The sequence below is a fragment of the Paenibacillus sp. Marseille-Q9583 genome (genome assembly GCF_976954365.1).
This window is the reverse complement of the sequence record NZ_CDRJTB010000008.1, coordinates 57,672-139,856: the sequence shown is the minus strand read 5'-3', so window position 1 is coordinate 139,856 and position 82,185 is coordinate 57,672. Positions and strand designations below refer to the sequence as shown.

Sequence of the window (82,185 nt, the reverse complement as noted above, 5' to 3'; positions counted from 1 at the left end):
TAGTGAAAATCTACAAATGAGGCAGCTCTTTTTTTTGTACTGAATCCATTTATGCTGTTAGTATATACGTTTGACGCTAAAAGAGTCCCCTCGAGGGCTTGGACTGGAAGGAACCGCAACGGTGGTATTATTCTGGACCATGATCCCTCCATTAGAAAGAGTTAATCTAGGTCGTTTTCCATTGATTCGGCAGCAGTTGAAATAGGTAGTACCCACGCGGGCCAGCTTTGCGATGGAACCATCGACCTCAGGAGCCTCCATAATCCATTCGCCGGAGGTCTGCGGACCAGTATATCGCTGAAGCGTTCGGAAGGTCCAATTTCGGCTTAAATTCCGGAGTGTGATAGACCACTTCGTATGGTTTATTTTTGTGATAGTACCCTTCATATGATCTCCGGGGTATACTGGAAAAGGGATTACGGTCTCGACGTCAGGTAGTATTTCCCACCAGGCGTAATAACGGGCAATCCCATTTACGAATTCATGACCTGTTCCCGTCTGAATAAGGCTGCTGTTCTTGAAGCCGTCGATGCCAATCCATGCGGAGGAATAGGTGGATTTGTGGGTTGGTCTTACGTATGGGACGGTCCATTCGCCGGAAATGCGATTGAAGGCGCCTTTTCTACCAGTAACAGTGTAGCCACTCCAGTTCTTAGATGACCAGCCAAAAGCAGAGCTTTGTCTATTGCTCGCATTAGATTTGTCTGTTAGACAAGGATGATTTACCATGAGAGAGTTATATTTTATGCTCAACTTGTCCACCGCCTTTATAGTACTGCTATATTAAATGCGATGATTACATATGAAGTACGGGTGTTCTGTTAAAATATAAAAATATAAAGTTGGAGGACTCATAGTACAAATGGAAAAATTATCGAAGCTGCGCGGCTTTTATCTATTTTTAGGATTGGCCGGCGGTTCATTTGGCTCTTATCTTTCGCTGCTGCTGGTCCATAATGGACTTAATAGTGGACAGATAGGTATACTAATGGCAACAGGCACACTAGTTGCAATCACCATTCAGCCGATGTGGGGGATTATCTCTGATCGGTATAATCAGACGCGTTTAGTACTAATCCTAAGTGTGGCGGTTCCTGCCTTACTAGCCGTCTTTTATCGTTCGGAATATTTCATTGTACTTCTTCTGGTGTATACGTGCTCAACGATCTTCTCCTCTACACAGGCTCCTATAGCCGATTCTTACGCGATCTCGGCGGCGAATAGAGCTGGTGCCACTTACGGTAGCATCCGGCTTATGATGAGCATTGGAGCGGCTCTGGGAGCTTATGCAGGAGGGGTGTACGTATCAACCTTCTCTGTATCCACGATATGGCTACCTTTTCTCTTTTTTAATCTGATTGCAGTCCTTATTGCGTTTACATTGCCGAAGCAGGCGGAAGAGAATCATATGATGAGGCAATCGTTTACTCAGGGGGTAAGACAACTGCTGGGGAATCGGGTCTTCCTTGCGTTTTTGGGTGGCAGCTTTCTTGTGAACCAGACGATGGCTGCTTTTGGGACATACTTTGTAATCGCTTTTCAATCGGTAGGAGGGTCTACGCGCTATGCAGGGATTGCGCTCTTTCTCGCATCGGTGACGAATGTGCCTTCCATGCTGTTTGCTTCTAAGGTGATTAAGAGGTTGGGTCGTGAGCGGACCTTGCTGCTTGGGGCTCTTATTTATGTTTTGCGGTGGGGTATTCAGGTTGCTTTTCCTTATCCATCGGTAATGATCGGAGTGCAAGTGCTGCATGGGCTTTCATTTGGGTTCTTTTATATTGCTGCAGTCGAATATGTATCTCAGATCACGTCTAACGAGATGCAGGCCACTGGCCAAAGTGTATTTAATATGGTGTTTGCAGGTTTTTCTGGCATTGTCGGTAATTTACTGAATGGATTCTTGCTCAATCAAGGCGGGGTAGAAGTAATGAATCTGTCTTGTATGTTGAGCTCTATCGCAGGAGCAATGCTGCTGTTATATGTTGCCAGAAGCTCTCGGCGTAAATTATCGACGACGCTATCTTCTGGCGGGGCCCAGGCTTAACGCTTCCCTGCTGCTATGCTGAAAGGAGTATTTTTAGATGGAATTAGAACGAGCTGGCTTGCCCAGCCGATGGTATAAGTCGACCCTGCGTGTTCGCTATCAGGAAAGTGATCAGATGGGTGTCGTGTATCATGCGAATTATTTGAACTGGTTTGAGTCTGGTCGTACGGAGATGTTTCGTCAGGTTGGTTTTACTTATCGCGAACTTGAGAAACAAGGCGTCTTACTTCCTGTCACCTCAGCAGATTTGCAATTTAAAAGTCCGGCGCGATATGATGATCTTATCTCCGTGTATGCGCGAATGACTACCTTCTCAGCGTTACGAGTCGTATTTGAGTATCAAGTGCGGAGGCTTTCGGAAGAAGAAGGTGGAAATTCAGAAGATTTATTGGCTACTCTAGGGGAGTTGCGGTCGATGGATCCACCTGGGGAACTGCTGGTTACCGGCACGACAAGTCATGTTTGGGTGAACCAGGAATGGAGGCCTGCTAGGCTGGATAGAGCCCTTCCAGAGCTCTTTCACGCAATAAAAGAGGCGCTGCGGGAAGAAGGGGGTTCAGTATGATTAGAAGCAAATGGTTATGGGCTGGACTATTTATTATTCCTGCTGTGGAATTATTCGGTTTTATCTACGTAGCAGATCAACTTGGAGCATTTAAAACGTTGCTGCTTATGCTGACCACTTCAGTAATCGGTCTACTAATGATGCGATTTGAGGGTAAGAAAGTGCTGCAGGACAGCAGAACACATATGCAGGAGGGCCGCGTTCCTGGTCGGACGATGCTGGATGGTTTATGTATTTTTTTCGGAGGATTGCTACTGATATTGCCGGGTTTCGTAACCGATATTGTCGGTTTCACGCTAGTATTTCCATTAACTCGGCCTTTGTACCGTATATTTTTGCTGAAGTGGATTGAGAAGAAGATGAAGAATGGCACCTTCACCTTTTACCGTCGTTAGTATACTTTTTACAACAATAATAGAGCGGACCCCTGTCATTGCTGAAGGGGCCGCTCTGTTTGCTATTTTACGAATTGATGATTATCGGTTCCTATCTTAATCTGCCGCTAACAATGTAGCTGTGCAAAGCTCGGAATACGCCCGCTCGGTTAAAGGCAACAAGGACTACTAGGACAACGGGTCCGATGATCAGCCCTAGCATACCGAACAACTGCAGACCGGCGAACATGCCAATCAACATGGCAAGGGGATCAAGTCCGATGCTGCTGGCGAGCACTTTCGGCTCAAGCACCTGCCGGGTAATAAGAATAATAGCGTAAAGTATGGATAGTCCTATCCCTAGTGCCAGATTGTCCGTCATATAAGAATATAACGCCCAAGGCAGCATCACAATTCCCACACCGAGATAAGGCAGTAGATCCACAAAGCCAATCATTAAGCCGATAGCAAATGCAGACTTCACACCCAGCAGCAACAGCCCGATTACTACAATGATCGCTGTGATGGAGATCAGGATGACCTGGGCGCGAAGATAACCGAAGAGCGCTCTGCGTAAATCTCTCCAGATATCTGACACAGGCTTTAGGAATACTGTCGGCAGCCAGTCTGTAAGTTTATCATTATGACGCTCCCAACTCGTACTAATGAAGAAGGCAGCAAGGACAACGACGATAAGAATCGTACCCATACTAGGAAGTGCGGAGATCAGTTTCAATATTACATTAAAAAATCCCGTGACCACTTGCGTGACTGCGTAACCTACAGTTTCCGTTGTTCTGCTGATATTGCTGTCAATCGTAGCATGATAGTCAGGATTGTCTCGGTAGAATTGATTAATCTGGTTGATGATGTTCTGAATGCTTGCATTCTGGCTTAAGGACATCAGAAGATCCTTCCATTGGTCGGTGTGGAGATTAAAGGTTTGCAGCAAGACGATTAATTCTTTTACGAGTCTTGTAATCATCGCGGTTAAGACTAGTGTGATTCCGCCTATATAAAATAGCAGCGCAAGTGATACCGCAAGCCAGCTTGGTAATTTAAAGCCTTTAAGAATAAGTACTAATGGATGCATGATATATGCGAGCAGCCAAGCGAGCAACAGGGGGTATAACAGCGGAAGTAATAAATAGATTGCGAGCAGGAGGATGGAAGTTGCCAGAACGACCCACAGGCCGCGCAGCAGTCTTTTTAATATCAAACGATCCATACCGAGACCACACCTTCTTCATTCCTGCATAGACAGGGGAATAAGAGCTCGTCTTCATATATATTCATAGGATCGATTTAAAGACTAGACTGCGGGATAAATATTAGAATGGGCCGGAATCTCTAAACTGAAATGAAAAAATTGAATCAGGGGATTAGAAGTTTTTTTCTATCTCTCTGATAAAATCATTTGATGCGCTCCAAAGCTTCCACATTGTTCACATAACCGACAAAATCCAGTATGATGAATAAAGATACGAAGCATGTTGGTCATACAGCATTCCTGACGGAAATGTTCTTACACGCACTTATTAGATTTTTTAATGTTTTAAATTGGAAATGTTTTCATGGAACTAAGAATGTTTTTATACCTTGTTGGCAAAGGAGAGATATGCTATGACAGCTACCAAAGGCTTGGAAGGTATCGTTGCAACAACTTCATCCATTAGTTCTATTGTGGATGGTGTACTCACTTACCGCGGTTATGATATTGATGAACTTGCAGAACATGCTACCTTCGAAGAAACAGCTTATTTGTTATGGTTCGGCAGTCTGCCGACGGTGCCAGAGCTGGAAGCGCTCAAGCGGGATCTTAGTGCCTTCGCACAGATTCCTGAACAGGTAATCGAGCAAATGAAGCTCTATCCAAAAGACGCCAACACCATGGCAGCATTGCGGTCGGCTGTATCAAGCCTTGCTCTCTATGATGAAGCGGCTGACGATATGAGCAGAGAAGCTAACGAGATTAAGGCGGTAAAACTGCAAGCACAACTCCCAACTATTGTGGCGGCACTGTCGCGTATTCGCAAAGGGCTTGAACCAGTGGCTCCGAAAGAAGGCGTTTCTATTGCTGAGAACTTCCTGTATATGCTGTGGGGAAAAGAGCCGGACAGCGTATCTGTCAAAGCACTTGATACCGCACTTGTTCTTCATGCGGACCATGAGCTGAATGCTTCAACTTTTGCTGGCCGGGTTACAGTTGCGACATTATCCGATATTTATTCTGGGGTCACCTCCGCTATTGGTGCGCTCAAAGGCCCGCTTCACGGTGGGGCGAATGAAGCAGTTATGAAGATGCTAGAGGAGATCGGAAGTTTGGAAGCGGTTGAACCGTTTATTCGTAAGAAACTGGATAACCGTGAGAAAATCATGGGCTTCGGTCATCGAGTCTATAAGAATGGTGATCCACGTGCAAAACATTTGATGAAAATGTCGCTGGAGCTTGGCACGATGAAAAATGACACCACCCTTTACGACATGTCCGTAAATATTGAACAATTGATTACCGGGCAAAAGGGATTAAGACCGAATGTTGATTTCTATTCGGCTTCTGTTTATACACAGCTAGGCATAGATCGTGAACTGTTCACTCCTATTTTTGCAATTAGCCGGACTTCAGGTTGGACTGCGCATATTCTGGAGCAATATACAGATAACCGCATTATTCGTCCACGTGCAGAATATACGGGTATGGTTGAACAGAAATACGTTCCAGTAGACGAAAGATAAAAGAGCAGCCTTGCGGGCTGCTCCTAAAGTTTAGTAGAATGAACCCTAGCAATAGTGTTTTAAATTTTTGATTTTAATGATGATGAGAGTTTTGTTCGATGCTTGTCAATGCTATTTAAATCCCACAAAACTTTAGGAGGAATACACTCAAATGTTGAAACTAGAAAAATTCGATCTACCTACAGAAGGCGAACAAATCACGATTAAAGAAGGAAAACTACAAGTTCCGAATAATCCAATCATTCCTTTTATCGAGGGTGACGGCACAGGCCGTGATATTTGGAAAGCTTCCAAGCGCGTACTTGATGCAGCAGTAACTAAAGCTTATGGTGGCACTAAGCAAATCGCTTGGTACGAAGTATTTGCTGGCGAAAAAGCTTTCAATACATATGGTGAATGGTTGCCAAATGATACGTTGGAAGCTATCCGCGAATATTTTGTGGCGATCAAGGGACCACTTACTACCCCAATCGGAGGCGGTATTCGTTCATTAAATGTAGCTTTGCGTCAAGAATTGGATTTGTACGTATGTCTGCGTCCAGTTCGTTATTTCCAAGGTGTACCTTCTCCTGTTAAACGTCCTGAGCTGGTGGATATGGTTATTTTCCGTGAGAATACAGAGGATATCTATGCAGGGATTGAATATCAAGAAGGCTCTGCTGAAGTGAAGAAAGTCATTGAATTCCTGCAAAAAGAGATGGGAGTTAACAAAATCCGTTTCCCTGAAACTTCTGGTATTGGTATCAAACCGGTATCCTCTGAAGGTTCGAAGCGCTTGGTGCGCGCTGCAATTGAATATGCGATCAAACACGGACGCAAGAGCGTAACGCTTGTTCACAAAGGAAACATCATGAAGTTCACTGAAGGTGCCTTCAAAAACTGGGGTTATGAAGTAGCTGAGCAAGAGTTCGGAGATAAGGTCTTCACTTGGAGTCAATATGATGTGATTAAGGAACGTGACGGTGAGGCTGCCGCTAATGCTGCTCAGAAGGATGCTGAAGCTGCTGGTAAAATCATTATCAAGGATGCAATTGCGGATATCGCGCTGCAACAAGTTCTGACTCGTCCAACTGATTTCGATGTTATTGCTACGTTGAACCTGAACGGGGATTACCTGTCCGACGCACTGGCTGCACAAATCGGCGGCATCGGCATCGCTCCTGGAGCGAACATTAACTACATTACTGGCCATGCCATCTTTGAAGCTACCCATGGTACAGCTCCTAAATATGCAGACAAAGACGTTGTGAATCCTGGTTCTGTTATTCTGTCCGGCGTAATGCTCTTGGAGCACTTGGGCTGGCAGGAAGCAGCGGACCTGATTTATAAAGGTATGGAAACTGCTATCAACAATAAGACCGTGACTTATGACTTTGCCCGTCTGATGGAAGGTGCAACTGAGCTGAAATGCTCCGCATTTGCAGACGAAATTATTAACCACCTATAGGTTAGATTAGCCAGATAACATTAGCCTTACCTTTATCATTTCTAGGAGGCGAATCTGTGGCGATCAAGCGTTATAAAATTACAGTGGTAGGTGCCGGTTTTACCGGCGCTACTACAGCTCTTATGTTAGCTCAAAAGGAACTTGGAGACGTTGTGCTGCTCGATATTCCACAAATGGAGAACCCAACCAAGGGTAAGGCGCTTGACATGCAAGAAGCAGGTCCTGTGCAGAGATTCGACAGTCATATTATAGGAACCTCAAGTTATGAAGATGCTGTAGATTCTGATATTGTAATTATCACTGCAGGGATTGCCCGTAAACCTGGGATGAGCCGCGACGATCTTGTGAATATCAATGCAGGGATTGTAAAGTCGGTATGCGAGAACGTAAGAGATGTAGCACCGGAATCCATCGTTATTATTTTGAGTAATCCGGTAGATGCGATGACTTATGCTGCATTTGAAGCGTTAGGCTTTCCGAAAAACCGCGTAATTGGACAATCCGGTGTGCTGGATACAGCGCGTTACTGCACTTTTATTGCACAAGAGCTGAACGTATCCGTTGAAGATGTACGTGGTTTCGTAATAGGCGGACACGGCAATGATATGGTACCGCTCGTTCGTTATTCTAGTGTCGGAGGCATTCCAATCGATACATTGATTCCTACGGATCGTATCGAGGAGATTGTGAAGCGTACACGTGAGGGTGGCGGGGAAATCGTTGACCTTTTAGGAAATGGTAGTGCGTATTATGCTCCTGCAGCCTCTTTAGTTCAGATGACGGAAGCGATCTTGAAGGATAAGAAACGGATCATTCCGGTTATTGCCTTGCTTGAAGGCAAATATGGTTATGACAATCTGTTTCTGGGTGTTCCAGCTCTTCTTGGTGCGAATGGGATTGAGAAGATCTTTGAACTGGAGCTTACGGCTGAGGAGAAAGCGGCATTAGATAAGTCCGCGGAGTCCGTACGTAGCGTAACAGCTATATTATCTGTGTAGATTGTGTCAGATGTAAGGGGAGAGTCCCGAAGGCCGGGAAATGGCTTAAGGGCTCTCTCTTTTTTTATATCAACAACTTCAAAGAATGGACACCTAAGTTGCTTTTCTTATTCTTATATTATGGGTATAATTATATGTAACTATTATCACAGTTAAATTGGAGGAGATATGATATGGATTGGAACATTTTGTTTTTCTTACATATGATCGGGACGCTGGCACTAGGATTTTACCTTGTACTGCCTTTCATCATCGGTCGTGCTGAAAAATTGTCGCCTGCAGCAAAAGAAGGTACGTTAAGTGCAGTTACTGGATTTAACCGCTTTGCACAGTATGGTTTGGTAATTCAACTACTTACTGGTGGTTACATGATGACCAAGGGTGATTATTCAGTAGCATGGATGATCATTATTGTTGTACTGCTGCTAGCCATGTTTGCGCTTGGTGGTATTATGAGCAAGCCCCTGCGTCTTGCTGCTGCTGGAATTCGTGAGAACCGTGACGTTAAAGCAGAAACAGGCAAATTGCGTACGCTTAGTGCGCTGCTGTCAGTATCATTGCTGCTCATGGTATTCTTCATGGTGTTTAACGACATTATTTAATCTGTAGCACTATGAGCCCGCTTCCGTAAAGGAGAGCGGGTTTTTTGTGTGTTGAGAATATCACAGTAGTTATTTCTTAGAGAAAAAAACGTTTTCAATTACGTAGTAATAGAGTAATATAAAAATGTTTATGCGATTGGTTTAAAATTACAATTATTTTATTATCTGAGGGATTACGGGGGAGTTTGGATGGGTGTGAAGTTAAGAAGGATTGTGAGTGTAAGCTTGAGTCTCAGTTTAGTATTTAGTTCGTTGGGTTCCGTATCCGCAGCAGCAGATAGCTCGGTTAAAGACTATGAGGGTCACTGGGCGCAGCAGCAGATCGAAAGCTGGTTAGAGAAGGGCTGGTTAAAAGGATTTGAAGATGGATCGGTAAAGCCTAATCAAAGCATTTCGAGAGCTGAATTTGTTGCCCTTGTGAATCGTTTCTTCGAGATCACAAAGAGTCAACCAGTGAAATTTACTGATTTGCCTGCAAGCGGCTTGGTGTATGAGGAATTCTCCAAGGCAGTTACGCAAGGTTACATAATGGGCTATGGCGATAAGGTTCGCCCAAATGATCCTGTTACCCGCCAGGAGGTTGCGGTAATTATCAGTAAGCTACTGAGATTAGAAGAGCCTCAAAATCTCTCAGTGCTAGATCAATTCAAAGATCGTGACCAGATTGCATCGTGGAGTGAGAAAAAGATAGCTGGAATGATTAATAGTGGAAGTATGAAAGGTTATCCTAACGGAAATTTTGCACCAGCACAGGCCATGACTCGTGCTGAGGCGGTAGCGTTATTGGAATCCATGAATAAATCATCGGGCGGCGGCCCAGTTTTTATCTCCAAACCAACAGTATTTGGCAGCAATGACCCTGCTCATTTATATGGTCATAAGAGTGTAACAGTAAGTACTTATGGAGTTACCCTTCAAAACTTAATTATATATGAAGATTTGCTTTTGGATGAAGGCATTGGAGAAGGTGAAGTATCTTTAGATAATGTAACTGTAAAAGGAAAAGTCATTGTTAAGGGTGGCGGTGTTAATTCTATACACTTTAAAAATTCTATCATAGAGCAAGTAGTCGTTCAGAGAAAAGGCGGAGTTGTTCGTCTTGTAACTGAAGGAGCAACTCAAATCAAGAATATATTTGTACAGACTGGAGCAATTCTCAATCTAGGCCAAGGGACTACAGTTAGTAAGGTTATTCTGGATGCACTCACAAAGGTAACTGGACCAGGTCAGCTATTATCTGTAACGGTGAATGATGGGGCAAAAGGGTCTTCGTTTGAGAAAAAGCCCGATCTGTTAGAGGGATCTCAGAAGGATTCCATCACTATGCCTACTCCCACCGTTACACCTACTGTAGGAGCGGCTGCTGGCGGTTCGAGCGGTGGTGGAGGCGGTAGTGGTGGTAGTGGAGGGGAAACACCAACAACCACACCAACACCAACACCAACGCCTGCGGTGAATGTTCCCGAAGTGAACGGCATAACTTTAGTACAGGAGGCTGTATATAAATACACGAATGCAGCTACTATTACAATTAAGATGACTGGATTATCACACGAAATATTTAGCAAAATTGATCACGCAGAGTATTATTTCACTACCGTTCCTGAAGAAACATTAGATTGGGCAAAAAAACGTGAGAGCTTCCCTGTATCTCCTTTAATTAGTTTTCCAATCTACTCAGAGCATGTAAAGGATTATATGACGATAATTTTATTTGATAAGAATGGTACACCCTTTGGTTATAAGACAATAAAATTAGATCTAAATGTGAAATATACTACTCTTGATATGTCTGCGGTAACTAAATATAGTGAGGGTGTAAACATTACAGGAGCTAGCAATTCGCAATACATTGCAAATAGCATCTCCCTGACTCCTGCATTTGTTCAACAACATCCCGAAGTGAAGTACTTTACTTCAACCTCAAATACAGTACCTCAAGTTATTGTGGATCCTGCTAAGGATTTTAATGTTGAGCATATTTCGTCTACAATTGCTTATTTAATTGGGATCTCGAGTAATAACTTTTTTGAGGTTTCTTATGAAAGTTTTGATTACGATGAATCACCATTTTATACTCAACCGAATTTTGAAGAGGAATATATGGTCCTTCTATATGATTCGGAGTTAAAGGTGTTAGGCTATTATCAGGGCAAGGCTAATTTGACCGATCAACAGAAAGCACATAATGTAGCATTCAAAATTGGCAAGCTTCCCACTGTAGATCTGTTAGCTTTAAGTGATGAGGCAGCTGTAAACTGGGTGTATGATCGATATATGAAGCTAACCGATGATCAAAAGAAACAGATTGCGGTAGATACTGTAAATAAAATTATTGATCTTAAGGCAAAATTGCTTTTGCTGAAACAAAGCTGATTATCGTTAAACAATAAGGACTGTTCCGAATAGCCATTTTAGGCTTAGGGGACAGTCCTTTTTTAGTGTTCAAAAAAACTTCTAATTGTTTGATTTTACCTGCAATGTGGTAAGTAACTTTTCATACAACAATTTGAAAAAATGATAAAGCCAGCGTATAAACGTATACGCTTGAGCCATCCTAAGAGGATCAGTTACTATCACTTACTTAACGAGAGGAGCTAGGGATTATGTCAGACAACAAGCAAGCTACAAAAACTCTACCCCCGCAAGAACAGCATCATCAACCAGGGATCGAGAGCGAAATGAAGCCGTTGCCGAAATATGAACCGGCCAATTATAAGGCAGCAGGTAAACTGCAGGGCAAGGCAGCACTTATTACTGGAGGAGACAGTGGGATCGGACGGGCAGTTGCTGTTCTTTTTGCAAAAGAAGGCGCCGATGTAGTTATTTCGTATCTGAATGAACACTCTGACGCAGAGGAAACGAAACGTCAGGTAGAGCAGGAAGGCCGCAAATGTATTCTAATTCCCGGAGATATTGGAGTGGAATCCTTCTGTAAGGATCTTATTAAACAGACGGTAGAGGGCCTAGGTAAACTGGATATCCTCATCAATAACGCGGCGGAGCAACACCCGCAAGATAAGATCGAGGATATTACTTCCGAGCAGCTAGAACGTACCTTCCGTACGAACATTTTTGCGATGTTTTATTTGACCAAAGCGGCTATGCCTCATCTAAAAGCAGGATCTGCTATCATTAATACGACTTCGATTACCGCCTATCGTGGTAGTCCACAATTGCTGGACTATTCGTCAACGAAAGGAGCCATTCTGAGCTTCACACGCTCCTTGTCTACGAATCTGGCGGAGAAAGGCATTCGGGTAAATGGTGTTGCTCCGGGTCCAATTTGGACACCGCTCATTCCGTCTACTTTTGATGCGAAGCAGGTTAGCGAGTTTGGGGGTACGCAGCCTATGAAGCGACCGGGACAACCGGAGGAGCTGGCTCCAGCTTATGTATATCTAGCCTCCGACGATTCGAGTTATGTAACCGGCCAGGTGATCCATGTAAATGGTGGCGAGGTCGTAAACGGGTAGAGGCTACAGCCTGACCTAGATCTTTATACAAAAAGCTCTAATTCGGAATTAGTAGAATTAGAGCTTTTTGTATTGATCTTGGATTCTAGTTTCCAGCAGAGAGTTCATCGAGCGACATTTCAAAGCTCGGAGCCATATGTGTGAGGAAATAATCTACTTCCTGTAAGCCGAGTCCGCGCAGCTTCGCACCTGTCTGCTCTTTCGCCGCTGCGAATTCACGATTGCCCGCAGCAACCTCCCAGACACATTTTAGGTAAGCATCCAGTCGATCGGCTGCCTTAACGTAGCTGTGCAGGAGAACGTCCTCCGAATCGGGAGAACTATCATCTGGCTGCATGAGCTGCGTGTAAATGCCCTGAAGCTCGGGAGGAATCATACCGGTCAAGCGTTCCGCAGCAATTCTTTCCATTTCGCGGAAGCTGGTAAGTAGCTGAGGATTATTGTATTTCACTGGTGTGGCAATATCACCCGTGAACACTTCGCTGGCATCATGGAACAGGGCCATAGTTGCTGCTCTTTCAGCGTTTAATGAACGTCCATAATGAATATTACCAATGGAACAGAGCATATGTGTGAGCAGAGCTACATGGAAAGAATGCTCGGCAACGTTCTCAGGTGCGGTGCTGCGCATTAGGCTCCAGCGCTGAATATATTGAAGCCGATATAAATAGGCAGAAAAATGGTAGTTCAATTTTAAAGTAACCCCTTTCATGAGCTGCTAGGTATGATATTATTATACTAATTGTATCAGACTTTTGATAATCTGGATCTGCTGAGAGGAGCTTGAATGAATATGCAGCATTTTGAAGACAGCATTTATAATCTAATTGTTGAAACGTCCACGAACTTGCCGGGTGATGTACGCCGGGCGGTCGCCAAGGGTCGCGCACTAGAGGACAGAGCTACCCGGTCAGGTCTTGCGTTAACTACGATTGCTCAAAATATCGGAATGGCTGAGCAGCAAGTATCACCGATCTGTCAGGATACGGGAATGCCTACATTTATCATTCACACACCTGTGGGAATCAATCAGATTGAGATGAAAAAAGATATTCACAACGCCATTGTACGGGCAACCAAGAATGGTAAGCTTCGTCCAAATTCTGTAGATTCATTGACAGGTGAGAACAGTGGAGATAATTTGGGAGCAGGTACACCGGTCATTCATTTTGAACAATGGGAAGAGGAAAAAATAGATGTCAGACTGATTCTGAAGGGTGGCGGCTGCGAAAATAAGAATATTCAATACAGCCTTCCAGCAGAATTAGAAGGATTGGGCAAGGCAGGCCGTGATCTGGACGGAATTCGTAAATGTATTTTACATGCTGTTTATCAGGCACAAGGGCAAGGCTGTAGCGCTGGTTTTATTGGTGTTGGTATCGGCGGCGACCGCACAACTGGCTATGAGCTGGCTAAGAAGCAGCTGTTCCGCAAAGTGGAGGATGTTAATCCAATTGAGGATCTCAGCAAGCTGGAAGACTACATCATGGAGAATGCCAATAAGCTGGGTATTGGAACGATGGGCTTTGGTGGGGAAGTTTCGCTGCTTGGTTGTAAGGTCGGTGTTATGAATCGTTTACCAGCCAGCTTTTTCGTATCTGTTGCCTACAACTGTTGGGCGTTCCGTCGCCAAGGCGTGCTGGTTGATCCGTCAACAGGCAATATAGAGGACTGGTTGTACGAGAGTGGTACAGGGATTTCGGTTGATGATGGACGGGAGCAGGCGTCGGAAACGGAAGTGGCTGATGCAGGTGAAGACAATGCAGCTACTGGATCCCGCGAAGTCCACCTGACTACACCGATTAGTGAAGAGGATATCCGTAGTTTACGAGTTGGGGATGTAGTGATTTTATCCGGCGAAATGCATACGGGCCGCGACGCACTTCATAAATATCTAATGGATCATGAGGCTCCGGTGGATTTAAACGGTGCAGTTATCTATCATTGTGGTCCTGTAATGATGAAGGACGAGGAAGGCTGGCATGTTAAAGCAGCGGGTCCGACTACTAGTATCCGTGAGGAGCCCTATCAAGGCGATATTATCAAAAAATTTGGAATTCGTGCCGTCATCGGAAAAGGTGGAATGGGTCCAAAAACGTTAAAAGCACTTCAGGAGCACGGGGGCGTATATCTCAATGCGATTGGTGGCGCTGCACAGTATTATGCGGAATGCATCAAGAAGGTAAATGCTGTTGATTTTATGGAATTTGGCATTCCTGAAGCAATGTGGCATTTGGATGTGGATGGTTTCGCTGCTATTGTAACGATGGATGCCCATGGCAACAGTCTGCACGCAGATGTAGAGAAAGATTCCGCAGCAAAATTAACTCAGTTTAAAGAACCTGTATTTAAATAAGTTGGGTACAGTCCGGTGAAATAGTCATAAAGTGGGGACATCCGCTGCTATGGCTTTTCTCCGGTTTTATCGAAAATATTAGAATTTATATGTTCCACGCTATAATTTATCCTTATATTCCTCGTATAATCACTTAGCGTCCATATAGATAGGGACGTCGAAGATGTTTATGCTTGTCTAAAGGAGGTTTACGAATGGTACCACATTATATTAGAAATGGTCTTCTTAACGTTACTCCGTATTTTATCGTGGCTGGTGCAGATCAAATGATTGATTTTGTTGTGAACTGCTTTGATGCAAGAATTAATGATATGCTGCGGAATGATGAAGGCAAGATTAGACATGCAGAACTTAGAATAGGAGATTCGATCATCGAGGTTTCCGAAGCTAATGAGAAATATTCACCAGTACAGCTCGCTATTCATCTATATGTAAGAAATGTGGATGAGACCTTTCGTAAGTGCTTGGATGCCGGGGCATCCATCATTGAAGAACCATTGGATAAGCCTTATGGAGAAAGAGGAGCGGGTATTAGAGATACTCAGGGCAATCAGTGGTTTCTTGCAACCTGTATAGTATGATCATGATATTTTACAAAAGTAATACAAAGTAACAGTCCAGAGATAATCAACTTGGGCTGTTATTTTTATATAATCTATTATAGTAGGGATTTATGTCACGAAAATAGTCGCACTGGTTTTTTGATGAAAATGAAGTTAGGATAAAAGATACAATGAAAAAGGGAGAGGCACACTTCAGATGAAACCGTTTCGCGCTCGTCTTACGTTTATACTTATGGCCTTAATCGGTATTTCCATGATTGGCACTGGATTTACGATGGCTCATCTGTTTAAGAGCTCCCATATAGCTGCTCTCGAAGAGAACATGTCCCGGGAAATAAATTTGCTCGCAGGTACATTGGAATTTATAGATATGGACGCCACCAATGCCATTCCGTATTACACGGAGCAGGCAGAGCATATCGCCAAGCTTCTGGATTCACGGATTACTTTTATTAGTAAGTCAGGTAAAGTTTTAGGGGATTCAGAGAAAAATCCTCTGGAGATGGACAATCACGCCAATCGTGAAGAGGAGATTGTTGCAGCTAAAGAAGGGACTGGACGAGCCATTCGTTACAGCGAAACTTTAGATCGCGAGATGTTATATGTAGCTGAACGGGTGACCTCAGATCATGGTTTTGACGGTTACATACGGGTCTCGATGGGACTGGATGCAGTAACGGAAGGGCTTAACCGTGCTTGGATGATTATGGCTGGGGGGTTAGTTGTTTTGTTCCTGGCAGCAACTATTGTCAGCTACAAGGTGGCATCGAGCATGACTTCACCGCTTGAACAAATCACGAGAGTCGCCAGGCGTATTACAGATCTTGATTATGATGCAAGAGTCCATTTGAAGCGTAAAGATGAGGTTGGGCAGCTGGCGACAGCGATAAATGCCATGGCGGACAGTCTTCAAGCTCAGCTAAAGACCATTCGTGATAATGAGGATCTGCTGCAAAGCGTACTGGACAATATGACTGGCGGCATTATAATGATCAATGCGGACGAAGAAATTGCCCTGCTGAACCGAGCCTCAGAGCGGATGCTGGATGTTAGCAACAGTGAAATGGCGGGTCATTCGTACAAAGAGCTAAAGCGTCATTATGAATTAACACGTCTGCTTGAAGAAGGGGTATCGAGTAAAGAAACGCTCCATGAAGAACGAAGTATTTACAATCCGAGAGAACGGATTATACGCATGGACGCGGTACCTATGATACAGGACGGGACGTATAGAGGCATGCTCTTCCTGCTGCAGGAAGTAACAGAGATTCGTCGCCTGGAGCGGATGAGAAGTGAATTTGTCGCTAACGTATCCCATGAATTAAAGACGCCGGTTGCCGCTGTTAAAGGATTTGCAGAGACCTTGCTGGGTGGTGGGGTTAAGGATGAGAAGACAGCCCGTTCCTTCCTGCAAATTATTTATGATGAGAACGAACGCTTAAATCGATTGATTGGAGATATTCTGGAATTATCTAAAATCGAATCTAAACGTGTGCAGCTCGATTGCTCACCTGTTCATATCATTGAATTCTTTGATTCCGTGCTGGGAACCATTAGCAAAGTGGCTGAGAAGAAAAGTATTAGTCTTAATGTAGAGGTTCCTGAGGAGCTGTTCATTGAGGCCGATGAAGATAAACTACGTCAAATTTTTATGAACTTGCTCTCCAATGCGATTAATTACACGCATGAAGGGGGTAGCGTAAAAGTCGATGTTAAGAATATACTGAAGCCAGATGGTTCTGAGAATGTCCAATTTACCGTTACCGATACAGGGATGGGAATCCCCAAAAAGGATCTGCCGCGCATTTTCGAACGTTTTTATCGAGTGGATAAAGCAAGATCCAGAAGCTCCGGTGGAACTGGGCTGGGACTGTCTATTGTGAAGCACTTGGTAGATCTGCACCATGGTGTGATTTCGGTTAAAAGTGATCTGGGGATCGGAAGCTCATTTATTATTGAGTTGCCGCTTTTGCAGGAAGAAAAGGTGGATTAGATTATTGTAAATTCGCCTTATCGATTTTACACCAAGTTAACATTGTGGTGATATGATTGTTTTGTTGTTGTTTTGTAAAAATCAAACTATATGGAAGACGGGGGAACCTATGGCTCAACGATTGCTTGTCATTGAAGACGAACCGACACTGGCCCGGCTGCTGTCCTATAACTTAACACAGGAAGGTTACGAGGTAACAGTAGAGGATCATGGTACGGCAGGATATGATCGTGCGACGAGGGAACCTTTTGACTTGATCGTATTAGATCTGATGTTGCCAGGTATGAACGGCATTGACATCCTTGATAAATTGCGTGGACAAGGTATCCGTACACCTATTATTGTGTTGACCGCCAAAAATGCGGAAGAAGATGTTGTTAGAGGGCTGAAATCAGGTGCTGATGATTATATAACCAAACCATTCGGCGTCTCTGAACTGCTCGCTAGAGTAAGTGCTGTACTTCGGAGGATTTCTGGACTTGCTGAGGAAGCACCAACAGAAACACCTATCTCTGCTTCTACCATTATTTTAGGTCAATTAGAGATTTACCCTGAGAGATATGAAGTCTCCCTCGGTGGTCATAGTATTAACTTACGGCCTAAAGAGTTCGAAGTGCTATTATATTTGGCTCGTAAGCCAGGGGTTGTGTTGACGAGAGATGATCTCATGAATGCTGTATGGGGCTTTGATTATATTGGTGGGCAGCGTACGGTGGACGTGCATGTAAGTTCACTTCGTAAAAAGCTTGAGCTGGATCCAGAATCCGTTCATATCGATTCGATTCGAGGCGTAGGCTATAAATTAGTGGTTAATAAAAAAAGAGCTCCGGTCATTTAGAGTGACTGGAGTTCTATTTTTTCTATACTTTTCATAAATAAGAAATGCTCGGAGTACTAGTTGGCTTCTGGGGAAATACTGTGATGTGGACCCATTCATCTCACTGATTTTACATTGCGTTAACATTTCTCTCCAACTGTATTTACACTAAAAGCTTATCATGGAGATCGAAGATGATGAGAAGGAGACGTAAACACTAATGAAATCCATCATTGACATAGAGAATCTTGATCTCTACTATGAGTCGTTCCACGCACTGAAGAATGTGAATCTGCAAATCCCGGAGAAACAGGTTACCGCTTTTATTGGACCTTCCGGTTGCGGGAAATCCACGTTGCTTCGCACATTGAATCGTATGAATGATATGATTCCTGGCACACGTATAGAAGGAACTGTAAACATCGGTGGCAAAAATATTTATAGTGATGAGGTAGAGGTGGAAAGCCTGCGTAAGCAGGTCGGTATGGTGTTTCAACAGCCGAATCCTTTTCCTAAGTCGATTTACGACAATGTAGCTTACGGTCCCCGTTTACACGGCATCCGTTCCAAAAGTGAACTGGATGAGATCGTAGAAAAAAGCTTGCGTCACTCCGCCCTATGGGAGGAAGTGAAAGATTTTCTGAAGAAATCTGCCCTTAGCTTGTCTGGTGGACAGCAGCAGCGGCTTTGTATTGCTAGAGCGTTAGCGGTACAGCCGGATATTCTGCTAATGGATGAGGCAACCTCTGCGCTCGACCCTGTATCCACTCTCAAGATAGAAGAGCTTGTTCAGGAATTAAGAAGTGAGTATACCATTGTTATGGTAACTCATAACATGCATCAGGCCGCACGTGTATCCGGTCGAACCGTGTTTTTCTTAAATGGTGTAATTGTTGAGGCGGCGGACACAGAGGTGCTTTTCTCGAACCCTAAAGATTCCCGCACTGAAGATTATATTTCCGGACGTTTCGGCTGATCAGATTTAAAAGGGTGTTCGTCCCTGGAAATGGCAAGCTGACCATACGTTAATGAGGAGGATCGCTCTTATTATGATTCGCAGAAAAGAATTTGATAAAGACTTGGAAGAGCTGCGCAGTCTGCTGCAGCAGATGGGTGAGCATGTTAAGGATGCTCTTGAAGGTGCAATTAATGCATTACAAAATCTAGATACAACGCTCGCACAGGAAGTCGTTGAAGCGGATTTACAGCTGAATGCCATGGAAGATAAAATCATGGAAATTGGCTCACGCTTAATTATTACGCAGCAGCCCGTAGCTAAGGATTTGCGCCGCATTATCGTTGCCTTCAAAATATCAAGCGATTTGGAACGCATGGGGGATCTGGCGATTGATGTAGCTAAGGCGACCATGCGTCTTCAAGGCCAACAGCTGATTAAGCCTCTTGTAGACATTCCTCGTATGGCGGAAATCGTGACAATTATGATCGATGAGGCGATCCAGTCTTATCTGGATGAGAACACTGATCTGGCTTATAAAATGGCACAGGATGATGATCAAGTCGATCAATTGTATGGTGCGATGATCAATGAGCTGTATTCTTATATGGTAACAAAGCCGGAGACAGTATCCCAAGCTATGTTATTGACACTGGTAGGCCGTTACATCGAACGGATTGGCGATCACGCTACTAACATTGGTGAAAGCGTAGTTTACCTGGTTACCGGTAGTCGTCCAGATTTAAATGAATAGCTTTGATTCAAAAGATCTTTGGTAATTGTCGTAACTGCGGAGAATGTTTGGACTTCCGGCCGCTGTTGTCTCCAGATTTCTTGATTTTATACCGCTTTTTACGGTTGAAATCCGGAGACAAAGGCGGTCGCTAACGCTCCTACAGTTCCAAACTTCTCCTCCATTACTATCGTACCTTCACTTCTTTTGTGTTTTTTAGGTAAATGAAAGTAGCCGTCCTTTTTTAAGGGCGGCTACTTGTTGTATTACCCCATATTAGCTCTTAATGTTACTAACATTTCAGCTAATCCCATTGTTTAAGTTGGTATAGCCGTTTCTACTTGGACAGACCATATGTTAAGATGTAAGAAGTAAGCATGAAAAAGGCGAGGTGCACTATGGACAAGTTGATACTTATAGATGGAAATAATATTATTTACCGCGCATTCTTCGCGATGCCTCCGCTAACGAATACAGCAGGGCAACAGACAAACGCGGTTTACGGTTTCACAACGATGCTGCTCCGTTTAATTGAAGAACACAAGCCGACACATATGATTGTTGCTTTCGATGCAGGGAAAGTCACATTTCGGCATGAAGGTTATGAGGATTATAAAGGCGGCCGGCAAAAGACACCTCCCGAGCTCTCCGAGCAGTTCCCGCTGCTGAAAGATTTGCTCAGAAATCTGGGTGTACCGCAGTTTGAAATTGGCAGTTATGAGGCCGATGATATTATTGGAACCATTTCTCGCCAAGCAGATGAAGCAGGCCGGCAGGTTATGATCGTGTCGGGAGACAAGGATATGCTTCAATTGGCTTCCGAACATACGACCGTTGCGTTGATCCGCAAAGGAGTTACTGAGGTTGAGCTTTATGGACCAGAACAAATTCGTGAGAAATATGATTTAACACCCGAGCAGATCATCGACCTTAAGGGACTGATGGGTGATGCGAGTGATAACATTCCGGGCGTTCCGGGTGTTGGTGAGAAAACAGCGCTTAAGCTGTTGCATCAATTTGGATCGGTTGAAGGTGTATTAGCAGGAACCGGTGAGCTTAAAGGGAAAATGAAAGAAAAGCTGGAAGCTCACGCGGAAGACGCTGTCATGAGTAAGAAACTGGCAACCATCTATCGTGAAGTGCCTCTTGAACATTCGTGGGAAGATATGATCTTTAACGGAATTTCTGCGGATACAGCAGGACCCGCACTCGCAAAATTAGAATTCAAATCACTTCTGGAAAGGTTGTCACTTAGTGCCTATGCTCCAGTAGCTGATGGGGAAGAGGGTGCAGCGGAAGTAGAAGCTGCTACACTCGATATTTCGATCGTGAGTGAAGATGAACTTGAGGCGCTAAGTGAAGCGTTGCCTAGTATTTCAGCGCTGCATGTGGAATCCAATGGGGATAATCCGCATCGTGCTGAGGTGATCGGTGTAGGGCTATCTACTCTGGAGCGACATTATTATGTGCCGTTTGAATTACTACAGAAACCAGCGGCTGCGAAGCTACGCGACTGGTTAGGAGATGAGAAGGCTCCGAAGAGCGGATATGATCTTCACCGTGCTGATTTGGCACTGCATTGGCAGGGGATTGCTTTTGCAGGTGCAGCCCATGATGTGCAGCTGGCGGCTTATTTGCTGGATCCGACGGAAGCTAATCAGAACCTAAACGATCTCGCTACGAAATACGGCTTGCCAAGATTGTCACCTGATGAAGATGTATTTGGTAAAGGCGCTAAATATAAGATTCCTGAGCTTGAAATCTTAGGAAATCACGTCGCACGTAAGAGTGCTGCGGTACTTGGCATCGCCCAGAAACAACAGCAGGAATTGATCGAAACGGCGATGACCGGACTGTTCGAGGATCTCGAAATGCCATTATCACGTATTCTTGCAGATATGGAGAAACAGGGGATTGCAGTCAACGAAGGGGATCTTAAAGAATTAGGAAAAGAATTCGAAGCTCAGATTTCCAAGCTGGTCACCGAAATTTATGAAATTTGTGGCACAGAGTTTAATTTGAATTCACCTAAGCAGTTGGGCGAGATCTTATTTGTAAAACTGGGTCTTCCTGTCGTCAAGAAGACGAAGACCGGATATTCAACAGATGCAGAGGTGCTGGAAAAGTTAGCACCATATCACGATGTGGTACGTTTGATTCTACAATATCGCACGATTGCAAAATTGCAATCCACCTATGTAGAGGGGCTGCTCAAGGAAATTTCCCCGAAAACAGGGAAGGTGCATACATTCTATCGGCAGACGATTGCTGCGACAGGACGGCTTAGTAGCCAATTTCCGAACCTGCAGAACATTCCAATCCGCTTAGAAGAAGGACGTAAAATCCGTAAAGTGTTTGTTCCATCCGAACCGGGCTGGTCCATTCTGGCGGCGGACTATTCGCAGATTGAACTACGGGTACTTGCGCACATCTCCGGTGATGAGCGGATGAAGGAAGCTTTTCTCCATGATATGGATATTCACACAAAGACAGCCATGGATGTCTTTGGAGTTACCCCCGATCAGGTGGATAGCAATATGCGTCGTGCCGCGAAAGCCGTTAACTTTGGTATCGTGTACGGAATCAGTGATTATGGTCTGTCACAGAACTTGAATATTCCTCGGAAAGAAGCCGCTCAATTTATTGAGCAGTATTTTGAGGTATACCAAGGTGTACGTCGATATATGGATGATATCGTAGTGGAAGCAAGGAAACATGGTTATGTAACCACACTGCTGGAACGCCGTCGTTACTTGCCTGAGATTAATGCGAAGAACTTTAATCTACGTTCTTTTGCGGAACGTACGGCAATGAATACACCTATTCAAGGTACTGCCGCTGATATTATTAAGCTGGCGATGGTGCATATGGACAAGGCGTTATTTGAGCGTGGGCTAAAGAGCCGTATGCTGCTTCAGGTGCACGATGAGCTTGTATTCGAGGTGCCAGAGGATGAAATGGAGCTCATGAAGACGCTTTTGCCGGAAGTAATGGGTGGAGCATTGCAGTTATCTGTACCGCTTAAAGCAGAGGTAAGTTTTGGCAGCAACTGGTACGAAGCGAAATAGGCTCCCTTTAAGGTGTGCATATCAGCTATAATGTAGTTGAGGTGAAGACATCATGCCGGAATTACCGGAAGTAGAGACAGTCAAGAGAACACTGAATGATTTAGTTAATGGAAAGCAGATAGAGAGTGTAACCGTCCGGCTGGCCCGGATTATTCAGCGGCCGGATGATATTCAGGCTTTTGCCAACCTGCTCGCAGGTCATAGTATTGTTAAAGTTGAACGAAGAGGGAAATTTTTGCGCATCGTGTTAGACGGTCTGGTGCTGGTATCTCATTTACGGATGGAGGGCCGTTACGGACTCTTTACGAACGAAGATCCATTGGACAAGCATACGCATGTGATATTCCATTTTACCGATGGTACTGAGCTGCGTTACACGGATGTTCGTCAGTTTGGTACAATGCATCTTTTTCAGATTGGTGAAGACCTCCAGCTGCCTCCTCTTAATAAACTGGGACAGGAGCCGCTGGAGCCATCCTTTACGCCGGAGAAGTTTAAGCAGATTGTATCGGGAAAAAGCACAAAAATTAAATCGCTGCTGCTGAATCAGGAATATATCGTCGGCATAGGTAATATTTATGTAGATGAGTCGTTACATCATGCAGGGATACATCCTGAAGTCAGCGCTAAAGATCTTTCGGATGAGCAACTCGATCAGCTGCATCACGCTATTGTCAGTACGCTGACGGAAGCGGTAAACGCTGGTGGTTCGTCTGTAAAATCATATGTGAATGGTCAAGGTGAGAGCGGCACTTATCAGCAACAGCTGTTGATTTACGGTCGTAAAGATCAGCCGTGTAACCACTGTGGAACGATGATTGAGAAAACGGTTGTAGGTGGCCGCGGCACGCATTATTGTCCAAGCTGTCAGCGTAAGGCAGAAAACTGAAGAAGTAATTAGGTTGGCACCCACTACTTGTCCCGCCCATATACTGTGTGAAGAATGCTTAATAGAGAACGGAAGCTGAATGAAGTGTATTCTTCAGTGTTTCGGTTCTTCACAGGAGGGATTGCGGGTGCTCAGCCCATTTTTTTCACTAATATTACTAGCTTTTGCTTTGAGTTTGGATGGTTTCGGAGTTGGTATTACATATGGACTGCGAAAAATGAAAATACCATTGCTCTCCATTCTGATTATCTCGCTTTGTTCGGGGGTAGTTATCTGTGTATCTATGCAAGTGGGTGTTCTGCTTGCCAAGGTAGTGTCTCCACATGCAGCTTCTGAGGTTGGCGCTGTTATACTCGTGCTAATGGGGTGCTGGTCGCTCGTCCAGATGTTAATGCAGAAAGAGAAGGAACAGACAGGTGAGCGTAAAGTAGGTAGTGAAGAAAATGTGCTATCCACAGAAGCTCGGGCAGAGGTAGCAATTGATACTGAAGATGCTGTAGAACAGGTTACCATGGCTCCTGAGCAGGCAAAGTCGGCTGTCTTTTCCCTTGAGCTACGACGATTGGGCATTGTTGTACAGATCTTACGTACTCCGTCCTCTGCAGATATGGATGATTCCGGAAGTATTTCTTCGATGGAGGCTATGCTGCTTGGGATTGCCCTCTCTCTAGATGCTTTTGGAGCTGGACTTGGCGCAGCATTGCTGGGGTTCAATCCGATATGGACATCACTTACAATTGCTCTGTTTAGTGGTACATTTTTATTGCTGGGCATGAAGACTGGACTAAGATTCGCCGGGAACTACTGGATGAAGCATGCTGCTGCACTACCCGCGTTATTATTAATTACAATGGGAATACTGAAGCTATTATGAGGTGAGTACATGATTATTGGCTTAACCGGAGGCATTGCATCCGGAAAAAGCACGGTGTCCGCACTGCTTGTGAGCAAGGGAGCGAGGCTGGTTGACGCGGATGTGATCGCCAGAGAAGTTATGCTCCCCGGTCATGAGGTGCTGGCTGCGGCTGTGAAACAATTCGGAAGCGAGATCCTCTCTTCGGATGGCACACTGAATAGGGGCAAGCTGGGGGACATTGTATTTCAAGACCCGGCAGCCCTGCAAGCCCTGAACAATCTGACGCATCCCGCAATCCGGCGGGAGATTAAAGAACGTATGAACAGCATGGAGGAAGAAGATCCAAAGAAGTTAACAATTGTGGATATCCCTCTTCTTTTCGAATCAGGACTCGAGAATATGTTCCATGAAATACTGGTGGTCTACGTGCCTCGTGAAGTGCAAATTGCTCGATTAATGGAACGTAACGGACTTTCTTTAGAACAAGCAGAAGCACGCTTAAATGCACAGATGGATATTGAAGCGAAGCGTAACAAAGCGGACTATATCATTGACAACAGTGGCGAACTTGCGCACACTGAGCAACAGGTTGCTGTTCTTTGGGACAGGCTGGGCTTATCATGAAATGGTTACGTAAAAAAAGAGTCCTTCTTTTGTTATTCATTGGTTTTACTGCGATATTGTTTCTGAGTACGAACTGGATGTCCTGGTTTTATCCGATCCATTATAAAGATGAGATTCGTAAGCACAGCGTTACGTACGATATTGACCCATTTCTAGTGGCTTCGATTATCCGAGTGGAAACGAACTTCAAAACTGGACGAGAATCCAAAAAAGGTGCTATAGGTTTAATGCAGCTTATGCCGGATACCGCCAAATGGGCCCTTGAAAAGGCCAAGCTTCCTGATGTTTCTATGGAGGAGCTTAAGCATGAACCATCGGCAAATATTGAACTAGGTACCTGGTATCTTTCAACATTATCCCGTCAATTCGAAGGTAAACGTACAGCGGTTATCGCTGCATATAATGCTGGACCGGGTAAAGTTCAAAAATGGCTGGATGAGGGGATCTGGGATGGAACGGATGCTACGATTAAGGATATTCCGTTTGGTGAAACCCGCCATTATGTACAGCGCGTCAACTATTACTATGATCAGTACACGGATATTTACAACGAATTCTAAAACCGTGTTATGTATAAAAAGAAGTATTAAACGATCTTGCGATCGTTTAATACTTCTTCAGTAAGCTTATGTGGACAGGTTATTTGTATTGACCTGCCAATTGTTGTTCTGCCAGGGTTACAAGACGTTTAGTGATGTAACCACCGATCGAACCATTTTCATAAGAAGTTTTATTGCCTTGGTAACCATCTGGGGAAAGCGTGATTCCGAGTTCTTGGGCAACTTCATATTTAAGTTGTTCCAAAGCACCGCGGGAATTTGGAGCTACAAGGTTATTGGAGCTGTTGTTTTGGCTCATTGCTGTTCACCTCCTCTGTTGGTAACTGTATTATGTGCCGGACTTGCCATTATCATTACAATAAAAAAACGGTGATTTCTGGAAAAAATGAAATAGCCCTTAAAAAGCCGGATGTTTAACATACCGGGACAAAAAACATTATGTAATAGGAAGTGATGAAGCTTATGAAATGCCCTTACTGCGATCACACAAATACTAAAGTACTCGACTCGCGACCAGCGAATGAGAATAAGTCCATCCGCCGCAGGCGTGAATGTGAGCGTTGCAGCAAACGGTTTACAACCTTTGAAATGATCGAGGAAACACCGTTAATCGTGATCAAAAAAGACGGCAGCCGTGAGGAATTCAGCCGTGATAAAATTCTGCGTGGTCTTATTCGTGCTTGCGAGAAACGTCCCGTCTCTGTAGAACGTCTAGAAAAGATTGTCTCTGAGGTGGAGAAATCCTTACGCGGCATCGCCGTAGCTGAGGTAGAGAGCCAACAGATTGGTGAATTGGTTATGGAACAGCTCTATCCGGTAGATGAAGTCGCCTACGTTCGTTTTGCGTCCGTATACCGCCAGTTCAAGGATATTAACATGTTTATGAAGGAACTGAAGGGTCTGTTATCTAAGAGCACCGGGGATCTGGACAGATTGTAGGGTTGTGGCTAGTCTAATGACTAAAATAAGTGTTGACAGCGAAGGCGATTTTTTATATTATATAGGAGTCGCCTACGGCGCTTGGATTTGTCAGAATGACTTAAATACACCGAACTAAATTTTAGAATGTGTGATTACATACATCTGAAAATTACGTTTGGGGCCATAGCTCAGCTGGGAGAGCGCATCGCTGGCAGCGTCCTCGGCAAAATCCCGTAATTTACTCCGTATTTTGTACGGTGACTGTAACGTTGACTGTGCGCTGACATGCGCAGATATACGCTCCAATAAAACGAAGATATGCGTTATACAATCGGCTCTTTTCCGTAATAATACGGGAGGGGTTTTTTAGTTTGAACGGAGACAAAAGTAAAGGTCGCGCGAGGAAAAGCGATAGGACATCCGATCGCCTGCGCTACTCACTCGACTATTTATTCGATTACTATTACCAGGCGAAGAAATCGGAAGGGCGCGCGGATAATACGCTTAAGACTTACGAGCAGAACTACGCTTATTTTTGCGAATTTTTAGACATGCGTAAGATCGTCCGCGATATCCGTAATATTACGGTAGAAACGGGGCGCGAGTATATTATTTGGCTACGTGATGAAAAGACGAAATTCAGCGATAATTGTAACGTGCCAGACTCCGTTAGGACAGTCGGATTATTGCCGAAGTCTATTAATACGCGCATCAAGAATTTGAAGACGATGTTTAAATTTCTCTACGAGGAAAACGTTATCGACTCCGATCCTTTTGTGTATTTAAAGAACGTGCAGGATATCGGACGTGAAATAGACGTTCTCACTACAGATGAATTGCGCGCTCTATTAAATGCGCCGAATCAGCGTAAGTATAGTGACTTCCGCGATTACGTAGTGCTTAATATATTAATCGACGGGATGTTACGTATAGACGAGGCGCTTACCCTACGGAAGGAAGACGTGGATTTATCCGCTTGTTACGCCTCGTTACGCCGTGAGATAACGAAATCACGTAAGCCGCGCATTGTGCCGATTACTAAACGGACAGCGAAGTTGATCGCTGAGTTGATACGTGAGACAACGGAGTTTGATAGCGAACATATATTTCTTACGAACTACGGTGAGCGGATGCAGCCGAATCACTTCCGCCATCAATTGAAGAAATACGCCGATCGTGCGGGGATAGAGAAACGCGTTTATCCGCATTTACTGCGGCACTCTGGCGCTACGTTATTTCTTGAGGAAGGCGGATCTGAACGCCATCTACAGGTTATACTCGGACATGCTGACGGGCGGATGACGAATCACTATACGCATCTATCGGATAAGAACGTTAAAAAGAATCACGATGAATTTTCGCCAATCAACGCCGTTATCGGGAAGTCCGAACGGTCCCGTAAAATACTACGCTAGACATAACGTCGATCTCTTCGGAGGTCGGCGTTTTTTTATTTTGCGTAAAAGTGTGCGAGGAGCGTGCCGCGTACGTTGAAGTGTATGTAAGGGCCGAGACGGACATCTGATGGAGAATATCGCAGCTTAATTAACGTGCAGGTGGCGCTACTCCATTCGTTATTCTCTTGATATTCTCCTTTAAGGGAAAACGCCGCAAACCCTTTCTACATAAGGCTTTTTTCAGAGTTTTAGCACCTTTGACGTGCTAAGTTGATATCTCGGAGCCGACAGGCTACGGTGAGGAACGTAGTGACGAGGGCCTTTGACCTTACGTGTCCGTCCAAAACCGGGACGAACCCGAGCTTATCAATATCTAACTGCGCGGAAGTATTAAAAGTAACAACGCGAGAGTAATCACGAAGCTTAATCGAAGATGTATTTCATGTAGTCAACATATATAACAGCGCGGATTTAATATCGCTAGACTAAAATCTCCGTTATTGGAGTAGCGCTATCTACCACGAAAGGAGGCGTAGCTCTTGCGAAGTATCAACGTAATAGACGCAATCATGGGCGCAGGTAATCCGATAGTTTGCACTTTTCTACACTTACGGAAAGTTAGCGTTACAGCGTTTTTACACAGCGCTGACTCTACGAATCTATTTTCGTAACCTTAACGCTCAATAATCGCACTCCCGTAAATCACCGTAAAATCACCGTGAAATTATCGTGTTTATAGCCGCGGAGGGATAAACGGAGCCTAACGCTATCTAAACGCCTAAATCAACGGCGTTTTCACGGCGATAACACGTAGCGTTTGCGGCGGGTACGGTGGGGATTGCGGAAAGGGGGCGGCAGACGACACATTGGCCTTGTATTATCTCTTATATTTTAAAATCCGCGCAGTTTATATATGTAATACTAGTTAATCCGCGCGTATTCCCTTTATAAGTTCCGTATAAGGGTCGGTTTATACCCGTTACGGAGTTTATTAAGAACGATAGTGATTAATAAACTAGATCTTAAGGTCTTAAATCTTTAGATCTTAAGTACTTAAAAGATTTATAAAATAACACAATCGTACGCTAATGTCAACATCTATTTTACGTGTGGCTCTATTTACAAGTTTATCCGAGCATAAAATTTGCACTATTTCACACACGGAGGTATCAACGCACATGAACGCTAAATTTCCCGATAACCCGTTACTCGGTCCGCAATCACGCGCGGACTTCATTGCCGCCAACACCTCGCTCATCGAAACGATCGTTAACCGCCATTTTCGTTCGCAGCTCGCCATTATGCGTACGCCGCGTTCCGACGCAATCAACGACGGCGCTATCGGACTTATCAACGCTTATGACCGCTATAACGACGCGACTGTCCCGTTCGGTTCGTTTGCCTATCCGCACATATACGGAGAGATTCGCAACGCACTATCTCGGCGCCCATCAAGCGGCATACGCATTCCGGCGTGGTTATATCCGCTGATTAAACGTGTAAATGCGGCAGGCCTAACGGACGAGCAGCCGGAAGTTGTAGCGTCAGAACTCGGCATAAGTACCGCTAAAGCGCGCCAGGCACTCCGCTGTCTCCGAATTAAATCTACGGACGCGCTGCCGGATAACGATACGTGTGGACAGACGGATGACTATACGCATTTAGCCACGGATACATTTATCGCGCGCCTTAAGCCGAAGCAGCAGCGCATCGTCCGTTTATTGATGGCGGATAACACGCAGTCCGAGGTCGGCCAAGCGCTTAATATGTCGCGTCAGGCGGTGCGTGCGGTAGTGCTCCGTGTACGCGCTAATTACGAAGCGTACGAGAAAATCAGCGCTTAATAAACGGAGGAGGTTACGCTATGAAATTCCGCAAGAAACCCGTCATTGTCGACGCAGTCCAGTATACGCCGGGCCTCGAAGACGGCTACGCATGTTACGTAGTTGGCGGAGGGCGCTTCGTCGGCTACCACGATAAAAGGACGCCTATACCGCCTGCTTTCCGCAAAGTTCCCGCGATTAAGACGCTCAGTGGCTTCGAGGAGATATACGCGGACGATTGGATTATAACCGGAGAGCGCGGAAATCGTTACGTATGTGATCCGGAGACATTTGCGCAGACGTACGAAGCAGCTACGCGTGGAACAGATGGACCGCCGCACGAGGATGAAGCGCACGCGTTAATCCGCGAAACGTATTCATACTACAACGCAGCTGAGGACTTTGCGGAAGGGATAGTGTACGCATTAGATACGCTCGGAATAAAAATCGAAGGAGTGAACGCGTAATGACAACGCAAATTAACCCGGTAACAATTCCGCGCGAGGTGGCGGACGCGATCAAGGATTTACGCGGGGGTTACGATACTTCTGTGTATTCAAACGCGGATATCGCGTATAAATACTCGGACGTACAGGATCGCGGGAGAACTGCATCGGCAATCCGCAAAATCCCGTTTGACACGTTAATGCGCGCTCTACTTGACGGATACGAACGTGAGCTGACGGAGGAAGAAGCGCGAGAAAAGGCGTACGAAGGGATACGTTTTATATACGCACATCACGAGAATGAGGCGCACGAAGATTATTCCGGCGGATTCTGTGACGGTATTGAATACGTGCTCAACACGCTAGGTATCGAACTTCCTGGCGTTAATATTCCAGAAGGAGGCGCAGCCTAATGTTAAACGTAAAATTAACGCCAGCCTACACGCTAGTATCCGATGACAAAGCGCTTAACTTTATCGTACGAGAACGCCGCATCGTCGACCCTACGAAAGCGCCCGGATATAAAGCGATAGCCGGCGCAGAAGCCCCGCCAATGTCGGAGAAATACGTAGACGTCGCGTACTATCCGGTAAATACGGAAGGACTTCGCGCGGCACTCGATTATGTGCGATTCAAGGCGGCGGTAAGCGTAGATACGACGACGCTCGCGGAGTTTATGGCGGTGCTGCAGACGGAGACACTTTCGATTGAGGCTGCGCTAGATTCTCGGCTACCGTATTGGCCGGACGTTACCGTTGAAATCGCAGAGAAGAAGCGCGCAATTAGCCCTGAAGACGCTGCGTAAGTGTTAGCGGAAGGGTCGCTATAAAACCGCTTATTTACCGCCGAAAATCAACCGTTAACACACCTTCGCCACATTTGCGCGGAGTTAATATACGAATAAGGGAGCGGATAAACCATGAACGATCCAATTAACGCAGCGCTATTCGAGATTCAACGCGGCGTATCCGAGAGTAGTGGCGGAGGTAAGTTCGACGTTCACTATAAGGCCAATAAAGGTGCGCTAGTCGTTCCGCATGGCGCGGAGTTGACGCCGGATAACGTAGTCTTAGCGGTGCCGGATGCCCAGGTAATGTTTTATGCGGCGATGGCGGAGTTTGCGCGGGGAGGTGCTGCGTAAATGAGCACGTGGGAAAAGGCAATAGCGGAGACCCGCGCTATGCAGCAGGACGATTTCCGTGACAAGTACGTAACGGTAGACGGTTCCGGCGTATACAAATGCGTTGGGCAGAACTTTTACATGCGTATGGTCACGTTGGAGACTCCGTTCGGCAATATCGAAGTGGCGGTCGAGCGCGTGGAGATTGCGAAATTTAACGATGAGGGGTGGCGGTACTAATGAATCGCGAAGAGATTATCGCAAAGTGGGACGGAATGACATCGCGAGAAAGAGACGCGTGGGTTGAGCGGGAGATCTTCGGCGGAGGCACGTTCGGCACATTTCGCGAAGTTAACAAAGTTCGTGTTTTGATTCCGCATTATACGACGGTCATTTCTGATGCGTGGACGGTATGGTCCGCGATGCTTGCGGAGGGTTATGAACCGTTGATCAATACGACAAGCGAGCGTTCTGGCTCCGTAAGGATTGGCGGAGGTCCGGTCGGGTGGCATCACGTGTGTTTGCATAAGAACAACGCTAATACTCACGTAGAGTTACCGACAGCGTCGGAAGCGGTATGTCTAGCGGCCATTATCGCCAAGTTAACGGAGATGTCCGCCGATGTCTAACGTATTAATCACGAAGTTTCCCGTAACTGCGCCGGACGGAACGGAGTATCGCGTCGAGATCGGCGAGTTTAATGACGCATTATACGGACGTAGCGCGCTGGTTTCGTTACACGTTCCGGTAAAACGCCGTAAGTTTGAACGCGTATTTACGAAGCGATTTCTTAGCGTAACCGACTACTCTCCAGATCATCCCGATTACGTCGATTTAGCTACGACCACTATAACGGATTACACGGAGATAGAACGTAAGAAAGCGGAGGCAGACGCGCGTAAACAGGCCGCAGTCGAACGTTTTAACGCGTGGGACGGGAAAATAGAAACGGAGGTGGCGGAGAAATGACTACAGTAGAGTGTGACGAATGCAAGGAGGTACGCGAGCTTAGAACTTTCGTGGAGACGTACATGTGCGGGATAACTCGGAAAGAACTGTGCGAGCAGTGTTATGAGACCGCAGAGTACGAACAATTTGCGATCGAATGGTTTATTGGCGCATAAGAGGAATGGACAGGGCGGAAATTTGACGAGGCCGTGTGATTCCGTAGGACTTCGCCATAACTATAAACGAGGAGGTAGCGTAAGTGAAGACGGTTAAAGACATCATCGAACATTATACGAAGGGAGAGCGGAAATGAAATCGTGAGAATACACGAGATAATAGGAGTAAATAAAAGATCGCATGTGATTTGTGGTTGGGAATTTTATAATGCATTTTTTAAATTTTCTAGTAAAATAGCGCAGAAAGTTTAATATCACCGTAACAGGATTGTATAAACGCAACGATGTTACAGTAAACATTATCCAGTTATACCAAATAGGATTGCGGCTTAATTGGCTGTGGGCGATTTGAAGAGACTCAGCCAGCCTTATATAATCGGAGGTGTTGACGGATGACTACGTGTGAAACAACGGAAACTAAACGAGATTTACACGCTGACTTAGCGATATGCAGCGCGGCGACTTCGGGACCGTGGCGTGTAACAATGGACGACCAACGCCCTATAGCGGCTGAACACAGCGCGATAATACTAGCGCGTGGTGGCGAGGACTCATACGTAGGTATGGCGTGTGAAGACGAAGATTTCATCGCCGAAGCGCGCACACAAGAGCAACGCCTATCTCACATAGAGGAAATGCGTTCGGATGTAGCTAAGTGGTTCGCGGATAATATGGAAGACAGCGCAGTTATCAACGTTAAAGTAAGCGTAGAGGAGGCGAGCGCAGATGACACCACGCAAGAAAGCGTCGGCTAAACCGAAGATTACCGCCGACCAACGCAAAGACTGGCGCAGTCTACCTCTCGTGGATTGGAATACGCTAACCGTCCAGGTAATGATTACGGAGCTCAATCGCGAGCGCTACGGAGTGGAAACGTACATTCCGGCTGCAGGCGGTTATCGCTACGAACAAGGTGTAATCAAACGTGCGCTCACGTTGTACGGTGCGTCGGCTCTACGCGAAACGATCGAACGTGCCTTCGCGGAACATCGCGTAACAGCGCAGTATCCGCAGTTAACGGCGGGGTTTCTGATAACGTATATGTTACCGCGCATAATGCCGCAAGTCCTTGCGAACGGGCAACGTAAGGAACGGGTGGAGTCAGCGGTAGTAAATGGCGGGATGACTGCGGATGAGATAGCGGAGTTTTTATAAGAATCGCGTAATTCTATGAAAAACGGAGTATTCACGAGTTTAATTCGATAATCAAAGAGTATCACGAACTCGTCAGACGGCGGTATACCGAGTTTTACAGATTTCCGACAATTAGCTAATATTGGGACAAAGGAGGTCGCGTAATGATCCACGAACTAAAACTCGTTCAACCGTTCTACAACGCAGTTGAGGAGCGTAGGAAAACGTTCGAAGTCCGCAAGAATGACCGCGATTTTAACGTAGGAGACTATCTAAATCTAGCGGAGTATGATCCGGAAGCTCAGCGTCATACCGGGCAAGGAATATCGCGTAAGATCACGTACATTCTCGATGATCCAACATACGTGAAAGAGGGTTACGTTATTTTAGGAATCGCGTAGATTCCCCGTACACAACTACGTGTTATGCGGGTAGGCTTATTAATAACGAAGGAGGAACGCTATGTCACACGCTAAAAACTGTATACTCGCGGAGTCGTGTACGCTAGCCGACACCACCAAGTGTAACGCGCGCTGTTCGTCCTATATCGCCTGTCACGGATTTAACGGACTCGGCGGACGCGTTGGAGCTGCGAACGTACCCGCCGACTATCGAAGGTTGACGCTCGCCAATTCGCCGGCACGAACGGAACAGGAAGCCGCGTACAAACACGCCGCGACATATGCGCAGACTTTCACGCGACAATTCGGTGATACGACAGAGGAATGCATAAAATCGCTGTATCTATATAGCGCGGAACCTGGCACGGGTAAGACTACGACGGCCGCCGCATTGTTAAACGAGTATATCATCCGCCACTATATCGGATCAATCCAACGGAACGGGCAACCGCTGGAAAGACCGGCGTATTTTTTAGACGCAAATGAAACGCAGGTCTTATATACGGAGTTTAACCGACCGAAAGTGCCGGACGATATCGCGGAGCCAGCATCGCGCGAATATTACCGTAGGCTGCAGGCGGCGAAGCTAACGCCGTTCGTAGTCATCGACGATATCGGCGTACGTGATGCGACCGAAGGATTCCGCGGCGATTTACACAGCGTGATTAATTACCGTGTGACTAACGCTATGCCGACCGTTTATACGTCTAACGTGTTGATGGACGATTTGGCGACCGTATTTGATAAGCGCCTAGCGGATCGCATACGTGACATGTGCATTGAGATACGTTTTATCGGAGAAAGTAAGCGAGGTCTTCGGAAAACAGTGTAAATAGGCGTTAGGGTGCGATTTCGGGAGAACGCACGGTATGACGTGATAATCGCGGCTATATTCGACAAATAACGCTATGATAAAGCACTGAGAATACATTAACGGTATTAATTATTTCCTAATGCCGTCCAATAATTTATATATAATCCCAACTATGTCGAATTAATATCGGCTTATATGAGAGTTGGGTGTTAGGTTTAGCGAGAGTAAAATAGGAGGTGTACCTATGGCGGCGCATGGTCAGCAATTACTATCTAAGATCGTCGACACCGGCGATGTCCAAGCGATAACACGGCTCGGCATTAAGCGAACAGACTACGCCACAGAAGGAGAACAACGCGCGCATGAGTTCGTCGTTAAGTACGCGGCAGATAACGGCGGAGTAGCGCCATCGTTATCGACTTTCGTAGCGGAGTTTCCGGATGATGTGTGCGCATATATTCCAGGCGTTACGGATTCATTCGATTACTTGGCGCGAGAGTTAAAGGACGCGGCGGGCAAACGTGCGACAGCGAAGTTACTAAGTGACCCGTATATGCAGCGCGATTTCGACACGAAGACTACGGAAGAATTTGTCGTATCATTGACGAAACAGCTCGAACGGATTAAACTGGAAACACGAACAAGTGTTCCCGTTATGATTGGGAATGATATCCAGGATTTGGCGGCGTTATTCCGTGAAGAGTACAACTCACGTAAAGCGGGAAAATCGTTTAAGTTATGGCGCACACCATTCGATTCCCTTAATGCAGAGATTGGCGGTCTTTATTCTGGAGATATATACGGAATTATGGCGGAGTCTGGTCGCGGTAAGACGTATGTGTCCGAGGTTATTATAGACGAGTTACTACGCCAAGGTGCGAAAGTGCTCGTCAAGTCATATGAGCTTAAATGGTATCAGTGGCTGGCACGGCTCATTTCAATTATAACCGCGCGGGAAGAAGAGTTATCCGCTGAAACCTTCGGAGTTAACGTTGGGCTGCCGAACAAAGATTTACTCTCCGGAAAGTTAGACGAGGAACTTGAAACTTATCTAATGGGAATGCTCGATAAACTTAACGGATACTATCCGGGTAATCTCATCTTGCAAGCGAAGGGAGACGGCGCACTATCGCGAACACTCGACGAGCTAGACCGTGAATTATACGAACACAGCGATATCGACGTAGTGGTCATCGATCCATTTTACGGACTCGCCGACGTTTACGGGAGCAACGCAAATAAGACCGCCGGTGGAGCTGCGGAACAGGCTGCGCGTAGGTTCGAGCGTATTGTCGGAGAACACGATGTGATCGGGATATACACGATTCAAGCGCAGACAGACAAGCAGGATGAAGAAAGCGGAGAGCAACGCGAGCTACGTCTTCCAAAACGCGATAAGGTAAAGACGACGAAGGCGGTACTTGAGATCGCGACGAACTTATTTACGTTTGATGCCGCGAATGGAATCGGGAGACTTGGCGTTGAGAAGGGACGTAATGGTGGCGAAGGGTTCACCGTCGAACTCATTGCGCTACTTGATTACGGAGTGTTGCGGGAGCCGCCGCGTGGTGCCGAAGCTGTAGCGCAATTTGTGAGTGGTTTTTAAGTGTTTCCAATAAAGAAACGTTTTATACTAATTTCGTGTTGACACAGGAAACAATTTCCTCTATGATAAACCCAGTTGGTAGATTATAGATTGATAGAGGAGAATTACCATGAACGAAAACCTGCTCGGAAACTACATCACAATGAAGAGAACGACAAAAGGACTATCACTCAGAGGGATGGCGGCTAAAGCACAAATAAGCCCTTCTCAGTTGAGTAAAATCGAAAGTGGTATAGCGACGAACCCAACAGACGAGACATTGGAGAAAATTGCGTACGCACTTAATGAAGATAAGGACGCTCTGTTTGCTCTCGCGGGTAAAGTACCCCAAGACGCGATCATCGACGCTGTCTACTACCTTCCTAAGATTCGCGGAGGAGAATGGGCGATAAATGAAATAGCTGCTTCTTATGTGGTGGGTCATTGTGATGAGGTTGAGGAAACTCCAAATCCTCAATTTAATGTTCTCTTTGGTCTGTATGAGGGGCGAGAATCTTTTGTAGCGACAATCTTAGAGGCAGTTGCATCCGAACATCCAAAAATGTCGAACGAGGATATAATCCAGATAGTTAAAGAGATGATTGCGGCACATGATATGACAATGAGGAGAACAAAAGGTAGGAAGCCTGGAAAACAATAGTATAGGTCCTATTAACCTATCATAAGGAGGTGAAAAATGAACGCTACTCACGCAATCAATCACGAACTGTTCCTTTCCGCTATCGAACGATATCCCTGGCGCAACACGAAGCCAAATAGCCGTGGACGCCTTATCGCATCTTCCCCGTTCGGCGATCGCGCGGATAACACGCCATCTTTCTCGGTTGTTATCGATGAGCATTCGGAAGCTTTCGGGGTCTGGAACGATGCCGGCGCAGTTGATCCGTATTGGGCGCGCGGTAGTCCCGTTAAGTTATATGCGTTCTTGCGCAACATTACGCTGCAGGAAGCGTTTGAAGAGTTAACGGTTACTGACGTGGATGGGCGTCCTACGCTACGTATCCGACTGAACGCGCCAGAACCGCAAGCTGCTATACGTAAGCCGATCGACATGTCCCCGTACATACAACGAGAGATAGATTACTTAACTAATCGAGGGATATCGCCAGTAATACAGCGGCTTTATCGATGCGGCTACGACGTCGCGAAGAATGCAGTAGTTATGCCGTGGACAAGCCCGGTCGGAACGTTTCTTAACGCAAAGTGGCGGTCAACTTACGGTAAACAATTCTGGTATAGTAAGAACGGAGCGCCCGTTAAGTCGATGATATACGGGATCGACATCGCATATCGGCGTAATATCAAACGCGCGGTCATCGGTGAGGCCGAGATCGACGCAATGACGGCGAGTACGGCGGGTACATTTGGCTTAGCGGTCGGCGGATCGGAATTTACCGATGAGAAAGCGGAGTTACTACGGCGGAGTCCGATTGAGGAACTATTGATCGCGGGAGACAACGATGCCGCCGGCGAAAAGCTGCGGTGGGAGATCGAAAAAAAGATGCGCGGGTACGTGCGATTATACAACGTAGAGATTCCGAACAGCGCGAAAGATTTTAATGCGGCGGGGATCGCGGCAACTAGAGAAGCATGCGAGGCAGCAAAACGGTTAGATGCGATTCGCGTGCGTTTGTGTACGTAGTTTGTCGTCAAATTTGACGACTTTGCGTCGGTACGAACGAAATTAATCGTCCGTTGCCTTAACGGGAGCTTCTTCCCAATCGTACAGATCGTACGGGGAGTCAAGACCGAGAACTTCCGCAATCGTCCGCGCTTTGTCGAGGCCCATAACGCCCACACGTTTACGGTCGTTTATCCAATGACCGATTTGCGAACGGGAGTATCCGGTTCTGCGGCTAAGCTCAGCCTGCGATAGTTTACGTTCTTTGAGTAGCGCCCGAAGTCGGCATTCACCGACAACGTACATTTGAGCGCCTCCTACATTATTAGTGCAGTCAAAACATTTTAACATATTTTTCTTCAAAAAGTGTGCGGCGAATATACCTAGCACGTTGAAGTGTATGTAAGGCAAATAGAACAGAGAAGAAGGTGTAGCTTTTGAGCTTTGAACAATTAAATAAGTTCGCAGACACGTATTATGCAACACGCAGCCAAGACGCATTCCGAGCGCTTTACAATGAAGCGAAGCGTGTGTTTCAAACACAAAATCGCCGCAGGGTTTGCGCATCTGGATATGGAGATCGTAACGACGCCGATTCTATTTTGGACGACGTTATCCTTAAATTAATCGGAAAGGATGCGCTTAACGGCTTCGGACTATGGATGGCGACAGCACTTAAAAACGCTAGGATCGACTGGCTGCGCAAAGAACAAACACGCGGTAAGCGCTATGAACTAACCATCAATAAAGACGATGAGGATACGCCAACATCCGAAATTGCGGACGATCTTACAACGGAAGATATCGTAATACAACGTTACAAAAAGAAAGAAGCCGACCAGCGCCAACTGATCGACTTCCTCGCTGACCCTTCCCAGGTCGACCACGATACAACGCTAATTGTATCGCAGTTTTCACAGTATGAGTCCATAACGGCGCTCGCTAAAGCGCTAGGACTACACCATGAGTTTGCTAAACGTAAGATTCGTAGACTTGCTCGCCGTTACGACGCCAATCGCTTCGGTGATGTCCACGAATACTTAGCAGTTTAGTTAAATTAGCGGAACGGGCTATCGGGCATGATGTCCGTTCCAGTATTAATTATATCACAAAGATTTAAAGAAATTTCGGTGGTATTACTTACCTTATGTATAATATATCCTAAATATATCCAATCGATACTTCACGTTTTCAATATTACGCAAAAAATTTGCGGTTGTCAACGCTTATTTAACTGCGCCCAAAATCAGAATCACGGAGGTTAGCGCAATGCCACGTAAAAATAACACGGAATCATCCCATATAAATACCCGCAATCCCCACGTTTCAAACAGATTAATTGACCGCTTATATAACGGAGGTTTTGAAACATTCGAAGACTCTGCGGACTATATCGATATCCGCAACGTTATAAAGGGGCGTGTCATCGCATGATAGCCGCAACAATTGATCCGCAAGCCGGTACGCACTTTATCGGAAAGATATTCGTAACTCCGCACGCTCTCGATCGCGCCGTTGAATACTTCGGTATCGAGCGCAGCAAAGCGCCAATGTACGTAATGGACATGCTGCGTAAGGCGACGCTGATCTCGGAGCACGTCGTCGATGAGGAAGGCAAGCCCGCCCGAATGTTCGCCTATCAACGTACGGCCTTTATCGTAGCGCCGACGGAACAAACAGTGCTTACATTATATCCGCGCCATCAAGCGCCGGAATCGTTGCGCTCGCCGATTGACCGTATTATTCAGCGGGCGGTAAGCGCAGCAGAGCGTAAGGAGAAGCGCGAAACGAAGCGCATCAACGTTCGCAAGGCGGAGTTATCCGTTGAACGTGCGCAACTTGATCTCCGCCGGGCAAAGTCGGAATCAGACCGCGTAGTCGCGGAAATGACCGCGCGTATTGGATTGATTGACGCAGAGTGCGTGAAGTTGGCGCGTGAGTTATTGGAGATTCAGCGTGAGAAAACGAATTTGATGAAGGGCGTTGTGGCCTACGTCTAGATGAAGCTGCGCGTTAATCCTACGCCAGCAACGCGGTATTAACGAGGAAGGGCGGTCATGCCATCCCGGAGTTTTGCGGGAGTATCCGTTAATACCGCGTTGCGGACGTAGGAAACTAGAGTCCGAGGTAGCGGTCCTTATCCGCTAATAAACCGAAAAGGAACGTGATCGAATGTCGATGTTTACGAAGGTAGGCGCAGAGGCAGCGGCGGCAGGTAACAACGAAGGAGGCGCGAAGGAGAGTCCGATTACTTCGTTTAAGTCCGGTAGCGCGTATAAGGTCGGCGTAAAGTCGATTAACGACGTGGCGGAGTATTATGGCTATAGCATATTCGGTAAAGTGAATACGTTTGTTCCGAAGAGCCCGCCAGTTCGCAACGCCAAAGGTTACGTGCAAAGCAATCCGTCCGTATGGGACAAAGCTTCCGAATTGCTATATGCGGATGCTAAAGCGGCGCAAGATGGTGGCGCGAGTGAGGCGGATGTAAAACCAATTAAAGACGAAGCTTACTTATTCAAAGGTAAGAAGCGTTACCTACGCGCATTTCACAACTTAACTACTGGCGAGGATATCGTTATCGACCTTTCGCCGAATCAAGAGAAGATCATTAAGTCTGTAATCGAAGAGAACATCGACGATCTTGACGTAATCGCGTTTAAACTTTCGAAGAAAGGTTCCGGACAGAGCGCAGCGGTTTCGCTCAACGCCATCATTAAAATGGACCGCGATTTAACCGAAGAAGAACGCGCTAACTTCGCTAAGCTCGGGGCGGCCCCGTTCGAACTGGCGGATTTCGAAACGTGCTTATACGTAGCCGATGACGCGGAGCAAACGAAGAATCTCGTAGTTGCGGGCTTTGATATCGGACGGCTCGGATTGTCTATCGGGGCTAACGCGGGTTCAAGCGCGCAGACTCCGCCGCCAGACGACACGGACGCACCGCTTGATATTTTGGAAGAGGAACTTCCTTTTTGATCGGGGAGGTAGCGTGTCCCGAACGGTCGCTGCACGCCTCTACACAGACATTAGCGTCAGGTAACAACGGTAATAAACCGCCGGTCCGCGTTTTCGTTGCGCTGGCTGGCGGAGATTATAACGAGAGAGGACGTGGTTCAGACGGCACATATTTCGGAAGTCGTAGGTAAGTATTCGGAGCTCGCCGCAAGATTAGCGTTATTGGCGAACGGATGGACTGTGCACCAATCGGAGACGGACGAAGCGTACGACGTCCTGGCGCAAGATCCCGTAAGTGGCGATTATGCGCGGATTCAAGTAAAGACGATTCGCCAACGTATGGATCGCGGTGGCGACCTCGTAGTCTACGCGAAGAAAGGCAACGGAACCATCTACGACCGGGCCGACGCTGATTATATCATTGGCGTATGGGTGATCGAGGGCGAAGTGCCTCGCGTGTACATGTTCGAGAATCGCTGTCTCACGGAGTACTGGTGCGGAGAAGCACGGGCGGCTGAGCGTTGGGTCAAGTTGCCTTTAGCGCTTAACCGCGATATCTATACGGTTTCGACCGCTGTGATCACGGAGGAACTACCGCTGCCGACTGCTGTCTAGAGCTTACGCTTAATTTACGAAAGGAGTGAGCGATATTACCAACGTTAAATTAACGCTTAATCTACGCAGTCCGACCGCAGCCGAAGCGCCAGAAGACGCCGCCGCACGTATAGCCGACGCGACTAAACGCAAGAAAGCGGCGGACGAAACGCAAGCCGAAGCGATCGAACGTGTGTTAACGATGTCACTAACGGACCGCGAGCGCCAACTTGCGGAATTAGCGAAGGAAGCATACGGCAAAGAAGCGCAAGTGACGGGGGAAACGGGCAATTCCCCGTCCGGCGCTTCTAAGCTTCCGTACCTTCGTTCCGGCGGCGGCAGCGTTACAAAAGCGGACGTAATTGCGGCGGGCGAACGGTTGCTCGCGGAACAGCAACGGAGTGAACGGGCGGAAAGGATAGCGGAGACGTTGCGGACGAAGCCGGTGAATTTCCACGTGATAACGGATGATGCAGAACTTCCGCATATGATCGCTAGGCTGCGCGAAGAGTGCCGCCTGCAGAAGGATGACGCGTGGTTCGTACGGACATTCGCGCTATTCAATAACACGCTGATTAATCGGAAGTTGGCCGAGCGCGGGATTACGATTCCTGACGCTCAGTCGCTTACGGTGTGGGATACGGAAACATCCGGCGTTGATAAGATGATCGACTTAACCGGTGGCTATTCCGTATGGCTTCCGCTGCTTGACGAAGGATATTACGTAGCATACGGACACTTAACGGGCGAGAAACAGTGTACGCGGTCGGCTGCGCTAGGAGCAATCGCGAAGTTTATGTCGCTGGCCTCGCAGATAAAATCGTTCCATAACGCGGAGTTTGACTTAGCGATGATGTTAAACGACGGATTGAAACCGCAGGGCGTGCGCTATGATTCAATGACCGCGATGAAGACGCTCAATGACCACGAGGATAAATATGGTCTTAAACCGCTAATCGCGAAGTACAAAACGGTTATTGGCGCGAGCGGACCGGACTTTACCTTCGAGGATCTATTTGCCAACGAGTCTCCGATGATACATCCGGTAGAAGTCGTTGGAATCTACGCGATATGGGATGTACTAAAGGGCTGGTGGCTTACGCGCTGGCAGATAGACACGCTTGTTGCAACGGATAAACTAGCGACCGCCTACTTCGAAATCGCGCAATATCTTACGGAAGTTAACGTTAATATCGAGCGTACCGGATTTGTAATCGACCTTGACGAATTGAAGGCGCTAGGCGACGAATTACGTCCGAAGTTGAATCAGGCTCAAGCGGACGTTATCGAAGCTTACGGCGTAACCGACCCGGAATTCATCCGCAAGATGGACCGCACTATTAACGCGGCTAAGATCCAGGAATGGTGTACGAAGCAGAAGGCGCGTATCGAACGGAATAGATTAGCGCAGGAAAAGCAACGCGCCATTATTGCGGAGTGTGAATCGTCCGGCAAGACTACGCTCAAGAAATATATGGCAGCAGTCGCCAGGCTTGCGGAGTTAGAAGCGGAGGAATTATCGCCGCCGGACGAGGAACATGCGCCTTTATTCATCGAAGAGTTTTCGTTTACGACCGATAATCATCTGCGTTATTTAATCTACGACCACCTCGGAATCGCGGATCGTACAAAGCAGATCGTCAAGGACAAGAACAAGAGTCGCGCGGTATCTAAGGACGTACTCGAACGGTATTACGAAGAAGAGGAAGCGTTGGCTCCGCTGGCGAACGTGTCGGCGTACGAAAAGTTGCTCGGTACTTACATCGATAAGATTCCGAACGCACTCGACGTAGACGGACGTTTACACACGCAGCTAGATACGGTATCTACTGGACGTTACTCCTCGAAAGGTTATAAGGGTAAGCCGAACGATATCCGTATCGACGAAGTGACTGACGCTAATTATCTCGATACGATGCGCGTCTTAGTAGATTGCGGAGAAAAGTCCGTAGCCAAGGGCACGAATCTTCAAAATATACCCGCACGATCAAAAGAGGGCGAGCGTGTACGTATGACGTTCGTTCCGCCACCAGGCAGCGTATTCCTCGGCAGTGACCTTTCGTCTATCGAGCCGCGTCTTCAAGCGCACAAAATGGCGACGGTGTTCGGGGATGAAATATTCGCGGAGATGTACCGTAAAGGTCTCGACCCATACGTTGAGTTTGCTGCAACCATGTTCGAAGTTGATCGCGAGCTATGTTTCGAGAAGGCATATAAAGCCGGATTGACTGCGATCCCTTTCCGTAAGTTGACGAAGGATATGTTTCTTGCGAAAGGTTACGGTCAGGCGCAGGAGCAGTTTGTTAAGACAGCGGTTAAGCGCGGAGTTACCGAGGCGCAGGCCAAGCGAGCATATGCGGCGTTCGACGAGATACTGCCCGGATTTACGACGATGGTTAACGCATCGTTTGCGCATCTTCGAGAGCACGGATGGACGGCGACGCTATGGGGACAAAAGCGCCGGTTTCCGGAATACCGCAAGAACTGGCGCAGACTTTGCGAAATTATGCGTAAAGCCGGTATCCGCGATAAGAACGATCCGGACTTATCGAAGAAATCGTACAAGCTATCGCCGGATTTACGTACAGAGTTCTGGCAGCTAATCCGCCTTACCGGACGTGATGAACGGGCCGCGTTTAACCACGAGATCCAGGGCAGCGGTGCGAACGTTCTCAAATTCTGTATGATCCGCAGCTACTACGAATTGACGTTAGGGCGCGGATGGGAGTTTCCGTTAACGCTGCATGACGAACAGAAGCACGCGGTTCCTATCGCGGAACTTACGGAAGAGGCGGTAGAACTGTATACAGATATCATGACGAATACGGTAACGCTGGCTTGTCCGTTAGAGTGCGATACGGTGATTGAACCCCGCTGGATGCAGGAGGTCCGCGGCGCGGATTGGGACTTTACGTTAGGAAAACCAAAGGAGGCTGCGTAAATGAGCGATTTAACTCGCGTAAATAAAGCGCTGATTATTGGCGCGCTTGACGAGTTTCTTATCAACGTAATGGATAGCGAGGATCAACTTACGGACGAACAGCGCTTGGCGGTCGACTCGCTGTACGCGGAGGTCATCGATACTTCATCCCCGCGGGACCTACGCGAAAAGCTTACGGAGTTGGCGCAGACACTATACGCGGAGGTGTTTCCGAATTGAACGAAATCATAACGGTAATCGACGTAGAAACAACCGGACTCGATCCGCAGCACGATCACATTACGGAGATCGCCGCTATCCGAGCGGAGGTCTCGGCGGACGAAAGTATACGCGAGATCGGGCGCTTTCAAACGTTCGTAGCTATTCCGTTAGGGACCGAGATCACTCCGGAAATTACGGATCTTACCGGAGTAGGGTACGCACAATTGCGCGGAGCTCCGGATCGAACGTACGCCGCGTTGAGTCTCGAATTTTTCATCGGCGATTCAACGGTTATAGCGCACAATGCTCCGTTCGACCTAGCGTTTTTATGTACGCTTCATCCCGACAATTTCGCCTGCACTCGCGCCATGTCCCGCCTAGTCGATCCGGACGAAAGTGCGCGTCTCGCGGACGTTTGCACTAGATATGGCGTCGATCTCAACGGACACCACCGCGCGATGAATGACGTTGAGGCTACGCTGCAGGTTTACGCGAGGCTACGTGAGAAGGCGGAGGTTAACGGGATTGAATACCGCAACGTTGTCGTAGATAGCGCGGAACGGCCGCTAACGTATACGCCGCCGGGTGCGATAGTGCGGACGATTGAGCGTAAAAATACGAAGGAGGCGGCGTAGTATGAAACCGATTATGCTGAACGATTGGGGTAGCGTAGAGGATATGTATGAGGATTTCGAGGAGGATTGGGGAGATTCACCGCGCCATCCAATTACAGATAAAGAGGACATCGAAGTTATTCTCGCGAGTTATACAAATGAGAATTATGAAGGTGAAGCGTTCGTCTTATTCCGCCGGAAGTCTGACGGAAAGCTATACGAGGTTAATGGTAGCCACTGCTCATGCTACGGTCTTGAAGGACAGTGGAATCCGGAGGAAACTACGGTCGAAGCGCTAGAGCATCGTTTAGTTAACGGAACTCTCGGAAAGAGCGGATGGGACGACGATATTAACCGTTTTGCGGATGAGTTGACGGAGGTATTACGCAGTTTGAACGGATCGACCACGATAAAGGAGGCGGCTTAATATTACGCAATCAATCGCTAATCAAATCGCGCAAGACTTCACGCAGTATCTTAATCGGTGGCATTCCGCGCCAGAAGTGTACGACGACGCACTCGACGCGCAGATTCACGCTTGGTACACAAACGTTCTCACGGATAAATCGCGCAAAGTGTGGCCGCCGCGTAACATTCCGTACTTCTCTCCGTCAAGCGCCGGTTCCGATCCGCGCGGTCTCTACGAAAAGATTCGCGGCGCCAAACGCGAATCAACGGATCGCCCTCCGCATCAAGGACGTTGGGTCCGCATAGGCACCGCGATCGGTGATGTAATCCAGCGCGATATCCTATTCGCGGAGAAACATTACGCAGCCTATGCCGGAGTTAAACCACCGTTCACATTCGAGCGGAATACGTATGGCGAGCCGGTATTCGAAGACTTCGCGAAGGTCGGCGCAATCATCGAGCATAACGGTAAGAAATTCGCGCTCTACGGGACTTGCGATGGCATTATGCGCTATGAGTCCGCTAATGGCGAGGTTCTGCGTGTCGGCCTCGAAATTAAGTCGAAGCAAGGAACGTTCTCCGCGACCTCCGAATATTCAACGCGTAACGGTCCGAAAGAAGACCACGTTAAACAGTGCATATGTTATTCGAAAATGTACGGAACGGCGGAGGCTCCTATCGATTATTACGTAATCCTCTACGTTAACGCGTCGAAAAAAGCGTGGGGAATGACGCCGGAGGACTTCGCCAAGAGTCCGGATATCGCGGTGTTCGGCCTTCACATTACGGACGAAATGTGCGAGGGCATACTCGATCACTTTGCGCAGATTATGGACGCGGCGGAAACGGGCAATCCCCCGCAGACTAACCTCGACCAATGGACATTCAACGATTTCAAACGCGTAATCGCGCTATCTCTAACGGACGCCGAAATCTCGGATCTCGAACGCCAAGTAAGCGTGCTGTCGCGTTCGTCACTCCCGGACTATAAAAAGCGTGGCCCTATCGAAGCGCTCGCGGATATTCAGCGGATACGTTACGAAGCAACCGTAGAGGAGGCCGCCTAATTTGCAAACACCGCAATCGTTCGTAATTGATGCGATAAGTAATCTAGACGGCACGCCGCACGAACGCGAAGAGGCGGAGAAAGGTCAGCGCGTAGAGATCCTCCGGTGTGATAATGGCGCGCCCATGCTCGTATGCTATCGCGATAACGGTAATAAGATCCTGCGGACATCAACGGTACAGCGCATTATATACACGGACTTTTACGAGGTAATCAAAGTATATACGCGAAACACCGCTTACACATTCGTAAAGGAGGCTGCGTAATGGCTAAATGTATTATTAACGGATTACTCTATGTGTTACTAATCGGCGCGCTTATGGTCGGTGGCTTCGTATGGGTAGCGCTACTGACGGGCGGACCGTGGTACATGACCGTAATATTCGCAGTCATGGCGTTGGCCGCGTTTTCACTCGGATATTTAGCGGAAGGAGGCGGAAGCAATCGTAAAGAAGATAGAGTCAAAACAGACGAAGAAACCCGCGCTTCCTAACTTCCGCATACTCGGACTCGACCTATCGCTAAGCCCCGGAATCGCTGCGGTAGAAGTCCGTAATAGAATCCCGTTCCTCATCGCTTGTGATTCCGTAGCTACTTCGACCGCCGATACGGATGCCGTGCGCAACTATACCGTCGAAACGTTTGTCGCCGCCTTCCTCCGGGAACATCGCCCGTTCGATATCGTAGTTCGCGAAGATTTTACGTCCGGACGGAATAAGCGCGCGACTCAGACGGTATTCAGCGCATGGGCAGCGGCGGACAAAGCGCTCGCGGCGTACGGATATTACGCAGAGGACTTGAAGCCAGCGCTAGCCCCGACGTCGGTTAAGAAATACGTAACCGGCAATGGGAAGGCGGAGAAAGACGCTGTAGCGGATGGCGTGCGGAGATATTTGCGGTTGGACCCCGCGTATAAATTCCGCACGGGTTACGACGACAGCGACGCGTTAGCGGTTTGCCTAGCGTATTTACTACGCGAAAACTTAATCGATGAAATCGGAGGGATTGCGGCATGACCTGGATATTATTCGTTTGTGAGTGCGGATGTGGATTCGCTATTCCGAAGCTAGACATACCGGAGGACGTAAGTTGCCCCGCGTGTGGTGACGATTACGGCGTAACGGAAACGGGTGAGTGTATAAAAGATGCACACGTAGTTCCGTATAGGGACGTCGCATGACGCGCGATCCCGACCGCCTAACGACGCAACTCGAACGCGCTCAGCTCGCCGAGGTCGCGGAACTCGAACGTGCGGTCGAAGTGTTTAGCGGACTGGTGGCGAAGTATGAACGGAAGCTGGCGGAGGTACAACGGAGATACAAACGGAGATAAAGCGGAGCAGTTAGCGATTAATTTCGCCGACTCTCCGTTTTTTTTTTATTTTATTTACGCAAAAAAGTGTGCGGGCGGCTATGCGGTCACGTTGAAGTGTATGTAAGGCGCAGATGAAGCGCACTAATACGAAGGAGGCGGTTTAGTAATGACACAACAATATCGCGAAGTTAAACGTAAGGCAGCGGTGGGTGAGCGGATTAAGGTGGTCGCAATTTACCCGACGTCCCTAAAAGTAGGCAGCGTCGTTGTCGGCGATGAGTTTACGGTTAAATCTGTTGACGGTACGGGGGACGTGTGGGAGGTCGCCGAGCGTACATTCCGCGGAATTATCTCGGCTGATTGGGAGGGGCTGCGCGAATACGTCGTACTCGAACCGGTAACATCCGCACCGTCACCGTTACAGTCCGATCCACTTTACGCAGCCTTCCGCCAGTTCGTCGTGGCCAATGCCGCTGAGATTCGCGCGATCCTGCCGGAAGTCGAAGCGAAGGTCAGCAGCACGCTTCCTCCACTGCGTATGATTATGCCAGGCGACGGACATCTCGTAATCACGCCTGAACGCGGCCTAACGATTGTCCCAGCGCTGACCCGCGCACAGGTTATCGCGAAGGCGACCGCTGACGTTGCGGAGTTGCTGACGCACAACTATCCGGAGATTAACGGAGGGGAAGGCGCATGGTTTTCGAAGAAAAACGATCCGTTTATTAGCGTAACAGACCGCGTCGAGTTCGTAGTCAACCGTGATAAGCGTACAGTAACCGCACTTCTCCGTTATGTTGACGGTAACAAAGTATGGCGCAAGGCAACCGCAAAGTGTTCGCCAGCCGACGTATTCCACGCGGATCTCGGCAAAGCGATCGCGCTACGTAAGGCGCTTGGGCTGACGGTGCCGACCGAATATACGGACGCGCCGCAACCGGAGGAACTCGGCACTGGAACGGTCGTTCACCTCCGTGTTAGTAACAGCCGCTATGAGGTGCGCGGAAGATGTCCGGAGAAGGATCGCATGTTTAATATCGGCCTAGCGTACTGGCTAAACGACGGATGGGACGGCGCAGATAATTTCGTTAAAATCGACGACACTGACGTTGACTACGGCGCGGTTAAAACGGAAGGAGCTGCCGCCTAATGGACGTACTGAATACGTATGGTGGCGAGACAGACGGTTTCCTCATCGTCTTAGCCGTTATACTCGCGGCGCTTGCGCTATTATTTTTAATCTGCGTGTTACTAACGGATGAGCCTATGTTTTTCTTGCCTATGATTGTCTGCGCACTATTCGCACTCGCTGCGTGGTCGTCCGCATCTGAGCCGTTAACACACGAAGTCACACTCCGTCCGGGCGGAGTTATCGATGCGGTGAAATACGAGATCATCGAACAGCGCGGAGCAATCTACGTAATCGAAGAACGGGAGGTAACGCAATAATGAACGAAAATATCTCGCAAGTCATCGACAAACTCGCGGAAAGGTTAGGCGCAACAGGGGCGCATTTATTCGAAGTCATAGCGCGTCAAACGGTAATAAGCGGTGTCGTATGGAGCGTTATCTACTTAGCGCTGATCGTGTTAATACCGCTGACCTTTGTTAAATCGGCTCGGTTAATCCGCAAGCATCAAGACGCAATATACCACAGCGAGTGGGAAGCGTTGATTATCCTCGGCATGTGTATCGGCGGACTCTTACTCGTAATTCTCTTTCTCGTCGCGGTATTCTGCTTACCGGATTCCGTTATGATGATATTTAATCAGGAGTATTACGCTATCAAAGACATATTGCAGGCGTTGAATTAATGGCGGCGGCTGAACGTATCATCGACCGCCCGCAAGCCGAAATCATGGCGGACAGAAAGCGTAAGCGTACGGAAATGCTCGATAAATTACGGAGGGGTGATCGGAGAGTGAACGCAGTTAACGTTAAGATTAAACGCCTGCATCCGGACGCGGTTATTCCGCAGTATGCAACGGGTCTCGCGGCGGGATTCGATCTAGTCGCGGTAGAAGACGTAGTAATTGCGCCTGGAGATACGGTAAAGGTTCCGCTAGGACTCGCGTTCGAGATTCCGGCGGGCTACGTGATGATCGTATGTATGCGGTCTGGTATCGCGCTGAAAACGAAACTCCGGCAACCGAACGGGATTGGCGTAATTGATGCGGATTATCGCGGAGAAGTAGCGATGATGTTCGATAACATTGCGGTCGGTCACGAAGTTCCAGTTGCGGACGACTTGGTATTCTACGTAAATGGTACCGGTCGGACAGCGCGTCCGGACGAAATTAACGCGTCGTATATTATCTGTAAAGGGGATCGCGTATGCCAAGCGTTCATCATTCCGTATCCGCGCGTTACATTTGAAGTCGTCACGGAACTAGCGGAGAGCGAGCGTGGGGCTTGCGGATTCGGACATAGCGGAGTAACTTCCGTAATTAACGGATGGCGCAAGGTTATCGAAGGGGCTGGCGCCGAATGAAACGCATAGCGTGGGTATCCGTTCTCATCTTCTCCGCCGCGTTTTGGTTCGCGGTCGGGTATTACGTAAAGGAGGCGTTGTTTTGAGCGCTAAACCACCGCTAGGACTCAGACCACGTTACATCGCAGAGTTACAACGCGAGGTCGAAATTGTCGACGCCGTAAAGCGTTATATGGACGCTGGCTATCCGGTTCCGACCGAATGGATGGCGGAGTATAACGAGCTCGCTAAACGAAGGGAGGCGTAGTATGTCCGCAGAAATAATACCGTTCCCTAACGCAGTCGCCGAAACGCTCGAACACTACGCAAGACTAGCGCGAGCCGGCGAAATCACTGGCGTTATACTTGCGGCGCTTGGTCCGGGACGCCTCGCGGAAGATACGTATAGCGCGGTTTCCGGCGTCAACTATACGGAGCGCCGAGCGCTTATCTCAACGTTGGGAGATGCGGCTACAATGGCGTTATTGTACGCTCAAGACGATTATTGAACGCTATCTGGACGGGAATAACGGGCAAATTTCCGTCTAGGCTACGCAATAAGCCGCCGCGCCAACGGTGGAGAAACGCAAGTAGCGAAGCTAAATTAAACGATAAGGGAGACGGTTATTAATGACGAAAATTATTGACGGTAGAAACGCGGAAATTACGAACTCACTGCAGGTTTATACCAATTGGGTAACGCTTGCGACTAAGCACGGCTATCCGAAAGCGGCATATGTTTACGGAACTGATCCGCGAAAGCATTTAAACGATGGAGACACGGTGACAGTGCTTACGTCTACTTTCGTGCATGATGGCGCTATGATTTGGGTTGTTCAAGCGCGTAATGGTGAGCAGTTTCTCTATTCCGAAAAGGGACTGCGCATTCTTCCGGAAGAACCCGCGCCCATTTCGTTGTTGCCGGACGAATCACTCGGCGGACTCATGCGTGAATATCGCGAGGTTAAACGGAAGGCGTGCGTAGGTGAACTCGTTAAGGTTACGGACAAAATTAACGGTAATCAGTTTCCGCTAGGCGAGGTCGTACGCATGACATCCGATATCCGCGCTGAATACCTCGATAAGCACGATTGGTGGGCGGTTGACGACAGTGAATACGTTGTCCTCGAAGCCTCCGACATCCTGCGCATCGACGATCCTGACGGAGTTAGCCGCGCATATCGTATGGTCGACCGTAAGGCTGCGGTGGGCGAGCGCGTGATTATCGTAAAGGCTGACGATCTAAACGGGGACGGGTACGGAAATGGGGCGCTCTTTACTGCGGATACTGATGACGGAAGTATGTGTATCGACACTACGGACGGCGTAACGTTATTTCACGAGGAATACGCCATACTCGAACCGTTAACGCAAGAATCTGCGGCCCTATCTACGTTACCACTCGCCGACCAATACGCGGAGAACATTACGGTGCTCACGCGTAAGATTGCGCAACTTGAAAGCCGCATCCTAGCGCTCGAAACGGACAGCGCGGTGAGTGTCGTTAAAGTTGCGTCCGGTCCCGTCGATAATGCGTTGCCTACGTTCGCTGAAATGATGCAACGTAAGGCCGACGTAATATCCGTGAAGACTCCGCAGCAAATCCGCGACGAAATCGTTGAGCGTGCGAAGGCTGACGTTGGTGACTTGCGTAAGTTTAGCGGTAAGAAGATTCCGAATGACTTCGTAAGTTTCTGGCCGAAAACGGAATTGCCACACGCCTATATCGCAATGCACACGGTTGAGTTCGTAGTCAACTCCGCGAAAAGAACGGTAGCAGTGATTATTCGCTGCACGGAGGACGGACTGACTACGCGAGGAATCGCTAAATGTGCGCCAGGCGAAACGTTCAACTCGCATATCGGACGGGCTATCGCGTTATATCGTGCGCTTGGGCGCGTAGTTCCAGCGAAATATCTGAACGCGCCACAGCCGGAGGAAGTACGTGTGGGCGACGTGATTAGATACGAAGGTAACGCGCGTGGACCGTTAGTAGTCAGCGAGCGCGTTGATTCTATGAGCAAGGAGACGCATCTTTCAACAGCGCGTAGTCATTATGCCAAGCTTGCGATATTAGACGACAGCCGAGAGGACAGCGGTGTAACAGCCGCCTCCGCCTCGTCTTCCCCGCGCAAGGAGGCTGCGTAATATGCTAACGCAAGTATTCGCAATCGTACGTAAATCTGACGGCAAGCCTGCGTTCGGCCGCGCGCTTTACCTGACGGAAACACGCGCTAAGATTTCAATGCGTGGCTACGGTTCGACTATCGGAAACTACCGAATCGTACGCATAGGTGGCGCAGTTACTCCGGTGTGGGAAACGAATGCAGACGGTAGGTGGGTCAACGTTGAGAAAACGGAGGTGAGCGCTGATGTCAACGTGTGATTGCTGCGGAGAAGTCGTCGCTTCTGTATACTCGTTCTCTCACGCCGGTGCGTGGTATTCCGGGCATAAGCGCTGTATGGGCGCGCCAATGGTCCGTAGATTAACGCAGGCTGACCGAAAATTGACGCTACCTAACGTCGGCCTCATCGGAAAATTACGTAGTGGAAAGTCCGCGGCTGGCGATTACCTCGCGTCAAAATACGGCTACACGCAATTTGCGTTCGGCGACGAATTGAAGCGCGATTTTCACCGCCGCTATCCCGAGATAAAACGCGATCCTAAACCGCGCGCTGGCTACCAATTTCACGGACAGTTTATGCGCGAACACGTTGACGCGGACATCTGGATACGCAAGTGTCTAGCGGAGGTTCAGCGCGCTTACTACGCAAACCTCGATTTCCGCGCGGTAATCTCGGATTGCCGCCAGCCAAACGAATTTTCAGCGCTCCAATCCGCCGGCTACGTCCTCATCCGCGTCGAAGCACCGGACGGCTTGCGCATCGAACGCGCGATTAACTCCGGCGATACGTTCGCCTATGCGGACTTAATGCACGGAACGGAAACGGCGCTCGATAACTTCGTAACAGATTTTACCGTAGTGAATGACGCGGGGCTCGCGGAGTTGTATGCGCAGATTGACGAGATTATGGGCTACCTTCGGCTGCCCTCTGCCGATTCGCTGCGCTCCTCTCGGGAGGCGGCGTGATGACTACGGACGATTACCGCGCAGGTTATGAAGCCGGGTATATGCGGGGCCGGATTGACGCGATTAAGGCGGAGGAATATGACGATCGGACTCCGTTGGCGAAACGGGAGAATACGGAGGCGAGAGCGGATGGTAGCGAATCATGAACCGCAGTTACTTAGCGAAAAAGGCATAGCGTATATGTTCGCAAATTGGGAACACCGGGCGAGCCGTATAAAGACGATGGATCAACCGGCTGCTACGATATCTTCCGTAATAGCAAAAGGCGTACCATACGGAATTTTCTACCCGCAAGGTAATCGAGAGGAGACGGTACCCATACGAAACTATAACGTAACACCGCAATTACCTGCGAACGGCTTGACGGTAGCCGAGTTGTTCTGCGGCGGCGGACTGATGGCGGTCGGACTCAAAGCGGCAGGCTACGATATCACATTTGCAAATGACTTCGATAAGCGCGCGGCAGAAGCGTACGCCTATAACATTGGTGATCACGTAATCTGTGGCGACATAACGGACGCGACGTTACAAGCGCAGATACCTGACGCTGACATTATCGCAGGTGGTCCGCCTTGTCAGGACTATTCGGTAGCTGGCGCAGGTGCAGGCGAGGACGGCGAACGCGGTAAACTCGTATGGACTTACTTGCGGATTATCGCGGAAAAGCAGCCGAAAGCCTTTGTATTTGAGAACGTAAAGGGGTTACTTACGAAGAAGCATCGCCCGACATTCGACGCTCTCCTTGCGCAGTTTGACGAGATCGGCTACGCAGTTACATGGCGCGTAATCAACGCGTGGAATTATGGCGTAGCTCAGAAAAGAGAGCGCGTGTTCATCGTAGGTGTGCGGAAGGATCTCGGATTCACGTTTGAGTTTCCGTCGCCGTACGTATGGGAGTATCGGACGCAAGTGCTGCGCGATGTGATCGGAGACTTACCGGAGCCTAAAGCGCAGGCAAATGGGCTGTACTGGTCGCCAAAGAGCGAGTACACGTACGATCAAGCTAACCGTGTGCAATCGATGGACTCCGCGTGTAACACGATTCCGGCGCACCACAACAGCGGTCAGCCAATTCATCCGTTACATGCCCCACGCCGTTTTACCGTCCGTGAATGCCTACGCATCCAATCCGTACCTGATACGTACGTGCTACCAGACACAATCTCGCTATCCGCGCAATACCGCATCGTCGGTAACGGAGTCGCATCGCGCATCTCCTACTTGATCGGAGTCGCATCGCGCATCTCCTACTTGATCGGAGTCGCGCTGGCGGAGCAACTTAACGCAGCTCTAGCGGTCGATTTACGGGAGGCTGCGTAATGCGGTCCCCGCTAGACGAACGCTTTCAACTGCCAACTGAACCGCCCGTCTTCGCGCTATGCACGTACTGCGGCGGAGAGATTTACGCAGGCGACGAGATTACGCGGTATGCAAGCGGAGACGCCACGCATGAGGGCGATTGTGAGAACGCATATGTAGCGGCGGAACTCGGTATCATGCGAGAAATCGCATCTTGAACGGATGTTTGCGGAGTGATATTCGATAATTTCAACGTTTGAATATTTCACAATAGCGGAGCGTGCGGCAACCTTCACATAACGTAGGGCTTCCGCTCAAATACGGACAAAGGGGCGGATTATTATCGGATCAGTAAAAATCGACGTAGATAAAGGCGCACGCATGTACGAAGTTAAATACGTTTTAAACGACGAAGCTGGTGTTAAAAAACTCCTCCGCGATCGCCACCACATTAGTAGCGCACAATTTCTCGGAGATTATAACGCAGTCGATACGCTTGTTGACTTAAATAGCGCTGTTGCATCCGCAGGGTTAACGGAACGCCAGACGGAATCAATCGCGTGGGTTTATGGCGTTGACCTTACGCAAGCAGAGGCGGCAAAAGCGATGGGCATCTCGCAGCCGACCGTTAAGCAATCCGTAGACGAGGCGGCGGAGAAGATCGCGGCGGTTTATCGGAAATGGGAATACGGAGAGATTACGGTAGGGTATGCGCTTGATGATGAAGATACGGAAGAGGAGGCGGACTAATGTACGATTATAAAGCGGAATTTCACGATGCGGTTACGGATCTTATCGCGCAGGATATCGCGGATCGCACCGAACGTATGGCGGCCGTTAATGCGCTGACTGACGCGTACTTCGATAGCGTCGATAAACATCCGGATGCTGCGGAGCTTGAGCGATTGACGGATTATATTCTGCGAGAGGAACTATCGGACCGCCATCCGGACAAAGTAACACGCGATGAGTATCCGTTCTTTAGCGTGTGGCAGCTCGAACTTCGCCGTGACCGTGAGACTTCACTAAACGCAGCCGAACACGTGGGGACTGACGGAAAGGATTACCGTATTCCGGCGAAGAGACAACGTACTCCTTACGAAAGGTGGCGTGTGGATGCTGGCGCTAAGATACGTAATGTGGCGCGGGCTGCGCAGTATAAGCGTGATATAACGCCGAGTAAAGAGGTTACGTATAATCTACGAAATACGGGCGGAGAGTTAACGGAAGAATTTACGCAAAGGCGCGGAATAGGTGCGCGGTGGCTGGCGAATATGAGCGCAGTAAATGAGATTACCGTAGTAGAGAGCGTAGAAATATACGAAGAAAAGGCCGCAGCTTAATCGCGCGGCTTTTCTAATTCGAGTATGTCCGTTATCTCAACGTCAAGCACTTCGCACATTTTCGCGAGGTTTTCTAACGGAAGCCGCAGCGTTTTATTGGCGCACATTTCACCGATAGACGGATGGCGGATGCCGGTCATACGCGAAAATTCACGCTGGCCGATTCCGCGTGCTTCGAGGATTGCGGCGAGTTTAATCCGGACTGTATACATAAGCGGCACCTCCTGCGTTTAGTATAGCGCAACTTCCGGTACGGTAAAAGTAACAATAACGTATTGACACGTTAAACGTAACGGTGTATATTCACGTTATAAATGGTACGTTAAACGTACCGATACCGGAGGGCCCACGCTATGAAACCGCGCCGAATTAAAACCGCTGATGACCGCCTCGTTTACTATATACGCAAGCTGGATAAATACGGTGAGCGCCTCCGCCTTGATCCGGAGTATGATCGCTGGGGCTGGCGGCGTTACCGCTTATTATCGTACAGGAATCACGTGTTTAAGCTGTGTAACCGCGAGTCTGCGGAGTTAGCTCGTTCCATAACTTACCGCACCAATCACCGCTAACCTCGCGTTATAATTAGCGTAGAGGTGATTACGTGTTTATTTCTCCGATGTTACTAGAAACAGCGGCAGCCCCGTTCTCTGACTCGCACTATATCTACGAGCCGAAGATCGACGGTCACCGCTTAATATATTCGCTAGAAGGCGGAGTAGTCCGCTTATATACGCGCCATAACAACGTGTGTACGCGCCAGTACCCGGAAATAGCTAACGCACTCTTCCCGCATGATATTACGCTTGACGGTGAAATCGCATGTGTCGATCCACAGACCGGCGCAATCAACTTAGAATCCGTCATGTCGCGTTTTCAAGCACGGCGCGCGGATAAGATACGGCAGCTTACGCAGACTCTGCCGGTCACATACGTTGTCTTCGATATCCTGCGCTATAAAGGCGAGGATCTCCGTAATCGTCCGCTAATGGAGCGTAAGGAAATACTCGCGGGGCTTACGCTACCTAACGTACATTTCGGCGTTACTCCGTATATCGAAGGCGCCGGCGAAGCGCTATTTGCGCAAATGCAGGCGCGAGCTATGGAGGGCGTCGTTGCTAAACGGAAGGATAGCGTATATGAGAGTCGGCGCTCGGCATCCTGGCAGAAGATCATTAACTGGACGTATGCCGACGTTTATTTGAGCGGCTATAAGAAGGCGGAGTTCGGCTGGCTTGCGTCTGTGCCTACGGATAGCGGTAGAATGCGTCCTGCCGGCGTTATCGAGTTTGGCGTATCTCCTACGCACAAAAAGGCGTTCTACGGCGTGAGTAAGGCGCTGATTACTGGCGAGGATAGCGACTTCGTGTACGTGGAGCCGCGGATTAGAGCACGCGTGAAGATACGAAATTGGACTCGCGCGGGTATGCTGCGGAGTCCGGTATTTACGGAGTTTATCGTATAGACGCTGGCTCCGTACTCTCTTTCCAATCTTGCGCTACTACCGCACCAAATTCCGCTATATACTGCGCCATTCTCGCGCGCATCTCATCGCGTAGAACCTCGCGGGCAACCGCATATGTCTCCGGCTGCGTATGCCATTTCCGCGCAAATTCAACGTGGATCAACCCGTTAAGCTCCGCGCTTCTTAATATCCGTATTCCCTTGCGATTGAGCGCTAGGCGGTTCTCTCGCAGGTCGGCCGTAATCTTCTGTTTAATATATGTGCCGGATGCGGCATACGCACGATTGAGAACGTTGTGCGCGTGCTCAAGTTCGTCAAGGCCGCGCTGTACGGTCGCCGTAAGCTGCGGGTATAGTACGTAATCTCTTAATAGTGCGTTATCTTCTGACATAGCGTGAGACCTCCGTAAATAAGAACGTATGTACGTATTATATGCGATAGGGCGCACGTTATCAATAGTAATTCGCCTAGCTTGCGTATTTAAACGTGCACGTAGCGCGTAAGTAACGTTCGCCGCGCACCTGTACGGAAGAATCCGTAATATCTTCGATTAGTCCGCTGCCTACGAGTTCTTCCGCGATGAATACTACGATGGGCAAGCGCTCAAGTTGCGCAGTATAAAATTGAACGTTAGAGGTCAGCGGCTTCATAAATCGGCTCATAAGCGTAGTCCTTTCGTATGTTAGTTCGTACACTTTCGACAAAATAGCGCCAGTTCCTTCCGGGGAGGTGGCGTTTTTATTTACGGAAAATACGTGATGATACCTATATTTTACGTTATTAGTTACCTATATAGGTACGAGGGGTACGAATGTTGCGGGTATACTCCGCGCACCTTCCGCTTCACATTCGAATAGGAGGCGTTGTACATGGCCGGAAACATTGGCGAAATAAACGTTAAGGTAAACGTAGACACAGTCGATATCGCGGAGACAGTCCGCGGACTTAAGGCGATTCAGCGCGAGGCGAAGAAAGCTACGCAGGCATTGCGCGATTTAGAAGCTGCGCAAGTGAAGGCGGGTGAGCGCCAATGATGTGTACGTGCAAATTCTGCGGAGAACGCCAGTGTTACGAAGAAAGACTCGAGGCGTCCGGCGCGATTGACTTACTGGATAATCACCGGATTATGTTATTAGATAATGGATATATGAAAATAGAGCCGATTGATCCTACTAAGCTGTTTAAGGCTACGCGGAAAGAGGTGGTCGCGTGAGTACCGCGCAACTATACACCGCAGAACACGTCGCATTTACCGGAACAGGAACAGCGTTTGATCCGGACACAGGCGAGGCGCTAATCTACGCGCCAGCCGATACACATAGAGTCGTTAGTATAGCGCAATATGAAGCATTTAAAGAGCGTAAGGAATTTCAAGGACGCCAAGCAGAGTTTACCTTCGCCGACATGAACGAGATACACGAGGTAATCGACATACTAACTACGGCACAATGCGGCTACTTGCTGCTCCTGCAGTGTTACGTAGATTTCGATAACGGCCGCCTAATTAACGCAAAGGGCGACGCAATGAAACCAGGCGACTTATTGGACGTGCTCGGATTAAAACGCAAAAGGCAAACGTTCTACGATTTCCTCGATAAATGCGTTGCGCATTCGATTATCACACGCGATGTAGATGGAAGTTATTACGTTAATCAGCGCTATCATTTTCGAGGAGCCACCGGCAGTAGAGCGGTAGTGCGGACTTATTCAACGATGGTTAAGCGCTCATACCGCGAGAATAAAGCATCGGATCTCGGTCTTGTCTATCGAATGCTGCGCTTTGTCCATCTGGACACTAACGCACTTTGCGTTAATCCGCTCGAACGCGATGCGAAGAAGGTGCGTTGGTTTAACGGCAAGCAACTTGCGGAAGCAATAGGAGTTGACGAGAAGACGGTAACACGCAGACTACCGAACATAACGGTGGGAGGTGTTCCGATCGTTGCTCGCGTTAAAGTTAGCGGGGAATCTGCGAAATACGTGTTTAACCCTAACGTTTTCTACCGGAGTAGTAAGGAGCCTTCACCGCTGCTGACTGCGATATTTAACGGTGAGGCGGCTTAAAAAGTGACCTGATTCGTACATTTCGCCGAAAAAAGTGACTTTATTCGTACATCGAAAAATGCCGTTCCGCCTTATAGTGGCGCGGCTTTTCGGCGTTTTGGGCGGTAAATTATATCTTAGTCTTGTTGGGTACTTGCGTTCGCAAAACGTAATGTTATCGGTAAAAACGCGAACAAGACGGCGTATTTACACATTCGTTCCATATACTGCGGAGTTCATTTCCGGAGAAGTTCACTCCGACACTGCGGCGAAAACCGTGCCTTGTGTATCTTATATATTTATTCCGCTGTTCTTATATAAAAGAATAAGCGCAGTTAATTGATAAGGTCCGAAGGCGCGTTAGCGACAAGGGGCAAGGAACAAAGTGACGCGGCAGGAACTTAAGCTTAAACCTTTGTCTGACAGAGACATGAAGCATATTCCTCGAAGTAACTCATGTAGGCAACACCAAAGAATAACGCGGATGTTAAAGCGGTAGCGAACGTACAGTGAGCGGAGGGATAACGTTAATATGAGCGTAGATAAACGTAAGGAAATAGCGCTAATAATCGGAACTGACGCGGATAATATCGAAGAGGATAACGGAATGTATTACGTATGTACGCGTTCAGTAGGCGGTGTAATTACGCATAAGTATCCGCTAATAGAAGATACGGAGTGATACCGTAATGTCATTCGATTTATCAACGGTAAGTACGGCGGATTTACAAGCGGAGTTATCACGCAGGGAAGGCGTTAGAACACACGCGTTTGGTCCAGAGGATAACGTATTCCTTGCCGATAGTGACGGCGTTATCTTGAATGACTGCGGTCCAGTTACGATTACTATTAACATAGATTAGACGGATATGAGCGCTATTTGTACGCCCTGCCTGAGCGTATGAGTAGCGCTGTTTTATGCGCTCTAATAGCGCGGAAGTATAAACGTAAGGACAGCGTATATAAGCGCTAATACAACGGAAGGAGGCGGACATTATAGCGAAGCAATTAACGTCAGAACAGACGCTAGCGATCGAATGGTTAGCGAAGCCGCGTAAAGGCGGTAAGACGTACGAAGAGATTGCGTCATTATGCGGAGTAACAGCACGTACGCTTGAGAACTGGCGAAAGGATGCAACGTTCGAGGCGGAGTTTAAGCGTGCAATCATACGTGATAACAGCGCTAAGTTACCGGAGTTGGTCGATTCGTTGAGTACGATTGCTATGCGGGATGGTAACGCGGCTATGGCGAAGTTAGCGCTGCAGATTAGCGGTATGCTTACGGATAAGGTCGAGGTAGATACGAAGATAGACGGTGGGACTGACGTAGATGCGTTGAGACAGCGTATAGAGACGTTGAGACAGCGTAAGGTAGACGAATCCGAAGGTGGCGAGTAATTGCGCTATATAATGAAGGAATGCGATTAGCTACGTTTCGGATTCGTTCGGATGCGCCTATTTAGTCTGCACGGCTCGCCTAGCGCACGCCCCTCCGAAAACTTTCGCACGATAACGCAGCATAGCGTATTTGGCTCTGTATAAGCGTTGCATAAACGGATGAATAGGCGCTCGGCTTACGGTGTATAAATTGTAAACGGAAATGTGCGTAAATCAACGTTAAGCCGCGCGGTTACAACGTTCTTACTCCGCGCGTACTGGTAAATGTATATGCAACGTATAATGGCGTTTTAGGCGGCGGAGTATGTAAGTCCGTAAACGTTGATATGGCGCGGTTTTATGCGGGTGTCAACGTAAAGTACTTTAGTACAAAATCCGAGTTTTATGCGGTAGTCTGCGCATAACCGTGTATAACGTAAATATTACGATGATTTAGCGGAGTAAAGCGTGCGTATACCCCCAAGGCCCCTCGTCAGGAGGGCGCTTTCTGGCGTATGAAAAATCGGCGCACAAAAATTAACGTTTGGGTTTCGGTAACTAAACGTAGCCACACGTAATTTTACCGTAGAATCACCGTTAAATTAGCGCGTTATAGACCATCGGAGTATAAGCGTTAGGGTAACGCATTAAACACGCTAATTTCACGGTGAAAATCAACGTACGGAAGGGAGGCGATATCTATCGCATGGATTGACGGCAAGTGGAACGGACGGGACGAGCGTAACGCCGTAATCAGCGGCATTAACGGACTCATTGATTCGTTAGCCGGCGTAGATATCGCGTCTCTTTCGGAAGAAGATCAGCGGTTAATCGACGAACAGGTTGCGGAGCTTGAGCGCTTAGAGCGTATTAACCGTTGCGAACGTAATCTGCTCGAATTCTCCTTAGAGTATTTCTCGGAAGCACGCAATCCCGGCAATGACGGTAATTGGGACGGATTCGATATCGTAGACATATCGGAAGCGCCCGATTTTCACCGTGAAATCGCCGAGATAATCGACGACATATCTAACGTTAACCTTAACGACAAGGTAGCGGTCGCAGCGCCCCGTTCCCACGCGAAATCAACGTATTTATCGAAGGCGGAGCCTTGTCGCGAGATAGTTTACCGCAAACGTAAGTACGAAATCATCATATCTGAGACGCCGGCAGTATCCAGCGCTAACCTCGATTGGATCGCGGCGCAATTAAAGAGTAACGCTAAATTACGTGCGGACTTCGGACCACTATTATCACCGAAGCAGCAGGAAAATCCGAAAGATAACAGCTCGGAGTTTATCGCATGGGAGCCGCGCGAAGACGGAACTAAAAAGCTACTTACGAAAGTTGAAGCGGCATCAACGGGACAGGCGCTACGGGGACGTAACTGGAACGGAGTACGTCCGGACTTAATTATCTGCGATGACCTCGAAGATATTAAATCTAACGCAGCAACTCCGGAACTCCGGCGTAAGCTTAAGGATTGGTTCGCGCAGACAGTAGTCCCGTTAGGCGATCCGCGCGGTAAAAAGACGGCGTTTATCTACATGGGAACAACGGTCCATCACGAAGCCTTACTCGTTGACGTATTGTATAACCGCTCTGACTTTAAGAGCCGCGTATATCGCGCAGTCAAAACGTGGCCCGAGCGTATGGACTTATGGGAAGCGTGCCGACTCGTATATAAAGATCCGGACTTACCGAAAGAGCAACGCGTAAAGGATGCGCAAGCCTTATACGAACTAAATCGCGCTGAAATGGATCGCGGAGCCGTTGTATTGTGGCCGGAAGCACAGCCGATATGGACGCTAATGACGTGGAAATGGAATAACGGTATTAAGGCGTTTAACACGGAGTATATGAATAATCCGGTCGATGAAGAGTCGATGATATTTAATCCGGAGACGTTCACGTATTGGGATAGCGGACAGTTGAAAGACGCGCTATCGCAGTACCCGCGACCGGCTGACGCAGCTTACGATATATACATGGGCGTTGACTTCGCGATGGGAAAAACGCGCGGAGACTATAGTGCTATTGTAACAATCGCCCGCCATAAACAGACCGGAACAAAATACGTAATCGATGCGTTCGGCGAACGGATAAAGCCGGACGCTTTTTTGCGTGTAATTGTAGAGAAGGCGCTACGGTATCAGCCGAACGCAATCGCAGCGGAATCACAAGCGGCACAAGAGTTCTTCGTTACCCAACTAAAGACCGCGCTTAAAACTGCGGGATATCCAGCGCAAACACGCGTTAAGGAAATATATCAGCGATCACGTAAGGGGCTTCGGATTGAAGCACTCATGCCGGCGGTTGAAAGCGGAGAAATCCAATTTTCACGAAGGCACGCGTTGTTACTCGAACAATTCGAAATGTACCCGTCCGGTACTCACGACGACCTCCCGGATGCTTTGGAAATGGCGGTCAGCATCGCGAAAACTGGACGTAAGAAAATACGCAATAAACCAAACGGAATGTAAACGGAGGAGAGGACGCATTGGCTACGAAATTATTCGAGACAGGGGCCGTATATCCCCCGCCGTCTCACATACCGCGACTCGCACGCTATAAACGGGGTCGCACGATATTCGACGGACGCCATCCGGAAATCTACGATCGTGCTTCGTCTCTATTAAAAGATACGCCACACGCTGCGCAGCTTAAAACGCTGTTCATCGCAGTTAACCTCATGGACATATTGCTAACGAAGCCCGCGGATTTGCTAACGGGCGAGCCGCCAACGTTTGAAGCCGGAACTGGCGCAGGCAGCCGCGAACAAGAACGACTCGATTCGATCATTGAGGAAAACGATATTACGTTAATGACGCATGAACTCGTTATTGGCGCGGGATATCGCGGAGACTCGTTTATTAAGGTCCGCTATGGTACGCGTGCCGACGTCAGCGAAACGGAAGCACTAGCGAAAGAGTACGGATTAACTGTACCAGAACCAGCGCTAGAACCAATTATCGAATCTGTACGCGCGGATATCGTATTTCCGGAGTTATCAACGGGTTCGCGTAAGAAGTTCAAGGCGATTAACGTCGCGTGGGTCGATTGGGTAGAAGAACCGGGCGGAAAGGTTATTCGGTGGCTCTACGGTAAGGCGGTATCATACGTACCTTATCTCGTTGTTGAGCGCTATATCCCCGGCTATATCGTGCACGAGCGCTATGAGCTTTCGGAGGCTGGCGTAAATAGCGAATGGGGCGTTCCCATTTCTATGTATACGATCGGAGAAAAAGTAGCGACCGGACGCGAGGAAAATGTTGAGTCAACGGGAACGGATCAGTTACTCGTTCACCACATTCCGTATAAGAGCGTTGACGACCGTTGGGAAGGTATTAACGGCGTTGAGAAGTTGGAAAGCGTATTGAGCGCGATTAACGAGCGCCTGGCGCAGATCGACTATATCCTTTGGAAGCATAGCGATCCGTGGATGTACGGTCCAGAAGATATCGGAGACGACAGCGAAGGAACTACGGACACTCTACGTTCAGGCGGACGCTATATCCCGATTGGTAAGGAAGACGCAACTCCCGGCTATATGACGTGGGAGGGGCAATTAACATCCGCATTTACGGAACTCGATATACTACTTGGACTCGTATATCAGATGTCAGAAACCCCGCAGTGGTTATTCGGAACAACGCTCGCCTCCGATAAGGGCGGAACCGGTACGTCGCATACGGACAGCGGCGCAATCAAAGCGCGGTTTATGCCGATCCTAGCGAAAGTAAATCGTATCCGCGCGCACGTTGATCGCGCTTTACGGGACGCTATTTGGACCGCGATGCAACTCGAAAATTACGCTAATGACGGCGTAAGCGATTTTGAAAAATATGATCCGATTTATCCTCGTATTAAATGGCGTGATGGAGTTCCGATTGATGAGAAGGAAGCCGCAGAGGTAGCGCAGATACGTACGGGCGGTAAGCCGACGATCTCCGTACATGACGCTATTAAGACGCTCGACGGAGTAGACGACGCAATGGCTTCCGAGATTATAACGCGGATTGATGCGGACGAAACCCGCACGCTCGGTACGGTCGAATCAACGGTGTTTAACGAATGACGGCGCCAATACCAACGTACGATTACGAAGTCGCCGCTCTCGTCCGCGCATATAAGTCTGCAATACTTGCGATATCCGGCGAACTCTCACGCTTGGATCTAACCGCAATGTCTCGCGCTAATTCGAAGGCCGCACTCGCCGAGGTTGCGGCTATTTTGCGTTCACTTAACGCTGAATCCGCCGAATGGGTCGCGAAGCATATACCGCTAGCTGCTATGGACGGCGTCGCGCTCGCTATCGTTCAACTCGGCGCGGCACAAACGTTAGAAGAGGCGCAGAAGATCGTTAAGTTTAACCGGATTAATCGCGAGTTTGTTGCGTCAGCCGTTGCGGATACACAGGCGGACTTACTCGCGGTAACCCAAAACGTAGACCGCCGCGTTAAGTTAGCGATTCGCCAAGCTACCGCCGATTCGATGCGTGCGAATCTAACACGCGGCATTAACGGAAACCGTACGCTTAACGCCGACATCCTGCAGCGGATGAGGACAACGCTCGGCAGCGCGGTTGATACCGGAATAGTGGATAGCGTGGGTCGACGCTGGGCTCCGGAAAACTACGTTAAGATGCTAACGCGAACGAAGATGGCGGCGACCCAGCGCGAGTCTACGATTAACGAAGCAGTAGGGCGCGGCGCTTATTACGGAGTTATTTCGAAGCATAACGCGATTGATAAGTGCCGCGAGTACGAAGGAATGATCGTTAAACTTACGCCGGATGCTCCGGGGAATTACCGTTATATTGGCGACCTTCCGCGTAATGAAATTTTTCATCCGTGTTGCAAGCACGTAGTAACTGCGATACGTGATCCGAAACTACTGGAGCAATAAGGCTCCGCGTCCAGACGTGAATTGACGTGATAAACTTTACGGTCAGACACATTAGCGCCGACGGGCCTCGTACGGGGAGGACAAACGATGAATAACGAATTAAAACGCTCACGATATCCGTTAAATCTGCAGTTATTTGCGGAAGGCGGTCCGGACCCAGATCCGAAACCAACGCCGGACCCTGCGCCAGATAAAACGTTCACACAAGCGGATCTAGACCGCGTTGTTGCCGAACGATTGGCGAGAGATCGCAAAGGACGCGAAGATTACGACGATATCAAAACGAAGCTGACTGCGTTGGAAAAGGCGGAAACTGAGCGTAAGAAAGCGGAATTGACTGACGCAGAACGTTTGGAAGCGGAGAAAGCAGAAGCGCTCAAAAAGGCGCAGGAAGCAGAAGAACGCGGTAATGCCCGAGAGACAGCCGCCAATCAACGTATTATTAACGCGGAGTTTAAGTCGTTGGCGCGCGAGGCTAACGTACCGGCTGACCGTTTAGCTGCGGCGCTGAAACTAGCGGATTTGAGCGCAGTTACGGTGGATGACGAAGGGAATGCAGTTGGCGTAAAGGAAGCGGTCGAGGCGTTGGTAGAAGCGCACGTTTACCTCGTTGAGAAGACGAAGCCGAAAGCGGTAGGCTCTCCGAGTGGTGGCGATCCACAACCGGATAAGACGAAGGAGCACCTACTTAAGGATGCCGCAGATAAGGCACGTAAGTCTGGTCGCCTCGAAGACCAAGCGACCTATGCAAAGTTGAAACGTGAACTAAATCTATAAGCACCTCTTTAGCTAAGACGATCTAAAATGGGTCGTCTTTTTTCTATTCACAACAAAACTACTATAACGGGGGAATAATGAATGTCTAAAATTTTGTCAGGTGAGTTGATCGGTAAGCGCGAGTCAGTAACGGATCAGATTCTACTTTTAAACGCATACCAAACGCCGCTACTCTCGATGTTGGGTTTTGCTACGCCTGTATCGCAAGTAGAACATATTTGGTTTGAGGACTCCATGTTTGCGGATGAAAGCACGGCAGCAGCAGAAGCACTTGTCGGAGCGACAGAAATTAGTGTTGCCGACGCTGAGCCATTCCGCGCAAACCAAGTCATAAAGGTAGGCGAAGAGTTGCTACTCGTTACTGCAGTTGACAAGTCCGCGAAAAAGCTGACTGTTACGCGTGGCTATGCCAGCACAACGGCTGCTGTTATTGCATCAGGAGCGAAAATCGAAGTCCAATTCGTTGAAGGTGCGGAAGGTGCTGACGCTCGCCAAGGTCGCTTTAAGCCACGTGTAAGAAAATCTAATATCACGCAAATCTTCGACGAGACAGTAGAAATCAGCGGTACAGCAGCCGCAGTAGCTAACTACGGTATCGACGATATCTATGAGTACGAAAAAGCTAAAAAACTGCTCGAACTTGCACTTCAAACGGAGAAAGCTTTCATCGGCGGAATCCGGTATGAAAACGGTCTTGTACGACAAATGGACGGTGTACGTAACTTGATTAAGACAAACGTTACCGACCTTCGCGGAGTAGACGTGACGATGGATCACATTAACGATTCATTGCAGTCCATCTACACTAAAGGCGGCTTCGCAACTGGCGGTAATTATGAGATTCTCGTACCTGCGAAACAAAAACGTGCGGTCGGTAAGTTCTCCGACAACATCGTAAGAATTGACAATGGGGATGATACCCGCGGTACGGTGGTTAACCGTCTGATTACGGATTTCGGCGAGTTTAACGTGTCCATTAACGACAACTTAAGCGCGGATGAAATCCTTATTGTTGATAAGAACCGCATGTTCATCCGTCCGCTTAACGGTCGCGACTTTGGTCACGAATATCTCGGTAAGAAGGGCGACTACTACCAAGGTCAAATCGTCGGCGAGTTTACATTAGAGTTCCAACAAGAAGCTGCACACGCACGCATCAAAGGCGCGAAGTAATCGAAAGGGGAGCGAGTAAATGGCGGTATTTCAATCGAAGTACCGCGAACTCTCTTTCTACGTCAACGGTGAAAAGTATTCGTTTTCGAACGGATCTTTTTCGACCGATGACGGGAGGTTAATCGCGGTACTTGAAAACTTAAGGGACGCACAGCGGGTTGATACGAAAGAACCGGAGGTAACGAAAGAGAACGTAGACGACACTAAACCTACGCCTCGATCTCGTAAAGCTGCCTCCGCAAAATAACGGGAGGTGGACGTATGGTTTCGGTAGAAGACGCAACAGCGTATATAAACGTGAACTGTATATCGATTGACGATTGGACGGACGCAGACGACGCCAAAAAACTACGGATAGTTAACGTGGCAGGACGGACGCTGACGAACAAATACGCTCAATATACGATACCGGACGCGGCTGTATACGAATATGCGAACGAACTCGCGATCGCGTTTAACGATACGAACGCGCTGCAGCAACAAGGCGTAGCGAGCTTCGGACTAACGGGCGTCGCGAATTTTACGTTTAAGGATTGGGCGAAAACGGGCCTCGACGCATGGATACCGGATATCGCGCTCGAATTAATCAGCGCGGAGAATGGCGGCGTTAAGCTCGGACGTAAGACCGCGAAGTGGGTGACGATGTAATGGCGCTCATACCGCTGAGACAAACGGTCACAATTACGCCGTTTACAGGATATGATCCGGACTATAACGAGCCGTCATACGGCGTCCCTTACGCGCAGAAATGCCGCTTTAGTGAGGCGGTTAAACTCGTACGCAATCAGCACGGCGCGGAAGTCGTAAGCGTCGGCACGTTTTACTTCGATAAGCTCGCGGATATCGGACTCGACGACCGCCTTACGTACACTAACGAACTATTAGCGGAGACAACGTACACGCCACTCGCAATCAGCGTAAAACGGGCGCTCAACGGGAAGCCGCTAATAACGGAGGTGGACGTTTAATGGCGCTATTAACAGTCGCAGATATTAACGCAACCATCCGCTTAATCATTCCGGGATTTACCGTAGTCGGCAACGATTTTACAACGGCGAATCCGGATGATTGCGCATATACGCGGATAACCGGCGGTCCGCCACCGAGCGAATGGTCATCCGTTGCTTATCCGTCACTCCAAGTCGTGATTCGCGCGAAGTCGATGGCGACCGCCGAAGCGAAGGCAAACGCAATATTCGAAGCGCTGCACGGTAAAGCGGAATTTATAATCGGGACTACGCGCGTCGTTAAGTGCCTGGCGGAACAATCTGCGCCTTGGTATCTCGGGCCTGACGCGAATAGCCGAGCGCTATACTCCGTTAATTTTACGCTTACTACATCGTTATAAACGTGGGGCTGTCCGTTATTGGGCGGCTCTTTTTGTTGTGCTACGCAGTACACAAATACAAATATAAGGGGACATGCGAGAATGTCACAAAACTTTAGCAAGATCGAGGTAGGTCCGGCAATCGTCGAATACGGCGAAGGCCCAACGATGGTCAAATTCGAGACAACGATAGGCGGCGTCGTTTTTAATACGGAAACTACGTACCGCGAACAGAAGACGGACCAGACGGGCGAGACCATCGTCGGCAAGCGCGTAACCGGACGTAACGCCAGCGTAACGGTCCCGTTCGGGGAGTACGAGCTGACCGTTATTCCGAAGATCATGGCGGGCGCGGAAGTCGTAACGGGCGCGGGCGGGTCAAAGATTAACCTTAAAACTGGCGTTGGTCTGAATCTGATTGATAGCGCAAAGAAAGCCGTAATCAAACCGCTGGCAAAACTGACCGATCCGGACTTCTGGATTACGTTGCCGCTGGCGTATAGCGAGACGGACTTATCCTATTCGTACAACAACGAGAACGAACGGATTACCAACGTAACTCTCCGGTCAACTCCGGATGCAGACGGAATCATCGCGATTCTCGGTGACGAAGAAATCACGGCGGCTTAAGTATTAACGTTAAAAGGGGCGCTTAGTTGCGCCTCTATTTCTTTATAAGGAGCGAATATAATGCCGATTTTTAAGCGTTCAGATAAAGCGGAAGTTCCCGCGCCAGAAGAGATCGTAATTGACCCCAACGTAATACAGCTCGGAGACAGAGCGGTAAGGGTGCGCAAGGTAACAATCGACGGATGGATTCAATTAACCGGAGTTATTAACACATTACCGGAGTTGGTTATGGGCGTTATGTCCGCGCCAGCAGGGAGTCGCACAGCGTACTTATTCGCGATCCTTGAACATGCGCTTGAGGACATTGTGCAGGTAGTCAGCATATTGACCGAATTCGAACCGGAGTGGATTAAAGCAAACGTAGCACCGGACGAATTGATGGCGTATTTTACCGCCGTAGCGCGCGTTAACAATTTCGGCGGTCTCTTAAAAAACGTGCAAGGCGCTCTGCAACTGGCGAATCTACAGGCGGAGAAAGCGGAAGCGAGCGCCGAGTAACGATAGATGAGTTTTTCATAGACGCAGCCGTACGCCTCGGCAAAACGCAGGTCGAGTTCGAGCGTGGCTATTACGTTATGGATTTGCTCGACGTATTGGATGCGGTTAAGCGGCATAAGGCTGGCGAAATGTTGGACGCGCTAAACGTTAACGTAAATGCGCACTCGACTGACGTAGAAGGCTTCCGCAAGTTTACTACGGGTTTGCAGCGAGAGGCAGGATTTCAGACGCAGAGCAAGCCGGTATTTGACGAGGCCGGATTTAAACTATTACGCGATCAAATGAGCGCGGGGAGGGTGTGACGGACGCATGGATTTTCGTATGGAAACGGCGGCGCTACGTCAGTTTTTAGAGCGCCAGAAAACGCGGGTTCTCGACGGCGCGACTATCGGATTACACGACGCTACCGACCACTTACTCGCGGCATCGCGTAATGAGGCTCCGTTAGATACCGGCACGTTGCGGATGACAGCCGGTAAGGAAGTCGTTAATAGGGACGGACGGATATACGGTGAGGTATTTTATTCCGCAACGGAAACGGGTCCCTCTGGTGCGCGCTTTAATTATGCGCTACGTGTACACGAGATGGGTGAGTACAAGAATCCGACGACGCCCGGTACTCGTCCGAAGTTCTTATCGCGACCACTCCGTACGAATGAACGGATATATAAACAGTTTATCGCGGATGCAGTAAGGAGGGCGCTAAGATGAGTACGGGCGGTACTAACGTAGGTGAAATTCAGGCGCGGATTATACTCGACATTGCGGAGTTTAGGCGCAATATTGACGAGGCTCGGCGCCGGATACAGGATCTCGAAGATCAAAGTAGACGCGGCGCGGACGGCATGCGGAACTTAGGCTCCGCGCTTGCTGGGCTCGGTGCTGGCGCAGCTTTAACGAAACTTGTGCGCGAGATGCAGTCGGTTGTCGCGGAGAGTACGAAATTATATAACGCGTTCCAGGGACTCAACGCCGTTGCGAAAGGCTTCGGCATCCAAACGGGAGACGCACAACAAGCCGCGCAGGATTTAGCCAAGCGCGGTTTTTTAACGCTCACTGAATCGGTGCTAGCGTTCAAGACTGCGATGTCTACCGGACTTGATCTCGGAGAATCTACGAAGTTAATCAACTCACTCGCGGACTCAGCCGCATATAACCGTCAGTCTTTTTACACGATGGGAGGCGCTATTCAAGCGTCACTCGACGGTATCAAGAACGGTAACTCCGTACTATCTGACGCGGTCGGCGTAACGAAGAATCTGTCCGTTATGCAAAAGGAATACGCGGAATCAATCGGAACAACGGCGGGCAGATTAACGGACGCTGAAAAGATTCAAGCGGCGTATTACGGATTTATGCGTGAGGGTGCGATATTTACCGGAAACGCGGACGAAGCGATGCAAGGATTCACCGGTACACAGAACCGTTTCGCGCAAGCTACGAATGAAGCACGCGTCGCACTAGGCGAGTCGTTCACTCCCGTTGTACAAAAAACGCTGGAATCGCTGACTCCGACGATAATTGCACTCGCGGATTTTGTGACGGAACATAAAGCGCTTGTAGCCGGACTTGCAACGGGAACCGCCGGAATGCTTGCGTTTGTTACCGTACTTGCTACTGTTCCTCCGGCATTGGCGCTTATCAAGGCGGGCATAGTTGCGCTAGGAGCTTCCGCAGGACCGATCGGATTAGCAATCGTAGCTATCGGAGCACTTGCAGGCGGAATCGGTGCGTTAGTTGCAAAAAAGGGAGAAGATGCAAGAGCCACGCAGGACATGCTTAAGGCGCAGAAGGAACTTAATACGCTGCTTGATAAAGCGCCTGTCGATCAATCGGCCGCGGATATTGAAACGCTAACAGCCAAAACGAAGGACCTTACGGAAGCCCTTAACGAACGCGCATCGATGGAGATGCGTCTTAGCGAAATACGAGCGGCGGGAGAACAAGGACTAGGAAATCCCGCGATGCTGTCCGAAGCGATGGACATTAACGAAGCGCTTGGCGAGATGGACGATAAGCTGCGCACTATGGGATTCGATGGCGTAGAGGCCGCCACGTCCAAGCTCGAAGAGATGAACAAAGCGCTCAAGTATTCGATAGATTCGATATCCTCGCAGGATAAAGCGGAGTATGCCGCACTCGCAACGAAGAAAGCAACGCTCGTACAAATGAGCGCATTAGCGACGCAGTTTAAGGAGTTATCCGGTTCTCAAACGCTGGACGCTACGCAAAAAGGACGCCTCGTTGACGTAACGGAAAAGTTGATCGAACAGTATCCGGAGCTGAACGCTCGCCAAGGCGAAGACGGACGTATTCGAGCGGATAACATCGACGTAATTATCGATCAAATCGCCGCAGACAAGAAATTTACGGACCTCGCCGCCGACCAAGCTGCGCAACGTATTCGTAACTTTGCGAAGGAAAATAAGGCGCAAGAGGAATCGGTTAAGACGCAGATTAAGAATTATACGCTGCTAATCGAAGCTATGGCGAAAGTGTCCGGAGCAAAGGCGGCGACATTTGCGGAGTCTGTGGCGCAAGGTGAGGCGAAGATGAACGGTAAGACGCCGAACGTTATGGACATTGTAAACAACGATTACCTGACGAATAAAGTCGCGGAGGAAGCGAAGCAGGGGCGGGACTTAGCGCTCGCACAACAGCAGAAATATTCGGACGCAGCGCGCGAGATGGAGAAGTTAGCGGCGGAAGTGGAAGCCGGAGCGCAGACGTTTACGAAGGATATTATTCCGCAGGATGATCCGAAAGCTAAGAAGGAAAAGAAAGCGAAGGGGAAGACAGCCGCAGAACTCGCCGCCGAAGCGCGTAAGGCTGCGTATGATGCCGATATGAAAACCGTCCAGTTTCAAGCGGATTTTTACGATATGACGGCGGATGCGCAGATTAAAAAGTATGACGCGCTCAAGGTGAAGCATGCGAAGTTTCTAGCGGAATCCATCGACGACGCGCGTACGTTGCAATTGCAGCTTAAGCGTTTATCGGAAGACAGCGCCCAATCACGCTATGACTTTTCGGTTACGTGGATTGATGCGGAGTCGAAACGGATGGAGGACAGCGGCAAGTCCGAGCTCAAGATCGCGGAAATGAAACTCGCAAGCTGGACGCGATTACGCAATCGTTACGCGAAGGACAGCGCAGAGTATATCGCCGCCGACGATCAAGTTCGCCAGTCGCGGAAAAACGTAGCTACCGCAACCGAAGCGGAAGCGCGCGCTCAATATTCCGCATCATCGAAGTGGATTAGCGCAGAGGAACGCCGCATGTCTGACGCCGGCAAATCGGAAACGGAAATCGCGCAAATGAAGATCGACGCATGGACTCGCGTACGAAGTCGTTACGCCAAAGACTCGGAGTATTATGCGCAGGCCGACGAACAACTCTACAACCTCCGCAAGTCACTGACGAAGCTGACGCAGGATCTCGCGACTGACCTCGTTAAGACGCAGAAAGCGGCGATTAAGGACGCGAAGGATGCGGAACTCAAGGCGATCGAGGAACGTAAGAACGCCGCGTTGGCCGATTATGACGCGCGGATCGACGCTATCCAGCGCTTACGTGACACCAACAAAGAGCTCAATGTTGACGCGGATTACGCAACGCAATTAGCGGAGAAACAAACGCGCTTGGCGGAGTTATCGAGCGCGGTTGGTCCGGAGGGTATTGCGGAACGTGACGCGCTACTTAAAGAGATCGCGCGTATGCAACTCGAACACGATCGCGAATTAACCGACCGCACACTCGCGGATCAGCAAGACGCGCTTAAGGACGAAAAGGATGCGCAGACGAAAGCGTACGAAGCGGAGAAGACCGCAGCCGAAGCGCAGTACAGCGCGTTAACGGCGGCGTTCGATGCGTACAGCGGCGATATCAAATCGATAGAGGACGGAATCGCGGCGTACCGTGTTAGTGCGAGTGGTTCGGCTAATAACGCGATACTTACGGAGCTCGACGGATTCCTGACGCAATATCGCGCGAAGATGGCGTCGATTACGCAGATTAATGCGGAGTCGAAAAAGGCGTCTGACCTCGCTGAATATAACGCGAATAAAACCGCATGGACAGCGGCGAAGGCGAGTGGTAACACGGCGGAGATGGCGCGCCTTAACGCACGTAACGAGGAGCTGCGTAAACTTTACGGAGTATCGGCGGATACTGGCGCATTACAAGCGTTCAAGGACGGCGGCATCGTTAAGGGCGCACCTGGCGCGGTGGTTCCGGTTATAGCGCACGCTAGCGAGATGTATTTAAATCCGCAGCAGCAAGCGACGCTGTTCGATATGATCGCAAGTCCACGTATATCACCGCAAGCACCTGCGTCAGTTACGAATATTACGCAGCATATTGATCTCGGCGTAGATGAGGTAACGCTGAATGATAAAGCCGATATTGCTACGTTTTATGATGAACGTACCCGCGCACTATCCCGCCTGCAATCGATGGGGGTGAAGGAGTAATGGCGCACTATGATGTAGCGGTAAATGGCGTATGGTTATCGGAACACGGAGCAGCGCTATACGAGCGTAACTTACCAGTATTGCCGGAAACCGAAGACAATACAGTCAAGCTCGCGAGTACGGACGGCGTCGTTGATTTCGGCGCTTCCTATGGTCCGCGTACGATTGGACTGACGTTCGAGATTACGTCGTCGGCAGCGGAGTTTCACCGGACGCTCGCGTATCTTGCGCGTACTTTTAACGCTAAGCGCGGAGAGATTACGTTAGAGTTTGCGGATATGCCCGGCAAGTATTACGTAGCGACTTATGCGGGAACGCTCGCGCTTGGTGCGACCGGATCGCGTTTGATTGACGTTAATCTGCGCATGAATGATCCGTGGCCGACCGGAAGCGAAGTGCTTACGGAATATACGATAGATACGTCATGGCAAGCGGTGGCGATCGAATCGGAAGCGGATGTAAGGGCGCGGCCGGTTATTACGATGGCGAATACGGGATCGTCGACGGTCCACGGATTTACGCTAACGAACGAATATACACTCGAAGATTAAACGAAGGAAACGCGGAGGGTTCGGCAAATATGCCGGGCCTTTTTTGCGTTGTCCAAACAGCGCGATCTTAGCGCAATAATAGGAGGAAACGAATAATGGCGATGCAAATTTCGAATTATCTGAGCGCGGCGCTACTCAACGCATCTTTACGCAATACGGCGTTTACAGGACCGTCTACCGTTTATATTGCGCTATATAAATCGGACCCAACGGCAGCGGATACTGGCACGGAAGTAAGCGGAGGTTCATACGCGCGTCAGGCGGTTACATTCGGAGCGCCGACGCTCGTTAGCGGACAGCAAACCGCAGCGAATACCGCCGAAGTCGTATTCCCCGTTGCTACTGCGGATTGGGGACTCGTGACGCATATCGGATTACGTACGGCGGCGACTGGCGGATCGTTACTATGGACAAAACCGCTCGATAATCCGCGTACACTACTCGTCGGCGACCGTCCACGTTTCGCGGTATCAAGTACGTCGGTTAAATTCACGCAATAATAGCGGAGAGGGGAACGAATAGATGGCGCTACAAGAAATGTTTCCGGCGGTCGCGAACAGTCCGGCGACGGAACTATCGGCAGCAATTACGGATATTCAGACGACAATTACGTTGCTCGATGCGTCGAAGCTACCGGACGCTCCGAATATTGCGACGATTGGCGTAGATGAGACGGCGGAAACGGTGAGGTACAAAGGAAAAAGCGGAAATGACTTAACGGGCGTAACGCGCGGATTCAGCGGGACTGTGGCGAAGGCGTGGGCGGTTGGCGTTGGAGTGGCGCGGTACTTTACGGCGTACGATGCGGATGCGCTGCGCGGGAATATTGAAGATCATAGCGTGCAGTTGGCGGATATAGCGACGACGGATTTTGCATCTAGAGCACATAAAATGCTCTATCATATGCTGTCAGTGGTTAACAACATAGGAGGAAAGGCGACGTTCGTAGGAGACAGTGTAACCGAGATTGGCTGGTTTACTCCGTTACAATCGCTTTTTCCGAATATCACAATGGTTAATAAGGGAATAGGTGGCAATGGAACGGTTGATGTAATAAACCGCCTTGCAGATATTACCGCAACCCAAGCAGATTTATATGTACTCGCCATTGGCACAAACGATGTGCGTTACCAGGACCCAGCAAAGGGAGCGACAACGGCAACGGGGTATGCGGCCAATATCGAGACAATATACACGGCGCTAGGCGTCAACAAGACTGTCGTCCTTACGCCCTGGCCCTCATTTAATGGAGACTATACTTCTGTCTTGGGATTTTATGAACGTGATAATCTCATGGATCAGTATATTGTCGAGGCTCGAAAAAAATGTGAAACGGCAAGTGTGCCTTTCGTTGAAGTGACAGAGGAGCTACGCTCCCTGCTGGACTTTAACAATAAATCCTCTTTCCTGCAGGATTATATTCACCCGAACACAACAATAGGGCGGCAATTGTATTCTGCGGTTGCGCTGTTTGGTAAGCAGCAGACGGAGAAATGGGGCGTTGCGAAAAGTAAGACATCAGCCAAGTACATTTATAAGCTTGAAATCAGGAGTTCACTAACTGGTGATCAAATAGATTTACGGTATTTACAAGTTAAAACGAAGGATAATAGCGCTCTGGTGGGTATGTGGACAACAGCAATGCTGAGTGGATATGACGACATTTCCCAAATACTGAATAACGCAGCGGGTACTTATCACTTTAAGAACAACGCGGGAGACTTTCCGGTTGTCATTACATTCTCCTCTAATTCGCCAATTGAGTACGTGAACCAGACCGCGCATTCATATGGGGGATCAATCGGTGCTTACAAGTTTTATGAAAGTGAGGACCCTTACTCTATTCTAGATTTCGATAGTTCATCCTGGCGGAAAGTTGCAGAAAGCGATAGTAACCGGATATCTATTGTAAAGCAGCTCTACGCATGGGGTAGCAATAAACCGAAATGCTATTTCAAATTTGAGGTAGTTGAGACGAAAATTCATGGAGCTGCATGGATTTCAAGCATCACAAGTTCGCGTGCGTTGGATGCTTACCTTAATGCTGTCGGCAGTTCTAACAGGTTATCCTCCGCCATATCAGGAACGTTTACCGATCAGTATATTGAACTGTATGAAGGTGAGAGTATTGTATTCGGCGCCCCTACAGATGCCTACGGATCAGCAATCACTTTTGCATCATCGACTAGTGGAGACCTCGTAAAACGCTACCGGTTGTACGTCACTTATGACGATATCACTAATGTTAACAAAACACTGCCTGCGTGGGTACTCATATCTGACGTATCCGACAATGTTCTCTATAACATCAGTGTCACGCCTAGTAGTCAAAATAAAAACCCGATTCCTGGTGTAATTACCTACGGTAACGGCATGGCGGATCGAGGGTTTAGCGCGGTTAGAAAAGTAACCGGGGTAGTTAGTTTATCGTTATCTGTTAAAAAGAGCAGCTCTTGGGCTGCAAATGATATGCTCGCTACTTTACCGTCTGGATACAGACCGTATAACACGTTGCTAGTTAACGGCATGTCTCACGGGGATGTGAGTGGGGTGACATCAAACGTGCCAATTCTTATGGGTGCGGACGGTATTGTTCGCGTGTGGAATCGAGCGGTTAATACCAATAACGATGACTCTATATCAGTGACGGTTTCGTTCTTTTAAGTCTGACCATACTGCACTCTAACTCGCATACTCAACGAAAGTCCTCGCCATCAAACGGTGGGGTTTTTGCATAGCAATTAATTACGTTAGAAAGGAGACGCACGCCTATGTCGTTTCTTGGCGGATTCAATCGCGCGCCCTTTAATCGCCCTTATGTTATCCAAACGTTCTTTAACGTTACGATCGCATCCGAAACGGACGTATCCGCACGCTTAAACGCTGACTTCGCGGTCGGTATCGTTTTTGACACCGTGACGGAATTTAACGGAGCCCCAACGCGTGACATACCATCCGCGGCAGTGTTCGAATCGGCTACGGAGTTACTCACGTCAATGACTCGCGAACGCCTACACACGGCCGGCATCCGGTCAGCTACGCAACTTACCGCAAAAGTACGTTATATGCATGTAGATAAGCTAGCGTTTTATGGCGGCTTTAATCCTGGCGATAAACTCGTCATCGACGTTAAGAAGCAGACAATTACGCTAAACGGGGTCAACGCGATTCACTTGCTAGACGGAGATTTCTTCGAGCTCGGACTCGGACTGAACGAAGTCACCTACGCAGACAACGAAGCTGCTCGCGAAATCCTAACGCGCATTACGCATCGTGACCGCTATTTATATTAACGTAGAAAAGAGGCGCGCATTTGATCAACGCACTACAATCGTACGACCGTTTCCGCAAGCGCATCGGCATCCTGCGCGACGCTTACGATATCACACGAACGCGGCGGATTAACGCGGACTATACGCTGACTTTTACCGTTCCTATGACGTCCGATGATTTCCGCGATAAGTTGCCGCTGAAAGGTCACGTAATGGACGAGCGCGGTCAATACTACGTAATTAACAAGCGCGAACGATCGCGTGAGGACCGCAAGCTTACCGCGCAGATATCGTGTTCGCACGTCATGTTTAAACTCGCGGATTACAAATTTCCGTATGCGTCGTATATACGCGAAGCTTACGGAATCCATATCACGCAATTAACAGCGCTCATCTCGGCGGCAACCGGTGGGCGCTTTTCTATTGCCGTCGAGGACACGTTCGACCTCGCGGACGTTAAAGCGTTCGGCGGCGGCAACTGTCTCGAAGCGCTCAACGCGGTCATAAATCTGTATGGCGCGGAGGTCGAGCCGGATAACTTTACGTTACATTTGCGTAAAAAGATCGGCAATCCAGCGTCAGACTATCGCGTCCAAGTAACGCGTAATTTGATCGCGGCCTCCTTTACGGACAGTGCGTCGTCATTATGCACGCGACTATATGCGGAAATGAAAGACTCGCGGACGTGGATCGGACAGCCCGCGTCGATATTAACTGTGGAGGAACGGGCGCGGCTTAACGTGATTCCCGGCGCAATAACTGACGGAATCCTCCGCGTTAATTATCTCGTATCTCCGTATGCTGACGCGTGGGCTTCGGATAGCGTGCCGTTTTATGACGACCTGCTAACGGAGCAAGACGTAACCGATCCGCTTAAACTCGTAGCTGCCGCAAGATTGCGCTTAGCCGAGCGTGAGGTGCCGGCGCTTGAGGTTTCCGTTAGCGCTGCGGACTTATTCAAGATCGATAAGCAAGAAGCTCGCCCCGGCCTCGGCGATACGGTAACGCTCGTAGATCCAGCGCTCGGCTTAACGGGCATCACAGCACGAATAACGGAAATGACGGAGTATCCGTATGCGCCCGATAAACATACGCAGCTCACGGTCGCCAACGTTATGAAACGTGATTATACGCAAATACTCGCGGACTTGGAGGCGGGGCGCCGCGCGATTGAGAACGTATTTAGCGGCGGGAGGATTCGAGCGGAAGTATTCGAAGAGTTTGCGCGGCTGGCGGTTAACGAGATTAATGCGAGTAAGACGGAGATTAGATACGATGAACGCGGTATCGTTCTGCAGTCGAAAACGGACCCATCCGATCAAGTCATACTGACGTCAAACGGACTTATCTTAACGACGGATGGCGGAGCGACCGCACGGACAGCGATAACAGCGACCGGAATAGCAGCGGAGGTAATCGCGGGACAACTCGGCAGTTTCGTATCGATGGTTATCGGCAGCGGTAATAACGTAGTCAAAATTAATACTAACGGGATTAGCGCAGGGCATGACGATTTCAACTCCGCGCCTTTCCGTTTGGATATGGCGGGCAACGTCGTACTCAATAAGCTGACCGCTAACTCTGCGAATATACTATCGTCCAACTTTACGAATGGTGCGATTGTCGGTTCGTCAATTAACGTCGGCAACGGAATGTTTACCGTAACGAGTGGCGGTATCATGAGCGCAGTTGACGGTAATTTTAGTGGACGTATCAGCGCTTCGACAATTACGGGTGGTACAGTAACGGGCGCTAAGATACAAACGTCAGACTCCGTTTATCCGCGCGTAGTGATCGATCCGACGAGCGTTGCGTTCGGTGTATATGCAGGGCCTAACGATGGGATACTGATTCCCGCGTATGATGGCGGCGTTAGTAAAATCCGGTTTTTGGCAGGTGGAAGTGAGTCTACGATTTACAACTCACCAAGCGCTGGATTTATCTTTAGCGCGAATGGGAGGGCGATGATAAGTGGCTCCGGTGTTAAGTTAGACCCAGGCGGAGATTTTGTTCGTCTTGGTTCATGGAGCAAATTATACTCGGAGAATTCTTTTACGACACTCCAAAGTGAGATTGATAGTTTATGGGATGCTTTAAGTGCGAAAGCTGATCGCGGGCATACTCATACGGTTAACGTGCCAAATCATAACCACGGAAATCCAGCTAACGCGACAAGTGGCGGTGGAACGTTTACGACATCTGCTTCGTAATGGTACTATTAGGAAAATACTATTACGGAGGTTATCAGATGAAGAAGTTTATTTCCGGCGTCATTGTTGGCGCGTTACTATTTTCGGGCGTAACTGTCTTTGCGGATTCGGTAGGTCTTATTGGTCAAAAAGTTCAAGGATTATTTACTATAGAGAAGAACGGCAAGAAAGTTGATGACGCTATTATCATTAACGGTACCGCCTACGCACCTGTACGTACAGTAGCAGAGGCGACGGGCGCTAAATTAACCGTCGAAGGGAAGAAAATTATTATGGAGGACGCAACTACGCCTACGGAGAAAAGATCGGCAGAACTGGAGGCTGAGCGTGATAAGACAACAGCTGAGATAGAAAGAATCACGGCAGGAATTAAAGACTTAGAAACTAATGTGATACCACCGTATGAGGCTATGGCAAAAGAGATGGCAACTAACGGAGATCTCGGAAAACGCGCACAAGCAAGCGCGGACGAATATAAGAAACTCGTTGAACAGCGCAAAACTGAGCTCGCCTTCCTTAAAGAGAAACTGGCTCAGATCAATACGCAGCTCGGCGAATAATAAACGAATAAATCACGAAGAGTCTCGCTATTCCTAGCGGGGCTCTTTTTACGTAGAGGAGACGTTATATGAAAGTACGCGCATTACTCGAATGTACGATAGATACCGCTAACCCAGCGCCAGAACTCGCCGCAACGATTAGCGCAGTCCTAGCCGCATTACCAAACGCTGAATCCCGCCTATCCGTACTCCAATCGCTCGACGACGAAATCGGCCGCGCACTCGCGGATTATCTCGCAGGTGAAACGGAGGCGATCGCTTAGTGGAAACGCTATGGGCGGAGGTTGCCAAGAACGGAATATTTGCGCTTGCCGCTGCGGTCATTGCTTACGCGCTATGGAAGCAGATGAACCGCATATCTGACGAAGCGAAAGCGCGCGAGGAACGAATCAGCTCGGAGGCAAAAACGGAGCGTGAACGGATGCACAGCGAAGCTATTACGCGTGAAGACCGGTTGATGAAGCTAGCGGAGGGATTGACGGATCGTTTCGAAGCGCTAGCGGGACAGTACGAAAGCCTGGCGCTCGATGTTCGCGATATTAAAACGATAGTTCATGGAAAG

General features: G+C 48.6%; 102 protein-coding genes (1 of these 102 cut by a window edge). 94 read left to right on the top strand and 8 right to left on the bottom strand.

The features are described 5' to 3' along the window. Positions 1-57: 57 nt before the first annotated feature. Positions 58-753, bottom strand: coding sequence for a G1 family glutamic endopeptidase (locus ACWNM1_RS06500; RefSeq protein WP_449600373.1), 696 nt, complete (start codon positions 751-753; stop codon positions 58-60). Between the two features lie 109 nt (positions 754-862). Between ACWNM1_RS06500 and ACWNM1_RS06495 the strand changes: the two genes are divergently transcribed. From ACWNM1_RS06495 to ACWNM1_RS06485, 3 genes are read left to right on the top strand one after another with little or no spacing between them, the layout of a single operon-like run. Further along, on the top strand, positions 863-2,044 hold the full coding sequence (locus ACWNM1_RS06495) for an MFS transporter (protein WP_449600372.1): 1,182 nt from the start codon (positions 863-865) through the stop codon (positions 2,042-2,044). Between the two features lie 37 nt (positions 2,045-2,081). Further along, positions 2,082-2,609: an acyl-CoA thioesterase gene (locus ACWNM1_RS06490; protein ID WP_042186522.1), complete on the top strand. Its 528-nt coding sequence runs from the start codon at positions 2,082-2,084 to the stop codon at positions 2,607-2,609. Beyond that, positions 2,606-3,004, top strand: a complete 399-nt coding sequence (locus ACWNM1_RS06485) for an FxsA family protein (protein ID WP_042186523.1) — start codon at positions 2,606-2,608, stop codon at positions 3,002-3,004. The genes ACWNM1_RS06490 and ACWNM1_RS06485 overlap by 4 nt, the downstream gene beginning before the upstream one ends. 91 nt (positions 3,005-3,095) lie before the next feature. Here the strand turns inward: ACWNM1_RS06485 and ytvI are convergent, their stop codons facing one another. Continuing rightward, on the bottom strand, positions 3,096-4,211 hold the full coding sequence (gene ytvI / locus ACWNM1_RS06480; protein WP_449600371.1) for a sporulation integral membrane protein YtvI: 1,116 nt from the start codon (positions 4,209-4,211) through the stop codon (positions 3,096-3,098). A 395-nt stretch (positions 4,212-4,606) separates the two neighbouring features. Between ytvI and ACWNM1_RS06475 the strand changes: the two genes are divergently transcribed. From ACWNM1_RS06475 to ACWNM1_RS06450, 6 genes are all read left to right on the top strand, one after another. Next, positions 4,607-5,719, top strand: a complete 1,113-nt coding sequence (locus tag ACWNM1_RS06475) for a citrate/2-methylcitrate synthase (RefSeq protein ID WP_042186527.1) — start codon at positions 4,607-4,609, stop codon at positions 5,717-5,719. Positions 5,720-5,870: 151 nt separating this feature from the next. Next, entirely contained in the window at positions 5,871-7,166 is a 1,296-nt protein-coding gene (gene icd / locus ACWNM1_RS06470) for an NADP-dependent isocitrate dehydrogenase (protein WP_042125986.1), read from the top strand. Between the two features lie 56 nt (positions 7,167-7,222). Then, positions 7,223-8,164 carry a malate dehydrogenase gene (gene mdh, locus ACWNM1_RS06465; protein WP_449600370.1) on the top strand — a complete coding sequence of 314 codons (942 nt, stop codon included), beginning with the start codon at positions 7,223-7,225 and terminating at the stop codon, positions 8,162-8,164. Between the two features lie 173 nt (positions 8,165-8,337). Then, complete coding sequence (locus tag ACWNM1_RS06460; RefSeq protein ID WP_449600369.1) at positions 8,338-8,766, top strand: hypothetical protein; 429 nt, start codon at positions 8,338-8,340, stop codon at positions 8,764-8,766. A 189-nt stretch (positions 8,767-8,955) separates the two neighbouring features. Continuing rightward, complete coding sequence (locus ACWNM1_RS06455; RefSeq protein WP_449600368.1) at positions 8,956-11,142, top strand: S-layer homology domain-containing protein; 2,187 nt, start codon at positions 8,956-8,958, stop codon at positions 11,140-11,142. A gap of 230 nt (positions 11,143-11,372) precedes the next feature. Then, positions 11,373-12,242 (top strand): SDR family oxidoreductase, encoded by an 870-nt coding sequence (locus tag ACWNM1_RS06450; RefSeq protein WP_449600367.1) that lies wholly within the window; start codon positions 11,373-11,375, stop codon positions 12,240-12,242. Positions 12,243-12,327: 85 nt separating this feature from the next. Here the strand turns inward: ACWNM1_RS06450 and yfbR are convergent, their stop codons facing one another. Next, positions 12,328-12,933 (bottom strand): 5'-deoxynucleotidase, encoded by a 606-nt coding sequence (gene yfbR / locus ACWNM1_RS06445; protein ID WP_449600366.1) that lies wholly within the window; start codon positions 12,931-12,933, stop codon positions 12,328-12,330. Positions 12,934-13,035: 102 nt separating this feature from the next. Here yfbR and ACWNM1_RS06440 point away from each other — a divergent pair, with 102 nt between their 5' ends. The 11 genes from ACWNM1_RS06440 (at position 13,036) to ACWNM1_RS06390 (ending at position 25,656) form a co-directional block, all read left to right on the top strand. Further along, positions 13,036-14,598 carry a fumarate hydratase gene (locus ACWNM1_RS06440; RefSeq protein ID WP_449600380.1) on the top strand — a complete coding sequence of 521 codons (1,563 nt, stop codon included), beginning with the start codon at positions 13,036-13,038 and terminating at the stop codon, positions 14,596-14,598. A gap of 194 nt (positions 14,599-14,792) precedes the next feature. Next, entirely contained in the window at positions 14,793-15,179 is a 387-nt protein-coding gene (locus tag ACWNM1_RS06435) for a VOC family protein (RefSeq protein WP_449600365.1), read from the top strand. Positions 15,180-15,357: 178 nt separating this feature from the next. Then, entirely contained in the window at positions 15,358-17,154 is a 1,797-nt protein-coding gene (gene pnpS / locus ACWNM1_RS06430; RefSeq protein ID WP_449600364.1) for a two-component system histidine kinase PnpS, read from the top strand. A 109-nt stretch (positions 17,155-17,263) separates the two neighbouring features. Continuing rightward, positions 17,264-17,992 carry a response regulator transcription factor gene (locus tag ACWNM1_RS06425; RefSeq protein ID WP_042125998.1) on the top strand — a complete coding sequence of 243 codons (729 nt, stop codon included), beginning with the start codon at positions 17,264-17,266 and terminating at the stop codon, positions 17,990-17,992. A 199-nt stretch (positions 17,993-18,191) separates the two neighbouring features. Then, complete coding sequence (gene pstB, locus ACWNM1_RS06420) at positions 18,192-18,947, top strand: phosphate ABC transporter ATP-binding protein PstB (RefSeq protein WP_042186541.1); 756 nt, start codon at positions 18,192-18,194, stop codon at positions 18,945-18,947. A gap of 73 nt (positions 18,948-19,020) precedes the next feature. Next, the gene (phoU, locus tag ACWNM1_RS06415; RefSeq protein ID WP_042186547.1) at positions 19,021-19,680 is read left to right on the top strand and encodes a phosphate signaling complex protein PhoU; all 660 of its coding nucleotides are present in this window, start codon (positions 19,021-19,023) and stop codon (positions 19,678-19,680) included. Between the two features lie 377 nt (positions 19,681-20,057). Beyond that, positions 20,058-22,727, top strand: a complete 2,670-nt coding sequence (gene polA, locus ACWNM1_RS06410; RefSeq protein ID WP_449600363.1) for a DNA polymerase I — start codon at positions 20,058-20,060, stop codon at positions 22,725-22,727. A 52-nt stretch (positions 22,728-22,779) separates the two neighbouring features. Next, positions 22,780-23,616 (top strand): DNA-formamidopyrimidine glycosylase, encoded by an 837-nt coding sequence (gene mutM, locus ACWNM1_RS06405; RefSeq protein WP_449600362.1) that lies wholly within the window; start codon positions 22,780-22,782, stop codon positions 23,614-23,616. A gap of 127 nt (positions 23,617-23,743) precedes the next feature. Then, positions 23,744-24,490: an MntP/YtaF family protein gene (locus ACWNM1_RS06400; protein ID WP_449600361.1), complete on the top strand. Its 747-nt coding sequence runs from the start codon at positions 23,744-23,746 to the stop codon at positions 24,488-24,490. Positions 24,491-24,499: 9 nt separating this feature from the next. Beyond that, positions 24,500-25,096 (top strand): dephospho-CoA kinase, encoded by a 597-nt coding sequence (gene coaE / locus ACWNM1_RS06395; RefSeq protein WP_149645931.1) that lies wholly within the window; start codon positions 24,500-24,502, stop codon positions 25,094-25,096. Beyond that, positions 25,093-25,656, top strand: a complete 564-nt coding sequence (locus ACWNM1_RS06390) for a lytic transglycosylase domain-containing protein (protein ID WP_339290104.1) — start codon at positions 25,093-25,095, stop codon at positions 25,654-25,656. Before coaE ends, ACWNM1_RS06390 begins: the two co-directional genes overlap by 4 nt. Positions 25,657-25,735: 79 nt before the next feature. Here ACWNM1_RS06390 and ACWNM1_RS06385 read toward each other — a convergent pair whose 3' ends face one another. Beyond that, on the bottom strand, positions 25,736-25,954 hold the full coding sequence (locus tag ACWNM1_RS06385; protein ID WP_042126012.1) for an alpha/beta-type small acid-soluble spore protein: 219 nt from the start codon (positions 25,952-25,954) through the stop codon (positions 25,736-25,738). Between the two features lie 164 nt (positions 25,955-26,118). Between ACWNM1_RS06385 and nrdR the strand changes: the two genes are divergently transcribed. The 18 genes from nrdR to ACWNM1_RS06295 all read left to right on the top strand — a co-directional run bounded on the left by nrdR (position 26,119) and on the right by ACWNM1_RS06295 (position 38,084). Continuing rightward, a complete protein-coding gene (gene nrdR / locus ACWNM1_RS06380) occupies positions 26,119-26,595 on the top strand; it encodes a transcriptional regulator NrdR (RefSeq protein ID WP_042126015.1) in 477 nt (158 codons plus the stop codon). 353 nt (positions 26,596-26,948) lie between these two features. Beyond that, entirely contained in the window at positions 26,949-27,992 is a 1,044-nt protein-coding gene (locus tag ACWNM1_RS06375) for a tyrosine-type recombinase/integrase (protein ID WP_449600360.1), read from the top strand. 1,160 nt (positions 27,993-29,152) lie between these two features. After that, a complete protein-coding gene (locus ACWNM1_RS06370) occupies positions 29,153-29,818 on the top strand; it encodes a sigma-70 family RNA polymerase sigma factor (RefSeq protein ID WP_449600359.1) in 666 nt (221 codons plus the stop codon). Positions 29,819-29,838: 20 nt separating this feature from the next. Beyond that, positions 29,839-30,264 carry a hypothetical protein gene (locus tag ACWNM1_RS06365; RefSeq protein WP_449600358.1) on the top strand — a complete coding sequence of 142 codons (426 nt, stop codon included), beginning with the start codon at positions 29,839-29,841 and terminating at the stop codon, positions 30,262-30,264. After that, a complete protein-coding gene (locus tag ACWNM1_RS06360; RefSeq protein WP_449600357.1) occupies positions 30,264-30,656 on the top strand; it encodes a hypothetical protein in 393 nt (130 codons plus the stop codon). Before ACWNM1_RS06365 ends, ACWNM1_RS06360 begins: the two co-directional genes overlap by 1 nt. Next, positions 30,656-31,048 (top strand): hypothetical protein, encoded by a 393-nt coding sequence (locus ACWNM1_RS06355; protein ID WP_449600356.1) that lies wholly within the window; start codon positions 30,656-30,658, stop codon positions 31,046-31,048. The genes ACWNM1_RS06360 and ACWNM1_RS06355 overlap by 1 nt, the downstream gene beginning before the upstream one ends. A 114-nt stretch (positions 31,049-31,162) precedes the next feature. Beyond that, the gene (locus ACWNM1_RS06350) at positions 31,163-31,384 is read left to right on the top strand and encodes a hypothetical protein (protein WP_449600355.1); all 222 of its coding nucleotides are present in this window, start codon (positions 31,163-31,165) and stop codon (positions 31,382-31,384) included. Next, entirely contained in the window at positions 31,385-31,603 is a 219-nt protein-coding gene (locus ACWNM1_RS06345) for a hypothetical protein (RefSeq protein WP_449600354.1), read from the top strand. It begins immediately after the preceding gene. Then, positions 31,603-31,992 carry a hypothetical protein gene (locus tag ACWNM1_RS06340; RefSeq protein ID WP_449600353.1) on the top strand — a complete coding sequence of 130 codons (390 nt, stop codon included), beginning with the start codon at positions 31,603-31,605 and terminating at the stop codon, positions 31,990-31,992. Before ACWNM1_RS06345 ends, ACWNM1_RS06340 begins: the two co-directional genes overlap by 1 nt. Next, positions 31,985-32,332: a hypothetical protein gene (locus tag ACWNM1_RS06335; RefSeq protein WP_449600352.1), complete on the top strand. Its 348-nt coding sequence runs from the start codon at positions 31,985-31,987 to the stop codon at positions 32,330-32,332. The genes ACWNM1_RS06340 and ACWNM1_RS06335 overlap by 8 nt, the downstream gene beginning before the upstream one ends. Next, entirely contained in the window at positions 32,329-32,487 is a 159-nt protein-coding gene (locus ACWNM1_RS06330) for a hypothetical protein (RefSeq protein WP_449600351.1), read from the top strand. Before ACWNM1_RS06335 ends, ACWNM1_RS06330 begins: the two co-directional genes overlap by 4 nt. Positions 32,488-32,879: 392 nt before the next feature. After that, complete coding sequence (locus ACWNM1_RS06325; protein WP_449600350.1) at positions 32,880-33,242, top strand: hypothetical protein; 363 nt, start codon at positions 32,880-32,882, stop codon at positions 33,240-33,242. Further along, the gene (locus ACWNM1_RS06320; RefSeq protein ID WP_449600349.1) at positions 33,214-33,642 is read left to right on the top strand and encodes a hypothetical protein; all 429 of its coding nucleotides are present in this window, start codon (positions 33,214-33,216) and stop codon (positions 33,640-33,642) included. Before ACWNM1_RS06325 ends, ACWNM1_RS06320 begins: the two co-directional genes overlap by 29 nt. 143 nt (positions 33,643-33,785) lie before the next feature. After that, positions 33,786-34,022, top strand: coding sequence for an ASCH/PUA domain-containing protein (locus ACWNM1_RS06315; RefSeq protein ID WP_449600348.1), 237 nt, complete (start codon positions 33,786-33,788; stop codon positions 34,020-34,022). A gap of 523 nt (positions 34,023-34,545) precedes the next feature. Then, the gene (locus ACWNM1_RS06310) at positions 34,546-34,854 is read left to right on the top strand and encodes a hypothetical protein (protein WP_449600347.1); all 309 of its coding nucleotides are present in this window, start codon (positions 34,546-34,548) and stop codon (positions 34,852-34,854) included. Between the two features lie 226 nt (positions 34,855-35,080). Further along, positions 35,081-36,442 carry a DNA helicase gene (locus ACWNM1_RS06305; RefSeq protein ID WP_449600346.1) on the top strand — a complete coding sequence of 454 codons (1,362 nt, stop codon included), beginning with the start codon at positions 35,081-35,083 and terminating at the stop codon, positions 36,440-36,442. Between the two features lie 109 nt (positions 36,443-36,551). Further along, complete coding sequence (locus ACWNM1_RS06300) at positions 36,552-37,082, top strand: helix-turn-helix domain-containing protein (protein ID WP_449600345.1); 531 nt, start codon at positions 36,552-36,554, stop codon at positions 37,080-37,082. A 285-nt stretch (positions 37,083-37,367) separates the two neighbouring features. Next, entirely contained in the window at positions 37,368-38,084 is a 717-nt protein-coding gene (locus tag ACWNM1_RS06295) for a toprim domain-containing protein (protein WP_449600344.1), read from the top strand. 42 nt (positions 38,085-38,126) lie between these two features. Here ACWNM1_RS06295 and ACWNM1_RS06290 read toward each other — a convergent pair whose 3' ends face one another. Beyond that, positions 38,127-38,369 (bottom strand): helix-turn-helix domain-containing protein, encoded by a 243-nt coding sequence (locus ACWNM1_RS06290; RefSeq protein ID WP_449600343.1) that lies wholly within the window; start codon positions 38,367-38,369, stop codon positions 38,127-38,129. 131 nt (positions 38,370-38,500) lie between these two features. Here ACWNM1_RS06290 and ACWNM1_RS06285 point away from each other — a divergent pair, with 131 nt between their 5' ends. The 26 genes from ACWNM1_RS06285 to ACWNM1_RS06160 all read left to right on the top strand — a co-directional run bounded on the left by ACWNM1_RS06285 (position 38,501) and on the right by ACWNM1_RS06160 (position 56,360). After that, entirely contained in the window at positions 38,501-39,115 is a 615-nt protein-coding gene (locus tag ACWNM1_RS06285) for a hypothetical protein (protein ID WP_449600342.1), read from the top strand. Positions 39,116-39,493: 378 nt separating this feature from the next. Beyond that, positions 39,494-40,063 carry a hypothetical protein gene (locus ACWNM1_RS06280; protein ID WP_449600341.1) on the top strand — a complete coding sequence of 190 codons (570 nt, stop codon included), beginning with the start codon at positions 39,494-39,496 and terminating at the stop codon, positions 40,061-40,063. A 172-nt stretch (positions 40,064-40,235) separates the two neighbouring features. Next, positions 40,236-41,039 (top strand): hypothetical protein, encoded by an 804-nt coding sequence (locus ACWNM1_RS06275; RefSeq protein ID WP_449600340.1) that lies wholly within the window; start codon positions 40,236-40,238, stop codon positions 41,037-41,039. Between the two features lie 132 nt (positions 41,040-41,171). Next, positions 41,172-41,633, top strand: a complete 462-nt coding sequence (locus tag ACWNM1_RS06270; protein ID WP_449600339.1) for a hypothetical protein — start codon at positions 41,172-41,174, stop codon at positions 41,631-41,633. A 25-nt stretch (positions 41,634-41,658) separates the two neighbouring features. Next, positions 41,659-44,553, top strand: coding sequence for a DNA polymerase (locus ACWNM1_RS06265; RefSeq protein ID WP_449600338.1), 2,895 nt, complete (start codon positions 41,659-41,661; stop codon positions 44,551-44,553). Next, positions 44,554-44,772: a hypothetical protein gene (locus ACWNM1_RS06260; protein ID WP_449600337.1), complete on the top strand. Its 219-nt coding sequence runs from the start codon at positions 44,554-44,556 to the stop codon at positions 44,770-44,772. It begins immediately after the preceding gene. Then, positions 44,769-45,389: a 3'-5' exonuclease gene (locus tag ACWNM1_RS06255; protein WP_449600336.1), complete on the top strand. Its 621-nt coding sequence runs from the start codon at positions 44,769-44,771 to the stop codon at positions 45,387-45,389. The genes ACWNM1_RS06260 and ACWNM1_RS06255 overlap by 4 nt, the downstream gene beginning before the upstream one ends. A gap of 1 nt (position 45,390) precedes the next feature. After that, a complete protein-coding gene (locus tag ACWNM1_RS06250; RefSeq protein WP_449600335.1) occupies positions 45,391-45,795 on the top strand; it encodes a hypothetical protein in 405 nt (134 codons plus the stop codon). A gap of 76 nt (positions 45,796-45,871) precedes the next feature. Beyond that, a complete protein-coding gene (locus ACWNM1_RS06245) occupies positions 45,872-46,843 on the top strand; it encodes a hypothetical protein (protein WP_449600334.1) in 972 nt (323 codons plus the stop codon). A gap of 1 nt (position 46,844) precedes the next feature. Beyond that, positions 46,845-47,108, top strand: a complete 264-nt coding sequence (locus ACWNM1_RS06240; RefSeq protein WP_449600333.1) for a hypothetical protein — start codon at positions 46,845-46,847, stop codon at positions 47,106-47,108. After that, positions 47,108-47,335: a hypothetical protein gene (locus tag ACWNM1_RS06235; RefSeq protein ID WP_449600332.1), complete on the top strand. Its 228-nt coding sequence runs from the start codon at positions 47,108-47,110 to the stop codon at positions 47,333-47,335. Before ACWNM1_RS06240 ends, ACWNM1_RS06235 begins: the two co-directional genes overlap by 1 nt. Continuing rightward, the gene (locus tag ACWNM1_RS06230; protein WP_449600379.1) at positions 47,286-47,858 is read left to right on the top strand and encodes a crossover junction endodeoxyribonuclease RuvC; all 573 of its coding nucleotides are present in this window, start codon (positions 47,286-47,288) and stop codon (positions 47,856-47,858) included. The genes ACWNM1_RS06235 and ACWNM1_RS06230 overlap by 50 nt, the downstream gene beginning before the upstream one ends. 464 nt (positions 47,859-48,322) lie before the next feature. After that, positions 48,323-49,306 (top strand): hypothetical protein, encoded by a 984-nt coding sequence (locus ACWNM1_RS06225; protein ID WP_449600331.1) that lies wholly within the window; start codon positions 48,323-48,325, stop codon positions 49,304-49,306. Continuing rightward, complete coding sequence (locus ACWNM1_RS06220) at positions 49,306-49,605, top strand: hypothetical protein (protein WP_449600330.1); 300 nt, start codon at positions 49,306-49,308, stop codon at positions 49,603-49,605. The genes ACWNM1_RS06225 and ACWNM1_RS06220 overlap by 1 nt, the downstream gene beginning before the upstream one ends. Beyond that, a complete protein-coding gene (locus ACWNM1_RS06215; RefSeq protein ID WP_449600329.1) occupies positions 49,605-49,970 on the top strand; it encodes a hypothetical protein in 366 nt (121 codons plus the stop codon). The genes ACWNM1_RS06220 and ACWNM1_RS06215 overlap by 1 nt, the downstream gene beginning before the upstream one ends. A 74-nt stretch (positions 49,971-50,044) precedes the next feature. Then, a complete protein-coding gene (locus tag ACWNM1_RS06210; RefSeq protein ID WP_449600378.1) occupies positions 50,045-50,647 on the top strand; it encodes a dUTP diphosphatase in 603 nt (200 codons plus the stop codon). 82 nt (positions 50,648-50,729) lie between these two features. After that, a complete protein-coding gene (locus tag ACWNM1_RS06205; RefSeq protein WP_449600328.1) occupies positions 50,730-50,894 on the top strand; it encodes a hypothetical protein in 165 nt (54 codons plus the stop codon). Position 50,895: 1 nt separating this feature from the next. Then, positions 50,896-51,135: a hypothetical protein gene (locus ACWNM1_RS06200; RefSeq protein ID WP_449600327.1), complete on the top strand. Its 240-nt coding sequence runs from the start codon at positions 50,896-50,898 to the stop codon at positions 51,133-51,135. Positions 51,136-51,256: 121 nt separating this feature from the next. Then, positions 51,257-52,774, top strand: a complete 1,518-nt coding sequence (locus tag ACWNM1_RS06195) for a hypothetical protein (protein WP_449600326.1) — start codon at positions 51,257-51,259, stop codon at positions 52,772-52,774. Position 52,775: 1 nt separating this feature from the next. Then, the gene (locus tag ACWNM1_RS06190; protein ID WP_449600325.1) at positions 52,776-53,012 is read left to right on the top strand and encodes a hypothetical protein; all 237 of its coding nucleotides are present in this window, start codon (positions 52,776-52,778) and stop codon (positions 53,010-53,012) included. A 121-nt stretch (positions 53,013-53,133) separates the two neighbouring features. After that, positions 53,134-53,718: an adenylate kinase gene (locus ACWNM1_RS06185; protein WP_449600324.1), complete on the top strand. Its 585-nt coding sequence runs from the start codon at positions 53,134-53,136 to the stop codon at positions 53,716-53,718. Then, complete coding sequence (locus ACWNM1_RS06180; RefSeq protein ID WP_449600323.1) at positions 53,718-53,864, top strand: hypothetical protein; 147 nt, start codon at positions 53,718-53,720, stop codon at positions 53,862-53,864. Before ACWNM1_RS06185 ends, ACWNM1_RS06180 begins: the two co-directional genes overlap by 1 nt. Then, positions 53,797-55,038 carry a DNA cytosine methyltransferase gene (locus tag ACWNM1_RS06175; protein WP_449600322.1) on the top strand — a complete coding sequence of 414 codons (1,242 nt, stop codon included), beginning with the start codon at positions 53,797-53,799 and terminating at the stop codon, positions 55,036-55,038. The genes ACWNM1_RS06180 and ACWNM1_RS06175 overlap by 68 nt, the downstream gene beginning before the upstream one ends. Next, positions 55,038-55,235, top strand: coding sequence for a hypothetical protein (locus tag ACWNM1_RS06170; protein WP_449600321.1), 198 nt, complete (start codon positions 55,038-55,040; stop codon positions 55,233-55,235). Before ACWNM1_RS06175 ends, ACWNM1_RS06170 begins: the two co-directional genes overlap by 1 nt. Before the next feature lie 163 nt (positions 55,236-55,398). After that, positions 55,399-55,767, top strand: a complete 369-nt coding sequence (locus ACWNM1_RS06165; RefSeq protein ID WP_449600320.1) for a sigma factor-like helix-turn-helix DNA-binding protein — start codon at positions 55,399-55,401, stop codon at positions 55,765-55,767. Then, a complete protein-coding gene (locus ACWNM1_RS06160; RefSeq protein ID WP_449600319.1) occupies positions 55,767-56,360 on the top strand; it encodes a hypothetical protein in 594 nt (197 codons plus the stop codon). Before ACWNM1_RS06165 ends, ACWNM1_RS06160 begins: the two co-directional genes overlap by 1 nt. Here ACWNM1_RS06160 and ACWNM1_RS06155 read toward each other — a convergent pair. Beyond that, positions 56,357-56,572: a helix-turn-helix domain-containing protein gene (locus ACWNM1_RS06155; protein WP_449600318.1), complete on the bottom strand. Its 216-nt coding sequence runs from the start codon at positions 56,570-56,572 to the stop codon at positions 56,357-56,359. The genes ACWNM1_RS06160 and ACWNM1_RS06155 overlap by 4 nt on opposite strands. A 141-nt stretch (positions 56,573-56,713) precedes the next feature. Here ACWNM1_RS06155 and ACWNM1_RS06150 point away from each other — a divergent pair, with 141 nt between their 5' ends. After that, positions 56,714-56,932, top strand: coding sequence for a hypothetical protein (locus ACWNM1_RS06150; protein WP_449600317.1), 219 nt, complete (start codon positions 56,714-56,716; stop codon positions 56,930-56,932). Between the two features lie 32 nt (positions 56,933-56,964). Then, positions 56,965-57,825: an ATP-dependent DNA ligase gene (locus ACWNM1_RS06145; protein ID WP_449600316.1), complete on the top strand. Its 861-nt coding sequence runs from the start codon at positions 56,965-56,967 to the stop codon at positions 57,823-57,825. Here ACWNM1_RS06145 and ACWNM1_RS06140 read toward each other — a convergent pair. Together ACWNM1_RS06140 and ACWNM1_RS06135 are read right to left on the bottom strand one after the other, a co-directional pair. Beyond that, on the bottom strand, positions 57,815-58,216 hold the full coding sequence (locus tag ACWNM1_RS06140; protein WP_449600315.1) for a hypothetical protein: 402 nt from the start codon (positions 58,214-58,216) through the stop codon (positions 57,815-57,817). The genes ACWNM1_RS06145 and ACWNM1_RS06140 overlap by 11 nt on opposite strands. A gap of 76 nt (positions 58,217-58,292) precedes the next feature. Then, complete coding sequence (locus tag ACWNM1_RS06135) at positions 58,293-58,487, bottom strand: hypothetical protein (protein ID WP_449600314.1); 195 nt, start codon at positions 58,485-58,487, stop codon at positions 58,293-58,295. Between the two features lie 207 nt (positions 58,488-58,694). On the opposite strand from ACWNM1_RS06135, the gene ACWNM1_RS06130 reads away from it, so the two are divergent. The 28 genes from ACWNM1_RS06130 to ACWNM1_RS05995 all read left to right on the top strand — a co-directional run. Next, on the top strand, positions 58,695-58,859 hold the full coding sequence (locus ACWNM1_RS06130) for a hypothetical protein (protein ID WP_449600313.1): 165 nt from the start codon (positions 58,695-58,697) through the stop codon (positions 58,857-58,859). Next, complete coding sequence (locus tag ACWNM1_RS06125; RefSeq protein ID WP_449600312.1) at positions 58,856-59,038, top strand: hypothetical protein; 183 nt, start codon at positions 58,856-58,858, stop codon at positions 59,036-59,038. The genes ACWNM1_RS06130 and ACWNM1_RS06125 overlap by 4 nt, the downstream gene beginning before the upstream one ends. Beyond that, positions 59,035-59,889, top strand: a complete 855-nt coding sequence (locus ACWNM1_RS06120) for a hypothetical protein (RefSeq protein WP_449600311.1) — start codon at positions 59,035-59,037, stop codon at positions 59,887-59,889. The genes ACWNM1_RS06125 and ACWNM1_RS06120 overlap by 4 nt, the downstream gene beginning before the upstream one ends. 511 nt (positions 59,890-60,400) lie before the next feature. Then, a complete protein-coding gene (locus tag ACWNM1_RS06115; RefSeq protein WP_449600310.1) occupies positions 60,401-60,550 on the top strand; it encodes a hypothetical protein in 150 nt (49 codons plus the stop codon). A 7-nt stretch (positions 60,551-60,557) separates the two neighbouring features. Next, positions 60,558-60,731: a hypothetical protein gene (locus ACWNM1_RS06110; RefSeq protein WP_449600309.1), complete on the top strand. Its 174-nt coding sequence runs from the start codon at positions 60,558-60,560 to the stop codon at positions 60,729-60,731. Positions 60,732-60,840: 109 nt separating this feature from the next. Next, positions 60,841-61,266, top strand: coding sequence for a phBC6A51 family helix-turn-helix protein (locus ACWNM1_RS06105; RefSeq protein ID WP_449600377.1), 426 nt, complete (start codon positions 60,841-60,843; stop codon positions 61,264-61,266). Between the two features lie 1,526 nt (positions 61,267-62,792). After that, positions 62,793-63,728, top strand: coding sequence for a phage terminase large subunit (gene terL / locus ACWNM1_RS06100; protein ID WP_449600308.1), 936 nt, complete (start codon positions 62,793-62,795; stop codon positions 63,726-63,728). Between the two features lie 209 nt (positions 63,729-63,937). Beyond that, complete coding sequence (locus ACWNM1_RS06095) at positions 63,938-65,323, top strand: portal protein (protein ID WP_449600307.1); 1,386 nt, start codon at positions 63,938-63,940, stop codon at positions 65,321-65,323. Next, positions 65,320-66,153, top strand: coding sequence for a phage minor capsid protein (locus ACWNM1_RS06090; RefSeq protein WP_449600306.1), 834 nt, complete (start codon positions 65,320-65,322; stop codon positions 66,151-66,153). The genes ACWNM1_RS06095 and ACWNM1_RS06090 overlap by 4 nt, the downstream gene beginning before the upstream one ends. Before the next feature lie 87 nt (positions 66,154-66,240). Next, a complete protein-coding gene (locus ACWNM1_RS06085) occupies positions 66,241-66,930 on the top strand; it encodes a phage scaffolding protein (protein ID WP_449600305.1) in 690 nt (229 codons plus the stop codon). 81 nt (positions 66,931-67,011) lie between these two features. Continuing rightward, a complete protein-coding gene (locus ACWNM1_RS06080; RefSeq protein ID WP_449600304.1) occupies positions 67,012-68,103 on the top strand; it encodes an SU10 major capsid protein in 1,092 nt (363 codons plus the stop codon). A 19-nt stretch (positions 68,104-68,122) separates the two neighbouring features. Then, the gene (locus ACWNM1_RS06075) at positions 68,123-68,350 is read left to right on the top strand and encodes a hypothetical protein (RefSeq protein WP_449600303.1); all 228 of its coding nucleotides are present in this window, start codon (positions 68,123-68,125) and stop codon (positions 68,348-68,350) included. 14 nt (positions 68,351-68,364) lie between these two features. Then, positions 68,365-68,751 (top strand): hypothetical protein, encoded by a 387-nt coding sequence (locus ACWNM1_RS06070; RefSeq protein WP_076179450.1) that lies wholly within the window; start codon positions 68,365-68,367, stop codon positions 68,749-68,751. After that, positions 68,751-69,071, top strand: coding sequence for a hypothetical protein (locus tag ACWNM1_RS06065; RefSeq protein ID WP_449600302.1), 321 nt, complete (start codon positions 68,751-68,753; stop codon positions 69,069-69,071). The genes ACWNM1_RS06070 and ACWNM1_RS06065 overlap by 1 nt, the downstream gene beginning before the upstream one ends. Further along, positions 69,071-69,451 (top strand): minor capsid protein, encoded by a 381-nt coding sequence (locus ACWNM1_RS06060; RefSeq protein ID WP_449600301.1) that lies wholly within the window; start codon positions 69,071-69,073, stop codon positions 69,449-69,451. The genes ACWNM1_RS06065 and ACWNM1_RS06060 overlap by 1 nt, the downstream gene beginning before the upstream one ends. 81 nt (positions 69,452-69,532) lie before the next feature. Continuing rightward, positions 69,533-70,060, top strand: a complete 528-nt coding sequence (locus ACWNM1_RS06055; protein ID WP_449600300.1) for a hypothetical protein — start codon at positions 69,533-69,535, stop codon at positions 70,058-70,060. A 60-nt stretch (positions 70,061-70,120) separates the two neighbouring features. Further along, complete coding sequence (locus ACWNM1_RS06050) at positions 70,121-70,558, top strand: hypothetical protein (RefSeq protein WP_449600299.1); 438 nt, start codon at positions 70,121-70,123, stop codon at positions 70,556-70,558. Positions 70,559-70,635: 77 nt separating this feature from the next. After that, complete coding sequence (locus ACWNM1_RS06045; RefSeq protein ID WP_449600298.1) at positions 70,636-70,860, top strand: hypothetical protein; 225 nt, start codon at positions 70,636-70,638, stop codon at positions 70,858-70,860. A 163-nt stretch (positions 70,861-71,023) separates the two neighbouring features. Then, positions 71,024-71,269 carry a hypothetical protein gene (locus ACWNM1_RS06040; protein ID WP_449600297.1) on the top strand — a complete coding sequence of 82 codons (246 nt, stop codon included), beginning with the start codon at positions 71,024-71,026 and terminating at the stop codon, positions 71,267-71,269. Beyond that, complete coding sequence (locus ACWNM1_RS06035) at positions 71,266-75,030, top strand: hypothetical protein (RefSeq protein WP_449600296.1); 3,765 nt, start codon at positions 71,266-71,268, stop codon at positions 75,028-75,030. The genes ACWNM1_RS06040 and ACWNM1_RS06035 overlap by 4 nt, the downstream gene beginning before the upstream one ends. Continuing rightward, positions 75,030-75,581, top strand: a complete 552-nt coding sequence (locus ACWNM1_RS06030; RefSeq protein ID WP_449600295.1) for a phage tail domain-containing protein — start codon at positions 75,030-75,032, stop codon at positions 75,579-75,581. The genes ACWNM1_RS06035 and ACWNM1_RS06030 overlap by 1 nt, the downstream gene beginning before the upstream one ends. Positions 75,582-75,676: 95 nt before the next feature. Beyond that, entirely contained in the window at positions 75,677-76,081 is a 405-nt protein-coding gene (locus tag ACWNM1_RS06025; protein ID WP_449600294.1) for a phage tail fiber protein, read from the top strand. A 22-nt stretch (positions 76,082-76,103) separates the two neighbouring features. Next, the gene (locus ACWNM1_RS06020; protein ID WP_449600293.1) at positions 76,104-78,245 is read left to right on the top strand and encodes an SGNH/GDSL hydrolase family protein; all 2,142 of its coding nucleotides are present in this window, start codon (positions 76,104-76,106) and stop codon (positions 78,243-78,245) included. Positions 78,246-78,352: 107 nt separating this feature from the next. Beyond that, a complete protein-coding gene (locus ACWNM1_RS06015; RefSeq protein ID WP_449600292.1) occupies positions 78,353-78,874 on the top strand; it encodes a phage distal tail protein in 522 nt (173 codons plus the stop codon). 20 nt (positions 78,875-78,894) lie between these two features. Further along, positions 78,895-81,063 carry a phage tail protein gene (locus ACWNM1_RS06010; RefSeq protein ID WP_449600291.1) on the top strand — a complete coding sequence of 723 codons (2,169 nt, stop codon included), beginning with the start codon at positions 78,895-78,897 and terminating at the stop codon, positions 81,061-81,063. 38 nt (positions 81,064-81,101) lie between these two features. Then, positions 81,102-81,623, top strand: a complete 522-nt coding sequence (locus tag ACWNM1_RS06005) for a hypothetical protein (protein WP_449600290.1) — start codon at positions 81,102-81,104, stop codon at positions 81,621-81,623. 68 nt (positions 81,624-81,691) lie between these two features. Further along, positions 81,692-81,886 carry a hypothetical protein gene (locus ACWNM1_RS06000; RefSeq protein ID WP_449600289.1) on the top strand — a complete coding sequence of 65 codons (195 nt, stop codon included), beginning with the start codon at positions 81,692-81,694 and terminating at the stop codon, positions 81,884-81,886. After that, on the top strand, positions 81,886-82,185 hold the 5' portion of the coding sequence (locus ACWNM1_RS05995) for a hypothetical protein (RefSeq protein WP_449600288.1). The gene runs 12 nt beyond the window's last position; 300 of the gene's 312 nt are visible here — the first part of the coding sequence; the start codon lies at positions 81,886-81,888; its stop codon lies beyond the right edge, outside the window. The genes ACWNM1_RS06000 and ACWNM1_RS05995 overlap by 1 nt, the downstream gene beginning before the upstream one ends.

Coding starts and splice junctions, on each gene's coding strand:
- ACWNM1_RS06495 (WP_449600372.1), top strand. CDS start 863: ATGGAAAAATTATCGAAGCTGCGCGGCTTTTATCTATTTTTAGGATTG.
- ACWNM1_RS06490 (WP_042186522.1), top strand. CDS start 2,082: ATGGAATTAGAACGAGCTGGCTTGCCCAGCCGATGGTATAAGTCGACC.
- ACWNM1_RS06485 (WP_042186523.1), top strand. CDS start 2,606: ATGATTAGAAGCAAATGGTTATGGGCTGGACTATTTATTATTCCTGCT.
- ytvI (WP_449600371.1), bottom strand. CDS start 4,211: ATGGATCGTTTGATATTAAAAAGACTGCTGCGCGGCCTGTGGGTCGTT.
- ACWNM1_RS06475 (WP_042186527.1), top strand. CDS start 4,607: ATGACAGCTACCAAAGGCTTGGAAGGTATCGTTGCAACAACTTCATCC.
- icd (WP_042125986.1), top strand. CDS start 5,871: ATGTTGAAACTAGAAAAATTCGATCTACCTACAGAAGGCGAACAAATC.
- ACWNM1_RS06460 (WP_449600369.1), top strand. CDS start 8,338: ATGGATTGGAACATTTTGTTTTTCTTACATATGATCGGGACGCTGGCA.
- ACWNM1_RS06455 (WP_449600368.1), top strand. CDS start 8,956: ATGGGTGTGAAGTTAAGAAGGATTGTGAGTGTAAGCTTGAGTCTCAGT.
- ACWNM1_RS06450 (WP_449600367.1), top strand. CDS start 11,373: ATGTCAGACAACAAGCAAGCTACAAAAACTCTACCCCCGCAAGAACAG.
- ACWNM1_RS06440 (WP_449600380.1), top strand. CDS start 13,036: ATGCAGCATTTTGAAGACAGCATTTATAATCTAATTGTTGAAACGTCC.
- ACWNM1_RS06435 (WP_449600365.1), top strand. CDS start 14,793: ATGGTACCACATTATATTAGAAATGGTCTTCTTAACGTTACTCCGTAT.
- pnpS (WP_449600364.1), top strand. CDS start 15,358: ATGAAACCGTTTCGCGCTCGTCTTACGTTTATACTTATGGCCTTAATC.
- ACWNM1_RS06425 (WP_042125998.1), top strand. CDS start 17,264: ATGGCTCAACGATTGCTTGTCATTGAAGACGAACCGACACTGGCCCGG.
- pstB (WP_042186541.1), top strand. CDS start 18,192: ATGAAATCCATCATTGACATAGAGAATCTTGATCTCTACTATGAGTCG.
- phoU (WP_042186547.1), top strand. CDS start 19,021: ATGATTCGCAGAAAAGAATTTGATAAAGACTTGGAAGAGCTGCGCAGT.
- polA (WP_449600363.1), top strand. CDS start 20,058: ATGGACAAGTTGATACTTATAGATGGAAATAATATTATTTACCGCGCA.
- mutM (WP_449600362.1), top strand. CDS start 22,780: ATGCCGGAATTACCGGAAGTAGAGACAGTCAAGAGAACACTGAATGAT.
- coaE (WP_149645931.1), top strand. CDS start 24,500: ATGATTATTGGCTTAACCGGAGGCATTGCATCCGGAAAAAGCACGGTG.
- ACWNM1_RS06390 (WP_339290104.1), top strand. CDS start 25,093: ATGAAATGGTTACGTAAAAAAAGAGTCCTTCTTTTGTTATTCATTGGT.
- ACWNM1_RS06385 (WP_042126012.1), bottom strand. CDS start 25,954: ATGAGCCAAAACAACAGCTCCAATAACCTTGTAGCTCCAAATTCCCGC.
- nrdR (WP_042126015.1), top strand. CDS start 26,119: ATGAAATGCCCTTACTGCGATCACACAAATACTAAAGTACTCGACTCG.
- ACWNM1_RS06370 (WP_449600359.1), top strand. CDS start 29,153: ATGAACGCTAAATTTCCCGATAACCCGTTACTCGGTCCGCAATCACGC.
- ACWNM1_RS06365 (WP_449600358.1), top strand. CDS start 29,839: ATGAAATTCCGCAAGAAACCCGTCATTGTCGACGCAGTCCAGTATACG.
- ACWNM1_RS06360 (WP_449600357.1), top strand. CDS start 30,264: ATGACAACGCAAATTAACCCGGTAACAATTCCGCGCGAGGTGGCGGAC.
- ACWNM1_RS06355 (WP_449600356.1), top strand. CDS start 30,656: ATGTTAAACGTAAAATTAACGCCAGCCTACACGCTAGTATCCGATGAC.
- ACWNM1_RS06350 (WP_449600355.1), top strand. CDS start 31,163: ATGAACGATCCAATTAACGCAGCGCTATTCGAGATTCAACGCGGCGTA.
- ACWNM1_RS06345 (WP_449600354.1), top strand. CDS start 31,385: ATGAGCACGTGGGAAAAGGCAATAGCGGAGACCCGCGCTATGCAGCAG.
- ACWNM1_RS06340 (WP_449600353.1), top strand. CDS start 31,603: ATGAATCGCGAAGAGATTATCGCAAAGTGGGACGGAATGACATCGCGA.
- ACWNM1_RS06335 (WP_449600352.1), top strand. CDS start 31,985: ATGTCTAACGTATTAATCACGAAGTTTCCCGTAACTGCGCCGGACGGA.
- ACWNM1_RS06330 (WP_449600351.1), top strand. CDS start 32,329: ATGACTACAGTAGAGTGTGACGAATGCAAGGAGGTACGCGAGCTTAGA.
- ACWNM1_RS06325 (WP_449600350.1), top strand. CDS start 32,880: ATGACTACGTGTGAAACAACGGAAACTAAACGAGATTTACACGCTGAC.
- ACWNM1_RS06320 (WP_449600349.1), top strand. CDS start 33,214: ATGACACCACGCAAGAAAGCGTCGGCTAAACCGAAGATTACCGCCGAC.
- ACWNM1_RS06315 (WP_449600348.1), top strand. CDS start 33,786: ATGATCCACGAACTAAAACTCGTTCAACCGTTCTACAACGCAGTTGAG.
- ACWNM1_RS06305 (WP_449600346.1), top strand. CDS start 35,081: ATGGCGGCGCATGGTCAGCAATTACTATCTAAGATCGTCGACACCGGC.
- ACWNM1_RS06300 (WP_449600345.1), top strand. CDS start 36,552: ATGAACGAAAACCTGCTCGGAAACTACATCACAATGAAGAGAACGACA.
- ACWNM1_RS06290 (WP_449600343.1), bottom strand. CDS start 38,369: ATGTACGTTGTCGGTGAATGCCGACTTCGGGCGCTACTCAAAGAACGT.
- ACWNM1_RS06280 (WP_449600341.1), top strand. CDS start 39,494: ATGATAGCCGCAACAATTGATCCGCAAGCCGGTACGCACTTTATCGGA.
- ACWNM1_RS06275 (WP_449600340.1), top strand. CDS start 40,236: ATGTCGATGTTTACGAAGGTAGGCGCAGAGGCAGCGGCGGCAGGTAAC.
- ACWNM1_RS06260 (WP_449600337.1), top strand. CDS start 44,554: ATGAGCGATTTAACTCGCGTAAATAAAGCGCTGATTATTGGCGCGCTT.
- ACWNM1_RS06250 (WP_449600335.1), top strand. CDS start 45,391: ATGAAACCGATTATGCTGAACGATTGGGGTAGCGTAGAGGATATGTAT.
- ACWNM1_RS06235 (WP_449600332.1), top strand. CDS start 47,108: ATGGCTAAATGTATTATTAACGGATTACTCTATGTGTTACTAATCGGC.
- ACWNM1_RS06225 (WP_449600331.1), top strand. CDS start 48,323: ATGACACAACAATATCGCGAAGTTAAACGTAAGGCAGCGGTGGGTGAG.
- ACWNM1_RS06220 (WP_449600330.1), top strand. CDS start 49,306: ATGGACGTACTGAATACGTATGGTGGCGAGACAGACGGTTTCCTCATC.
- ACWNM1_RS06215 (WP_449600329.1), top strand. CDS start 49,605: ATGAACGAAAATATCTCGCAAGTCATCGACAAACTCGCGGAAAGGTTA.
- ACWNM1_RS06210 (WP_449600378.1), top strand. CDS start 50,045: ATGCTCGATAAATTACGGAGGGGTGATCGGAGAGTGAACGCAGTTAAC.
- ACWNM1_RS06200 (WP_449600327.1), top strand. CDS start 50,896: ATGTCCGCAGAAATAATACCGTTCCCTAACGCAGTCGCCGAAACGCTC.
- ACWNM1_RS06195 (WP_449600326.1), top strand. CDS start 51,257: ATGACGAAAATTATTGACGGTAGAAACGCGGAAATTACGAACTCACTG.
- ACWNM1_RS06190 (WP_449600325.1), top strand. CDS start 52,776: ATGCTAACGCAAGTATTCGCAATCGTACGTAAATCTGACGGCAAGCCT.
- ACWNM1_RS06180 (WP_449600323.1), top strand. CDS start 53,718: ATGACTACGGACGATTACCGCGCAGGTTATGAAGCCGGGTATATGCGG.
- ACWNM1_RS06175 (WP_449600322.1), top strand. CDS start 53,797: ATGACGATCGGACTCCGTTGGCGAAACGGGAGAATACGGAGGCGAGAG.
- ACWNM1_RS06170 (WP_449600321.1), top strand. CDS start 55,038: ATGCGGTCCCCGCTAGACGAACGCTTTCAACTGCCAACTGAACCGCCC.
- ACWNM1_RS06165 (WP_449600320.1), top strand. CDS start 55,399: ATGTACGAAGTTAAATACGTTTTAAACGACGAAGCTGGTGTTAAAAAA.
- ACWNM1_RS06160 (WP_449600319.1), top strand. CDS start 55,767: ATGTACGATTATAAAGCGGAATTTCACGATGCGGTTACGGATCTTATC.
- ACWNM1_RS06155 (WP_449600318.1), bottom strand. CDS start 56,572: ATGTATACAGTCCGGATTAAACTCGCCGCAATCCTCGAAGCACGCGGA.
- ACWNM1_RS06150 (WP_449600317.1), top strand. CDS start 56,714: ATGAAACCGCGCCGAATTAAAACCGCTGATGACCGCCTCGTTTACTAT.
- ACWNM1_RS06140 (WP_449600315.1), bottom strand. CDS start 58,216: ATGTCAGAAGATAACGCACTATTAAGAGATTACGTACTATACCCGCAG.
- ACWNM1_RS06135 (WP_449600314.1), bottom strand. CDS start 58,487: ATGAGCCGATTTATGAAGCCGCTGACCTCTAACGTTCAATTTTATACT.
- ACWNM1_RS06130 (WP_449600313.1), top strand. CDS start 58,695: ATGGCCGGAAACATTGGCGAAATAAACGTTAAGGTAAACGTAGACACA.
- ACWNM1_RS06125 (WP_449600312.1), top strand. CDS start 58,856: ATGATGTGTACGTGCAAATTCTGCGGAGAACGCCAGTGTTACGAAGAA.
- ACWNM1_RS06115 (WP_449600310.1), top strand. CDS start 60,401: ATGAGCGTAGATAAACGTAAGGAAATAGCGCTAATAATCGGAACTGAC.
- ACWNM1_RS06110 (WP_449600309.1), top strand. CDS start 60,558: ATGTCATTCGATTTATCAACGGTAAGTACGGCGGATTTACAAGCGGAG.
- terL (WP_449600308.1), top strand. CDS start 62,793: ATGGGAACAACGGTCCATCACGAAGCCTTACTCGTTGACGTATTGTAT.
- ACWNM1_RS06095 (WP_449600307.1), top strand. CDS start 63,938: ATGGACATATTGCTAACGAAGCCCGCGGATTTGCTAACGGGCGAGCCG.
- ACWNM1_RS06090 (WP_449600306.1), top strand. CDS start 65,320: ATGACGGCGCCAATACCAACGTACGATTACGAAGTCGCCGCTCTCGTC.
- ACWNM1_RS06085 (WP_449600305.1), top strand. CDS start 66,241: ATGAATAACGAATTAAAACGCTCACGATATCCGTTAAATCTGCAGTTA.
- ACWNM1_RS06080 (WP_449600304.1), top strand. CDS start 67,012: ATGTCTAAAATTTTGTCAGGTGAGTTGATCGGTAAGCGCGAGTCAGTA.
- ACWNM1_RS06075 (WP_449600303.1), top strand. CDS start 68,123: ATGGCGGTATTTCAATCGAAGTACCGCGAACTCTCTTTCTACGTCAAC.
- ACWNM1_RS06070 (WP_076179450.1), top strand. CDS start 68,365: ATGGTTTCGGTAGAAGACGCAACAGCGTATATAAACGTGAACTGTATA.
- ACWNM1_RS06065 (WP_449600302.1), top strand. CDS start 68,751: ATGGCGCTCATACCGCTGAGACAAACGGTCACAATTACGCCGTTTACA.
- ACWNM1_RS06060 (WP_449600301.1), top strand. CDS start 69,071: ATGGCGCTATTAACAGTCGCAGATATTAACGCAACCATCCGCTTAATC.
- ACWNM1_RS06055 (WP_449600300.1), top strand. CDS start 69,533: ATGTCACAAAACTTTAGCAAGATCGAGGTAGGTCCGGCAATCGTCGAA.
- ACWNM1_RS06050 (WP_449600299.1), top strand. CDS start 70,121: ATGCCGATTTTTAAGCGTTCAGATAAAGCGGAAGTTCCCGCGCCAGAA.
- ACWNM1_RS06045 (WP_449600298.1), top strand. CDS start 70,636: ATGGATTTGCTCGACGTATTGGATGCGGTTAAGCGGCATAAGGCTGGC.
- ACWNM1_RS06040 (WP_449600297.1), top strand. CDS start 71,024: ATGACAGCCGGTAAGGAAGTCGTTAATAGGGACGGACGGATATACGGT.
- ACWNM1_RS06035 (WP_449600296.1), top strand. CDS start 71,266: ATGAGTACGGGCGGTACTAACGTAGGTGAAATTCAGGCGCGGATTATA.
- ACWNM1_RS06030 (WP_449600295.1), top strand. CDS start 75,030: ATGGCGCACTATGATGTAGCGGTAAATGGCGTATGGTTATCGGAACAC.
- ACWNM1_RS06025 (WP_449600294.1), top strand. CDS start 75,677: ATGGCGATGCAAATTTCGAATTATCTGAGCGCGGCGCTACTCAACGCA.
- ACWNM1_RS06020 (WP_449600293.1), top strand. CDS start 76,104: ATGGCGCTACAAGAAATGTTTCCGGCGGTCGCGAACAGTCCGGCGACG.
- ACWNM1_RS06015 (WP_449600292.1), top strand. CDS start 78,353: ATGTCGTTTCTTGGCGGATTCAATCGCGCGCCCTTTAATCGCCCTTAT.
- ACWNM1_RS06005 (WP_449600290.1), top strand. CDS start 81,102: ATGAAGAAGTTTATTTCCGGCGTCATTGTTGGCGCGTTACTATTTTCG.
- ACWNM1_RS06000 (WP_449600289.1), top strand. CDS start 81,692: ATGAAAGTACGCGCATTACTCGAATGTACGATAGATACCGCTAACCCA.